General features: G+C 33.9%; 118 protein-coding genes (2 of these 118 running past the window's edge). 46 read left to right on the top strand and 72 right to left on the bottom strand.

The window, feature by feature from the left end:
• The 13 genes from ACTU6T_RS11270 to ACTU6T_RS11210 all read left to right on the top strand — a co-directional run.
• Positions 1-568 carry the 3' portion of a phosphatidate cytidylyltransferase gene (locus tag ACTU6T_RS11270; protein WP_460218296.1) on the top strand. 254 nt of this gene lie to the left of the window's left edge, so only the last 568 of its 822 coding nucleotides appear in the window; the start codon falls outside the window, past its left edge; the stop codon is at positions 566-568.
• On the top strand, positions 558-1,211 hold the full coding sequence (locus tag ACTU6T_RS11265; protein WP_460218295.1) for a phosphatidylserine decarboxylase family protein: 654 nt from the start codon (positions 558-560) through the stop codon (positions 1,209-1,211). Before ACTU6T_RS11270 ends, ACTU6T_RS11265 begins: the two co-directional genes overlap by 11 nt.
• Positions 1,208-1,474, top strand: coding sequence for an acyl-CoA-binding protein (locus tag ACTU6T_RS11260; RefSeq protein WP_460218294.1), 267 nt, complete (start codon positions 1,208-1,210; stop codon positions 1,472-1,474). Before ACTU6T_RS11265 ends, ACTU6T_RS11260 begins: the two co-directional genes overlap by 4 nt.
• 23 nt (positions 1,475-1,497) lie before the next feature.
• On the top strand, positions 1,498-2,394 hold the full coding sequence (locus ACTU6T_RS11255) for a M28 family metallopeptidase (RefSeq protein ID WP_460218293.1): 897 nt from the start codon (positions 1,498-1,500) through the stop codon (positions 2,392-2,394).
• Positions 2,395-2,398: 4 nt separating this feature from the next.
• Positions 2,399-3,478, top strand: coding sequence for an NADH:flavin oxidoreductase (locus ACTU6T_RS11250; RefSeq protein WP_460218292.1), 1,080 nt, complete (start codon positions 2,399-2,401; stop codon positions 3,476-3,478).
• A gap of 276 nt (positions 3,479-3,754) precedes the next feature.
• A complete protein-coding gene (locus ACTU6T_RS11245) occupies positions 3,755-3,964 on the top strand; it encodes a hypothetical protein (protein ID WP_460218291.1) in 210 nt (69 codons plus the stop codon).
• Positions 3,951-4,571, top strand: a complete 621-nt coding sequence (locus ACTU6T_RS11240) for a hypothetical protein (RefSeq protein ID WP_460218290.1) — start codon at positions 3,951-3,953, stop codon at positions 4,569-4,571. The genes ACTU6T_RS11245 and ACTU6T_RS11240 overlap by 14 nt, the downstream gene beginning before the upstream one ends.
• A gap of 274 nt (positions 4,572-4,845) precedes the next feature.
• On the top strand, positions 4,846-5,079 hold the full coding sequence (locus ACTU6T_RS11235) for a thioredoxin family protein (RefSeq protein WP_460218289.1): 234 nt from the start codon (positions 4,846-4,848) through the stop codon (positions 5,077-5,079).
• Between the two features lie 64 nt (positions 5,080-5,143).
• Positions 5,144-5,755, top strand: a complete 612-nt coding sequence (locus ACTU6T_RS11230; RefSeq protein WP_460218288.1) for a MarR family winged helix-turn-helix transcriptional regulator — start codon at positions 5,144-5,146, stop codon at positions 5,753-5,755.
• 203 nt (positions 5,756-5,958) lie between these two features.
• Complete coding sequence (locus ACTU6T_RS11225; RefSeq protein WP_460218287.1) at positions 5,959-6,210, top strand: hypothetical protein; 252 nt, start codon at positions 5,959-5,961, stop codon at positions 6,208-6,210.
• An 80-nt stretch (positions 6,211-6,290) separates the two neighbouring features.
• Positions 6,291-6,686, top strand: coding sequence for a hypothetical protein (locus ACTU6T_RS11220; protein WP_460218286.1), 396 nt, complete (start codon positions 6,291-6,293; stop codon positions 6,684-6,686).
• A 76-nt stretch (positions 6,687-6,762) separates the two neighbouring features.
• Positions 6,763-7,518, top strand: coding sequence for a DUF5995 family protein (locus ACTU6T_RS11215; protein ID WP_460218285.1), 756 nt, complete (start codon positions 6,763-6,765; stop codon positions 7,516-7,518).
• Positions 7,519-7,646: 128 nt separating this feature from the next.
• Positions 7,647-10,883 carry a S41 family peptidase gene (locus tag ACTU6T_RS11210; protein WP_460218284.1) on the top strand — a complete coding sequence of 1,079 codons (3,237 nt, stop codon included), beginning with the start codon at positions 7,647-7,649 and terminating at the stop codon, positions 10,881-10,883.
• Positions 10,884-11,022: 139 nt separating this feature from the next.
• On the opposite strand, the gene ACTU6T_RS11205 is transcribed toward ACTU6T_RS11210, so the two are convergent.
• The gene (locus ACTU6T_RS11205; protein WP_460218283.1) at positions 11,023-11,937 is read right to left on the bottom strand and encodes a dimethylarginine dimethylaminohydrolase family protein; all 915 of its coding nucleotides are present in this window, start codon (positions 11,935-11,937) and stop codon (positions 11,023-11,025) included.
• 147 nt (positions 11,938-12,084) lie between these two features.
• Positions 12,085-13,371: a citrate synthase gene (locus tag ACTU6T_RS11200; RefSeq protein ID WP_460218282.1), complete on the bottom strand. Its 1,287-nt coding sequence runs from the start codon at positions 13,369-13,371 to the stop codon at positions 12,085-12,087.
• Positions 13,372-13,586: 215 nt separating this feature from the next.
• Here ACTU6T_RS11200 and ACTU6T_RS11195 point away from each other — a divergent pair, with 215 nt between their 5' ends.
• Positions 13,587-14,339: a DUF481 domain-containing protein gene (locus ACTU6T_RS11195; RefSeq protein WP_460218281.1), complete on the top strand. Its 753-nt coding sequence runs from the start codon at positions 13,587-13,589 to the stop codon at positions 14,337-14,339.
• 151 nt (positions 14,340-14,490) lie between these two features.
• Here the strand turns inward: ACTU6T_RS11195 and eno are convergent, their stop codons facing one another.
• The 34 genes from eno to rpsL all read right to left on the bottom strand — a co-directional run bounded on the left by eno (position 14,491) and on the right by rpsL (position 34,866).
• Positions 14,491-15,783 (bottom strand): phosphopyruvate hydratase, encoded by a 1,293-nt coding sequence (gene eno, locus ACTU6T_RS11190; protein ID WP_460218280.1) that lies wholly within the window; start codon positions 15,781-15,783, stop codon positions 14,491-14,493.
• 292 nt (positions 15,784-16,075) lie between these two features.
• Positions 16,076-17,179, bottom strand: coding sequence for a glutamine-hydrolyzing carbamoyl-phosphate synthase small subunit (gene carA / locus ACTU6T_RS11185; RefSeq protein ID WP_460218279.1), 1,104 nt, complete (start codon positions 17,177-17,179; stop codon positions 16,076-16,078).
• Between the two features lie 175 nt (positions 17,180-17,354).
• A complete protein-coding gene (gene rplQ / locus ACTU6T_RS11180; protein WP_298903617.1) occupies positions 17,355-17,825 on the bottom strand; it encodes a 50S ribosomal protein L17 in 471 nt (156 codons plus the stop codon).
• Positions 17,826-17,895: 70 nt separating this feature from the next.
• Positions 17,896-18,888, bottom strand: a complete 993-nt coding sequence (locus ACTU6T_RS11175; protein WP_091423918.1) for a DNA-directed RNA polymerase subunit alpha — start codon at positions 18,886-18,888, stop codon at positions 17,896-17,898.
• Positions 18,889-18,983: 95 nt separating this feature from the next.
• A complete protein-coding gene (gene rpsD, locus ACTU6T_RS11170; RefSeq protein WP_460218278.1) occupies positions 18,984-19,589 on the bottom strand; it encodes a 30S ribosomal protein S4 in 606 nt (201 codons plus the stop codon).
• Between the two features lie 173 nt (positions 19,590-19,762).
• Complete coding sequence (gene rpsK / locus ACTU6T_RS11165) at positions 19,763-20,146, bottom strand: 30S ribosomal protein S11 (RefSeq protein ID WP_460218277.1); 384 nt, start codon at positions 20,144-20,146, stop codon at positions 19,763-19,765.
• A 105-nt stretch (positions 20,147-20,251) separates the two neighbouring features.
• Positions 20,252-20,626, bottom strand: coding sequence for a 30S ribosomal protein S13 (rpsM, locus tag ACTU6T_RS11160; protein WP_230936862.1), 375 nt, complete (start codon positions 20,624-20,626; stop codon positions 20,252-20,254).
• Positions 20,627-20,729: 103 nt separating this feature from the next.
• Complete coding sequence (gene ykgO / locus ACTU6T_RS11155; protein ID WP_081990159.1) at positions 20,730-20,846, bottom strand: type B 50S ribosomal protein L36; 117 nt, start codon at positions 20,844-20,846, stop codon at positions 20,730-20,732.
• Positions 20,847-20,850: 4 nt separating this feature from the next.
• Entirely contained in the window at positions 20,851-21,066 is a 216-nt protein-coding gene (gene infA, locus ACTU6T_RS11150) for a translation initiation factor IF-1 (RefSeq protein ID WP_026753784.1), read from the bottom strand.
• An 85-nt stretch (positions 21,067-21,151) separates the two neighbouring features.
• Positions 21,152-22,513 (bottom strand): preprotein translocase subunit SecY, encoded by a 1,362-nt coding sequence (gene secY / locus ACTU6T_RS11145; protein ID WP_460218276.1) that lies wholly within the window; start codon positions 22,511-22,513, stop codon positions 21,152-21,154.
• 12 nt (positions 22,514-22,525) lie between these two features.
• Entirely contained in the window at positions 22,526-22,978 is a 453-nt protein-coding gene (rplO, locus tag ACTU6T_RS11140; RefSeq protein ID WP_299335969.1) for a 50S ribosomal protein L15, read from the bottom strand.
• A gap of 9 nt (positions 22,979-22,987) precedes the next feature.
• Positions 22,988-23,170, bottom strand: a complete 183-nt coding sequence (gene rpmD, locus ACTU6T_RS11135) for a 50S ribosomal protein L30 (RefSeq protein ID WP_460218275.1) — start codon at positions 23,168-23,170, stop codon at positions 22,988-22,990.
• Positions 23,171-23,181: 11 nt separating this feature from the next.
• Positions 23,182-23,706, bottom strand: a complete 525-nt coding sequence (gene rpsE / locus ACTU6T_RS11130; RefSeq protein WP_299335971.1) for a 30S ribosomal protein S5 — start codon at positions 23,704-23,706, stop codon at positions 23,182-23,184.
• Between the two features lie 6 nt (positions 23,707-23,712).
• The gene (rplR, locus tag ACTU6T_RS11125; protein WP_460218274.1) at positions 23,713-24,069 is read right to left on the bottom strand and encodes a 50S ribosomal protein L18; all 357 of its coding nucleotides are present in this window, start codon (positions 24,067-24,069) and stop codon (positions 23,713-23,715) included.
• A 10-nt stretch (positions 24,070-24,079) separates the two neighbouring features.
• Complete coding sequence (gene rplF, locus ACTU6T_RS11120; RefSeq protein WP_460218273.1) at positions 24,080-24,622, bottom strand: 50S ribosomal protein L6; 543 nt, start codon at positions 24,620-24,622, stop codon at positions 24,080-24,082.
• Between the two features lie 17 nt (positions 24,623-24,639).
• Positions 24,640-25,038: a 30S ribosomal protein S8 gene (rpsH, locus tag ACTU6T_RS11115; protein WP_460218272.1), complete on the bottom strand. Its 399-nt coding sequence runs from the start codon at positions 25,036-25,038 to the stop codon at positions 24,640-24,642.
• Between the two features lie 91 nt (positions 25,039-25,129).
• Positions 25,130-25,399 carry a 30S ribosomal protein S14 gene (gene rpsN / locus ACTU6T_RS11110; protein ID WP_099563531.1) on the bottom strand — a complete coding sequence of 90 codons (270 nt, stop codon included), beginning with the start codon at positions 25,397-25,399 and terminating at the stop codon, positions 25,130-25,132.
• Between the two features lie 3 nt (positions 25,400-25,402).
• Positions 25,403-25,954 carry a 50S ribosomal protein L5 gene (rplE, locus tag ACTU6T_RS11105; protein ID WP_460218271.1) on the bottom strand — a complete coding sequence of 184 codons (552 nt, stop codon included), beginning with the start codon at positions 25,952-25,954 and terminating at the stop codon, positions 25,403-25,405.
• A 2-nt stretch (positions 25,955-25,956) separates the two neighbouring features.
• Complete coding sequence (gene rplX / locus ACTU6T_RS11100; RefSeq protein WP_447113018.1) at positions 25,957-26,268, bottom strand: 50S ribosomal protein L24; 312 nt, start codon at positions 26,266-26,268, stop codon at positions 25,957-25,959.
• Positions 26,269-26,279: 11 nt separating this feature from the next.
• Positions 26,280-26,648 carry a 50S ribosomal protein L14 gene (gene rplN, locus ACTU6T_RS11095; RefSeq protein WP_028871112.1) on the bottom strand — a complete coding sequence of 123 codons (369 nt, stop codon included), beginning with the start codon at positions 26,646-26,648 and terminating at the stop codon, positions 26,280-26,282.
• A 2-nt stretch (positions 26,649-26,650) separates the two neighbouring features.
• On the bottom strand, positions 26,651-26,908 hold the full coding sequence (gene rpsQ / locus ACTU6T_RS11090; protein WP_028871111.1) for a 30S ribosomal protein S17: 258 nt from the start codon (positions 26,906-26,908) through the stop codon (positions 26,651-26,653).
• 18 nt (positions 26,909-26,926) lie between these two features.
• Positions 26,927-27,118 (bottom strand): 50S ribosomal protein L29, encoded by a 192-nt coding sequence (rpmC, locus tag ACTU6T_RS11085; RefSeq protein ID WP_040278737.1) that lies wholly within the window; start codon positions 27,116-27,118, stop codon positions 26,927-26,929.
• A gap of 13 nt (positions 27,119-27,131) precedes the next feature.
• Positions 27,132-27,551, bottom strand: a complete 420-nt coding sequence (rplP, locus tag ACTU6T_RS11080) for a 50S ribosomal protein L16 (protein WP_298760244.1) — start codon at positions 27,549-27,551, stop codon at positions 27,132-27,134.
• Positions 27,552-27,572: 21 nt separating this feature from the next.
• Complete coding sequence (rpsC, locus tag ACTU6T_RS11075; protein WP_460218270.1) at positions 27,573-28,292, bottom strand: 30S ribosomal protein S3; 720 nt, start codon at positions 28,290-28,292, stop codon at positions 27,573-27,575.
• Between the two features lie 8 nt (positions 28,293-28,300).
• Positions 28,301-28,708, bottom strand: coding sequence for a 50S ribosomal protein L22 (gene rplV, locus ACTU6T_RS11070; RefSeq protein WP_260097706.1), 408 nt, complete (start codon positions 28,706-28,708; stop codon positions 28,301-28,303).
• A gap of 6 nt (positions 28,709-28,714) precedes the next feature.
• A complete protein-coding gene (gene rpsS, locus ACTU6T_RS11065) occupies positions 28,715-28,993 on the bottom strand; it encodes a 30S ribosomal protein S19 (RefSeq protein ID WP_298760247.1) in 279 nt (92 codons plus the stop codon).
• 10 nt (positions 28,994-29,003) lie between these two features.
• Complete coding sequence (rplB, locus tag ACTU6T_RS11060) at positions 29,004-29,831, bottom strand: 50S ribosomal protein L2 (RefSeq protein ID WP_460218269.1); 828 nt, start codon at positions 29,829-29,831, stop codon at positions 29,004-29,006.
• A 10-nt stretch (positions 29,832-29,841) separates the two neighbouring features.
• Entirely contained in the window at positions 29,842-30,132 is a 291-nt protein-coding gene (rplW, locus tag ACTU6T_RS11055; protein WP_460218268.1) for a 50S ribosomal protein L23, read from the bottom strand.
• A 7-nt stretch (positions 30,133-30,139) separates the two neighbouring features.
• Positions 30,140-30,769, bottom strand: coding sequence for a 50S ribosomal protein L4 (gene rplD / locus ACTU6T_RS11050; RefSeq protein ID WP_460218267.1), 630 nt, complete (start codon positions 30,767-30,769; stop codon positions 30,140-30,142).
• Positions 30,769-31,386 (bottom strand): 50S ribosomal protein L3, encoded by a 618-nt coding sequence (rplC, locus tag ACTU6T_RS11045; RefSeq protein ID WP_460218266.1) that lies wholly within the window; start codon positions 31,384-31,386, stop codon positions 30,769-30,771. Before rplC ends, rplD begins: the two co-directional genes overlap by 1 nt.
• Positions 31,387-31,542: 156 nt before the next feature.
• Positions 31,543-31,848, bottom strand: a complete 306-nt coding sequence (gene rpsJ / locus ACTU6T_RS11040; protein WP_007650482.1) for a 30S ribosomal protein S10 — start codon at positions 31,846-31,848, stop codon at positions 31,543-31,545.
• A gap of 12 nt (positions 31,849-31,860) precedes the next feature.
• Positions 31,861-33,987 carry an elongation factor G gene (gene fusA / locus ACTU6T_RS11035; protein ID WP_460218265.1) on the bottom strand — a complete coding sequence of 709 codons (2,127 nt, stop codon included), beginning with the start codon at positions 33,985-33,987 and terminating at the stop codon, positions 31,861-31,863.
• Positions 33,988-33,992: 5 nt separating this feature from the next.
• Positions 33,993-34,469, bottom strand: a complete 477-nt coding sequence (gene rpsG / locus ACTU6T_RS11030) for a 30S ribosomal protein S7 (RefSeq protein WP_299335983.1) — start codon at positions 34,467-34,469, stop codon at positions 33,993-33,995.
• Between the two features lie 22 nt (positions 34,470-34,491).
• Entirely contained in the window at positions 34,492-34,866 is a 375-nt protein-coding gene (gene rpsL / locus ACTU6T_RS11025) for a 30S ribosomal protein S12 (RefSeq protein WP_008269190.1), read from the bottom strand.
• Positions 34,867-35,038: 172 nt separating this feature from the next.
• Here rpsL and ACTU6T_RS11020 point away from each other — a divergent pair, with 172 nt between their 5' ends.
• The 6 genes from ACTU6T_RS11020 (at position 35,039) to rlmB (ending at position 45,320) form a co-directional block, all read left to right on the top strand.
• Positions 35,039-36,727 carry a POTRA domain-containing protein gene (locus ACTU6T_RS11020; RefSeq protein WP_460218264.1) on the top strand — a complete coding sequence of 563 codons (1,689 nt, stop codon included), beginning with the start codon at positions 35,039-35,041 and terminating at the stop codon, positions 36,725-36,727.
• 163 nt (positions 36,728-36,890) lie between these two features.
• Positions 36,891-40,127 carry a SusC/RagA family TonB-linked outer membrane protein gene (locus ACTU6T_RS11015; protein ID WP_460218263.1) on the top strand — a complete coding sequence of 1,079 codons (3,237 nt, stop codon included), beginning with the start codon at positions 36,891-36,893 and terminating at the stop codon, positions 40,125-40,127.
• A gap of 14 nt (positions 40,128-40,141) precedes the next feature.
• Positions 40,142-41,812, top strand: coding sequence for a SusD/RagB family nutrient-binding outer membrane lipoprotein (locus ACTU6T_RS11010; protein ID WP_460218262.1), 1,671 nt, complete (start codon positions 40,142-40,144; stop codon positions 41,810-41,812).
• Between the two features lie 11 nt (positions 41,813-41,823).
• Positions 41,824-42,723, top strand: coding sequence for a hypothetical protein (locus ACTU6T_RS11005; RefSeq protein ID WP_460218261.1), 900 nt, complete (start codon positions 41,824-41,826; stop codon positions 42,721-42,723).
• A 155-nt stretch (positions 42,724-42,878) separates the two neighbouring features.
• Complete coding sequence (locus tag ACTU6T_RS11000; protein ID WP_460218260.1) at positions 42,879-44,522, top strand: aryl-sulfate sulfotransferase; 1,644 nt, start codon at positions 42,879-42,881, stop codon at positions 44,520-44,522.
• Positions 44,523-44,585: 63 nt separating this feature from the next.
• Positions 44,586-45,320 (top strand): 23S rRNA (guanosine(2251)-2'-O)-methyltransferase RlmB, encoded by a 735-nt coding sequence (gene rlmB / locus ACTU6T_RS10995; RefSeq protein ID WP_460218259.1) that lies wholly within the window; start codon positions 44,586-44,588, stop codon positions 45,318-45,320.
• On the opposite strand, the gene ACTU6T_RS10990 is transcribed toward rlmB, so the two are convergent.
• A complete protein-coding gene (locus ACTU6T_RS10990) occupies positions 45,317-46,063 on the bottom strand; it encodes a rhomboid family intramembrane serine protease (RefSeq protein ID WP_460218258.1) in 747 nt (248 codons plus the stop codon). The genes rlmB and ACTU6T_RS10990 overlap by 4 nt on opposite strands.
• An 81-nt stretch (positions 46,064-46,144) precedes the next feature.
• Between ACTU6T_RS10990 and ACTU6T_RS10985 the strand changes: the two genes are divergently transcribed.
• Entirely contained in the window at positions 46,145-47,425 is a 1,281-nt protein-coding gene (locus ACTU6T_RS10985) for a replication-associated recombination protein A (RefSeq protein ID WP_460218257.1), read from the top strand.
• Here ACTU6T_RS10985 and ACTU6T_RS10980 read toward each other — a convergent pair.
• The 6 genes from ACTU6T_RS10980 to radC are packed head-to-tail and all read right to left on the bottom strand — an operon-like array spanning position 47,422 to position 53,048.
• Complete coding sequence (locus tag ACTU6T_RS10980; protein WP_460218256.1) at positions 47,422-48,339, bottom strand: hypothetical protein; 918 nt, start codon at positions 48,337-48,339, stop codon at positions 47,422-47,424. The genes ACTU6T_RS10985 and ACTU6T_RS10980 overlap by 4 nt on opposite strands.
• The gene (locus ACTU6T_RS10975) at positions 48,332-49,744 is read right to left on the bottom strand and encodes a DUF5723 family protein (protein WP_460218255.1); all 1,413 of its coding nucleotides are present in this window, start codon (positions 49,742-49,744) and stop codon (positions 48,332-48,334) included. The genes ACTU6T_RS10980 and ACTU6T_RS10975 overlap by 8 nt, the downstream gene beginning before the upstream one ends.
• 4 nt (positions 49,745-49,748) lie before the next feature.
• Positions 49,749-50,306 (bottom strand): hypothetical protein, encoded by a 558-nt coding sequence (locus tag ACTU6T_RS10970; RefSeq protein ID WP_460218254.1) that lies wholly within the window; start codon positions 50,304-50,306, stop codon positions 49,749-49,751.
• A gap of 47 nt (positions 50,307-50,353) precedes the next feature.
• Positions 50,354-51,043, bottom strand: coding sequence for a YjjG family noncanonical pyrimidine nucleotidase (locus ACTU6T_RS10965; protein ID WP_460218253.1), 690 nt, complete (start codon positions 51,041-51,043; stop codon positions 50,354-50,356).
• Positions 51,024-52,334 carry a polysaccharide deacetylase family protein gene (locus tag ACTU6T_RS10960; RefSeq protein WP_460218252.1) on the bottom strand — a complete coding sequence of 437 codons (1,311 nt, stop codon included), beginning with the start codon at positions 52,332-52,334 and terminating at the stop codon, positions 51,024-51,026. The genes ACTU6T_RS10965 and ACTU6T_RS10960 overlap by 20 nt, the downstream gene beginning before the upstream one ends.
• Positions 52,335-52,349: 15 nt before the next feature.
• Entirely contained in the window at positions 52,350-53,048 is a 699-nt protein-coding gene (radC, locus tag ACTU6T_RS10955) for a RadC family protein (protein WP_460218251.1), read from the bottom strand.
• A gap of 72 nt (positions 53,049-53,120) precedes the next feature.
• Here radC and ACTU6T_RS10950 point away from each other — a divergent pair, with 72 nt between their 5' ends.
• Positions 53,121-53,564: a DUF1569 domain-containing protein gene (locus tag ACTU6T_RS10950; protein WP_460218250.1), complete on the top strand. Its 444-nt coding sequence runs from the start codon at positions 53,121-53,123 to the stop codon at positions 53,562-53,564.
• Between the two features lie 16 nt (positions 53,565-53,580).
• Positions 53,581-54,171, top strand: coding sequence for an FMN-binding negative transcriptional regulator (locus ACTU6T_RS10945; protein ID WP_460218249.1), 591 nt, complete (start codon positions 53,581-53,583; stop codon positions 54,169-54,171).
• 2 nt (positions 54,172-54,173) lie between these two features.
• Here the strand turns inward: ACTU6T_RS10945 and ACTU6T_RS10940 are convergent, their stop codons facing one another.
• The 3 genes from ACTU6T_RS10940 to ACTU6T_RS10930 form a co-directional block, all read right to left on the bottom strand.
• The gene (locus tag ACTU6T_RS10940) at positions 54,174-54,809 is read right to left on the bottom strand and encodes a hypothetical protein (protein WP_460218248.1); all 636 of its coding nucleotides are present in this window, start codon (positions 54,807-54,809) and stop codon (positions 54,174-54,176) included.
• Between the two features lie 113 nt (positions 54,810-54,922).
• Positions 54,923-56,275: a UDP-N-acetylmuramate--L-alanine ligase gene (locus ACTU6T_RS10935; protein ID WP_460218247.1), complete on the bottom strand. Its 1,353-nt coding sequence runs from the start codon at positions 56,273-56,275 to the stop codon at positions 54,923-54,925.
• Positions 56,276-56,391: 116 nt separating this feature from the next.
• On the bottom strand, positions 56,392-57,345 hold the full coding sequence (locus tag ACTU6T_RS10930) for a tetratricopeptide repeat protein (protein ID WP_460218246.1): 954 nt from the start codon (positions 57,343-57,345) through the stop codon (positions 56,392-56,394).
• A 190-nt stretch (positions 57,346-57,535) separates the two neighbouring features.
• On the opposite strand from ACTU6T_RS10930, the gene ACTU6T_RS10925 reads away from it, so the two are divergent.
• The 4 genes from ACTU6T_RS10925 (at position 57,536) to ACTU6T_RS10910 (ending at position 66,349) form a co-directional block, all read left to right on the top strand.
• Positions 57,536-63,961, top strand: coding sequence for an alpha-2-macroglobulin family protein (locus ACTU6T_RS10925; protein ID WP_460218245.1), 6,426 nt, complete (start codon positions 57,536-57,538; stop codon positions 63,959-63,961).
• Positions 63,962-64,007: 46 nt separating this feature from the next.
• On the top strand, positions 64,008-64,481 hold the full coding sequence (locus ACTU6T_RS10920) for a hypothetical protein (RefSeq protein WP_460218244.1): 474 nt from the start codon (positions 64,008-64,010) through the stop codon (positions 64,479-64,481).
• A 2-nt stretch (positions 64,482-64,483) separates the two neighbouring features.
• On the top strand, positions 64,484-65,869 hold the full coding sequence (locus ACTU6T_RS10915) for a T9SS type A sorting domain-containing protein (RefSeq protein WP_460218243.1): 1,386 nt from the start codon (positions 64,484-64,486) through the stop codon (positions 65,867-65,869).
• 108 nt (positions 65,870-65,977) lie between these two features.
• The gene (locus tag ACTU6T_RS10910; protein WP_460218242.1) at positions 65,978-66,349 is read left to right on the top strand and encodes a DoxX family membrane protein; all 372 of its coding nucleotides are present in this window, start codon (positions 65,978-65,980) and stop codon (positions 66,347-66,349) included.
• A gap of 117 nt (positions 66,350-66,466) precedes the next feature.
• Here ACTU6T_RS10910 and ACTU6T_RS10905 read toward each other — a convergent pair whose 3' ends face one another.
• The 5 genes from ACTU6T_RS10905 to ACTU6T_RS10885 all read right to left on the bottom strand — a co-directional run bounded on the left by ACTU6T_RS10905 (position 66,467) and on the right by ACTU6T_RS10885 (position 71,558).
• Positions 66,467-67,009 carry a mycothiol transferase gene (locus ACTU6T_RS10905; protein ID WP_460218241.1) on the bottom strand — a complete coding sequence of 181 codons (543 nt, stop codon included), beginning with the start codon at positions 67,007-67,009 and terminating at the stop codon, positions 66,467-66,469.
• A gap of 85 nt (positions 67,010-67,094) precedes the next feature.
• Positions 67,095-67,619: a DUF4136 domain-containing protein gene (locus tag ACTU6T_RS10900; RefSeq protein WP_460218240.1), complete on the bottom strand. Its 525-nt coding sequence runs from the start codon at positions 67,617-67,619 to the stop codon at positions 67,095-67,097.
• Positions 67,620-67,649: 30 nt separating this feature from the next.
• Positions 67,650-69,245 (bottom strand): T9SS type A sorting domain-containing protein, encoded by a 1,596-nt coding sequence (locus tag ACTU6T_RS10895; RefSeq protein ID WP_460218239.1) that lies wholly within the window; start codon positions 69,243-69,245, stop codon positions 67,650-67,652.
• 164 nt (positions 69,246-69,409) lie between these two features.
• Positions 69,410-70,408 carry a GTPase ObgE gene (gene obgE / locus ACTU6T_RS10890; protein WP_460218238.1) on the bottom strand — a complete coding sequence of 333 codons (999 nt, stop codon included), beginning with the start codon at positions 70,406-70,408 and terminating at the stop codon, positions 69,410-69,412.
• A 40-nt stretch (positions 70,409-70,448) separates the two neighbouring features.
• Entirely contained in the window at positions 70,449-71,558 is a 1,110-nt protein-coding gene (locus ACTU6T_RS10885) for an adenylate kinase (RefSeq protein ID WP_460218237.1), read from the bottom strand.
• A 167-nt stretch (positions 71,559-71,725) separates the two neighbouring features.
• Here ACTU6T_RS10885 and ACTU6T_RS10880 point away from each other — a divergent pair, with 167 nt between their 5' ends.
• The 3 genes from ACTU6T_RS10880 (at position 71,726) to ACTU6T_RS10870 (ending at position 75,573) form a co-directional block, all read left to right on the top strand.
• Complete coding sequence (locus tag ACTU6T_RS10880) at positions 71,726-72,883, top strand: 5-(carboxyamino)imidazole ribonucleotide synthase (protein WP_460218236.1); 1,158 nt, start codon at positions 71,726-71,728, stop codon at positions 72,881-72,883.
• 2 nt (positions 72,884-72,885) lie between these two features.
• Positions 72,886-73,365, top strand: coding sequence for a 5-(carboxyamino)imidazole ribonucleotide mutase (gene purE, locus ACTU6T_RS10875; RefSeq protein ID WP_460218235.1), 480 nt, complete (start codon positions 72,886-72,888; stop codon positions 73,363-73,365).
• Positions 73,366-73,533: 168 nt separating this feature from the next.
• The gene (locus ACTU6T_RS10870; RefSeq protein WP_460218234.1) at positions 73,534-75,573 is read left to right on the top strand and encodes a M3 family metallopeptidase; all 2,040 of its coding nucleotides are present in this window, start codon (positions 73,534-73,536) and stop codon (positions 75,571-75,573) included.
• Here the strand turns inward: ACTU6T_RS10870 and ACTU6T_RS10865 are convergent.
• A complete protein-coding gene (locus ACTU6T_RS10865) occupies positions 75,570-76,280 on the bottom strand; it encodes a T9SS type A sorting domain-containing protein (protein WP_460218233.1) in 711 nt (236 codons plus the stop codon). The two genes, ACTU6T_RS10870 and ACTU6T_RS10865, sit on opposite strands and share 4 nt — an antisense overlap.
• Positions 76,281-76,451: 171 nt before the next feature.
• On the opposite strand from ACTU6T_RS10865, the gene ACTU6T_RS10860 reads away from it, so the two are divergent.
• The 8 genes from ACTU6T_RS10860 (at position 76,452) to ACTU6T_RS10825 (ending at position 81,119) form a co-directional block, all read left to right on the top strand.
• The gene (locus ACTU6T_RS10860; protein WP_460218232.1) at positions 76,452-76,955 is read left to right on the top strand and encodes a GbsR/MarR family transcriptional regulator; all 504 of its coding nucleotides are present in this window, start codon (positions 76,452-76,454) and stop codon (positions 76,953-76,955) included.
• Between the two features lie 55 nt (positions 76,956-77,010).
• A complete protein-coding gene (locus ACTU6T_RS10855; protein ID WP_460218231.1) occupies positions 77,011-77,307 on the top strand; it encodes a hypothetical protein in 297 nt (98 codons plus the stop codon).
• Between the two features lie 4 nt (positions 77,308-77,311).
• Positions 77,312-77,740: a hypothetical protein gene (locus ACTU6T_RS10850; protein ID WP_460218230.1), complete on the top strand. Its 429-nt coding sequence runs from the start codon at positions 77,312-77,314 to the stop codon at positions 77,738-77,740.
• A gap of 12 nt (positions 77,741-77,752) precedes the next feature.
• Positions 77,753-78,628: a methyltransferase domain-containing protein gene (locus tag ACTU6T_RS10845; protein WP_460218229.1), complete on the top strand. Its 876-nt coding sequence runs from the start codon at positions 77,753-77,755 to the stop codon at positions 78,626-78,628.
• Between the two features lie 15 nt (positions 78,629-78,643).
• Complete coding sequence (locus ACTU6T_RS10840) at positions 78,644-79,546, top strand: TIGR01777 family oxidoreductase (RefSeq protein WP_460218228.1); 903 nt, start codon at positions 78,644-78,646, stop codon at positions 79,544-79,546.
• Between the two features lie 2 nt (positions 79,547-79,548).
• Entirely contained in the window at positions 79,549-80,247 is a 699-nt protein-coding gene (locus ACTU6T_RS10835; protein ID WP_460218227.1) for a YqjF family protein, read from the top strand.
• 62 nt (positions 80,248-80,309) lie between these two features.
• Positions 80,310-80,861, top strand: coding sequence for a sigma-70 family RNA polymerase sigma factor (locus ACTU6T_RS10830; RefSeq protein WP_460218226.1), 552 nt, complete (start codon positions 80,310-80,312; stop codon positions 80,859-80,861).
• 3 nt (positions 80,862-80,864) lie between these two features.
• Positions 80,865-81,119, top strand: coding sequence for a hypothetical protein (locus tag ACTU6T_RS10825; RefSeq protein ID WP_460218225.1), 255 nt, complete (start codon positions 80,865-80,867; stop codon positions 81,117-81,119).
• Here ACTU6T_RS10825 and ACTU6T_RS10820 read toward each other — a convergent pair.
• Entirely contained in the window at positions 81,099-81,932 is an 834-nt protein-coding gene (locus tag ACTU6T_RS10820) for a UbiA prenyltransferase family protein (protein ID WP_460218224.1), read from the bottom strand. The genes ACTU6T_RS10825 and ACTU6T_RS10820 overlap by 21 nt on opposite strands.
• Before the next feature lie 122 nt (positions 81,933-82,054).
• On the opposite strand from ACTU6T_RS10820, the gene gcvP reads away from it, so the two are divergent.
• From gcvP to ACTU6T_RS10800, 4 genes are all read left to right on the top strand, one after another.
• Positions 82,055-84,907 carry an aminomethyl-transferring glycine dehydrogenase gene (gene gcvP / locus ACTU6T_RS10815; protein WP_460218223.1) on the top strand — a complete coding sequence of 951 codons (2,853 nt, stop codon included), beginning with the start codon at positions 82,055-82,057 and terminating at the stop codon, positions 84,905-84,907.
• A 106-nt stretch (positions 84,908-85,013) separates the two neighbouring features.
• Positions 85,014-86,072 (top strand): 3-oxoacyl-ACP synthase III family protein, encoded by a 1,059-nt coding sequence (locus tag ACTU6T_RS10810; RefSeq protein ID WP_460218222.1) that lies wholly within the window; start codon positions 85,014-85,016, stop codon positions 86,070-86,072.
• A gap of 2 nt (positions 86,073-86,074) precedes the next feature.
• Positions 86,075-86,596, top strand: a complete 522-nt coding sequence (locus ACTU6T_RS10805) for a methyltransferase (RefSeq protein ID WP_460218221.1) — start codon at positions 86,075-86,077, stop codon at positions 86,594-86,596.
• Between the two features lie 58 nt (positions 86,597-86,654).
• Positions 86,655-87,503 (top strand): glycosyltransferase family 2 protein, encoded by an 849-nt coding sequence (locus ACTU6T_RS10800; protein ID WP_460218220.1) that lies wholly within the window; start codon positions 86,655-86,657, stop codon positions 87,501-87,503.
• Positions 87,504-87,514: 11 nt separating this feature from the next.
• On the opposite strand, the gene ACTU6T_RS10795 is transcribed toward ACTU6T_RS10800, so the two are convergent.
• Together ACTU6T_RS10795 and pafA are read right to left on the bottom strand one after the other, a co-directional pair.
• Positions 87,515-88,321, bottom strand: a complete 807-nt coding sequence (locus tag ACTU6T_RS10795; protein ID WP_460218219.1) for a DNA/RNA non-specific endonuclease — start codon at positions 88,319-88,321, stop codon at positions 87,515-87,517.
• Between the two features lie 7 nt (positions 88,322-88,328).
• A complete protein-coding gene (gene pafA, locus ACTU6T_RS10790) occupies positions 88,329-90,014 on the bottom strand; it encodes an alkaline phosphatase PafA (RefSeq protein ID WP_460218218.1) in 1,686 nt (561 codons plus the stop codon).
• A 107-nt stretch (positions 90,015-90,121) separates the two neighbouring features.
• Between pafA and ACTU6T_RS10785 the strand changes: the two genes are divergently transcribed.
• Both ACTU6T_RS10785 and ACTU6T_RS10780 read left to right on the top strand, forming a co-directional pair.
• Entirely contained in the window at positions 90,122-90,859 is a 738-nt protein-coding gene (locus tag ACTU6T_RS10785; protein WP_460218217.1) for an MlaE family ABC transporter permease, read from the top strand.
• Positions 90,859-91,623, top strand: a complete 765-nt coding sequence (locus ACTU6T_RS10780; protein ID WP_460218216.1) for an ABC transporter ATP-binding protein — start codon at positions 90,859-90,861, stop codon at positions 91,621-91,623. The genes ACTU6T_RS10785 and ACTU6T_RS10780 overlap by 1 nt, the downstream gene beginning before the upstream one ends.
• A gap of 3 nt (positions 91,624-91,626) precedes the next feature.
• Here ACTU6T_RS10780 and ACTU6T_RS10775 read toward each other — a convergent pair whose 3' ends face one another.
• The 6 genes from ACTU6T_RS10775 to ACTU6T_RS10750 form a co-directional block, all read right to left on the bottom strand.
• Positions 91,627-93,099: a DUF389 domain-containing protein gene (locus ACTU6T_RS10775; RefSeq protein WP_460218215.1), complete on the bottom strand. Its 1,473-nt coding sequence runs from the start codon at positions 93,097-93,099 to the stop codon at positions 91,627-91,629.
• Positions 93,100-93,102: 3 nt separating this feature from the next.
• Complete coding sequence (locus ACTU6T_RS10770; protein WP_460218214.1) at positions 93,103-94,182, bottom strand: mannose-1-phosphate guanylyltransferase; 1,080 nt, start codon at positions 94,180-94,182, stop codon at positions 93,103-93,105.
• Complete coding sequence (locus tag ACTU6T_RS10765; protein WP_460218213.1) at positions 94,175-94,783, bottom strand: SprT-like domain-containing protein; 609 nt, start codon at positions 94,781-94,783, stop codon at positions 94,175-94,177. Before ACTU6T_RS10765 ends, ACTU6T_RS10770 begins: the two co-directional genes overlap by 8 nt.
• A gap of 7 nt (positions 94,784-94,790) precedes the next feature.
• The gene (locus ACTU6T_RS10760) at positions 94,791-98,810 is read right to left on the bottom strand and encodes an FG-GAP-like repeat-containing protein (protein ID WP_460218212.1); all 4,020 of its coding nucleotides are present in this window, start codon (positions 98,808-98,810) and stop codon (positions 94,791-94,793) included.
• A 210-nt stretch (positions 98,811-99,020) separates the two neighbouring features.
• The gene (locus tag ACTU6T_RS10755; RefSeq protein ID WP_460218211.1) at positions 99,021-100,001 is read right to left on the bottom strand and encodes a PLP-dependent cysteine synthase family protein; all 981 of its coding nucleotides are present in this window, start codon (positions 99,999-100,001) and stop codon (positions 99,021-99,023) included.
• Positions 100,002-100,224: 223 nt separating this feature from the next.
• Complete coding sequence (locus ACTU6T_RS10750) at positions 100,225-101,463, bottom strand: ABC transporter permease (RefSeq protein WP_460218210.1); 1,239 nt, start codon at positions 101,461-101,463, stop codon at positions 100,225-100,227.
• Between the two features lie 20 nt (positions 101,464-101,483).
• Here ACTU6T_RS10750 and ACTU6T_RS10745 point away from each other — a divergent pair, with 20 nt between their 5' ends.
• Positions 101,484-102,770, top strand: a complete 1,287-nt coding sequence (locus tag ACTU6T_RS10745) for an exo-beta-N-acetylmuramidase NamZ family protein (RefSeq protein ID WP_460218209.1) — start codon at positions 101,484-101,486, stop codon at positions 102,768-102,770.
• Positions 102,771-102,772: 2 nt separating this feature from the next.
• Here the strand turns inward: ACTU6T_RS10745 and ACTU6T_RS10740 are convergent, their stop codons facing one another.
• From ACTU6T_RS10740 to ACTU6T_RS10715, 6 genes are all read right to left on the bottom strand, one after another.
• Positions 102,773-103,177, bottom strand: a complete 405-nt coding sequence (locus ACTU6T_RS10740) for a hypothetical protein (protein ID WP_460218208.1) — start codon at positions 103,175-103,177, stop codon at positions 102,773-102,775.
• Between the two features lie 158 nt (positions 103,178-103,335).
• On the bottom strand, positions 103,336-103,986 hold the full coding sequence (locus ACTU6T_RS10735) for a hypothetical protein (protein WP_460218207.1): 651 nt from the start codon (positions 103,984-103,986) through the stop codon (positions 103,336-103,338).
• 359 nt (positions 103,987-104,345) lie between these two features.
• Entirely contained in the window at positions 104,346-105,185 is an 840-nt protein-coding gene (locus ACTU6T_RS10730) for a sterol desaturase family protein (RefSeq protein ID WP_460218206.1), read from the bottom strand.
• A gap of 2 nt (positions 105,186-105,187) precedes the next feature.
• Positions 105,188-105,616: a hypothetical protein gene (locus ACTU6T_RS10725; protein WP_460218205.1), complete on the bottom strand. Its 429-nt coding sequence runs from the start codon at positions 105,614-105,616 to the stop codon at positions 105,188-105,190.
• A gap of 58 nt (positions 105,617-105,674) precedes the next feature.
• Positions 105,675-106,472, bottom strand: a complete 798-nt coding sequence (locus ACTU6T_RS10720) for a hypothetical protein (protein WP_460218204.1) — start codon at positions 106,470-106,472, stop codon at positions 105,675-105,677.
• A gap of 115 nt (positions 106,473-106,587) precedes the next feature.
• The gene (locus ACTU6T_RS10715) at positions 106,588-107,082 is read right to left on the bottom strand and encodes a YkgJ family cysteine cluster protein (RefSeq protein WP_460218203.1); all 495 of its coding nucleotides are present in this window, start codon (positions 107,080-107,082) and stop codon (positions 106,588-106,590) included.
• A 19-nt stretch (positions 107,083-107,101) separates the two neighbouring features.
• Here ACTU6T_RS10715 and ACTU6T_RS10710 point away from each other — a divergent pair, with 19 nt between their 5' ends.
• Positions 107,102-107,797, top strand: coding sequence for a class I SAM-dependent methyltransferase (locus tag ACTU6T_RS10710; RefSeq protein ID WP_460218202.1), 696 nt, complete (start codon positions 107,102-107,104; stop codon positions 107,795-107,797).
• Positions 107,798-107,811: 14 nt separating this feature from the next.
• Here ACTU6T_RS10710 and ACTU6T_RS10705 read toward each other — a convergent pair whose 3' ends face one another.
• The 5 genes from ACTU6T_RS10705 to ACTU6T_RS10685 all read right to left on the bottom strand — a co-directional run.
• Positions 107,812-108,183 (bottom strand): FEKKY domain-containing protein, encoded by a 372-nt coding sequence (locus tag ACTU6T_RS10705; RefSeq protein WP_460218201.1) that lies wholly within the window; start codon positions 108,181-108,183, stop codon positions 107,812-107,814.
• A 54-nt stretch (positions 108,184-108,237) separates the two neighbouring features.
• Positions 108,238-109,854, bottom strand: a complete 1,617-nt coding sequence (locus ACTU6T_RS10700) for an amidohydrolase (protein ID WP_460218200.1) — start codon at positions 109,852-109,854, stop codon at positions 108,238-108,240.
• An 85-nt stretch (positions 109,855-109,939) separates the two neighbouring features.
• Positions 109,940-112,150, bottom strand: coding sequence for a DUF7619 domain-containing protein (locus ACTU6T_RS10695; protein ID WP_460218199.1), 2,211 nt, complete (start codon positions 112,148-112,150; stop codon positions 109,940-109,942).
• Positions 112,151-112,312: 162 nt separating this feature from the next.
• The gene (locus ACTU6T_RS10690; protein ID WP_460218198.1) at positions 112,313-114,031 is read right to left on the bottom strand and encodes a TonB-dependent receptor; all 1,719 of its coding nucleotides are present in this window, start codon (positions 114,029-114,031) and stop codon (positions 112,313-112,315) included.
• 86 nt (positions 114,032-114,117) lie between these two features.
• Positions 114,118-115,343 carry the 3' end of a tetratricopeptide repeat protein gene (locus tag ACTU6T_RS10685; RefSeq protein WP_460218197.1) on the bottom strand. It continues 1,798 nt past the right edge of the window, so only the last 1,226 of its 3,024 coding nucleotides appear in the window; its start codon lies off the right edge, out of view — the gene reads right to left on this strand; its stop codon occupies positions 114,118-114,120.

The raw sequence follows: 115,343 nt of genomic DNA, 5'->3' as shown, positions 1-115,343 counted from the left end.
ACTAGCTGTTTCTATTTTTGTATTGCTTATTTTGATTAAAGATCTTTTTTCCGAGAAAACTATTCCGCTATTTAGCTCAAAGCGTTTTATTATTACCACCTTTTATTTAACAACAGGCTTTGTGTTCTTGATTTGCATTGCAAATTTCAACCATAACTTTACTCCTTTACTTCTATTAGGCGCTTTTATATTAGTTTGGATTAACGATACGTTTGCCTATTTAGTTGGAAAAAACTTCGGAAAACAAAAATTATTTCCAAGTGTGTCTCCTAAAAAAACAGTGGAAGGATTTTTAGGCGGGCTCTTTTTTGCATGTATCGCCAGCTATTTTATTTGGTATTTTACAGAGACCCTAACATTTACAAATTGGCTAATTTTAAGTATCATTGTAAGTGTCTTTGGAACGCTGGGCGACCTCATAGAATCAAAGTTTAAGCGTCAAGCTAATGTCAAAGATAGTGGTGTGATTATGCCAGGTCATGGCGGTCTTCTAGATCGTCTAGATAGTATTATCTTTGCAGCACCATTCATATTTTTATTTTTAAGACTCGTTACCTATGTTTCATAAAGAAGGCTATAAAATCATACTCATCACTTTTGTTATCGTTGCTGTCGCTGTTCTCATGATAGATCGATTTATTAATATTCCATGGTTATATTGGCTTCTTATGATTGGTATGTTGGTGTTACTCGTTTTAATCCTTCAGTTTTTTAGAAACCCTAAACGTCACACCCAACTTAATACCAAAACTGCAGTGTCTCCCGTTGACGGAAAAGTGGTGGTAATCGAAGAAGTTTTTGAAAAAGAAGTATTTAATGACAAACGCATTCAGGTGTCTGTATTTATGTCGCCTATCAATGTGCATGTCACACGTTATCCTATTGGAGGAAATGTAACTTATAGTAAGTATCATCCTGGAAAATATTTGGTAGCGTGGCATCCTAAGGCAAGTGAAGAAAATGAACGCACTACTGTTGTGGTTGAAAATGAACACTTCGGAAAAGTACTGTACCGACAAATTGCTGGCGCTCTCGCCAAACGAATTGTTAATTACGCGAAAGTTGAAGACAAAGCCATTCAAGGTACTGACTCAGGATTTATTAAATTTGGATCGCGTGTGGATTTGTTTCTACCGCTAGATGCCGATATCAAAGTAACTCTCAATCAGAAAGTGAGAGGCGGAGAAAGTATTATTGCAGAAAAAGTATGACCTCAGAAGAATTAGATATAGCGTTTAAAGATGCCGTAGCGCGAATCAATGCGCATACTGAACCTTTTCCTGCCGACTTCCTACTGCGTCTCTATGCTTATTACAAAAAAGCGACTAATAATTATGGTCGACCAAGTAGTAGCAAACCTATTATCAATGCTTTTAAAACCAATGCCTTGTTTCAAGTTCAAGATGTGTCCGAAGATGAAGCCAAGCGCATTTACATCGACCTTGTTGATAATTACTTTCTCTACAGGAAGTAACTTTAAAAACAAAATAGACCTCTATGAAATACATTGCCTCAATAGTCTTAACACTTATTGTTATAAGCATAAGTTCTGCTCAAACTGCAAATCCTTGGTACACCAGTATGGTCTCAAACACTTCGGAAACGAATATTCTAGAAGATCTGACCACTTTTGAAAACTTCGGAATTAAAAACGTTGGCTCTCAAGCCTTAACCAGTTGTGAAGACTGGATTACCCAACGCTACAAAACCTTAGGGTATTCAAATATCGAACGTCAAGCTTTTACCTATAAGGCCGGAACAAGCAACAACATTATTGTAACCAAAATGGGTACAGAATTTCCAGACACTTATATTGTGATTGATGCTCATTACGATACCATTAATGGTCCTGGCACCAACGATAATGGCTCAGGAACCGTATTACTATTAGAATTGGCGAGGTTACTCAAAGATGTGGATACCAAATATTCGATTAAGTTCATCCATTTTTCTGGCGAAGAAGACGGATTGTTAGGAAGTAGATATTACGTCAAACACAGTGTAAAAGCTCAAAAATTAGATATCAAACTGGTATTTAATATCGATGAAGTTGGAGGAGTTCAGGGCAAAACTAACAATACTATAGTTTGCGAACGCGACCAATCAAAACCAAAATCTAACGATAAGGCTTCGGAAATAGCAACCAAAAAACTTGCGCAGTATATGGAATGGTATTCTAATCTGAAATCGGAAATCGCTCATGCTTACGCTTCCGATTATATGCCTTTTGAAGATCAAGGGTTTGTAATTACAGGACTCTTTGAAAAACACGAATCGCCTGTTAACCATACTAAAGACGATAATTTAGCGCACATGGATGTTACCTATGTTTATGAAGTAACCAAAGGTGCTTTAGGTGCTGTCTTAGAATTTGCTGAAGCCATTAAACACTAAACTCATGCCATACCAAGCCAACGATACTGTAGTTTTCAATTGTGGTGTAAGCATGCCCAACCGGTTTATGTTAGCACCAATGACTAATACCCAAAGTCATGACGATGGTACATTATCTAATGATGAATATCATTGGCTTACTCTACGTGCCAAAGGCGGCTTTGGACTCACTATGACTTGTGCATCACATGTGCAAGAGATTGGTAAAGGTTTTCCAGGGCAGCTTGGCATATTTTCAGACGCACATATTGAAGGTCATAGACGTCTTGCTACTGGAATAAAAGCCGAAGACAGCTTGGCCATTATTCAACTGCATCATGCTGGTATGCGCTCTCCTTTTGAAGTCATCAACAAAAAAGCAGTCTGTCCATCAGCACATGAGAAGTACAATTCGCGAGCCTTAACTTTAGAAGAAGTACATGAGCTACGTGACGATTTTATTGCTGCGGCTGTACGCTCTCAACAAGCAGGTTATGATGGTGTTGAAGTACATGGCGCTCATGGTTATATTTTAACGCAATTTTTAAGCACAAAGATTAACCAGCGTACAGACGATTATGGAGGTTCACTAGCCAATAGATCACGCTTACTTTTTGAGATTATAGATGGTATTCGTGCTGCTTGTGGTCCCGATTTTATTTTGGGTGTGCGTCTGTCTCCTGAACGCTTTGGCATGCAATTACAAGAGATTAAAACCGTATCGCAACAACTCATAGACGAGCATAATATCGACTTTCTAGATATTTCGCTTTGGGATGTCTTTAAACAACCCGAAGACCCAGAACATCAAGACCAAAGTCTTCTCGAACATTTTGCTTCACTGGATTATAAAAACGTAAAATGGACCGTTGCTGGAAACATAAGAACAGGCAATGATGTACAAGGTGTGTTAGATGCTGGTGTTAACTTTGTCTCTATTGGGCGCTCGGCTATTTTACATCACGACTTCCCAAAACAGGTCTTGCAAAACCCTAGCTTTATACCTACTAACTTACCCGTTTCCAAAGCCTATCTCAAAGACCAAGGTTTAGGCCCCAACTTTATCACCTATATGACCCGTTGGGAGGGCTTTGTTGCCGACTAATCTCGTCTAAAAATACGTAGATCTACGTATTGTTTGGTCTTAGTATTCATTGTAGTTTTAGATTCAACGAATAAACTAAAACTGTTATATCCCTTGATTTAATCAGGATATGAATAGTTTTATTATTGGCAAAAGGAGTTCGCAATAGTTAAAAAATCTTATCTTTTTTAAAAATTCCGTACATTTAACCTACTCATATTCAGTGTTATGCGATTAAAAAGCTATCAAAAACAGATACACATATTGTTTATTGTGAATGAGAGTTTATAAAAATATATGAAACGTATAATATTACTTTTAGGAATTGTATCAATTTTATTTTCAATTTATTTCTTTTTGGAAATGTATGACATATTTCAAGATATTTTTAAAAGAGGATTCTTCAAAACCAACAAAGGAGACTTATTAAAACCTACATTATTGCTTGTTTTAGGAATATTTCTTATTTGGCCTGCACTTAAAAAATCTAAAAATGATGAAAATTAAATTATTATTTAGCCTGATAGTTTTTATTCTTAGCTATAATATAACAAACGGGCAGGAATTAAGAGTAGAACAGCATAAAGACACGACAGAACTAACAAATGTGTTAACCAAATTTATTTCTTGGATTGAAGATATAGATGATATATTAATGAAAATAGATGATAAGGAAAAACTAAAAAGAATTTATCGTAAACTCGGCAATGCATCAATTGATATTGATAATATCATTCTAGAAAAAGAAGATTTAGCAAATAAAATAATGATACTTGATGAAATAACTCGAAAGGATATAAACAATCTTCAACCATTAGTTTGGAATATTATACAGGATGTTGAAGATTTAAATATTAATTTGAATGACCTAAAAATGGAACTTTCTAGTACTGATCAAATTGAAGTAGATCAAATTATGGGTAATGTAAGAATTTCCAGCAATACTAATAGAATTCTTATGCTTGATGATATTCAAGGATTTTTATTTGGATATGACAACCCTTTGAAAGAATTAAAAAAAACTGTTGAAGAATCAAATTTATTATCAAAAAATCTTATGGACATGGTTCAAGATGCTAAAACAAAAATCAAATCTAAAATTAACACACTATAATCAACTACTGCCAACAACGTGTATAGCTAATTATTAAAACCTATACTCGGAAAATCCTGCGGATTCCTTTAATGGTTCGTGACTTTTCACTAACTTTAAGCTAGCCTACGCAATTAACCATACACGAACACGCTAGCAAAACACTAAAAAATTTCATCGACCCAATTCTTTAGTAAATCAACAAGATTATATTAAAAAATATTAATTTATTTTTTTAGTTAGGATTCCTTACTATATTTGTAAAGCAATAATGCATTAATTAACATATAGTAAAATGAGTAAATCAATTTTTTATCACGCAGGATGTCCAGTTTGTATAAGTGCAGAACACGACATTATTAATTTAGTTGGAGCTGAAAACGTTGAAGTTGTAAATATTGGCGAGAATCGAAATAGAATTTCAGAGGCTCAAAAAGCTGGTGTAAACTCTGTTCCCGCACTTGTAACACCAAATGGAAATACATTGCATATCAATTTTGGAGCATCAATGGCTGATGTAATAGGCTAATTTTTGCAATTTATTGTTAGGATTACTAACTTAGCCTGTCGCAATTTATTCGACAGGTTTTTTTATGAAGGAAAGTACATTTAACCCAAAACAACAAGAAAAAGATATTTCAAGTAAAATCGTTGCAGGAATGGAACGGATTTCAGAAGTATTTAAAGTCTTGTTGTGGGAAAAAGCTAAACTAGTAGGTTTAAGCCCAATTCAAATTCAAATACTTATTTTTATTGCTTTCCACAAACAGCAGTTATGTAATGTAAGTCATCTTGCAAAGGAATTTAATGTAACGAAACCTACAATAAGTGATGCTATTAGAGTTTTGAGTAAAAAAGGATTAATTATAAAAAATGTGTCTTCATCTGATAATCGCAGTTATTCTATATCGTTATCTGATTTTGGAAATGAAATTGTTTCTCAAACTTATGATTTTTCTAATCCTTTAAAGGAACAAGTTGATAAGCTTTCAACTTCAGAATTAGATAGTTTATTCGAAACTTTAAGTCAACTGATTTACAAATTAAATCGTAACGGAATATTAAGTGTTCAAAGAACTTGTTATGGCTGTAAATTTCATCATAAAAACAAAGGATCTGATTATTGTAATTTACTTCAAAAAGAATTATTAAATAATGAAATTAGATTAGACTGTCCAGAATTTGAGGAAAAAGGCAGCAGTTAACAACGTACGTTCAGCCTGTACAACTAACCAAACAATATGTTAGCGGTAAGCAAAAAAAGACCTTGATTAAAATACAAATGAATATTAACTTTATAAATTCATTGTTATGAATATTCTAAAAAATAATAACTGCAGTATGTAGCGTGCTTTTTTTTATGATTGGAATCGATAAGTTTTTTCCTTTTATAGACCCACCTTGCTCTTTGATAAATAACGTCTCTACAACTCTTTGGAAAATCCTTGGAGGCTTACAACTAGCAGCTGGCATACTTATTTGGTTCACTATACTAAGACGATATGTGGCTGGAATCTTTATAATTATTTTATTATTCTTTACAACATATCATCTTAGAGAGAATACGTATGACATTGGTGGCTCTATTTTTATGATAGTATTATTAGGGATATTAATATGGAACCCAAAGTTTTTAACGGGACAAAGAAATAGACTCTAAATGCTTATATTTAATATAATAAATGAGATTGAATAAAACTAGTTATGGTATAATATAAAGCAACTAAGATTTGAACTTAAATGGAAGCTAAAACAATTAAAATTTTGGAATGCTTTAAAATTGGTAAATATGAATCTTTTGCCGAAATCCAACATTCTGAAGATGGAATACCTCCTGAGACACAAGTTTACAATCAAACTTCAAATGAAACATGGATAGTTAAGAAAAGGGTATTTCATGGAATTCTAATTCTCACAAATTCTGAAAAATATTTTGAGTGTGAGACTGAAACTTCTCATGTAGATGCAGTATTCGCAAACAATCTAGAAAGATCAAAAGCTATTGAAAAGGAATTAGAAAAGAGAAATAACGGAATTTATCTTTACTTAATAAAACCCATCAATAAAAAACAGAGGATAAAACCCGAAAATGGTTGTATACTAAGAATAAAAACGAAACCTAAGCAACGTGTATAATTAATTCTTATTCAGCTTAGGCTCTGAATATCTTCTCGATTTATTTTCTATTATGAAACTAATTATATAATATCAAATGCCACGTCCAACCAACATACAGGAAATCCTCGATGCACTAGACCGTATCATTGAAGACAGCATGGCTAACAATAGTAGACTGGGTTTATTTGCCTATATCTACAGACGTACCACAGCAGAAATTGCCTCAGAGATTACCTTAGGAAATTTTGAGGATAATGCACGTTTAGAAGTCTTAGATGTAGCCTTTGCTAACTTATATCTAGATGCCTATCACGCCTATCAAAATAATCAAGAGTTAAGCAACTCATGGGCTTTTGCTTTTGATACGGCTCAAAAACCATTAAGTATTTTACAACACATCATGCTGGGCATGAATGCCCATATCAATCTCGATTTGGCAATTGCAACCGCAACTACAATGTCTGGACAAGAACTCAAGGCTATTGAGAATGATTTTAATAAAGTAAACGACATCCTATTTCAAATTACTAACGAGTTACAAAACCGCTTGAGTCGGGTCTCTCCGCTCCTGTTTATTCTAGACTGGCTCGGCAAAAATAAAGACGAACAAATTATCGATTTCAGTATGCGTAAAGCACGTGAGCAGTCCTGGAACTCGGCTAATCTGCTCTGGGCTCTAGGTGATGCCAATAATCAAGGAACCATAGACAATATCGACCAAATTGTTCTCAAAGTAAGTGAGCGTTTGGCAGCTCCTAAGTCGCGTGTGATTCGTTTTGTATTACGCATGATTCAAAAGTTTGAAACTAAAACGGTACGAACCATCATTTCAAAACTTAAAGCTGACTAAAATTAGCTTTTAAATTTCATTTCTTAACATAAGCATCAAGGATGCGCACTGAATTATTTTGTAAATTAGTAGCTCAACCAAAACTCTGAGTGCTATTTACTTACACTCAGTTCCAAAAATCAATCAAAATGAAAAAAATCCTTTCACTCGTTGCCCTTTTATTCGTATGTTTTGCCTTCTCCCAAAATAATCCACTTTGGTTAAGATATCCTTCGATATCTCCCGATGGGCAAACCATTCTTTTTAATTACCAAGGTGATATTTATAAGGTTGCGGCATCGGGTGGAGAAGCTGTACCTATGACACTTTCTGAAAGTTACGAATACAATCCTGTGTGGAGTCACGATGGAAAGCAGATCGCTTTTGCGTCTAACCGCTACGGTAATTTTGATGTCTTTGTAATGGCTGCCTCTGGAGGTGAAGCTAAGCGACTTACCTTCCACTCTACCAACGAAGTACCAAGTGATTTTAGTCGCGATAATTCAAAAATTATATTTTCTGGACTCAGACAAGATTTACATACCAATGCACAATTTCCTACGGGTTCTATGGCAGAATTGTATAGTGTACCAACCAAAGGCGGACGTGTGATGTTAGAGCTTACATCTCCAGCACACGATGCCACCTATAGCCCAGACGGAAACACACTCATATTTCATGATCGAAAAGGTTATGAAAACAACTGGCGTAAACATCATACTTCGGCAGTGACTAGAGATGTATGGGCTTATGATTTAAAGAACAACGCCTATACACAACTTTCAAATTTTAAAGGTGAAAATCGAAATCCAGTATTCGATAGTAATAACAATGATTTTTATTACTTATCCGAAGAAAACGGGTCTTTTAATGTGCATAAAAGCTCGATAAACAATCTGAGTCAAAATACTGCAATAACAAACTTTACAAAGCATCCAGTGCGTTTTTTAAGCTCATCAGACAACAATACCTTATGCTTTGGTTTTGATGGTGAAATCTACACCATGTCGCCTAATGGGACTCCACAAAAAGTAAATATTACCATAAACTATGACGGACGCTCAACACTAGATAAAATTGTCCCTGTAAATAATGGATTCAGAGAAACCGAATTATCACCTAATGGAAAAGAAGTTGTGTATGTCTTTAGAGGTGAAATTTTTGTGAGCAATATTGACAATGGCACTACTAAAAGAATTACGAATACACCATACCAAGAACGTAGTGTGAGTTTTAGTCCTGATGGAAAATCCTTGATTTATGCTGCCGAAGTAAATAATAGCTGGGGCATTTATGAAACCTCTATTGTAAGAGACGACGAACCTTACTTTTACGCCTCGACCTTACTCGATGAAAAAGAAATTGTACAAACAGATAAAGAAGAATTTCAACCTGCCTATTCTCCTGATGGAAAAGAAGTGGCTTATCTCGAAGATCGTACGACATTAAAAGTGATAAACCTAGACTCTAAGAGATCACGAACTGTAGTTCCGGCAAAACATAATTACTCTTATGCCGATGGCGATATGTGGTACCAATGGTCGCCAGATAGCAAATGGTTTCTTTTTCAGTTTGGACAACCAGAAGCTATTATGCAAGACGAAGTTGGATTAACAGAAGCTTCTGGAAAAGGTGAGATTCGTAACCTAACTCAAAGTGGTTATTTTGATTTCGCACCAAAATGGTCATCTGATGGAAAACTAATGACTTGGGTATCGACGCGTCAAAGTGGTCGTATGGAAAATGGCTTCCCTAATCAAGTTGATGTGTTCGCCATGTTCTTCTCTAAAGAAAGTTTTGATATTTTTAATATGTCTTCTGCAGATTATGATCTCTATAAAGAAATGAAGACAAAAAAAGATAAGGATAAAGACAAATCGGAAGATGACGATGATAAGAAAGATAAAAAGGATGATACTAAGGAAGATAGTAACGACCTAATCTTTGATTGGGATCATATGAGAGATCGCAAAGTACGACTAACAACACACACCTCTAATATAAGTGATTGGGTATTATCAAAAGATGGAGATAAGCTGTTCTATTTATCAAGATTTGAAGGTAGAAATGACCTTTGGGTATCCAATTTGAGGAAACGAGAAAACAAGCTATTTGCTAAATTAGGTGTTGGTAATGCAGGAATGGTACTCTCTAAAGACGGGAAATTTATTTTAATGATTGCCGATGGTAGACTCAAAACCATTAGCACGTCTGATGGCAAAGTAAAATCTATTAGAACCAATGGAGAGATGGTCTTAAAACAAGCAGATGAGCGCAACTACATTTTTAATCACAGTTGGCGACAATTACGAGATAAGTTTTATGTAGAAGACCTTCAAGGTGTTGATTGGGATTTTTATTATAAGGAATACAAAAAATTCTTGCCGCATATCAATAATAATTATGATTTTACTGAAATGCTCAGTGAAATGCTAGGAGAAATGAATGCATCACATACAGGAAGTGGTTATCGTCATAATGCTCCAAATAGTGATCAAACTTCATCTTTGGGAGTACTGTATGATTACAGTCATTCAGGAACTGGAGTTAAGATTGCTGAAGTCTTAATTGGTGGTCCTTTAGACAAAGCTGCGTCGAAAGTAAAAGCTGGTCATATTATTGAAAAAATTGACGGACAAACCTTAAGTCCGGACCTTGATTTTTATCAATTACTCAATAGAAAACGTAATAAAAATGTGTTACTGTCGCTTAGTGATCCTTCAAACAATACCAAATGGGAAAAAGTTGTAAAGCCTATTTCATTACGAGCTGAGAATCAACTCTTATATAAACGATGGGTAGAATCGAGACGTGCAGAAGTAGATCGTTTGTCTAATGGAAAATTAGGATATGTACATGTACGTGGCATGAACGATCCAAGTATGAGAGTTGTTATTGAAGAAGCTTTAGGTAAACATTTAAGTGCCGATGCTTTGGTGGTTGACACACGATTTAATGGTGGTGGAAATCTGCATGATGTATTATCAGACTTCCTAAATGGTAAAAAGTATATGGAGATTATTCCGCACGGACAATACGTAGGACATCAACCTAGAAGTCTTTGGGTAAAACCTTCGATTGTGGTCATGGGAGAAGGCAATTATTCTGACGCACATTTATTTCCAGTAGCGTATAAGATAAAAGGAATTGGTAAAACATTAGGGATGCCAGTTCCTGGAACAGGGACATTTGTATGGTGGGAAACTCAAATAGATCCTTCTATATATTTTGGAATTCCAATGGGAGGATGGAAACCTCTGGGACAACCCTTTTTAGAGAACAATCAATTAGAACCAGATATTAAAGTTCAAAACAAACCAGGCATAATGGCTAATGGTAGAGATCAACAAATTGAAGAAGCCGTAAAATCGTTATTACAGAACTAGTTGTTTAAATTCTGAGTGTATCAATCACAAACAGTGTTATCACCTTTGTGAATTGGTTGAAGCAATACAATACAAATGTTAAAAGTATAGTCTTAAATCAAAAACTTAAGGCTGTACTTTTTTAATATAGTAAATACTATTAATCTCTAATTAAAGGTAAGGTAGAACAACGAAGTAAGCCTTCCTGCTTGGCGATTTCACCATAAGGCACTTCCTCAACGGTAAAGCCTTGCTCACGCAACCAGGTATTTAAACGTGTAAAGTTTCGCTCAGAAATAATAACGTCTTCTGAAATAGAAAAAACGTTACTATTCATATTATACATTTCTTCTTTCGTGATTTCGAAGATGTTCTCTTTCCCGAAGAAATCCACCAACCATTCATATTCGCTCTCAACTAAAAATCCGTTTTTATGCAAAATAGCTTTATTAGTCCCTATAGGCTGAAAACAGCAATCCAAATGTAAAGCATTGTCTTTGGCTATGGTATTAGATTTACGAAGCTCAAAAGATTTTACTGTTTTATGAGGAAATAGTTCTTGGATGGCTATCACAGCATCCATATTGGTACGTGCAGTAATATAATCTGGATAGTCCTCACCTGAATAGGTTCCAATAAAGATATAATCATTCCAGGGCATAACGTCGCCACCTTCAACATGGCATTCTTCAGGTAAATGTACACGATTCGCTTCAGGAATCTTAGACCATACATGTTCTATAGCTTCAATCTCACGATCACGATCTGGTAAGATATTCGCGAATACAAAAGTATCATCAATGACAAAGCCAATATCTCGAGAAAAAATCTGATTATAATTTTCTATAACCCTTGGTCTGTAAACGGTAACATCATATTTTTTAAATACTGAAGCCACTGCTTCCATCTCTGGAATCATATCTTCCTCTTTAGGATAGGTTCCAGCTTTGATGTGTTCTGCCGATTTTGGATCGTAAGCGTCTTCTAATTTAGGGGTTGGACCTACACTTTCTGCAGTTCCTAAAACTACAGCGCGAAGACGAGCGGTTTCATTTTGTACGTTAGGTTGAATCATAGATTACAAATATAAAAAAAGTGCCTGTGATATGAATACGATTATTGCCTGTTTGAGTGAAATCGAAAGTAATAATATACATTTCGACTGCGCTCAATGTGACACGTATATTCTTTTATACAAGCACTTTCTTGGCTAAAGAATAGCCTATCTTTCGTTTATCTTTTTAAATGGTCTGTAGGTTTCACCAACATATAATTGGCGTGGACGACCAATTGGTTCTTTACGCATACGCATTTCTTTCCACTGAGCAATCCAACCTGGTAAACGACCTAAAGCAAACATCACAGTAAACATTTCAACAGGAATTCCCATAGCTCTGTAAATAATACCAGAATAGAAATCGACATTAGGATATAATTTTCTATCTACAAAATATTGATCTTCTAATGCTTCTTTCTCTAAACCTTTAGCAATATCTAAAATTGGATCTTCAACCCCTAAATCTCCTAAAACTTCATCGGCTGCAACCTTAATGATTTTTGCTCTAGGATCGAAATTCTTATAAACTCTGTGACCAAATCCCATCAAACGGAATGGGTCACTTTTATCCTTGGCTTTTGCCATATACTTTTTAGTGTCGCCACCATCTTCTCTAATTGCTTCTAACATCTCTAAAACGGCTTGGTTTGCACCACCATGTAATGGACCCCAAAGTGCTGAGATACCTGCAGATAAAGACACAAACAATCCAGCATGAGACGAACCTGTTATTCTCACAGTTGATGTTGAACAATTTTGTTCATGGTCTGCGTGCAAAATGAGTAACTTATCTAATGCATTCACAAGAATATCGTTTTGCTCATATTCTTTGTTCGGGCTCTTAAACATCATTTTTAATACATTCTCTACATATCCAAGGCTGTCGTCTCCATACTCTAATGGCAATCCATGTTTTTTACGCATGGTCCAAGCTACAAGTACAGGAAATTTTCCGAGGATACGTACAATCGCATTATACATTTGCTCTTCAGAATCTACATCAACAGACGAAGGATTAAATGCAGTTAAGGCACTAGTTAATGATGATAGTACACCCATTGGATGTGCAGACTTAGGAAAGGCATCAATGATTTTTTTGATATCATCATCTACAACAGAATGCGACTTGATGTCATCATGAAATTTATCCAATTCTTCTTGATTTGGCAACTCACCAAAAATTAAAAGGTAAGCCACTTCAAGGAAATCGGCTTTATCAGCTAATTCTTCAATAGAATACCCTCTATATCTTAAAATACCTTTTTCTCCATCAAGAAACGTAATAGCACTTTCACATGACCCCGTATTTTTGTATCCAGGATCCACAGTAATGACACCACCAGTAGAACCTCTTAAGGCTTTTACATCGATTGCAACTTCATCTTCTGTTCCTGTGATTAAAGGAAATTCATATTTCTGACCATTAATTTCTAGCGTAGCTTTATCTGACATATATATTGAGAATTTGTTTGTTTTTTGCGGAATGTAAAATTACGAAATATCTAAGGATTTACGAAGTCAAATTATAATCGTTTTAACAATTTAGATATTCATAAAATCGATAGTGAATCAACAGTCGTTTTTAGCAAATCTTCATTACATCTAAATCGGTTAATTTCTTGACTTACTAGTCTTAATTTTTAATTTTGCGCTACAAATTATTAGCTATGAAATACTTTATGATAGTGTTTTGTTTTGTTTCGATGACATGCTTTTCTCAAGTCGTCAATATCGAAACATTACGAAAACCTTTAGACTCAGCAAAATGGACAGGCTCTATTAGTCTTGATGTTTCACTTATTAAAAACACCAATGATATTTTTAGAATTGCAAATAAGGCTCATGTACAATATAATGATCGTACCAATTTATGGCTATTTGTAAACGATTTAAATTTTCAGAAAGTGGAAGGATTCTCTTTAGTGAATCGAGGTACGCAACATTTGCGTTATAACAGACGAATTTCTAATATCGTAAAATGGGAAGCCTTTATTCAAGCACAATATGACGCTATTTCTAGCATTGATTTTCGCGGATTATTAGGAACAGGGCCTCGTTTTAAACTCATTGGTGATGAGAATTACAAGTTTTATTTAGGCACATTAATTATGTATGAATATGAGAAAGCCGATAATGTCATTGCTAATCGTGTTCAAAAAGATATTAGAGGGAGTGCCTATTTATCATTTAGTATATATCCAACTGAAACCATAAGTGTTATTAGTACGAGCTACTACCAACCTAGAATTGATGCCTTTAGTGATTATCGTTTTTCGAGCAATACTTCTCTTCTATTTAAAATTCTTAAAGACCTAGCTTTTAAGACGAACTTCAACTATTACCATGATGCAGTTCCAGTGAGTAATGCTATTCCGAACACTCAATATGAATTGACGAATGGATTGTTGTATAGTTTTTAGAAATAGATGCTGGATACTGAGCGTAGTTTAAGTGTCCTGCCAAAAGACAAAAAAAGAGTTTCACTTCGACTGCGCTCAGTGTGACATAAATAAAAAAACCTATTCGAATTAACAAATAGGTTTTTTTTATCTTTCTTATAAGACAGATAAATTACTTCACTTTAAATGCTTTGTCCTGCGGATAGTAAGCCACTTCATCTAACTCTTCTTCAATGCGTAATAACTGATTGTATTTTGCCATACGATCACTACGTGACGCTGAACCTGTTTTAATTTGTCCTGTATTTAAAGCCACAGCTAAATCTGCAATTGTATTATCTTCAGTTTCTCCGGAACGATGTGACATGACAGATGTGTACCCAGCATTATGCGCCATGTTCACAGCAGAAATAGTCTCAGTTAAAGTTCCTATTTGATTTACTTTAATTAAGATAGAATTGGCAATTCCATTTTCAATACCACGAGATAAACGTTCTACATTGGTAACAAATAAATCATCACCAACGAGTTGCACTTTATCACCTATTAATTCTGTAAGGTATTTCCATCCTTCCCAATCATTTTCGTCCATCCCATCTTCAATTGAGATAATTGGGTATTTTGAAGCTAAATCGGCCAAGTAATCTGCTTGCTCTTTACTAGAACGCACTTTTCCTGAATCACCTTCAAAAATGGTGTAATCGTATTTACCATCTTTATAGAACTCGGCAGCAGCACAATCTAAGGCAATCATGACATCATCGCCTAACTTATAACCTGCGTTAGCAACTGCTTTACCAATAGTATCTAAAGCATCTTCCGTTCCACCTTCTAAATTTGGTGCAAAACCACCTTCATCTCCAACTGCAGTACTCAAACCTCTATCGTGTAATACTTTTTTAAGGTTATGAAAAATCTCTGTTCCCATTTGCATAGCGTGGGTAAAGTTTTTTGCTTTAACTGGCATCACCATAAACTCTTGAAATGCGATTGGCGCATCACTATGAGATCCTCCGTTGATGATATTCATCATTGGAACTGGCAATGTATTCGCAGATACACCACCAACATATCTGTATAATGGCATTCCTAATTCACCAGCTGCAGCTTTTGCTGTAGCAAGAGACACTCCTAAAATAGCATTAGCACCCAATTTTGATTTGTTAGCTGTCCCGTCTAAATCGATCATTAAGTGGTCGATTCTATTTTGATCAAAAACAGATTCACCTAATAATTCTTGAGCGATTACGGCATTCACATTTTCAACAGCTTTTAAAACGCCTTTTCCCATGTAATTATCATCACCATCTCTCAACTCTACAGCTTCGTGTTCTCCAGTTGAAGCCCCTGAAGGTACAGCAGCACGACCAAGTACTCCATTTTCTGTTACCACATCAACTTCTACAGTTGGGTTTCCTCTTGAATCTAAAATTTGTCTTGCATGAATATTAATTATAATGCTCATTATTTTTGGTTTATAATTGATTAATTTCTTTTTAAACTATTGAAAATAATAAAGACCTTTCGACTTACTTCGTAACCTATCTTCGTTCAAAATATATTTTGTCCTCAATAATGCTCAAGGTGACAATTTATAATACTACCTCTAATAGTGTTGTTTACAATTTGAATTTCAAATTTACGAAATAGTTGTCCTAAAACCCATCAGACACAGCAGAATTACATTTAATCTCTACTATAATGTTTTCGTAAAATAAAAATGTCAAAGAAAGTTGAATTTCCTTGACATTTCATCATTAGTTATTTTTGATATTGTTGATAAACTCATCAAAAAGATAGGTAGAATCGTTTGGTCCTGGACTAGCTTCAGGGTGATATTGCACAGAAAAGCAGTTCTTATTTTTCATTTTAATTCCAGCAACAGTATGATCATTTAAATGCACATGAGTTATATCGATATCAGGATGTGCTTCGGTCTCTTCTCTGTTGATGGCGAATCCATGATTTTGAGAAGTAATTTCTCCTTTAGTCGTTATAAGATTTTGAACAGGATGATTTATTCCTCGGTGGCCATTATGCATTTTATACGTCGATATTCCGTTGGCTAAGGCAATAACTTGGTGACCTAAACAAATTCCGAATAATGGCAGGTTACGCTCAATAATTTCTTTAGCAACGCTTTGTGCCTCAACTAATGGTTCAGGATCTCCTGGTCCATTAGATAAAAAATAACCATCTGGCTTAAAAGCTTCTAAATCTTCAAATTTAGAATTATAAGGAAACACCTTAATGTAAGCATCTCTTTTAGCTAAATTTCTTAGGATATTCTTTTTAATTCCTATGTCTAAAGCAGCAATTTTATAGGTTGCATTTTCATCCCCAAAATAGTAAGGCTCTTTAGTTGACACTTTAGAGGCCAATTCTAAACCTTCCATACTTGGCACTTCGGCAAGTTTTTTCTTTAGACCATCTATATTATCGACATCCGTAGAAATGACAGCATTCATTGCACCATGATCTCTAATATGGCTTACTAGTGCACGTGTATCTACATCAGAAATTGCTAACAAATTATGAGCTTCAAAAAACTCCTGTAACGATTTATCACCTGAGGGACGAGAATATTCAAAACTGAAATTTTTACAAATCAATCCCGCGATTTTAATCGAATTCGATTCAGACTCTTCAGTTAAAGTTCCGTAGTTTCCAATATGCGCATTGGTCGCCACCATTAATTGTCCGTAATAAGATGGATCAGTAAAAATTTCTTGATAACCAGTGGTTCCAGTATTGAAGCAAACTTCTCCAAAGGCTGAACCTTCTTTGCCTATTGATTTTCCGTGAAAAATCGTGCCATCTGCTAGGAGGATTAGGGCTTTTTTACGTTTATGGTATTTCATTTTATTCAAAAAGTTTTACAAAATTGCATAAAAAAAAGGATAATCTAAAATAGATTATCCTTTATATATTAAATGCTTATTAACACTCGATAATCGAGATTTATATAATACTAAAGCGAGTGATATTTTTTTATCGGTATTGATGTTAAAAATCACTTGCTTTATTGTTAGCATTTTATTCCTCTTCGTTAGTTGCTTTAGTTTCAACTGGAGCAGCTGCTGGTTTTGAACCTCCTCTTCGACTTCTTCTAGTCGTTTTCTTCTCTTTTTTACCAGCGTTGTAAATCTCATTGTAATCTACAAGCTCAATCATTGCCATATCAGCATTGTCTCCAAGTCTGTTTCCTAACTTGATGATTCTTGTATAACCACCTGGTCGATCTCCAACTTTTACAGCAACATCTCTGAATAATTCAGTAACTGCATCTTTTTGTCTTAATCTAGACATAACAATACGTCTGTTATGAGTAGTATCTTCCTTAGATTTAGTAATCATTGGTTCAACAAATTGCTTTAATGCTTTAGCTTTAGCAACAGTAGTGTTGATACGTTTATGCTCGATTAACGAACATGCCATATTAGCTAACATTGCTTTTCTATGAGCAGTTTGTCTTCCTAAATGGTTAAATTTCTTTCCGTGTCTCATGACTTTCTATTTATCATCTTGCTTCCAAACTCAATTACTGAGGAGCAAAATATGATTATTATAATTTAAATTAATCTTTGTCTAATTTGTATTTTGCTAAATCCATTCCGAAATTAAGACCTTTAACATTTACAAGCTCTTCAAGCTCAGTTAAAGATTTCTTACCGAAGTTACGGAACTTCATTAAGTCATTTTTATTAAATGATACTAAGTCTCCTAAAGTGTCAACTTCTGCAGCTTTTAAACAGTTAAGTGCACGTACAGAAAGATCCATATCAACGAGTTTCGTTTTCAATAGTTGTCTCATATGAAGTGACTCTTCATCATAAGTTTCTGTCTGTGCAATTTCATCAGCTTCAAGAGTGATACGCTCATCAGAGAATAACATGAAGTGGTGAATTAATATTTTAGCTGCTTCAGTTAAAGCATCTTTAGGTGCAATTGAACCATCTGTGATAATTTCAAAAACTAATTTCTCAAAATCGGTTTTTTGTTCAACACGGAAGTTTTCAATACTATACTTAACATTCTTAATTGGCGTATAAATTGAATCTGTGAAAATAGTTCCAATTGGTGCAGAAGCTTTTTTGTTTTCTTCAGCAGGAACATATCCTCTACCTTTTTCAATTGTGATTTCCATATTAATGTTCACTTTAGGATCTAAGTTACAAATGACTAAGTCTTTGTTTAATACTTGGAATCCAGAGATGAACTTTTGGAAGTCACCAGCAGTAATTTGGTTTTGACCAGAGATTGAAATTGAAACCGACTCGTTATCAACTTCGTCAATTTGACGCTTAAAGTTTACTTGTTTTAGGTTCAAAATCATTTCTGTAACGTCTTCAACTACACCAGCTATTGTAGAGAATTCGTGATCTACACCTTCAATTCTGATAGATGTAATTGCAAAACCTTCAAGAGATGATAATAATACACGTCTTAATGCATTACCAACAGTTAATCCATATCCTGGTTCTAAAGGTCTAAATTCGAATTTACCTTCAAACTCAGTTGAATCAATCATAATCACCTTGTCAGGCTTCTGAAAATTTAAAATTGCCATATTGTTCTTCGTTTTAATTGTTATTTAGTTGCGCGATTTATAAGTATGAAGAAGACTAATAAATCCTTTGGCTAAATACCAATATGATTAGTTTATTATTTAGAGTACAATTCAACGATATATTGTTCGTTGATATTTTCTGGAATTTGAATACGCTCAGGGATAGACACATATGTTCCTTCCTTTTTATCGTTATTCCATGTAATCCATTCGTATACATTACTAGAATTAGCTAATGAATTTTGAATAGATTCTAAAGATTTTGATTTTTCTCTAACAGCAACAACATCTCCAGCTTTTAATTGGTAAGATGGAATGTTTACAATGCCACCATTTACTGTAATGTGTCTATGAGATACTAATTGTCTAGCTCCACTACGAGATGGAGATAATCCCATTCTGTATGCGACGTTGTCTAAACGAGACTCACAAAGTTGAAGTAAAACTTCACCTGTAATACCTTGAGCAGCAGTTGCTTTTTTGAACATGTTTCTGAATTGCTTTTCTAAAATACCGTAAGTGTATTTAGCTTTTTGTTTTTCCATTAATTGGATTGCATATTCAGATTTTTTTCCACGACGCTTGTTTGCACCATGTTGACCTGGAGGATAATTTCTTTTTTCAAAAGCTTTATCATCTCCGAAAATAGCTTCACCGAATTTTCGGGCTATTTTAGTTTTAGGACCAGTATATCTTGCCATTTTTAAATTTGTTATGAGAGTGTTTATGAATTAAGGTCTTAATCTTATCCTTCGACAAACGTTGATCTCTCGTTGATACTTGTTTATATTAATTTTTCAGTTTGCAAATTTACATATAAAAAATGAATATCAACCATTAAAAACAGTTGATATTCATTCATTATGCATATAAATTATACTCTTCTTCTCTTAGGAGGTCTACATCCATTATGTGGTAATGGAGTAACATCAATAATTTCTGTTACTTCGATTCCTGCATTGTGGATAGAACGGATAGCAGATTCTCTACCGTTTCCAGGACCTTTAACGTAAACTTTTACTTTTTTAAGTCCAGCTTCTTTTGCAACTCCAGCAGCATCTTCTGCAGCTAATTGAGCAGCATAAGGGGTGTTCTTTTTAGAACCTCTAAATCCCATTTTACCGGCTGATGACCATGAAATTACATCTCCTTTTTTATTTGTTAAAGAGATGATAATGTTGTTAAACGATGCAGCTACGTGTGCTTCTCCAACAGCGTCTACTATTACTTTACGCTTTTTAGTATTTGACTTTGCCATATTTTTCAGTTTCTAGTTGTTAGTTTTTTTGTTTTTAGAATCCTAAACATTACTATTTCAAACAGATTCCTCTAACGGTAAAAACTAATGACTAATGTCTATTTATTATTTAGTTGCTTTTTTCTTATTAGCAACAGTTTTTCTTCTACCTTTTCTAGTTCTAGAGTTGTTTTTAGTTCTCTGACCTCTTAATGGAAGTCCAGCTCTATGACGAATACCTCTGTAACATCCAATATCCATTAATCGTTTAATGTTTAATTGTGTTTCAGAACGTAATTCACCTTCAATAGTATAAGATCCAACGGCGTCACGGATTGCTCCAATTTGCTCATCTGTCCAATCTTGTACTTTGATGCTTTCGTCTACTTTAGCTGTTGCTAAAATTTCTTGTGCTCTACTTCTACCTACTCCGTAGATATAAGTTAAAGAGATTACTCCTCTTTTTTGTTTTGGTATGTCTACACCTGCAATTCTTGCCATATTTTTTAGTTTTTAGCTGTTAGCTTTTAGTTGTTAGAATCCTAAACCTTTCGATTTCGAACAGATTCATCTAACTACTAATTACTAATGACTAGTGTCTTATTTAACCTTGTCTCTGTTTGAATCTAGGATTCTTTTTGTTAATGACGTAAAGTCTACCTTTTCTGCGGACTAATTTACAGTCTGCACTTCTTTTTTTAATGGATGCTCTTACCTTCATGGTTTTAGTATCTATAAGTTATTCGAGCCTTCGTTAAATCGTAAGGACTCATTTCTAATTTTACTTTATCTCCAGGTAATAATTTAATGTAATGCATACGCATTTTACCTGAAATGTGTGCTGTCACAATGTGACCGTTTTCTAGTTCAACTCGGAACATCGCATTTGATAATGCTTCGATGATCGATCCGTCTTGTTCTATTGCTGCTTGTTTTGCCATATTATATATTTTAGTGTTCAACCTTGGATTAGCAAATACCTTGCCTAATTTTTTCCGAAGGCTAATCTCTAAATTCCTATTACATTTAAGCTACTGCTTTTCTGTTTTTACCAGTCTTCATCAAACCATCATAATGTTTATTCAACAAGTATGAATTGATTTGCTGCATCGTGTCAATTGCAACTCCAACCATAATTAATAGTGAAGTACCACCAAAGAATAATGCCCATCCACCTTGAACATTCATCAATTGAACAATAATAGCTGGGAACACAGCGATTAATGCTAAAAAGATAGATCCTGGTAATGTAATTTGTGACATTATCTTATCTAAATACTCTGACGTTTCAGTTCCAGGACGAATGCCAGGAATAAAACCTCCACTACGTTTTAAATCATCTGCCATTTTATTTGTTGGCACTGTAATCGCTGTATAGAAATATGTAAATACAATGATTAATAATGCAAATACAATGTTATACCATAATCCGAAAGGATTACCAAACTCAGCTTGCATCCATTGTCCAATTTCACTTGACGATCCAAAAGATTTACCGATTAAACTTGGCACAAACATAATAGCTTGGGCAAAGATAATTGGCATTACACCAGATGCATTCAATTTTAATGGTAAAAACTGACGCGATCCAAATGCATTTTTCTCATATCCTCCAGATGCTGTTCGTCTTGCATATTGAACTGCAATTTTACGAACGGCCATAACTAACATTACAGAAGCAAGGATAATTAGGAACCAAACAACAAGTTCGATTAAAATCATCATTAATCCACCATTTCCACCACCATCTAAACGAGACCCTGCATTTAGGATAAATGATGAAGGCAAGGTTGCAATAATACCAACCATAATTAATAATGATATACCATTACCAATTCCTTTATCTGTTATCTTTTCACCTAACCACATTGCAAAGATACATCCTGTAATTAATATAATTACAGAAGACACCATGAATGTTGTTGTCGAGAAACCTGGCACTAGTAAAGTGCTTAAAGAACCTGCACCAGAAAGTGTAGGTAAACTTGCAACATAACCTGGGGCTTGGAATAAACAAATTACGATGGTTAACCAACGTGTAATTTGCGTAATTTTCTTTTGACCACTTGCGCCTTCTTTCTGAAGTTTCTGTAAATAAGGGATAGCTATTCCCATTAATTGCACAACAATAGAAGCAGAAATGTAAGGCATAATACCTAAAGCAAAAACAGAAGCATTTGCAAAAGCACCACCAGTAAACATATTAAGAATTCCTAATATACCATCATTAGCACCTTGAGATAAACTTCCTAATTGAGCTGTATCAATACCTGGCAAAACAACCTGAGCACCAAAACGGTATACTAAAAGTAGTCCCAACGTTAAGATGATTCTATCTTTTAGCTCTGTTATTTTCCAAACATTTTTTAATGTTTCTATAATTTTCATATTCAAGTGTTCTTATAAAGTTACAGCTTCTCCACCTGCAGCTTCAATAGCAGCTTTTGCTGACGCCGTAAATTTATGAGCAGTTACTGTTAATTTTGATTTTAATTCACCACGACCAAGAATTTTTACTAATTCATTCTTTCCCGCCAAACCTAGATCAACTAGAGTTTGAAAATCAACTGCATCCTTAATTTTCTTGTTATCTACTAACTCTTGCAAAGTATCTAAATTTACACCTTGATATTCTACACGGTTAATATTTTTAAATCCAAATTTAGGAACTCGTCTTTGAAGTGGCATTTGACCACCTTCGAAACCTAATTTTTTAGAGTAACCAGAACGAGACTTTGCTCCTTTGTGACCACGTGTAGCAGTACCACCTTTTCCAGAACCTTGTCCACGACCTACTCTTTTACCTTGATTCTTTACAGAACCTTCTGCTGGTTTTAAATTACTTAAGTTCATCTTATATTGTTATTTCGTTTCTTCAACAGAAACTAAATGTGAAACTTTGTTTACCATTCCAAGAATACTTGGAGACGCCTCGTGTACTTTGGTTTGACCAATTTTGTTTAAACCTAGAGCTTCTAAAGTTCTCTTTTGGTTTTGAGTACGATTGATTGCGCTTTTTACTTTTGTTACTTTAATCTTTGCCATCGTCCTATTGATTAACCGTTAAACACTTTTTCAAGCGAAATACCTCTATCCTTTGCAATTGTTCTTGCATCTCTTAATTGTAATAAAGCATCGAAAGTTGCTTTAACCACATTATGCGGATTAGAAGACCCTTGAGATTTTGATAATACATCATGTACACCAACTGCTTCTAAAACTGTTCTTACAGCTCCACCAGCAATTACACCTGTACCAGGAGCAGCAGGAATAATATTTACTCTTGCTCCACCGTATTTTCCTTTTTGTTCGTGTGGCAAAGTCCCTTTGATAATAGGAATTCTCACTAAATTTTTCTTAGCGTCTTCAACTGCTTTAGCAATTGCCGTAGCTACATCTTTAGATTTTCCTAAACCGTGACCAACAACACCAGCTTCATCACCAACCACTACGATCGCTGAAAAACCGAATGCTCTACCACCTTTTGTTACTTTAGTAACTCTTTGTACACCAACTAAACGATCTTTAAGATCAATTCCACTTGGTTTTACTAATTCTGCGTTTTTATATTTTTGATACATAGTGTCTTAGAATTTAAGTCCGCCTTCTCTAGCGCCTTCAGCTAATGATTTTACTCTTCCGTGATATTGGTATCCACCTCTATCGAATGAAATAGTATTGATACCTGCTTTTATTGCTTTTTCAGCAACAGCTTTACCTACTAAGGCAGCTATTTCTGTTTTGGTTCCTTTTTCAGAAGCGATTGCTTTATCTCTTGAAGATGCAGCTGCTAAAGTTTTACCTGTAACATCATCTACAACTTGAGCATAAATTTCTTTATTACTTCTGTAAACAGCTAAACGAGGTCTTGCTTCTGTACCAGAAACAACCTTACGTATTCTGCTTTTTATTCTTAGTCTTTTTTCGTTCTTTGTTAATGCCATAACTAATTTTTTAAGCTGATTTACCTGCTTTTCTTCTTAATTCTTCACCAACAAACTTGATACCTTTTCCTTTGTAAGGTTCTGGCTTTCTAAATCCGCGAATTTTCGCAGCAACTTGTCCAACTAATTGTTTATCGTGAGATGTTAATTTTACTATTGGGTTTTTTCCTTTTTCTGAAATGGTCTCAATTTTCACTTCTGGTGCAATATCCATTACAATGTTGTGAGAAAAACCTAAAGCTAAATCTAATTTCTGCCCTTGGTTATTTGCTCTGTAACCTACACCTACAAGTTCTAATTCTTTAGTCCATCCTTTAGAAACACCTTCAATCATATTGCTAATCAAAGCTCTATACAATCCGTGTTTTGCTTTTTGTTCTTTATTGTCTGCTGATCTAGTAACAAGTACATTACCATCTTCAACCTTGATATCAATAGTATCAAAAGGTTGTGTTAGTTCTCCTAATTTACCTTTCACAGTAATCACGTTATCTTTAACGCCTACTGTAACGCCATCTACAATGGCTACTGGATTATTTCCTATTCTTGACATGTTCTTTCTGCTTTAAATTAGTAAACGTAACACAATAATTCACCACCTACATTTTCTCTTTGCGCTTGCTTACCTGTAATAACACCTTTAGATGTTGAAACGATAGCAATACCTAAACCATTAAGGATTCTTGGCATTTCTTGAGCGCCAGCATACTTACGTAAACCTGGAGTACTGATTCGTTGAATTTTCTTGATAACCGATTCTTTAGTGTCTTTGTTGTACTTCAAAGCAATCTTGATTGTTCCTTGTACAGTAGAATCGTCGAATTTATAACTTAAAATATATCCTTGATCGAATAATATTTTGGTCATTTCTTTTTTTAAGTTTGATGCAGGAATTTCAACAACTCTGTGGTTGGCTTTCACTGCATTTCTGATTCTTGTTAAGTAATCAGCAATTGGATCTGTATTCATTTATATTAATTTGCGGTAACGGTTTTCGAAAGCTCTCGAACCTGGAACCAATTTATAATTCTTGTTTAGAATCGCGATTAAACGATTTGGTCTACCAAGATGCTTTTTTTACACCTGGAATCAAACCTTGGTTTGCCATTTCACGGAAAGTTACACGTGAAATACCAAAAGTTCTCATATACCCTTTAGGTCTTCCTGTTAGCTTACATCTGTTATGCATTCTAATAGGAGAAGCATTTTTTGGTAACTTTTGTAATGCTTCGTAATCTCCGGCTTCTTTTAAAGCTTTACGTTTTTCAGCATATTTAGCTACTGTTTTTGCTCTTTTCACCTCACGGGCTTTCATTGATTCTTTAGCCATATCTTAGTTCTTTTGAAAAGGTAATCCCATTTCAGTTAATAACGATTTTGCTTCTTTATCTGTTTCAGCAGATGTTACGAAAGTAATATCCATACCAGAGATTTTATTGATTTTATCAATATTTATTTCTGGGAAGATAATTTGTTCAACAACACCTAAGTTATAATTTCCTCTACCATCAAAACCAGTAGCTTTGATCCCGTTGAAATCTCTAACTCGTGGTAACGCTGAAGTCACTAGACGATCTAAAAACTCATACATTTGCTCACCTCTTAACGTTACACGTGCACCAATTGGCATACCTTTACGTAATTTGAAAGAGGCAACATCCTTTTTAGATAATGTAGCAACAGCCTTCTGACCAGATATCATAGTTAACTCATCAATAGCATGATCAATTAATTTCTTATCGGCAACAGCAGCTCCAACACCTTTAGATATAACAATCTTTTTAAGTTTAGGAACTTGCATTACGTTTTTATATCCGAATTCTTCTGTAAGAGCAGAAACTACCTTGTCCTTGTACTCTTGTTTTAATCTTGGAATATAAGCCATAACTATATTACTTCATTTGATTTTGTTGAAAATCTTACTTTCTTGTCACCTTCCATTTTGTAACCTACTCTAGTTGTTTCTCCTTTTGAAGTCAACAATGATAAATTAGACATATGGATTGGTGCTTCTTTTTCTACAATACCACCTTGAGGATTTTGTGCACTTGGTTTCGTATGTTTCTTAACCATGTTCACGCCTTCTACGATGGCTTTGTTTTTATCCTTTAATACTTTAAGAACATTACCTTCGGTACCTTTATGGTCTCCAGCGATGACTCTTACTGTATCTCCTGATTTAATTTTAAACTTTGTCATTTTATTAGTCATTAAAGCACTTCTGGTGCTAATGAAACAATTTTCATGAATTGTCTATCACGAAGTTCTCTTGCTACTGGTCCGAAAACACGTGTTCCTCTCATCTCTCCAGTTGGATTTAAAAGGACACAAGCGTTATCATCGAATCTAATATAAGATCCATCTGGACGTCTTACTTCTTTTTTAGTACGTACAACTACTGCTGTTGACACTGCTCCTTTTTTAATGTTTCCATTAGGAGTAGCATCTTTTACTGAGACAACAATTTTATCTCCAATAGACGCGTATCTTCTTTTTGTACCACCTAGAACACGGATAGTTAATACTTCCTTAGCTCCAGTGTTATCAGCTACTTTTAATCTTGATTCTTGTTGTACCATAATTACTTCGCTCTTTCAATTATTTCTACTAATCTCCAACATTTAGATTTACTTAAAGGTCGTGTTTCCATGATCTTTACTGTATCTCCAATGTTACAGTCGTTTGTTTCGTCGTGAGCAACATATTTCTTTGTTTTCAAAACGAACTTTCCGTACATAGGGTGTTTTACTTTTTTAACTTCAGCAACCACGATTGATTTCTGCATTTTGTTACTCGTAACAACTCCTATACGCTCTTTTCTTAAATGTCTTTTTTCCATCTTTCAGCCAGAATACAATTATTGTATTTCTCTTTTAGTTAATTCTGTTGCAATTCTTGCTACTGAACGTCTTACGTTACGTAACTGAATTGGGTTATCTAATGGAGAGATTGCATGTGCCATTTTAAGGTCTGCATAACTCTTTTTAGTTTCACCAAGTTTCTCTTGTAACTCAGCTACTGATAATTCTTTAATTTCTGATTGTTTCATAATATCAAATAAATTATGCTTCGTAATCTCTAGCGATTAAAAACTTAGTTTTTACTGGTAGTTTTTGTGCAGCTAAACGTAAGGCTTCTTTAGCAACTTCCATTGGTACTCCTCCAACTTCGAAGATAATTCTTCCTGGTTTTACTACAGCTACCCAGTATTCTACAGCACCTTTACCTTTACCCATACGTACCTCTAATGGTTTCTTAGTAATTGGTTTATCTGGAAATACTTTAATCCATAATTGACCTTCTCTTTTCATATAACGAGTTGCAGCGATACGTGCAGCTTCGATTTGACGAGATGTCAAGAAATTAGCATCTAAAGATTTTATTCCAAACATACCATTAGAAAGTGTATGACCTCTTCCGGTATTTCCTTTCATACGCCCTTTTTGGACTTTACGAAATTTTGTTCTTTTAGGTTGTAACATTTTATTACTTTTCTTTAAAAATTACTTTCTACGACGAGATTTATTGTTCCCACCGCGTCCTCCAGACTTGCCACCTTGCTTCTTAGACAAGCCAACTAATGGAGAAAGTTCTCTTTTTCCGTATACTTCACCTTTCATGATCCATACTTTAACACCTAATCTACCATAAGTAGTATGTGCCTCAACTAAAGCATAATCAATATCAGCTCTAAAAGTAGACAAAGGAATACGTCCTTCTTTATAATGCTCAGAACGCGCCATTTCAGCTCCGTTTAATCGACCACTAATTTGAATTTTTATTCCTTCTGCATTCATACGCATAGCAGCAGCGATTGCCATTTTGATAGCACGTCTGTAAGAGATACGATTCTCAATTTGACGAGCTACACTAGACGCTACTAAATGTGCATCAAGTTCAGGTCTCTTAATTTCAAAGATGTTTAACTGAACTTCTTTTCCAGTAATTTTCTTAAGCTCTTCTTTTAACTTGTCTACCTCTTGACCACCTTTACCGATAATAATACCAGGTCTAGCAGTAGTGATAGTAACGGTTACAAGTTTAAGCGTACGCTCAATAATAACTCTAGATACACTAGCTTTTGATAAACGAGCATGGATATACTTTCTGATTTTATCATCTTCAGCAAGTTTATCACCATAATCATTTCCACCATACCAGTTAGATTCCCATCCTCTGATAATTCCTAAACGATTTCCGATTGGATTTGTCTTTTGTCCCATATCTCTATTTAAGCTTGTGTGTTATTTTTAGCTCCAATCACTACGGTTACGTGATTAGATCTTTTTCTAATTCTGTGAGCACGACCTTGAGGAGCTGGACGTAATCTTTTTAACATAGATCCTCCATCTACTCTAATCTCTTGAACAAATAAATCTGCTTCTTCAATATCAGCATCTTCATTTTTAGCTTGCCAGTTAGCAATCGCAGATAGCAATAACTTCTCTAATCTACGAGATGCTTCCTTTTGGCTAAATCTTAAGATTTGTAATGCTTTTTCAGCTTCTTTTCCTCTTACCAAGTCTGCAACTAAACGCATTTTTCTTGGTGAGGTTGGACAGTTATTCAATTTTGCAAAAGCAACTTTTTTTCTGTCTTCCTTAATAGCGTCTGCCATTTGTTTTTTACGACTTCCCATAGCTTACTATTTTTTTCCTTTATTTTTTGCACCTGCATGACCTCTAAACGAGCGTGTTGGTGAAAATTCTCCTAATTTGTGACCTACCATGTTTTCAGTTACATAAACTGGTACGAATTGACGGCCATTATGAACTGCAATTGTTTGTCCAACAAAATCTGGAGAAATCATAGAGGCTCTAGACCACGTTTTGATTACTGTCTTTTTGTTAGCGGCTACATTTGCTTCAACTTTTTTAGCCAATTTATAGTGGATGTAAGGTCCTTTTTTTAATGAACGTGCCATATTATCTCAATTATTTCTTTCTACGTTCTACAATATATTTATTACTCGCCTTAGTCTTAGAACGTGTTCTGTAACCTTTAGCTGGAATACCATTTCTTGATCTTGGGTGTCCTCCGGCAGATTTACCTTCACCACCTCCCATTGGGTGATCAACTGGATTCATTACTACTGGTCTTACTCTTGGTCTTCTACCTAACCATCTAGAACGTCCTGCTTTACCAGATACTGTTAATTGATGATCTGAATTAGAAATTACTCCAATTGTAGCCATACATTCTGAAAGAATCATACGTGTTTCACCAGAAGGTAATTTTACCGTAGCAAATTTACCATCTCTTGCCATTAATTGAGCAAAAGCCCCAGCACTTCTTGCCATTACTGCTCCTTGTCCTGGACGCAATTCGATACAAGAAATAATGGTACCTAATGGAATTTCGCTTAAAGGCATAGCATTTCCAATTTCTGGCGCTATTCCTCCTCTACCAGACACTACATTTTGCCCAACTTGTAATCCATTTTGAGCAATGATGTAACGCTTTTCTCCATCTTGATAATTCAATAATGCGATAAACGCTGTTCTGTTTGGATCGTACTCAATAGATTTAACTTCACCAGGAACTCCAGTTTTGTTACGTTTAAAATCGATAATACGATACTTTCTCTTATGACCTCCACCTATTTGGCGCATGGTCATTTTTCCTCGATTGTTTCTACCACCAGATCTTTTATTCGGAACGAGTAAACTCTTTTCCGGCTTATCAGTAGTGATGGCATCGAATCCATTTACTACTCTAAATCGCTGAGCTGATGTGATTGGTTTTAATTTTCTTACTGACATTGTTGTCTAATTACATGTTAGTGTATAAATCAATTACTTCACCTTCCGCCAGTTGTACAATTGCTTTTTTAACAGCATTTGTTTTACCATGTTGAATACCAGTTTTAGTATAACGAGTATTACGTTCTGGACGGACATTTATAGTACGAACTTTTTCAACAGAGACACCATAAGCAGCTTCAACCGCTTTTTTGATTTCTACCTTGTTCGCCTTAGTGTTCACTTGAAATGTAAAGCAGTTATTCAACTCACTATTAGTTGTTGCTTTTTCAGTGATAATAGGTTTAATTAAGATACTCATTGCCTTCTTATTTACTTAAATTCGATTCAATTCCTTCTAGAGAACTCTCTAAAAGAACTAATTTATTTGCATTCAAAATCTTATAAGTACTTAATTCTGAGTTAATTACAACTTCAGAGTCTTTAAAATTTCGTGATGACAAATATACATTATTATTTGACGCACCCAACACAAACAAAGATTTTTTGTCTTGAATATCAAGTGCTTTCAGTACTGCTGTAAAGTTTTTCGTCTTTGGAGCATCAAAATTGAAGTCTTCCAATACAACGATATCTTTATCATTAGCTTTCATTGTTAACGCTGATTTACGTGCTAAACGCTTCAGGTTTTTATTCAATTTAAAGCTGTAGTTTCTTGGTCTTGGTCCGAACATACGTCCACCACCTTTAAATACACCAGATTTGATAGAACCTGCACGAGCTGTACCAGTTCCTTTTTGTTTTTTAATCTTACGTGTACTTCCTGCAATTTCTGCTCTTTCTTTTGCCTTGTGCGTTCCTTGACGTTGGTTAGCAAGATATTGCTTAACATCTAAGTATACCGCATGATTATTAGGCTCAATAGCAAATACATCTTTAGAAAGGTCTACCTTTCTACCTGTATCTTTTCCGTTTATATCTAAAACTGCTACTTTCATTACTTCTGAATAATTACATAAGAGTTCTTGTGTCCTGGAACACATCCTTTAACTACAAGTAAGTTCTTTTCTGGAACTACTTTGTATACTCTTAAATTTTCAACATTCACTCTTTCGCCACCCATTCTTCCGGCCATTTTCATTCCTTTAAATACTCTCGCAGGATATGAAGCTGCACCAATAGAACCTGGAGCTCTTAAACGGTTATGTTGACCATGCGTAGCTTGACCAACTCCACCAAATCCATGACGTTTTACAACACCTTGGAATCCTTTACCTTTTGAAGTTCCAGCAATATCAACATACTCACCTTCGATAAAGTGCTCTACTGTTATTGCATCTCCTAATTTGTAATCTCCTTCAAATCCTCGAAATTCCGCGACTTTTGCTTTAACAGAAGTACCAGCTTTCTTGGCATGACCAATTTCAGCTTTTGTAGCACTTTTCTCTGTCTTGTCATCGAAACCAAGTTGAAGGGCATTGTACCCGTCTACCTCTTCGGTTCTGACTTGGGTAACGATACATGGTCCAGCTTCGATTACAGTACAAGGAATATTCTTCCCGTTCTCATCGAAAATGCTGGTCATACCGATTTTTTTTCCTATTAACCCAGACATAATTATTAATTTATTTATTATTACTATTTATTAAAATTCAAGGCCGAAAATACATTCGACCTTGAATTGTATTTTTACCGTTTTTCCCGCGACCGCATCGGTGGGACATTTCATTGATGGTACCCTTCGACTGTGCTCAGGGTAACATCTAGTTCATTACACTTTAATCTCTACTTCAACTCCACTTGGTAATTCAAGTTTCATTAAGGCATCAATAGTTTTAGAAGACGACGAGTAGATATCCAATAACCTCTTGTAAGATGATAATTGAAATTGCTCTCTAGACTTCTTGTTTACGTGTGGTGAACGTAACACAGTGAAAATCTTCTTGTGTGTTGGTAATGGAATTGGCCCAGTTACAACAGCACCTGTACTTTTTACTGTTTTTACAATCTTATCAGCAGACTTGTCAACTAAATTGTGATCGTAAGACTTTAATTTTATTCTAATTTTCTGACTCATTTTCTTTTAGTTTTAAGCTTCTACGCCTTTTGCTGCTGCAATTACTTCTTCTGAAATATTCTTTGGAGTTTCAGCATAATGCGAAAATTCCATTGTTGATGTTGCACGACCTGATGATAATGTTCTTAATGTTGTTACATAACCAAACATTTCAGATAATGGCACAGTAGCTTTTACAGTTTTTGCACCAGCTCTATCTCCCATATCACTTACTTGACCACGACGACGGTTTAAGTCACCTACGATATCACCCATGTTTTCTTCTGGAGTAATAACTTCAAGCTTCATGATTGGCTCCATGATCACAGCTTTTGCTGCTTTAGCTGCATTTTTGAATCCTAACTTAGCCGCTAATTCGAATGATAACTGATCAGAATCAACATCATGGTAAGAACCATCTGTTAATGTCACTTTCATTGCATCAACTTCGTAACCTGCTAATGGACCGTTAACCATCGCCATTTTGAATCCTTTTTCAACTGAAGGAACAAATTCTTTAGGAACGTTACCACCTTTAATTTCAGAAACGAATTCTAATCCTACTTTACCTTCTTCAGCTGGCTCTAATGTAAATACGATATCAGCAAATTTACCACGTCCACCAGATTGTTTCTTATAAACTTCTCTGTGCTCTGCACGCATTGTAATAGCTTCTTTATACTCAACCTGAGGCTGACCTTGATTTACTTCGACCTTGAACTCACGTTTCAAACGATCAACAATAATATCTAAGTGAAGTTCACCCATTCCAGAAATAATAGTCTGTCCTGAAGCTTCATCTGTTCTAGCTGTAAATGTTGGATCTTCTTCAGATAATTTAGCTAATGCCATACCTAATTTATCAACATCTGCTTTAGTCTTAGGCTCTACCGCGATTCCAATTACTGGATCCGGGAAATCCATAGATTCTAAAACGATAGGATTCTTTTCATCAGACATAGTATCACCAGTCTTGATATCTTTAAACCCTACTGCAGCTCCAATATCTCCTGCTTCGATAAAATCGATAGCATTTTGCTTGTTAGAGTGCATCTGATAGATACGAGAGATACGCTCTTTTTTACCTGAACGATTGTTCAAGATATAAGAACCTGCATCTAAACGACCAGAGTATGCTCTAAAGAATGCTAAACGCCCTACAAAAGGATCTGTAGCAATTTTAAATGCTAAAGCTGAAAATGGCTCCTTAACATCTGGCTTACGAATGACTTCTTCTCCTGTATTTGGATCAGTTCCTGTAATACCTTCTTTATCTGTTGGTGAAGGCAAATAACGACATACAGCATCTAATAAGAACTGTACTCCTTTATTTTTAAACGCAGAACCACAAATCATTGGAATAATTGCCATATCCATTACAGCAGCTCTAAGTGCAGCATGCACTTCTTCTTCTGTAATAGAATCTTCATCTTCCATGAATTTTTCTAAAAGGTTCTCATCATAAGTAGCAACCTCTTCAATTAGAAGCGCACGATACTTACGAGCTTCTTCTTTTAATTCATCTGGAATTTCGATAACATCAAAAGTCGCCCCTTGAGTTTCATCATGCCATACGATAGCTCTGTTTTTTACTAAATCTACGATACCTTTAAAATCAGCTTCATCACCAATATTCAATACGATTGGCACTGCATTTGATTTCAACATATCTTTAACTTGCTGACATACTGCCATAAAGTTTGACCCTTGACGATCCATCTTATTAACGAATCCAATTCTAGGAACTTTATAGTTATCAGCTAACCTCCAGTTAGTTTCAGATTGTGGTTCAACACCATCAACTGCACTAAATAAGAACACTAAACCATCTAATACACGTAAAGAACGGTTTACCTCAACCGTAAAATCTACGTGACCTGGAGTATCAATAATATTGAAGTGGTATCCTTTTGTATCTGGAGTTGGTTGTCCATTCTCCATTGGGAAATTCCAAGTACAAGTTGTAGCAGCCGAAGTAATTGTAATACCTCTTTCTTGCTCTTGCTCCATCCAGTCCATTGTTGCAGCACCATCATGTACTTCACCAATTTTGTGAGAAACACCTGTATAATAAAGAATACGTTCTGTAGTTGTAGTTTTTCCTGCATCAATATGAGCAGCAATACCTATATTTCTTGTGAATTTTAAATCTCTTGCCATGCTAATTAAAATCTAAAGTGAGAGAATGCCTTGTTTGCCTCTGCCATTTTGTGAGTATCAACTCTCTTTTTAACAGCTGCACCTTCTTCTTTAGCTGCTGCTAAAATTTCAGCTGCTAATTTTTGAGGCATAGATTTTTCATTTCTTTTTCTTGCGTATCCAATCAACCACTTCATTGCAGTTGAAACTTTACGGTCTGGACGAATTTGCATTGGAATTTGAAATGTTGCTCCACCAACTCTACGGCTACGCACTTCTACGTGAGGCATAACGTTAGATAAAGCATCTTTCCAAATTTCTAAAGCTGTTTTTTCGTCGTCAGTTTTCTTTGAATCTACAATATCAATTGCATCATAGAATACTTTAAAAGCGATAGACTTCTTTCCATCCCACATCATCATATTAACGAAACGCGTCACTAGCTGGTCGTTAAATCTTGGATCTGGTAAAAGCGGTCTCTTTTTTGCTGCTCTTTTTCTCATGTCTTCTTCTTAAAGTTTTAAATTACTTCTTAGGGCGTTTTGCACCATACTTAGATCTACGTTGTGTTCTACCTGCAACACCTGCTGTGTCCAAAGCACCACGAACGATGTGATATCTAACTCCTGGTAAATCTTTTACCCTTCCACCTCTAACTAATACTATCGAGTGCTCTTGTAAATTGTGTCCTTCTCCACCGATGTATGCATTAACCTCGTTTCCGTTTGTTAAACGAACCCTTGCTACCTTACGCATTGCTGAGTTTGGTTTCTTAGGTGTTGTCGTATAAACACGAGTACATACACCACGTCTTTGTGGACACGAATCTAAAGCAGCCGATTTACTCTTCTTAGTTATTTTGGCTCTTCCTTTTCGTACTAATTGTGAAATTGTTGGCATATATTACTATATAATTTTTATTAAACCCTCTCCTTAGAGGGCTGCAAAGGTAGAAATAAATATCAATTATTCAAACCCATAACGATTAATTTTAGAAAGTTTCTGAATTTATTTTTAAAGCCAGATATTTTTACTGATTATTTTCCGTTAGATTTGAATAATATTTTGATTGATGTTAAGAAAAATTAATCCCTTATTACTACTTCTATTTATTATATGGTCATCGGAAACGTCTGCTCAAAATTTATATTTGACATCTATTGGCTCTACTGAAAAAGAAACTAATACGATCGATTCTTTAGGCTATAAAACATCATTTACAGAATTTACAGCCCTTAATACAGAAGTCAAAATACTATCAAAGCGTTTAATACGATTTGGATACATTGAAAGTAAACTTCTAAATATTGAAAAACTAAACGATTCTTCTTACCAAGCAAAATTTAGTTTAAATAACAAATACAACACCATATTAATAGAACACAATAATCTTGTTGACATTTCCATTTTAAAATGGACTGGCTTTTTAGATAAAAAAGATCAATTAGTAGTCCCAATTGAAGCTGTTGAATCAACTCTGGAATCTATAAATTCTGAAATTGCCAATCGCGGCAATCCATTTAGTTCGTTAATTCTGAAAAGAATAGAAAAGATAGATAACAAAACATTACGAGGATTCTTATCCGTTTCAGAACCTAAGTCTAGAACTATAGACAAACTAATTTTAAAAGGATATGAAAAATTTCCGAAATCATTTGTAAAACGCTATCTAAAAATTAAGACCGGACAAGCTTTCAGTTTAGAACAAATCAAACAAAAAACTTCAGCACTAAACGATTTAGTTTTCGCTAACCAAATAAAAGATCCTGAAGTTCTTTTTACCCAAGATTCTACCATATTATATATGTATATAGATAAAACTAGAAGTAATACTTTTGATGGCTTTCTTGGATTTGGCACAAATGAAGCTACAAACAAGATTGAATTTGATGGGTATTTAGATTTAAATCTTACCAACAACCTCAATTATGGGGAATCCTTAAAATTGCTTTATAAAAGTGACGAAAACGACCAACAAACTTTTGATTTAAAAATTAATGCACCATATATATTAAGTTCCCCTGTAGGTATAGATTTAAATTTAAATATTTTCAAAAGAGACTCTTCCTTTGTTACAGTGAGCCAAGCAGTTAAAATCAATTACCAAATTAATAGCAAGCATTTGATTTCTGCTGGTGTAAGCACAGTAAATTCTACAGATCTTCTTGACGTCCCTACGACTTCAATTACCGACTATAAATCTAATCAATATCTTATTAGTTACACCTTTACTAATCGGCAAAATTACGATATCTTATTTCCTGTAAATTTCTTATTGGACTTCACATCTGGATTTGGAAATAGAACCTATCAAAATATAGACGAACAACAATCAAACTTTAGATTGAACCTGTTAAAAATTTTCAATTTAAATAACAGAAATAGTATTTATGGAAGAATTAGTTCAAATTATTTAATATCTGACACCTACTTAGAAAATGAATTGCCACGTTTTGGTGGCATTAATTCTATTCGGGGTTTTGAAGAAAATAGTTTATTAGCAAACCTATACGGAATCCTCAATACAGAATATAGATACAAATTAAACAACACTATATATATACACTCTGTTATTGATGCTGCATATTTTGAAAATCAAATTGCAAATCAAAAAGGAAAACTCTTCGGATTTGGGTTTGGATTTGGGGTATTAACTAAAGCTGGATTATTTAGATTTAATTATACTAGTGGGAAAACCGAAAATCAAAAATTCAGGCTATCAGATTCAAAAATCCACTTAAGTCTTACAACTAAGTTCTAACAAAAATCAATATTGTTCTTTTCTGCAAATCAAGCGATTACAACAAACCATTTAAATATTTAACAATTAACGAAAAAATTATCTCAAAATTTTAAGACATATAATTGTTTTGTTAACATTTAATTAAGATATTTGGTTGAGACTAATTCAAATTAATTAAAGTATGAAAACAAAGTTTAATGGAATTTTGACACTATTCCTAGTGTTTGCCGTGCAATTATGTTTTGCACAAGAAAAATCAATTTCAGGAACTGTATCTGATGTTTCAGGACTTCCTCTTCCTGGAGTAAACATTGTAGTTCAAGGAACTACAAATGGTACTCAATCTGATTTTGATGGAAAGTACTCCATCAATGCTAATGAGGGAGACATTCTTGTATTCTCCTATGTTGGTTTAAAAAACCAATCTGTAACTGTAGGTGCTAACAACACCATTAATGTTACAATGCAAGAAGATACCGCAGTACTAGATGAAGTTATTGTAACTGCACAAGGTATCAAAAAGGAGAAAAAAGCCTTAGGTTATGCAGTATCTACTGTTTCTAGTGAAGATATTGAGCAAAAGGCAGATACCGACATTGGTAAAATTCTTCGTGGTAAAGCAGCTGGTGTAAGAATTACTGGTACAGGAGGTGTTTCTGGTAGTGGTTCTAATATCATCATTAGAGGATTCTCATCTATTACAGGTGGTAACCAACCATTATTTATTGTTGATGGAGTTCCATTTGATGGTTCTACTGGAGGTGCTAACCAATCAGCAAGTTCATCGGCGTTCCAATCTGGTAATGTTCGTAGTGGTTTTGCAGATATAGATCCTAACAATATTGAAAGTGTTAGCATCTTAAAAGGTTTAAGTGCTACAGCTTTATATGGTGGTGAAGGTAGAAATGGTGTAATCTTAATTACAACTAAATCTGGAACTCAAGCAACAAAGAAAACTGAAATCACAGTTAATCAATCTGTATTCTTTAACAAAATAAACTTACCTGATTATCAAGACACTTATGGTGGTGGATTTCAAAACGTATATGGGCCTTTCTTCAGTAACTGGGGAGCTCCATTTAGCGGACAAGAAACTATTGATAATGCGTTTAGAACGATGTTACTAAACAACTTTGGTGTTGAACCTTCTGTGTTGTTTCCAAATAGACCAGACCTTGATTCTCCAACTGTTCCATATAGAGCAATTGATAGTCAAGAAGATTTCTTTAGAACTGGTGTAATTTCTAACACCTCGGTTACTGTAGCTGGAGGATTAGGAGACAAAGGATCTATTAGTTTAGCTTATAGCCATGTAGATGACGAATCATTTATCCCTGGAAATAGCATGACTAGAAACAATTTCTCTCTTGGTGGATCATATAAAATGGATAATAAATTTACTGTAAGTGGTAAACTTAGTTTTGCCGTTACAGATTTACAATCTCCATTCACCGATGCTTCTACAGGTAGTGATGTTTCTATCTCTACTGCAGGTACTGGTGGTATTGCATCTGTATGGAATGTATTATATACTCCAAGAAGTGTTACTTTAGATACGCCTTACCAACACCCAATTACAGGTGAAAGTTTATGGTACAGAGGTGGAAATGATCGTATGAATCCGTTATGGGTAGTTGACAACACTAAAGATGAAAACAATACCAATAGAGTGTTTGGTAATTTTATTGCTGCTTATGACGTAAATGATTGGCTAAAACTTAGTTACAGATTAGGTATTGATAACACCAATGATAGAACAATGAGAGTCATTAATAAAGGAGCAAATGATGGGATTCATCCAAATGGATACTTGCAAACAACATCATCAAGATTTACAATTTGGGATCATTCCTTATTAGCTAATATAGATACGCAATTATCTGAAGATTTCAATTTACAGGCAACTTTAGGTGCCACTACACAACGTAGAGAATTTAGTAGAGATGGTTCAGAAAGTAGGGATCAAATTATATTTGGTCTTCAAAATCACCTTAACTTTGTTAACTCAAGTACAATTATTGAAGGAACGTTATTTGCAAGTAATAACACAGCTTATCAGCAATTTACAGAAGAAAACAACGCAGCATTATATGGGTCTGCAACTGTTGGATACAAAAGTTTCTTATATCTTAATGCTTCATTAAGAAATGAATGGACATCAACTTTGGAAACTGATAACAGATCACAATTCTCTCCTGGAGTTAGTGTATCTTTTATACCAACGAGTGCATTTGAAGGATTACGTTCAACTGGTGGTCTAAACTATCTTAAACTAAGAGCAGGTTATGGTACATCTCCAGGGTTTCCTGGACCATATAATACAAGAGGAGTTACTTCTTTAGTACCTAATGTATTTCAAAATGCTGCGGGTAATGGAACAACAACTACAAGTGTACCAAACTTTTTACCTAATCCAGACTTAAAACCTGAATTATCAAAAGAATTTGAGTTTGGGGTTGATGCTAGATTCTTAGACAATAGAGTTGGATTTGAATTTACTTACTATAACAGAGATACTGAAGATCAAATTATCTTAAGACCTTTAGCACCAGAAACTGGATATACAAGCCAGTTTACAAATATTGGTAATGTTATTAACAAAGGTTTTGAAATTACTGCAGATATCACTCCTGTTAGAACTGATGATATTAACTGGAAAATTTCTGGTAGCTTCTCAAAGAATGAAAGTGAGGTTCAAGGTTTAGATGATGGTGAACAAATCCTTTACGGAGGTATTTTCGCTACACCAGCCAATGCTGCAATTAACGGAGAACAATTAGGTGTTATTTTCGGAACTCGTGTTCTTAGAGACGACAATGGTAATAGATTGGTTGATGAAAATGGATATTGGATTCAAGATCCAAGTAATGGTATTATTGGTGATCCAAATCCAGATTGGTTCTCAACTATCAACAATAGTTTTAGCTATAAAAACTGGACCTTTAATATGCAATGGGAGTACCAAAGTGGTGGTGACATCATGGCAACAACAGTTGGTGCTTTAGTAGGTAGAGGTGTTGTTGGTGATTTTGATCGTTCGCAAGGTGTGATCTTACCAGGCATCCGTCAAAGTACAGGATTACCTAATGATATTCAATTAACTGCAACAGAAGCTTATTTCAACAATATTGGTTTTGGTGTAGATGAGTTATTAATTTATGATGCAACGCATATTAGATTAAGAGAAGCGTCTTTAAGTTATAACTTACCAAAAAAATGGTTAGACAAGACACCTTTCGGAAACGTTTCACTTACTCTAGCTGGTCAAAACCTTTTTGTTAGAGCATTTAATGTACCAAAAGAAACGAATTATGATCCTGAACTTAACAGTTTAGGTGTAGGAAACTCTCAAGGTTTTGACTACCTAACATCTTGGAATTCGAGACGATATGGTATGAGCGTTAAAGTAACATTCTAAAAAAAAAGAACACAATGAAAAAAATAAATATTAAAATATTTTGGGCGTTATCACTGATTTTATTCATATCATGTGAAACTACTGAATTAGATTTGTTAGTTGATCCTAACTTACCTGGTTCTGAAAGCCTAGACCCAGATACAAACTTAAATTTTGTGGCATATAGCCTATCAGAATTTTTCGAAGAAGCCACAGAAGCTGGTGGTGAAGCTGTACGATTAGAATACATGTTTGATACTTATCAAGTAAATTTCAATAATGCCAATGTTAACCTGAGTGGAATGTGGACTATTGCGTACACTGATATTCTAAATGAAATTAGTAGAATTGAACCTACCCTTGTTGAAACTGGACGTGTTGAGCATCTAGGTATATTAAAAATCATGCGAGCTTATACTTTAATGACGCTTGTTGATTATTTTGGAGATGTTCCTTACTCAGATGCGCTTAATGGAGGTGAGAACTTCCCTACTGTTGATTCAGGTGCAGATGTATATACTCAAGCATTTAATGATTTAAATAATGCCTTAGTAGATTTTAGTAATATTGACGACGATTTGACTCCAGAAGCTACCGATTTATTTTATGGTGGAGATATAGAAAAATGGACGCGTTTAGCAAATAGTTTAAAATTAAAGTATTACTTAAACTTACGCTTAACAGATGAGGCTACGGCTGCAGCTGGCATTGCTGATATTCTGATGAATGATGATATCATAACTGACAGTGCAGATGATTTCTTCTGGCAAGCTGGCACATCAAACAACCCTCAAAGTAAGCATCAATATTATGTAGAGGAATATGAAGCTGCTAATACAGGAGAATATATTCCTAATTACTTAGCTTGGGCTATGACAGAAGAAAAAGGAATGGATGACCCAAGATTAAGATATTATATCTATAGACAAGTAAGTTCTTTCCCAACAGATCCTGCTGTTTTAAATAACGAGATCGATTGTTGGAATGATCCAAGACCTGATACGTATGCTGCTATTGATGCGCTTTCAGCGGTACCTTTACCTTTTTGTTCTCTATTTGATAGAGGTGATGGTTATTGGGGTAGAGATCACTCAGAAAATGATGGTATTCCACCAGATAATGATAAGCGTATGACTTTTGGTACGTATCCAGCTGGTGGTATTTTTGATGATAATCAAGCAGCTGGTATTGATGCTGGAGACGGTTTAAATGGTGCTGGAATTTGGCCAATCATGATGAATTCATTTGTAAGCTTCATGAGAGCTGAAGCTGCTATATACCTAGGTACTTCTGATGACGCTCGAGCAATGTTAGAAGATGGTGTAAGAAGTTCTATCGCAACAGTAATGAGTAAATTACCAAATCCTGAAGCTTTTGACAATGTTCCAGATAGTGATGATGTCAATGATTATGTGGATGAAGTATTAGCACTTTACGATGCGGCTACAAGTCCAGACGAAAGAATGGCTGTAATTGGTAAAGAATACTGGTTAGCCATGTATGGAAACGGTGTAGAAGGATACAATCTATATAGAAGAACTGGTACTCCAATTAATTTACAACCAACATATTTAGGAACAGGTGAGTTCCCAAGATCATTTTTATATCCAAATGTATCTGTAGATAGAAACCCAAATATAGATCAAAAACCAGGTTTAGGTATTCAAGTATTTTGGGATAACAATGCTGCAGGATTCATTCAATAAAAAATTTAATTATGAAAAATAGAATATTAAAAACAATTTTTATGTCTGTTATCATTTCAGTAGGTCTTACTGGATGTTCAGACGATGATAAATTACCTGTTGATTTTGATGATCTTAATGTAACAGGTCAACCATTTGCAACTGAAATTAGTTCTGAAGGTTCTACAAACATTAACAAGTTAGATCCTGCATCATCTAGTTTCTCAAAAACCTATCAACTCTTTTCTTTAGATGATGGTGCCGACGTTACTAACATGGAAGTGTTTGTTAGTTTCAATGGTTTAACAACCACAGCAGACGAAGCACTTTTATATACGATTTCTCCATCAACTTTTGATAATAGTGGAACAAATCCAACAGTTACTGTTAATTACAACGGTGCCGATATTTTAGCAGCTTTAAGTTTACCTCAATCTGCTTTAGAAGGTGGAGACACCTTTAATTACAGGTTAGCATTTACAAATGCTGACGGTACATTTAGTGATGTTAGTGCTAATTTTGACAACCAATCTGCAGACCATACTTTTGTATCATCTGTCGTTTGTATTGCTCCTCCTCCTGCAGGGATTTGGACCATTGACATGGCCGATTCTTATGGTGATGGGTGGCAACCGCTTACTGGAGATGGTGGTGGTGCTGGTGTTATTATTACTTTAGATTCTGGTGCAGTTATCGAACTAGGTCTTTGTACACCATATGAAGATCCAGGGTATGACTGTGTTGATGAATCAAGTAGTGGATCAGACACATTCGAAATTCCTGAAGGAACAGAGTCTGCTGACTTCTTCTTTGCTGGTGATTTCTGGGGAGAAATGTCTTTCCAAATCTATGCGCCAAGTGGAAACCTTGTTGCGTCTGGTGTGGCTGGAGCTTCAGCTGGACCAATTGCATTAAATTTATGTAATGAGTAATCACTCATTCTCAATAAAATTAAAGCCTCTTTTTTTAAGAGGCTTTTTTTATGCATAATGCTAATATTCTCATCTGATAAACTCTTCTTGTACATATAAAATTCAACCAATAAAGTTTACATTTGTATAACACATATTTCAATTAAAATTTGACTATGAAAAGACAACTACTCTTCTATATTATTGTATCCTTATTTGGGTTTTCTAGAGCCCAAAATAATGTTGGTACAATTTCAATCACTGATGATGTGTTTGATGCTTATACGCTCATTAGTATTCATACCAAAGCCTATCTTTTAAGTAATTGTGGAGAAGTTATCAACGAATGGAATAGCGCTTATATTCCAGGCAATGCTGTATATCTTTTACCTAATGGAAATTTACTTAGAGCTGGTAGATTAGAAGATGGAAGTAGTAACATTATTTTTGGTGGCGGAGGAGGAATTGTTGAACTTTTTGATTGGGATGGAAATTTACTCTGGTCATATACTTATAGTTCAAACGAATTTAGACAACATCATGATGTATTTCCAATGCCAAATGGAAATGTTCTCATTCTAGCAGCTACAGTTCTTACTGAAGATGAGGCAGTTCAAGCTGGTAGAAATCCAACTCTTTTAAGTCAAACAAGACTTTACAATGAACAAATTATCGAGGTAGAACCAGTTGGCACAGATCAAGGTAATATAGTTTGGGAATGGAATGTAAAAGATCACCTTGTGCAAGATTTTGACGTTATGAAGGACAATTTTGGCTCTGTGGCTTTATCACCACAAAAGTTAGACATTAATTTCCTAAATGGTGGTAATGGTGGATCCAACTGGCTACATTTTAATTCTATTCAATACGATAACACCTTAGATCAAATCGTAATCAGCTGCAGAAATTTGAGTGAAATATATATTATAGACCACTCTACGACTACAGCAGAAGCCGCTGGCAATTCTGGTGGGATTTATGGCAAAGGTGGAGATTTTTTATATCGATGGGGAAATCCGCAAGCTTATAAGCATGGTTCAGAATCTGATCGGAAATTGTACGGGCAACATTATCCTCACTTTATTGCAGATGGTTTAATAGATGCTGGGAGAATTATGATTTTCAATAATGGTATTGGAAGAACACCACAATATTCTGAAGCTATGATTATTAACCCTCCTACTTCATCACCTGGAGTGTATACCTATGAATCCAATACTGCCTTTGGGCCAACATCAGTTGATTACTCTTATTCTGACCAGTCTGAAGATCCATCCGATTTTTATTCAGCCATAGTAAGTAGTGCACAACGTTTACCAAATGGAAACACATTAATTTGTGACGGTGATCAAGGCGAAGTATTCGAAATAGATTCAAATGAAAATATAGTTTGGGAATACGTTAACCCAGTTGATAATTTAAGTGGTGCAGTGAGTAACCAAGGTGGTGATTTACCAAATAACAATATTCTTTTTAGAGCCATTAAATATCCTAAAGACTATGCTGCTTTTACTGGTCGAGACCTTACACCTGGACTACCGTTAGAAGGCAACCCAGATATCACTGCATGTCAAAATTTAAGTATTGACGAGTATTTAGTTTCTGATATTGATATATTTCCTAATCCTTCATCAAATTATATAAACATCTCTACAACAACGCCTATTGACAAAGTCGTGCTGTATTCTATGTTAGGACATCAAGTACTTGAAACTACAAATCTGAATTCTATAGATATTTCCGCATTGCAATCAGGACTCTATTTTGTTCAAATCCAATTTGGGAATCAGCAAATAAGCAAAAAAATAATTAAGCAATAATCCTATTGTATAATAGATAAAAACCATTCTAGAAATAGGATGGTTTTTTTATACCTTTGACACATGGAAAAAGAAACCACCATTTTTGGTATTCGTGCTGTAATTGAAGCTATTAAATCTGGTGAAAATATTGATAAGATATTTTTACAAAAAGGATTAAAAGGTGAGTTATTTACAGAGTTAGAACAACTTCTAAAAAAAGAACGTTTAAACAGTTCTTATGTTCCAATAGAAAAACTAAATCGACTTACTAAAAAAAATCATCAAGGTGCAGTTGCTCAAATAGCACCAATTACATTTTATGATATTGAAGATTTAGTCATGGATGTCATAGAATCTGGAAAAACACCTTTATTTCTTTTATTAGATCAACTAAGCGATGTTAGAAACTTCGGAGCAATCGTTCGTACTGCAGAGTGTACAGGTGTTTCAGGAATTATCATTCAAAAAAAAGGTGGAGCTCCTGTAAATGGAGATGCAATCAAGACAAGTGCTGGTGCGCTTTTTAAAATGCCTATTTGTAAAGTTGATCATATTAAGGATGCTGTTTTTTATATGCAAGCAAGTGGCATTAAAGTTATAGCGGCTACCGAAAAAACTGACAATACAATTTACGATATATCATTTAAAGAACCTTGCGCTATTATTATGGGGTCTGAAGGAAAGGGTATCAATCCTTCAGTATTAAAAGTTGCAGATGACAAAGCCAAACTTCCATTACTTGGGGAAATAGAATCATTAAATGTTTCTGTAGCTTGTGGAGCGTTCTTATACGAAGCTGTAAGACAGCGTCGCTAATCTTTATTTTCTTTAAATGTATAGTAGATATTAGATATATTATCTTCGGAAATTGGTTCCTCTTCGACTTCTTCCTCTAAGGTTTCAATAAAATTTCCATCGGCATCAAAATGCTTCAAAAACGGGTCATCTTCTTCATTGTAATCGGGTCGCTGCCATACATAATGTTCTGGTTTAGCAATTGCTTTTCTGAAAATTAAAGCAAAAAGAAGCCCAGTTATAAGTCCACCTAAATGTCCTTCCCAAGACATCCCATCTTTCACTGGAAATGCATACCAAATCATACTCCCATAGAGAAATACTATAATTAATGATAAGGCAACAAGTCTGTAATGCTTTGCAAAAATACCCTTAAAAAATATAAAACTGACAAGCACATACACCAATCCACTAGCTCCTATATGATTAGCGGGTCTTCCAATTACCCAAGTAAATAACCCTGACAATAAAATACCATACAGAATTACTTTCCAAGAAATTTTCCGATAGAAATAAAATAAAGCAACCGATAAAATAAATAATGGTATACTGTTATGATATAAATGTTCTATATCTGAATGAATAAACGGACTCGTAACAATACCCAATAAACCTTCAAGTTTTTGAGGGTAAACTCCTAATCGTTTTATCGATGGAAAAAACCGAACTTGAGCCCAAAACACGATCCATAACGATAGTACAAAAAACAAAGGATAGGCTATAACACCTGTTGAATATCTAAATTGTTGTTGATTATTACTCATATTAAAACATTAGTAGCAAAATGCTCTCCATTTATCAAAACTATGAAATATTGTCACATTCGTTTTTTGTAAATTTACCATATGAACGAACCATTAGCAGAACGATTACGACCACAAGCACTTGACGATTATTTAAGTCAGTCGCATTTAGTGGGCAAAACTGGCGTTTTAACACAACAATTACAGCAAGGTGTCATTGCTTCTATGATTTTCTGGGGTCCTCCAGGAACAGGGAAAACAACATTAGCCAATATCATTGCGAATGAATCTAAACGTCCGTTTTACACCTTAAGTGCTATTAATTCTGGTGTAAAGGATATTAGAGAGGTGATTGACAAAGCCAAACAAAGTGGTGGTTTATTTACAACTAAAAATCCAATTTTATTTATTGACGAAATACACCGATTTAGTAAATCACAACAAGATTCGTTATTGCAAGCTGTAGAGAAAGGTTGGGTTACATTAATTGGCGCCACTACCGAAAACCCAAGTTTTGAAGTCATTCCTGCCCTTCTTTCTCGTTGCCAAGTGTATATTTTAAATTCGTTTGAAAAAGCTGATTTAGAAGCATTACTCAAACGTGCCATTAAAGAAGACAATCAATTATCTAAACGTGATATTAAGCTTAAAGAAACAGAAGCATTAATTCGATTATCTGGTGGTGATGCTCGAAAGCTGCTAAATATTTTTGAGCTTATTGTAACCTCTTTTGATGACAACAAAAAAATAGTTATCACCAATGATATTGTTACTAAACGAGTGCAAAATAATACTGTTCGCTACGACAAAACAGGTGAACAACATTATGATATCATTTCTGCATTTATTAAATCTATTAGAGGTAGCGATCCAAACGCCGCTGTATATTGGTTAGCAAGAATGATTGAAGGTGGTGAGGATGTTAAGTTCATCGCACGTCGTTTACTAATTTTAGCGAGCGAAGACATAGGCAATGCAAATCCAACAGCACTTGTCATAGCAAACAATGCTTTCCAGGCTGTATCTGTTATAGGATACCCAGAATCACGAATTATTTTAAGTCAATGTGCTACATATTTAGCAACATCTCCTAAGAGCAATGCTGCTTATGAAGCCATAGGAAAAGCTCAACAATTAGTAAAAGAAACAGGAGACTTATCGGTACCACTCTCTATTAGAAATGCACCAACTAAACTGATGAAAGAATTAGGATATGGTGACAACTATCAATATGCGCATAGCTATGACAATAATTTTGTTGCTCATGAATTTTTACCTGATGAAATAAAAAACACAACACTATATACGCCAGGCAACAATTCAAGAGAGCATGCACAAAGAGAGTTTTTAAAAGCCCGCTGGAAAGATAAATATGGGTATTAGAATTTCAAATTAATACCTTTAACTATAAGACTTTCACCACTATTTTCAGCATACATCCAATGACTGTCTTTTTTATAAACGATGGCATCCTTCCCCTGTACTATGTATGTATCAGTAACACCTGTGTGCAATAAAATCATTACTCTTTTAGGTTCTGTATCTACAACTTGGAATCCAACTTTTATAGGTTGAGCGTAGAGCATATCGTTTTTGATGGTTTCTACAGCTTCAAGAGTACCCTCTAGAGATTCAACAGCCTCTTTTACTTTATTTTTTTCAACTTTAATTATTTTCTTAGGCTCTTCAATCACTTCAACTTGTTTAGGTTGTTTTGCAACATCTTCAAGCTTAGGTTTATCTTTTAGTGCCTCTACCTCTTTCTTTAAACGTTCAATCTCCTGTTGCGCTTTACGTTCTTTCTCTTCGGAAATAGCCATAGCTTCAGAAGCAGGAGACTCATTTATAATAGCATCATTTGGCACATATTTATAATCAAAAAATTGAAAGGTTTGAAAAGCTTCTCGAATAGCTATATTATAAGCTTTAGTGTAATCTTTCTCTTTTGTACTTCCTATTTGAGAACTCATTACAACGTTGCCTTTACAGTCTTTTAGATCAATTTGAATTTTTGTTTTTAGAAAAGAACCCTTTACTTTTTTGACATCAGATTTTAAACCTAAACAACGATTCTGGTTAAAATCACTTGGCACACTTTCATCTTCAAAAAAGGCAGTATAACCATACTTATTAAACAAAAATTTAGTCAGGGAATTTAATTGATATTGATCTTCAGATTTCTGAAATTCGAATTGCTTAGGTATGATAATATATTTATAATCGTTAATTGATGTTTGCGCATTAATAAAGGTTTGAGCAACAAGAAAAAATATTAAAAGGTATCGTAATTTAGTCATCTGAATCAAAAATTAAGTTCATTCCGAATTGTAAAGATACGCTTTGTGCTTTAGAAATATTTTGTAATTCAGACAAATTATTTCCCATGAGATACATATTGAAATTTCCAAAGTGCATTGAAGCTCCTAATCCAATATTATGAAATGAGAAATCATCTACGGTATAAGTAGCTTTGAGTTTTAAAAAATCAAACAAGCGTCGGTAATAAAATCCTGTTACAGCAAATTGAGGTCCTCTTGGTCGAAAAACTGAAAACACTTGCACTCCTACTCCATTCAGATACGGTTTGCTTCCTGCATAACAATCACAATCTTCCCCATTGCCTTTTCCGAAGTTATAACGATAAGATGCATTTAATTTTGATGATCGCCACGTCACATACTTCGTTTTTAAGGTATCTATATTAATATGCTCATCAAACTCATTTTTTAAATTCTCCCAATAAGGTGTGGTTCCATTCTCATCTATAATTTGTGGAAAAACAAGTTCTATACCTTCAGTTGTATAGCTACCATTTAAATGATAAGACTCTACGTCTTTAGAATGAAATATGGCTCCAACATCGAGCAAACTTCCAGTAATAATATGCTGATCTTCGACTTTGTAAGTAAAACCAATATCGACGCCTAATCCAAGATTTCCACCAAACAAAATACGCTTCCTTAAGGTTTTGATATCCTGACTTATATCAGAATTATCATCGCCTAAAAGTGAAGAAACTCCAGAGGTTTTAAGAATTCCGTCTAATGCCAAAAATTCATGCTGGTAAAAATTATCGCCTGTTGTACTCTCACGAGTAGTAAAGGTTCCTGAATTATTAGTACTTTGCACATTAGCAATACTAGAGTATAATTTTGCTCTTGCTCCTACTGTTAAATTTTTATTGACTCGTTTGTTTATTCCGAAATGAAATACAGATAATAATTCACCTTTAAAACTAACGTCTGATAACGAAAAAGAACGCCCTATATAATCGGCGTTTCCATCCCAAACTAATACAGCTAAATCCTTTGGGAAATAAGAAATAATATCGGCTTCTTCATATATGCCAAATGAAAAATAGGTGGATTCATCTTTTCTCCAACCACCATTTATGAGCTCTAATTGTTGATTCAATATAAAATAATCGCGATTAGATAAAGAAAAAATTGCATTGCTGATTTTAGTATTTATGTCGACACCATCATTTTTAAAAATATCATAAGCAGATACTCCCGAACTAGCAACATTAAAATGAAATTGAGATAGTAATGGGATACCGAAATGCTTATCGAAATTAACTATTGTTCCTGGATTTTGATTAAGAGCTTGCGGGATGTCATTAAAATCATACAGTATTTCCTTGTTTTGACCATGAGCCAAAATTCCCAATAAGAGCACTATGTAAATGATGGTTAATCGCATTTACTTAAAGTTCGAAATAAAATGTTGCTTTAGACTCTAACTTTAAACTGCCTTGAGTTGTATTAGTTATTGGATTGTTGCTAGGTGGCAAAGTGATTTTATAAATTAGCTTAGTAGCCTCCTCAAAAACATCTAATTCTGGTTGTTCTATTAAAAAATTGGATTCCACCATAATAGGAGTATTGGGTTGTCCTGGAGACACTTCGATTTGAGCTAAATATCGTTGTTCATCATTGTCATTTACAAATTCTAAATCTATATTAAAATTTCGATCAATACTATTAGTAAATTGAAACGTCAAATTCGTCTTTGCTAATTGGTCGATAAAAAAATCGGAATTGATATACTCCAAACGCGTGGTATCAACTAACACTACTACTTCTTGCTGCGTATCATCAATAAAATTATTGGCATTTAAGGTTGAAAAAATTAAGCTCGATTCAAAAGTTGGAGTAGGAAGAATATCATCTGCTTGATCAAAATCTGTATCGCTTACACAGGATGTAAACATCATCGCAGATAACAATATAAACGTATAAATAAGACAATTTGGTGCTTTCATAACAATAGAACTTATTTATAAAACGACCTCAAACTGAATTAAGTATGTTATAAATACTTTTTTAGATCATTGAGATGCTTTACTTGCTTAACAGTATCGCCAGCATTATAGTCGTGATAATTAAATAAAATTACATCCATACCAATTGCCACAGCTCCTAATATATCTGCTTCATAATTATCTCCAATCATTATACTCTCCTCTGGTGTCGCGGCAGCACTACTTAGCGCATGATTAAATATTATTGGATTTGGCTTCTTTACGCCAGCAGCTTCAGAATTTGTAATGGTAGAAAAGTAATGTGTTATATTGGCATTATCCATCTTTTTTTGCTGAGCCTCTTCAAATCCGTTGGTAATAATATGCAAGGCATATTCCTTTTTTAAATGCTCTAAAATTTCTAGCGTCCCTTCAAATAAATGATTAAAGGTTGTAAGATGAGTGATATAATCTACAGACAAAGCATTAATAATAATATCTGAAACATCTATTCCTATTGTATCGAAAGTATCTTTTAAACGCGCATACCTTAAGCTCTCCTTATCAATTTTCTCTTCTCGATATAATTTCCAATAGTTTAAATTAATTGGCTCATATACCTTCAAAAAATCTGCTGCATCTACATTGAGATTGTGAATCTTAAAAATCTTCCTAAATGCCAAAGCCGAATTTTTATCAAAATCCCACAATGTATGATCCAAATCAAAAAAAATATGTTTAATCCCTTTTACCTTCATGTGTCGATTCTAATACTTGTGTAAATAATTGTCTAAAGCCTTTCCATCTATCATCATTTCCGAAGGAATAATTATGAAAAACTACTGTAAAAGTACCATTAACTTGCTTAACCGAATGTATTAATCGTTCTAATGTTTGTTGTTTATCTAACTGTGATTGATGCTTTAACAAAGCATAATCTATACAATGAAACGAATGAATTAGTAAAGGTGTTTGTGTTTCATAATCTAGGTCATAAAAGAGAAACGGCGTACATGTCCCAGCTCTAAAGCCTATATGTTTGAGGTAACCCATTGTAAAATCTTGCTTTACTTCTAATTCGATAAGATTTCTGTAAGACATTGGAAGATTTATTTTTGAGAACGAATTTCTACTGGCTTCCAATTCATAATTTGTAATGTGTTCAATCGTTTTCTTTTCTTTTTTCAGAATTGTCATATCATCTAAGGCAAAATAGGAGGCTTTAAGTCCAACTTTACAATAATCTGCAACCGATTTAATTAAGGATACGAACTTCTTTTTATTGACATTAATGTTCTTATCATATGTAGAATAATCACCTATTAAGAAAAATACCAAAAACTTAAATTTATATCGCTTCTGTTTATTTATGATCCATTTAAATGTATCATAAGGATCTCTTTTAAATCCAAATAGTACCGCAAAACGTTGGTATAATTGCTTTAATTTAAGCCTAAACAAATCGCTGAGTGCACCTCCAGTAGTGCGCATTAATCCTTTTTGTTTGAAATAGTATGCCATGGGAACATCCACAACAGGTTGTATGGAATATTGTCGCACAGGAAATGAAAAGGTTTCAAATTTTTGCTCCAACAAGGCTTTTAGTTCGTAAGCCCAAATATCTACTACAGGCTGTTTGAGAAAATTAGCTTTATAAGCTAAACTTTCGGTGGCAGCAAACCGTCCATAATCATCTTTCACATGAGGCAAATACTCTTCGTAGCGACTTAATAAATAAAAGGATGCAGCAAAGATATCGAAAGGCAAAGCACTCTTCTCTCCTGTTGCAAAAAAACACTTTGTATGTTTCCAATCTTGAACATTAATATCAATATCTGATAAGCCTTGTTCAAATAATAACTCATGATTTCTAATAAAAATCTCATTGCTCAAAGGTTGTCTTGTATAAGACATTTTTATACTATCATGAGCAATAAATTCTTCTATGGTAGTAGTAAATGCTACAGGAATTCCAAGAATTCTGGTACAAAGATGCTTAAAGGTATATCTAAGCCTTGGAGTGATTTTATGTGTATAGACTAATAGCAATCTTATCCCTTAGGTTTATAGTAGGTTTTCATCTGCAAAACTAAAATATGCTTTTTCTGTGATAATTAGGTGATCTAAGACTTTTATATCTAAACTTTGTGATGCAATTTTAAGTTTTTGTGTTAGTTTTTTATCGGCTTCACTTGGTTTTAAAGTTCCAGATGGATGATTATGTGAGAGAATCAAACTAACGGCTCCAAGTTCTAAAGCGGTTTTTAATACCAATCGCACATCCACCAATGTTCCTGTAATACTACCTTTACTTAATTGTAGTTTTCGAATAACTTTATTTGAATTATTGAGATAAATAATCCAGAATTCTTCATGAGGCAACTCACCTATTAATGGCTGCATGAGTTCAAATACTGATATACTTGAACCAATTTTTTGCAGTTTTAGTGCAGTTTCTCCCCTTCGTCTGCGACCTAATTCCATGGCCGCACTAATTGCAATTGCTTTAGCCTCACCTATCCCTTTAAATGCTGTTAGTTGTTTTAAGGATAGTTTTCCAAGAGCATTAAGGTTATGATCAACACTTGCCAAAATACGCTTACTCAAATCAACAGCGCTTTCATTTCTATTTCCTGAACCAATCAGAATTGCGATTAATTCGGCATGGCTTAAGACTGCTGCACCTTTATCTCTGAGTTTCTCTCTTGGTTGGTCTTGATGTGACCAATTTTTAATGGATAAGAACGCTGATTTTTTTCCCATCTTATAAATATATATTGTAACTTTCTGATTCTATAAATGTAATTTATTATATAGAAAAAATACTATATTACTATGAAATCTTTATTCAATACAGAAGCTTACAATGAAATTGTGAGTCGATTAGAACAATTAGATCACCATGCAGAGGCTAAATGGGGACAAATGAATATTGGTCAGATGGCTTGGCACTGTCAAGGTCCATTAAATATCATGCTAGAAAAAGAAGATTACGGGATGACACCAAACTGGTTAGTAAAACTCTTTTTTAAAAAATCATTGTATAATGATAAGCCTTGGCGAAAAGGATTACCAACAGCAAAATTCTTAAAAACTGAAGAGGCTAAAGATTTTACAATTGAAAAAAACCTTCTTTCTAATCTTATAAATGAAGCCTATTCGCAAAGAGAGAAATCTGAATGGAACCCACATCCATCTTTTGGATATTTTACAAAAGACCAATGGGGGCAAATGCAATACAAACATTTAGACCATCATTTCAAACAATTTGGAGTTTAATTAAAACTTGAGTCCATTGAAGTACCCTCCACAACATCATCAAGATAACAACCTAGAGCACTTAATTGAGGTTATAAAAACTTATCCACTAGCGACCGTTATTTCGGTAGATAATGGTTCGCCGTTGATTACTCATTTGCCTTTAATTTTTGATGATGGCAAACTCATTGGACATATTGATATTTATAATCCCCAAGCCAACTTATTAAGAGATAATAATCCCGTTACTGTACTATTTTCTGGACCCGAATGTTATATCTCTCCTAGTGTTTATGGCACAACACAATTACCAACTTGGAATTACATTAAAGTACATCTAAAAGGGACTGTAAATGCCATAGAAAGTAAGACTGCATTAAAGCAATCATTAATTTCAATGACTGAATTTTTAGAAGCTCCTGATCATAAGTATGTATTAGAACCTGACAACCCTAGACTCGATAGAAACCTAGACTATATCAAAATGTTTGAAATATCAATCACATCATGGGAAGGAAAATTTAAACTTTCCCAAGACAAAAAACCTAGTGACACCAATTTTGCTCGAGAAGAACTCATAAGAGCCAATCAAGCAAGTATAAAGCAGTTTTTAGACAAGGTCTTTTAGAATTATTGAATATTATAGGAATCTAGACGCCTGATGATAGTTGGTATATTTTGAGAAACAAAAGACGATGTGTCATAAATAAGACCAATACCATCAGCATAATAAAAGCGATCTAAACCTGGAGTTTGTTCACCACTAGAAGTAATAGCATAACGTTCTGAGTTTATACAATTAAAGGTTCCTGCTTCAACGATTAATGTCGTTTCTCCATCTACTAAAATTTCCATAATACTTCCCCAAGATTGTTCATTTAATAGCCTTTCAGAAAAATCGTTATTGGTAAATTTTATAGTAGCATTATCACTTACAAGATTGCCATTATCATCTCTTAACAGCTCAAAATGCTCTCCATTAGCATTACACAAGCTAATCCCATTTTCATTTCCTGTTGTTAATCGCCTAAATTTAAAATATAGATGTCCATTGATTTCTTCAGTACTTACAATACTAACAGAATCAATTACACCAGTATCTTCATAAATTTCTAAATTTTGGTTGTATCTATAGTTCTTATAAACCCAAGAATTACCAACGGTTAGGGCATAAAAATTTGCTTCAGGTGGATTAGAAGAAGCATCGTTATTAGTACAAGAAAAGCATAGTGCAGTTACGCATAGTGTGATAAGAATACGTTTCATAATAATTGATTTTAACAAATTGATTAATAAAACGTAATTGTTTCTTATAATTGTGCTGGTTGGGTTAACTTATATTTATAACGTTTAGGGTAAAGGTTTATTATAGCACTGTATCAAAACAATCCCTTCACCTCATCAAAATCCAAACCTCCGTAGTTTCCAGAACTCATAAGCAATAGTGCTTTATTCTCAAAATTTTGAGAAAACAAGAAGTCTTTAAAATCATCTGGATTGGTATAGATAATTAAATCTTCACGCTCAAAAGCATTTGCAATTTGCTCGTGTGTGACTTCTTCTAGCTTTTTAATTTCAACGGCATGTGGTGAATAAAATACTACAGCTACATCAGCGGCATCTAGAGCGCCTTTATACTCCTTTAAAAATTCGGCATTTAAGCTGCTATATGTATGTAATTCTAAACAAGCAACCAATGTTCTATTGCTATATTGTTCCTTTACAGCATTAGTAGTAGCTTCAACTTTACTTGGCGAATGTGCAAAATCTTTGTAGGCTACACTTTTTGAACTTTCGGCAATTTTCTCAAGACGCTTACTAGCGCCTTTAAATGTGGAAATGGCTTCATAAAAATCATCTTCGTCAATCCCCATATGCTGACAAATCCATTTGGCTCCAGCTAGGTTATTGAGGTTATGTTTTCCGAAGACTTCAATAGGTAAATCCCCTTCTGGTGTAGCGAGCAATGTTTGTCCGTTTTCAACCTGATACTCTGGCGTTTTGTAAGCCAGCTTTCGAATCGAATTGTCACTAGCTTCTACCACACGCTTAACTTCTAAATCTTCTTCGTTATAATTAATACTTCCACCTTGCACTATGCTATCCACAAATATGGAAAATTGCTCAACATAATTCTCATAGGTTGGAAACACATTAATATGATCCCAGGCTATACCACTCAATAAGGCAATGTTGGGTTTATATAGATGAAACTTTGGTCGTCTATCAATTGGAGAACTCAAATATTCATCTCCTTCTAATACAATAAAATCGTTGTTTTCTGTAAGCTTTACCATCACATCAAAACCTTCTAACTGTGCGCCAACCATATAATCTACATCGCGATCATGATAATGCATCACATGCAAAATCATAGATGTAATTGTTGTTTTACCATGACTTCCTCCTATAACAACCCGCGTTTTGTGTTTGGATTGCTCGTATAAAAATTCTGGATAACTGTAGATTTTCAAGTTTAATTCTTGGGCTTTTAAAAGCTCTGGGTTATCAGCTTTTGCATGCATCCCCAAAACAATGGCATCCAAGTTTGAAGTGATTTTTTCAGGAAACCAACCGAAAGTTTTTGGTAATAATCCTTTAGCGTTTAATCGAGATTTAGAAGGCTCAAAAATGGTATCATCACTACCTGTGACCTGATAACCTTTATTGTGTAATGCTAAAGCCAGATTGTGCATTGCACTTCCACCTATAGCTATGAAATGTACGTTCATGTGTTGAATTTTGTAGACTTTCAAATATAGTCAGTTCTACTTTAATTTAGAAACATAGAATCAACAAAAAAAATCAAATAAAGATTAAGATTCTTCGACTGCGCTCAGAATGATAATCAGAGCTTTTCTATAGTCTTTTTCTCGTCTTTAAAGACTTTAATTTTGGGCAAACTAGAGATGGCTTTATTCACCCATTTCAATGCCGCATCTTTGTTCTTTTTGTGTTTTTGAATTTGCGCCATTCGATAGTAGGCCCAAGCTCTAGGAACGCCGTCTTTGGCCGAATAATTATCAATATAAATCATTAAACAACGTTCACCTTTATCTAATTGCACATTATATTCGGCACAAACTTTTCCAATTTGATAATGCATCGCATTACGTTGGTGCTTTTTACCAGAAGCTTCTAAGTTTGAAATAGCTTTTCCTGGTTGATTCTCCTTTTCATATAAACTAGTCAACTTATCAAAACACGTTAATGAACCTCCTTCATTTATAGCAAGCTTATAATACTTTTCGGCAGCCTCAGGTTCATCATCATATTCATAAATATAACCCTTAGCCAAATAACCATCAACCTTAGACAAAGCCTCTAATTCATTGGCGTATTTAAAAGACTTACTTTTACTACCGCCAATAATTCCTGGCAGTTGCATATAAAGTTCTACTAGTGCCCAACGCGTATCTATATGCTTTGGATCTAATTCAGCAGCAGTAAGAAACGCCTCTTTCACGTCGCCTATAATCCCAAGAGCTTTTAGCTTACTAACACTTAGCGCTTTCATTCCCAAAGCACCTCCATGTTTATAATGAAAATTTGCATTTTTAGGATGCAATTTGGTTAACTTTTCATAATGTACAATAGCGTCATCCCATTTCTTTTGATGACCATAAGCATCACCTAAAAGCTCAATACCCTTAACATCATCTTGATGTGTCTTCACATAATCTAAAAGCAATTTTTCTGCTTTTGAAAATTGTTTATCATTAAGAAGTTGTTCAGCTTCAACTAATGAAGATTGAGCTACTGAAAACACAGGAATTAACAGAAAAAATATAAGGTATTTCATATCGACATATACTCAAAAAGAATACCAAAAGTTTTTATGATAAGAAATGGTATTGTTTTTGATTTTCAAGTTGTAAAGATAGGAGGTTTACAGTTAAAATTGTTAACTTCCCTAAACCAAACTAAGAGATCACTAATTTGCTGTTTTTAAAATTTGGTTAAGGGATTAAATTTCCAAAAAAAAATAATTTATGAAACCAATTATAAGTCTAATAATGATATTCTGCTTCGCTAATTTTTCTAATGCTCAATCTCCAGAAGATTACACAAATCTCTGGAAAGAGGTGAGTGATTTTGAAAATGAAGGTTTACCCAAATCGGCATTAAAAGTTGTTGAAGCCATTGAAAAAAAAGCCAAAGCCAGTCAGAATACACCTCAAGAAATTAAATCCTTATTATATAGAAGTAAATATGCTCTTATTCTTGAAGATGAGGGTCAATTTAATGTGATTAACGATTTTAATGATGCGATTGCGACCTCTGAAGTTCCGACGAAGAATATTTTACAAAATATGTTGGCTACGTTGTATTGGCAATACTTTAATCAGAATAAATGGAAATTCTACAACAGAACCAAAACAAGTGAAAAGGTTGACGATGACGATTTCAGAACTTGGGATTTAAACACGCTGTTCGAAGAAATTCACAGGCATTATGAAGCATCTTTGGCCAACGGTCTCATCCTCCAGCAAAGTAATTTAATTGATTATGATGCGATATTGAACACTCAACAGGACTCTCAAGTTTACAGACCAACTTTATTCGATTTATTGTCGCATAATGCGCTTCAGTTTTATAAAACAGAAGAAAATAGCATTACGAGGCCTGCTTATAAATTTGAGATTGATAATCTCGAGTTTCTTAATAGTGCGTCGCCTTTTGCTACTATGCAATTGGAGTCTAGAGATTCTACATCAATGCAATTACATGCGTTAAAAATATATCAAAGTCTCATCAATTTTCATCTAAATGATGCATCACCTAAGGCTTTGGCTGATGTGAATATTGAACGTCTAAATTTTGTCTATAAGCATGCTACTTTTGATAACAAAGAGACGCTTTTACTCAATGCTTTGCAAACTGAAAGCAAACATTGGAATGAAGTAAAATCTGATGTTGCAGCACTTTACGATTATGAAATTGCCAAATTATATCACCAACAAGGCAGTCAATATCGCCCAAAGACTAACGACAAACATCAATGGAAATTAAAAGAGGCACTTGCTATTTGTAATTCTACAATCCAAAACTTCCCTAAGAGTAAAGGTGCAGAAAAATGCGAGATTTTAAAATCTCAAATTCTAGCACAGTCGCTTCAAATTACCTCTGAAGATGTACTTCCTGTTAATTCTAACAGTTTGGCTCTTATAAGATATAAGAATATTGGTGATATCAATTTTAAAATTGGAACTGTTTCAGAATCTGAACTTCAATCCCTACGTCAGCATCATCAAAATGCCAAGCACTTAGAAATCTTGACAAAGATGAAGCCTATTAAAAGCTGGATCTCTCAATTAAAAGATGAATCTGACTATCAACTACACCAGACAGAAATAGCAATTCCCAAGCTAGAAAATGGTCGATACATTGTCTTCGGACAAGTAATAAACGACAACAATACTTACGCTTTCAAGGAAATACAAGTAACAGATATTTCATTTGTGCAAAAAGAATTTGAAGGTGATGTCACCTACCAAATTATCAATAGAGAGAATGGTAAACCTTATATAGACACTAAGGCTACTCTATCTTTTATAAAAAACTATAATGGTGGTACTAAAACCGAACATTATACAACTAATAATATAGGAGAGTTTCTAGTCCCGAGAGCCAAATACAATCGCTCACGCCTTAAACTTCATATCAAAACTGCAACTGATGAAGCTCAATTTGAAAATCTTTATGTAAATCGTTATTATCATCGCGGAAATAATAATCCAAATTACCCTATTTATAAAGCTTTTTTGTTTACTGACAGAAGCATTTATCGTCCCGGGCAGCCCCTTTATTTTAAGGGCATAGTAATGACAACCAACAAAGATAAATCTGAAGTACTTTCAGATAAAACAGTTGATGTCATTTTATACAATACCAATGGCGAAGAAGTTAAAAAATTAGAGCTAAACACAAATGAATTTGGTTCAGTGTCAGGAGAATTTATATTACCTGATAATGGATTGACCGGAAACTTTTCCATCCGACTTCAAGGCGGAAACAGAATTAGTGCTTATGCAGGAATTTCAGTTGAAGAATATAAACGACCAAAATTTGAAGCACAGTTTAAGCCTGTTTCAGAAACCTATAAAGTCAATGACACTGTATTGGTTAAAGGACATGCCTTAGCCTATGCTGGAAGTAATATTACAGATGCAAAAGTGGTATATCGTGTACATCGTAAAGTCCAATACCCACGCTGGTACTATTGGTACAGACCATACTTTAATAGTGAACCTCAAGAGATTACTCATGGAGAATCTACAACAGATGCCGATGGAAATTTCGACATCAAATTTAAAGCTATTCCTGATGCGAGTGTTGACAAATCTTCTCTACCTACCTTTAGTTATGAAGTGACTGCAGACATTACAGATATTAATGGCGAAACCCGAAGTACCACAACTATTGTGAGAGTTGGGTATCATGCGCTAACGGCTTCTATTTCAGTTGCGCCAAGCCTAAATAAGGATCTTAAAACCAACACAATTAGCATTGACACTCGCAATCTAAATGGTGAGCCTATTGATGCTAAAGGCACAATAAAAGTGTACAAACTTAAAGCTCCTAATACTGTTTTAAGATCACGACCATGGCCAGCTCCAGACTATCAACCCTTATCGAAAGAGGAGTTCAAAACTTTGTTTCCAAATGAAGCTTACGATAATGAACACGATAGTAAATTTTGGGAGAAAGGAGAATTGGTACTTTCTGAAACGTTTGATACTGCAGATTCTAAAACCTTAAACTTAGGTCGTACCAAACGATGGAAATCTGGTAAATATGCCATCGTTCTGGAAAGCAAAGATCGCTTTGGGCAAATGGTTAAAGACGAAGTTCAAACCACTTTATATAGCGACAAAGATGAGACCTTAGCCGACAATGCTTTATTTAGCATAACCACAAATTCGACAACATATAAATCAGGAGATACTGTTGATCTCACATTAGCGTCTTCTGCAACACAACTTTATGTTACCCTTGAAATTGAAAAAGGATCAAAAATCATTAGCAAACAGATTATCGTCTTAAATGATAACAAAAAATCGATTCGTATTCCTGTAACTTCTGAAGATGTAGGAGGTTTTGTTGTACATTATACATATGCTTTTGAGAACAGTTTTAAACAGGGTGTAATGCCAATTGCTGTTCCTTATCCAAAAACCGATTTGGAGATAGAAACTATGACATTTAGAGATAAACTGCAACCTGGAATTGATGAAACTTGGCGTTTTAAAATTAAAGGTCCGAAAGGCGATAAAGCCACTGCAGAACTATTAGCAAGCATGTATGATGCCTCTTTAGACCAGTTTAAACCTCATCAATGGAATTTTAATCCGATTCAGCAACCAACATATTACTCGAGATATCGCATGAACTCTGGACAGAGTTTTAGTATTAATTCATTTAGAGTAGACAACTTACGCCATGCTTATGGTAGTTATGATGTACAGTACTATGACCAATTGAATTTCTTCGGACTCTTTTTTAGTGATTATTACTATGGAAGACAACAGTACCTAAGACAACTCTCAAGTGTACCATCAACCTATACAAGTAAAAAGAAATCAAGTATTAAAAAAGGTTTTATTGAAGGTGTCATTAATGACAATACAGGAGCGCCACTTCCTGGAGCTAATATTATAATTAAAGGTACTGAAACTGGAGTTGTAAGTGATTTTGATGGTAAGTTTTCTATTGAAGTTAAAAAAGGTAAAACCTTGTCTATTAATTATATTGGATATCGATCTTTAGATATCAAAATTTCTAAAGACAACTACTACACAATAACACTTAACGAAGATTCTGATGTGCTAGATGAAGTGGTTGTGGCTGCATATGCAACCCCAAAAATGAAAATGCAAAGAGATAGTATAGAGTTTGAAACAAATGGAAGGTTTTTAACATCTGAAGAATCAGAAGATGCGGAATATTACTTCAAGATGAATAAAGCCAATGTTATTCCTGGTAAAGAAGTAGTCACTGGATTAACTAATCTAAATATTTATGGTGTTCCAGAAAAACAAAATTTCGATGATGTAAAAATCCGTAAAAACCTTCAAGAAACTGCGTTTTTCTTTCCGCAGCTACATACGGATAAAGAAGGACATGTGAGTTTTAGTTTTACAACACCAGAAGCCTTAACGAAATGGAAATTGCAATTATTGGCACATACAAAATCTTTAGAAAGTGCCACTTCCACTCTAGAAACTGTCACTCAAAAAGAGCTCATGGTCTTACCTAATGTACCTCGTTTTTTACGAGAAGGAGATCGCATTATAATGAGTTCTAAGATTGCCAACCTAACAGATAAGCAACTATCTGGACAAGCTATTTTAATCCTAACCGACGCCATTTCTGGAGAGGATATTACAGAGCAGTTATTAGGCAGACGGAATATGAACTACGATGCTGTACAAGGATTAAAATATAAAGATTTTACTGTTGATGCTAAAGGCAACACTCAAGCCTCTTGGACATTAAACGTACCTTTTGATGTAGATGCTGTACAATATAAAATCATAGCCAAAGCTGGTGACTTTAGTGATGGTGAACAAAATGCATTACCTGTGTTAAGCAATCGCATGTTGGTAACAGAAACCTTGCCTATGTGGATTAAAAGTAATGAAACTAGAACCTTTACTCTAGATAAGTTGAAAAATACGTCTTCAACTTCTCTCAAACATCATAAGTTAACTTTAGAGATGACTTCAAATCCAGCTTGGTATGCAGTTCAAGCCTTGCCATATTTAATGGAATATCCATATGAGTGTTACGAACAAACTTTCAGTCGTTATTATGCCAATGCTTTAGCAAGTCATATAGCGAATAGCAATCCGAGAATTCAGGAGGTATTTAACCAATGGAAAAACTCTGATGCTTTACTAAGTAATTTAGAAAAGAACCAAGAACTAAAGTCCATTCTTATACAAGAAACACCTTGGTTACGAGATGCGCAAAGTGAAACGGAGCAGAAAAAACGTATAGCTTTATTATTCGATTTAAATAAAATGAATACTGAATTATCATCTGCGATGCGTAAACTCAAAAACGGACAAATGGGTAATGGTGCGTGGTCTTGGTTTAATGGCGGACGACCAAATCGATACATCACACAACATATTATTACTGGCTTTGGACATTTAAAGCAATTGAATGTGACATCAAATACAGATGACATGACAATGATTAACAAAGCCATCTCCTATTTAGATGCTCAATTTGTACAAGAATATAAAGACATTAAAAAATACAATCCAGATGTCGATTTATCTAAAGATCATTTGAGTTATATACAATTGCATTACTTATACATGAGGAGTTTCTTTCCTGAAAATAAGCCTTCAAAACAAGTGCAAAATATTATAGATTATTACCAAACACAAATTCAGAAATACTGGTTAAAGCGTTCGTTATATGCCAAAGGCCTCATGGCATTAGTGGTTGATAGAATGGATGATAAAACGACGTCTGGTAAAATTCTAAAGTCTTTAAAAGAAAACAGTATCACGTCTGAAGAGTTAGGCATGTATTGGAAAGAAAACACAAGTTCTTGGTATTGGTATCAAGCACCAATTGAAACTCATGCTTTATTAATAGAAGCCTTTTCTGAAATTGAAAATGATACTGAGACCATAGATAATTTAAAAATCTGGTTGTTAAAAAATAAACAAACAAATCGTTGGTCTACAACTAAAGCGACAACCGAAGCTGTTTACGCACTATTATTACAAGGCAGCGATTGGTTGAGTGTTACTGAAATGGTCGATGTTGTTATTGGTAACCAACAAATAGAGCCTTCTAAATTAGAAGGAGTTAAAGTTGAAGCAGGTACCGGTTACTTTAAAACGGCTTGGAATACTTCTGAAATTAAACCAGAAATGGCAACCGTAACATTAACCAAGAAAGGCGATGGTATTGCTTGGGGAAGTTTATACTGGCAATATTTTGAAGATTTGGATAAAATCACTTCAGCAGAAACACCATTGAAGTTGAATAAGAAACTTTTCAAAAAAACAAACACAGATACAGGAGAAGAAATTACTAAAATCACACCAGAGACAGATTTAAATGTAGGTGATTTAATAAGAGTTCGTATCGAACTACGAAGTGATAGAGCTATGGAATTTATTCATATGAAAGATATGAGAGCTGCAGGATTAGAACCCGTTAATGTCTTATCACAATACAAATACCAAGATGGATTAGGATATTATGAAAGCACTAAAGATGCATCCACTAATTTCTTTTTTGACTATCTCCCAAAAGGAGTTTACGTTTTTGAGTATGACTTAAGAGTCAATAATGCTGGAGACATGAGTAATGGCATCACCACGATTCAAAGTATGTATGCACCTGAATTTAGTAGCCATAGTGAAGGTGTTAGAATTAATGTTGAGTAAAAAAATGTATATTGATATCAATAGTTAATTAATTTTAGTTTTTAATTTGAAAAAAACAATTATTATAGTCGTATTGTTTCTGATATGCTCTTGTGCTCCTAAAAAGCAAATTGCAGTTGAAGAAAACACCACTTTATTGCCACCAAAAATTATTTTTTTAAATTACAGTATTAAAAAAAATAATCACATTAAAAAAATGGTTTCCCTTATCAATAAAATTGTTGTAGATGGGAAACTAAAGGGTAATGATTTCAGTAAAAACAAAAAGGCTATAGGCGATTTAGAATGCGTTTTATTGGACAAGGATTTAAATGAGATTGAACAAATTATTGTCAAAAATCCATTAAGAAAAGATTTTGAATATCTAAACACAAATAAAGAATATGAAAAGAAAATCATACTCTTGGATAGCGCAGAATTTTCTATAAGACTACAATTACCTCCAAAATGCAAACATATACGTATTAGTGAGTTAACAAAAGTACAAGCAATAGAACTCATTACCACACAAATTAATTAAGCATGCGGAATCTTTTACTTATCATACTTTCAAGTTTGTATTATACTAATACTTTTGCGCAAACTTTTGAAGTTCAAAATATAAAATATGCCGGCGATATTGATAAGCGAATTAATATTGTGATTTTGGGAGATGGTTATCAGGAAAGTGAGTTCGACAAATTTGAAACCGATGCTATAACTATTACAGATTATTTCTTTACGCAGTCACCATACAGTGAATACAGCAATTATTTTAATGCTTATATTATTAAAGTCCCATCTAATGAAAGTGGTGCAAGCCATTCTGGTACTGCAGCAGATGAAAGTAATTATAACCTTCCTATTTCTGAAGTAGATAATTATTTTGGAAGTAGTTTTGATAATTTTGGTATTCATAGAGCACTTTACACACCAAATTCTGCATTGGTAAATACGGTATTAGCAAATAATTTCCCTATATATGATTTGGTATTAATTATAGTTAATACAGACCATTATGGTGGTACAGGATTTGAATTTTCAGTTTCTTCTACAGATGTTGATGGACCAGAGGTAGCTGTTCATGAAGCTGGTCATGTTCTTGTTGGTTTAGAAGATGAATATTACCCTGGAGATATGTGGGCAAATGAGAATATCAATATGACTCAAGAAACAGATCCAAATCTAGTACGATGGAAAAACTGGATTGGAATTAACAATATTGGAATCTATCAACACTACTGTTCAAGTGGAGATTGCGAAGTTTGGTATAAACCTAGCACGTATTGTAAAATGAGTTTTTTGTATGCTGAATTTTGTTCAGTATGTAAAGAAGGTACCATTGAGAAGTTTCACAGTTTAGTCTCGCCTATTGATTCATACTTGCCTTCAGAAACAAGTATTAGTAATCAAACATTTCCTTTAGAATTTCAACTCAATATCATACAAACAATACCAAATACTATCGAAAGCACATGGACACTTAACTCTACACTTATTGAAACTAATGTAGATACTATTTCTTTAGATCAAAGCGACTTAGTCTCTGGATCAAATACTTTGACTGCCATTGTTCAAGATGTCACACCATTAATAAACATAGACAATCATGATACTATTCATCTATCTTCAGTAACTTGGACATTAGAAAACACTTTAGGAATAGAAACTGTTGAAGCTAATAATTATAGTATTTCTATCCATCCAAATCCATCAAGCGATAAGGTTAATATCGCTATGGAGAATACTTTAGGAAAAGATATTAATATCGAAATAGTTAGTATTGATGGAAAAAAAATAAAATCGCTAGGCATCACAAATAATGAAAATTCCCAAATAGACATTAGCGCTTTAAGTACTGGTATCTATTTAATTAACTTTTACTCAAATAATACTCTAATTTCTAGTAAAAGGTTAATAAAGAAATAATTTTTTGTTACTTTAATTAAAGTAAAGAATCTCAAAATGTCAGGAATATCAATGAATTTCGACAAAGTCAAACATAACATAACTTTATACTAACTAATATCACATATTATGAACTCAAAAGTATTTATGGTCTTGAGAATTTTACTCGGCCTTTTCGTTTTGGTCTTCGGGCTCAACAAATTTATAGGATTTATTCCAGATTTTGAAGTTGGTGCAGATGCTGGTGCTTACCTTGGAGCTTTGACTAACTCTAAAACAATGGTGTTAGTTGCCATTGTCGAAATCATAGCTGGATTAGCATTGATTACTAATAAATTTGGAGCATTATTAGCATTAATATTAATGAGTGTCTCTGTAAATGCTTTATTATTCCATCTCACACTTGACCCAGCAAATAGTGCTGGAGCAGTTGTTTTACTTATTCTAAATATTGCCGTTTTAATAGGTTATAAAGACAAGTATAAAGCGCTGTTAAATTAAAATCTATATGTCATTTTGAGCGCAGTCGAGAATATTGTAGTACAGACTATTAATACATTTTCGACTCCGCTCAATGTGACAGTTTATTTTGTTAAACACTTTTTATTAATCCTTTATTTATATACGTTTAACGATGAGTGCTAATTGTCCCATGTGATTAGCTTGGTGTTCCATCACATGAAACCAAGCCCAATGGTTACTCATATTTCCATTCATTTCTTTAAACCATTTATCATCTTTGGTTTTTAATAACTGTTTGGTCTTAGCTCTTACCTCATCATAAATTTTTAAATAATAGGATATCGGCTTACCAGTAAATTCTTTTCTAGCTTTTTCACCAAGATTTAATGCCGTACTCCATCGTTTCCCTTCTTCATCATTAAATCCTCTACCTTCAAAGGTATAAGCTTGATAATAAGCTTCTGTAGCCGCAAGATGATAGATAATAGCACCTGCACTATTGGCTTGGTCATCTAATAAAAAGTCAGTGCCTTTTTGATCTAAATTCTTAACATTACGCTCCACACGTTGTTTCAAATTATCTAACATAGATATCATTTGTCCGATATCATCCGAATAGCCTTTAGGTGCTTCTATGGTATTCTGAGAAAAGCACACTGATGTAAATAAAGCGAGTAATACTATTGATAACTGTTTCATGGTTGTTGTTTTAGATTACAGTTAAAAATAAAACATATCAAACTAAAAAAACAACTCATTAACAGCAACTTAACGTGGATGACGTTTATTTTGTCTCGGGAGGAAAGCCTTCAAGGACTTTAGTAACAATGGCCACAAATTGCGCTTCACGTTTTTCTGGTGTTGCGTTAGGTTTATAGTTTGACTCTGAAACGGCTTGCCAAAACAATCCAATACCATCTTCATCAACAAACTCAAATACAATTTCTCTACCTAGTTTAGATTGACCAATCGGTAATCCTATTGAAATACCACCGCCAATATTACGGCCTGTACCACCAACACCTACTCCAACATTATTTTGACGCTGTTGTTGAAATTCGGCACTCTTGATATCGATAAAAAAATCTGGTGTTTCAGATAAGGTGTAACCTCTACTTTGCATAGCGGTATCAAGCGCTTTAAATAAGCGTTTAGTATCTAAATCACTTAGCCCAGATTTAATATCTGCGTAATAATTATAAGTTTTATAGGTGTCAAAGTTGGTGGTCTTTTCATAATCATAGTCAACTCGTATGGGTGCACAAGACATCACAAAAACGAGTAAAAGGATGAGATATAACTGTTTCATTGCTTTTTATTTTAAAGATAATGAAAAAATCTACTCTTTGATTATTCTGAATGTGTTAACCACATTTAACTGCTCTACTTTAATAAAATAAACTCCTGAATTTAAGCTTGATAAATCCAATTGACCGTTATGACCATTGGGAGAACTACCTAAAACGTTTTGTCCTAAAACATTATAAACTTCTATTGAATCAACAATCTTGTTTGATTTGAATTCTAAAACATCTTCTACTGGATTAGGAAACATAATAAAACTAGTTTTAAAATCATCATCAAGAGATAAAGTAGCATCTTGTACAAGAAAATCAAATAATCCTGAACTCATTCTTGATGTGCTATCATCTGACCAAACTTGGACAAAATAATCTGTGTCTGCAGCTATCGAAAATTCATCTAATGAGCCTTGTAAACATGTATTAGGAACCTGAACTAGATTTTCGCAAGTACCTTCCCAAACTTGCATATAGTAACTATCATCAATCATTATATCAACAAACAAAGGAATTTCAGATGAAAACGTAAACCAGACGTCTAGTCTATCTACATCATTGCAACTTGGAATCTGAGAAGATTGTGTTGCAAAATCATTATATGCTTGCAGAGTTTCATTTAAATTAACTTCAATAGCAGTGCTACAATCATCATTACTAGGCACCAATCCGCAGTTTAAAGCGACTTCCGCTTTACTTTCACAATCTGCATTATTATTTTCAATAACAACTAGCTCACAACCTTCACCATTTTCATTGCACAATGCAAATGCCGAACAAACAGCCTCAACGTTACATACTGATAAATTTGAGTTGTTTTTAATAACGAAATCAAAATAGATACCATTTTCTGGTGTAAAAGCGTTTATCGCTGAAATATCGAACAGGGCATCATTACCATCTAAATAGATTCCATATATTGAACTGGCCTGTTCTAGGCCTTGCAAGCTTTGAATGCTTGGGTTTTCTATTAATACAATTAAACCTTCAAAAGCACTTGTTAAACCAACTAAATTTTGCAAAGAGGCATTATTTTCAATCTCTATATCTCCAAAACTATATGAATTTAATCCATTTAAATTAATTAAATTCTCATTATTCAGTATCACAAAATCATCAGTTTGTACGACATTATTCAAACCAACTAAATCCGTCAATGAGTCATTGTTAGTTATATCAACTAGCCAGATAAAATTATTAAATCCTTGCAAACCATTTAAGCTTTGCAGTAGAGGATTATCCCTAACAACAACACCTTCCATATTATTTGAATTACTCATATTTATCAAAGAACTTATGTCTGTTAAGATCGCATTGTTACCAATAAATAAAGGGTTTAAATTATTTTCATTATAACCGTCGATATGAGTAATTGAATTTAAACCACTGAGATTCTGCAATTGTGGATTATTTTCTATTCGTAACGAATGGATGGATTCAATATTAGACAATGGACTTAAATCTGTAATATCATTTCCACTAATTGATAGGTCAATGTCTAATTCTGTACAACCTGGATAATTAGTAGCAAATGCATCAACATCGGCTTGTGAACTTAAGGTTATATTATTGGTTGGACATTGTCCAAAACTTAAAAAAGAAACAAAGAAACAAATAGCAAAGTAGAGAATTTTCATACAATTTAATTTAAATGCAATATATTAAATAATATGTCTAAATAGCTACATAAAGATTAAATCTGCATTAAGGATTGAGGCATTGTTGGAGCTCCTCTATGAGAGCGACTGTCGATAGCCTGACCCTTTGGAGTTATGGAACGGAAAAGGGTAATGCCCAAATACTAATCGTTAAGCATCTTCCATAGCTTATCTTTTAATTGTGTAATGCCTTGTTGCGCTACGGAAGATATAAACATATATTGAATTGGTAATGTTTGATCTAATTCGGCTTTTAGCTCTGCTTTAAGTTCGTCGTCTAGCATATCAGACTTTGAGATAGCAATCATACGTTCCTTATCTAACATTTCAGGATTATAACGTTTTAACTCATCAAGAAGAATATCATATTGCTTTCGAATGTCATCAGCATCTGCTGGGATCATAAATAAAAGAATAGAATTACGTTCAATATGCCTTAAAAAGTAATGCCCAAGTCCTTTACCTTCGGCAGCACCTTCAATTATTCCAGGAATATCAGCCATGACAAAAGTTTGAAAATCGCGATATTCTACAATACCTAAATTAGGCTTTAAAGTTGTAAACTCATAATCGGCAATTTTTGGTTTAGCAGCGGTAATTACGGATAGTAATGTAGATTTTCCAGCATTAGGAAAACCAACTAAACCAACATCAGCTAAAATCTTGAGTTCGATAGTAATATCTTTCTCCTCTAGTGGTTGTCCTGGTTGCGCGTAACGAGGTGTCTGGTTTCTAGAATTTTTAAAATGCCAATTTCCTAAACCTCCTTTTCCTCCTCTAGCGACGATTTGCTCTTCCTGATCTTCCGTGATTTCAAACAATACTTCATCAGTCTCTGTATCTTTAACTACTGTACCGAGAGGCACTTCTAAATACACATCTTCCCCATCGGCTCCTGTACTTCTACTCTTGCTTCCGTGACCGCCATGACCTGCTCGTGCATGACGCTTAAATTTTAAATGTAAGAGTGTCCAAAGGTTAGAATTTCCGCGGATAATAATATGACCGCCACGACCTCCATCTCCACCATCTGGGCCACCTTTTTCAATAAATTTTTCGCGATGTAAATGCGCTGAACCTTGTCCGCCTTTTCCTGACGACACGTGCATTTTAACATAGTCAACGAAATTGCCTTCTGTCATATTCTTATTTTATCTAAAATCGTTAGCTACTACAAACAAATTATAAGTTGTCGATAACAGCATTTAAACGCTCAGTAATCTCCTGAATACTACCAACACCATCAACGCCAAAATATTTATTTTGAGCTGTGTAATAGTCTTTTAAAATAGCTGTTTTTTTATAGTATTCGGTAATACGGTTTCTAATGACTTCTTCATTGGCATCATCTTTTCGACCACTAGTTTTACCTCGTTCCAATAATCGACCTACAAGTACTTCATCTTCTACTTCTAAGGCTACCATAGCATTGATTTGAGAATCTTTGCTATCCATGAGTTGATCTAAGGCTTCAGCCTGCGCATTGGTTCTTGGGAATCCATCAAAAATAAAACCGTTAGCATCAGCATTCTTTTCCACTTCGGCATTAAGCATATCAATCGTAACTTGATCTGGAACAAGTTCTCCTTTATCCATAAAAGACTTCGCCAGCATTCCAAGAGCAGTTTCATTTTTTATGTTAAATCTAAACACGTCACCGGTAGAGATATGTATAAGATTATATTTTTCTTTTAGAAATTCTGCTTGTGTTCCTTTTCCTGCACCTGGAGGTCCAAATAGGACTAAATTAGTCATGTGTTGTGTTGTTTTTAATTGATATATTGATGGTAAATCGCGTCCCAAACCATTGTAGTCTAAACCGTAACCAACAATGAATTTATTAGGAATTTCGATACCAACATAATGTAGTTTATAATCTTTTTTATAAGCTTCTGGCTTGTAAAATAAAGTGGCAATTTTAAGATCATCCACATTTTCATTTTTAAAAATGCGATGCACTTCTTCTAAAGTATTTCCAGAATCGATAATATCTTCTAGAATGACCACTTTCCGACCAGATAAATCTTGTGTTAACCCAATGAGACGATGAATGTCTTCGGTAGATTTTAATCCTTCATAGGATGCGAGTTTAATAAAAGTCACCTCACAAGGCTTAGGATATTTCTTTACAAAATCACTGACAAACATAAATGAACCATTCAAAATCCCAACAAATACAGGGATATCGTCTTGCATATCATTGGCAATTTCATCCACCAAACGCTGCACTGTAGCATCAACTTCTTCTTCAGTAATGAATGGTTTGAAATATAAATCGTGTAATTTAATCACCTGATTTTGATTTTAAAAAAGCAAAGATAATCAATAGATTGGCGATTACCGATTTTTGAATTCCATTTTTACTAATCCTTTCTATATTATAATGTATTTTTGTAAAACGAAAGCGCAGAAACTTCATTAATTAAGACATTTCGACTGCGCTCAATGTGATAAATGATATGAAAAACTATTTTTCTTCAGACTTTAAACTCGGCATCCTTGGTGGCGGACAATTAGGAAAAATGATGCTCTATAGTACTCGGAAGTTTGACATTACAACTCATGTAATGGACGCAAGTCCTGAAGCACCTTGTAAGATAGCTTGCAACGCATTTACACTAGGTGATTTAATGGATTTTGATGCTGTGTATAACTTCGGAAAACAAGTAGACTTACTTACTTTTGAAATAGAGAATGTTAATGTTGATGCACTAGAAGCTTTAGAAAAAGAAGGCATTAAGGTGTATCCATCTTCAAAGACACTGAAGACTATTCAAAACAAAGCAACTCAAAAACTCTTTTATAGAGATTACGATATTCCTACGTCAGATTTTACCCGATTTGCCTATCTATCAGAAATTAAAGACGCAATTAGTAACGGCGGATTAGAATTTCCATTTGTATGGAAAGCAGCACAATTTGGATATGATGGCTATGGTGTAAAAATGGTAAGACAACTTTCAGATTTGGACGAACTTCCAAAAGGTGAGTGTATTGCAGAAGCTTTAGTGCCTTTCAAAAATGAATTAGCGGTAATTGTAGCTAGAAATGAAAATGGTGACGTCAAAACATATCCTGTTGTAGAAATGGAATTTCATCCTGAAGCCAATCAAGTAGAATATGTAATTTGTCCTGCTAGAATTAATGATTCTATTGCAACAAAAGCAAGGGCTGTAGCGATGAAGGTATCCAAAGCTTTTAATCACGTAGGCTTATTAGCTGTTGAACTTTTTCAAACCGAAGATGATGAGATTTTAGTTAATGAAGTAGCTCCAAGACCTCATAATTCTGGACATCAAACAATAGAAGCTAGTTATACCTCACAATTTGAACAACATTTAAGAGCCATTTTGAATTTACCTTTAGGACAAACCGACAGTAAAGTTGGTGGCATTATGGTAAATTTAGTTGGTGCAGAAGGCCATAATGGAGACGTGGTATATGAACACATTGAAGACATTATGAAACTTGATGGTGTTACACCTCATATCTACGGAAAAAAACAAACACGACCATTTCGTAAAATGGGACATGTAACGATAGTGAATGAAGACATTAATAAAGCGCGACAAATAGCGGAAAATGTAAAGAAAACGATAAACGTGATAAGTAAATAATTATGAGTAAAGTAGCCGTGATTATGGGAAGTAAAAGTGATCTTCCTGTAATGCAAGATGCCATTGACATCTTAAAAGAATTTCATATCGACGTCGAAGTAGATATTGTATCTGCTCATAGAACTCCTGATAAATTATTCAGTTTCAGTAAAGATGCACACTCAAAAGGCATAAATGTTATTATTGCTGGCGCAGGTGGTGCAGCACATTTACCAGGAATGGTAGCATCACTATCTCCTTTACCAGTTATTGGAGTTCCTGTAAAAAGTAGTAATTCTATTGATGGATGGGATTCTGTATTATCGATTCTTCAAATGCCTGGAGGTGTTCCTGTGGCAACAGTGGCGCTTAATGGCGCAAAAAATGCTGGGATTTTAGCCGCACAAATTATTGGTTCATCCAATGAAACTATTCGTAAAACTATTATTGATTATAAAGAAGGTCTGAAAGCTAAAGTCAATGAATCTTCTAAAGATTTATAAACTAAATAACCAAAAAAACCTCGCTTTTACACGAGGTTTTAGGCTATTAATCAATTTTTACTAAATCTTATAAAGATAAGCTTTAATAATTATGCAAAAGTAATAATTAATTTGACATAACATCCTTAATGTTAAGTTAATCCGTACTAAATAAACAACTTTTTTAAGATGAACATTTTAAACTCAAAATTTAACACTCCTTTTCATACAGCCCCTTTTTCTAAGATCAAAAATGAGGATTATTTACCTGGGTTTTTGACTGCAATAGATAAAGCTAAATCAGAAATCAATGCCATAACTTCTAATACTGAAGAACCAACTTTTAAAAATACAATTGAAGCATTAGAGTTTTCTGGTGAAGAGTTAGACCGCCTCTCAAGCATCTTTTTTAATTTGAATAGTGCCGAAACCAATGAAACAATTCAAAAAATAGCTCAAGAAGTATCCCCTCTTCTTTCAGAGTTTAGTAACGACATTACTTTAAATGAAGAGTTATTTAAGCGCGTTAAAGTGGTGTATGATAACAGAACATCATTAAGTTTATCAAGAGAACAAATGACATTGCTCGAAAAAAAGTACAAAGGATTTTCTAGAAATGGAGCGAATCTCGAAGAAGATAACAAAAAACGATTGCGAGATATTGATAAGCAGTTAAGTCAATTAAAACTCAAATTTGGTGAAAATGTATTAGCCGAAACCAACGCTTTTGAAATGCATCTTACCAAAGAAACAGATCTTGCAGGCTTACCAGAAGGTGCTAAGGAAGCAGCGCAACAATTAGCAGAATCTAAAGGAAAAGAGGGCTGGTTAATTACTTTAGATTATCCTAGTTATATTCCTTTCATGACTTATGCAGACAATCGTGATCTACGAAAAAAACTGGCTTTAGCAGCTGGTTCAAAAGCGTTCAAAGGTGATACCTTAGATAATCAAGAACATGTGTTACAAATCGTAAGATTACGCCATGAACGTGCTAATATTTTAGGCTACAAAACGCATGCTCATTTTGTTTTAGAAGAACGTATGGCTAAAACACCAAAAGCCGTAAACACTTTTTTAAATGAACTTCTTGACAAAGCTAAACCTGCTGCCAAACGTGAATTTAAAAACCTTGAAAATTTCGCTAAAGATCTTGATGATATCGATCGATTAGAAAAATGGGATGGCTCTTATTATTCTGAAAAACTTAAACAAAAACTATTTAGTCTCGATGACGAACAACTTAAACCTTATTTCAAATTAGAACATGTTATTGAAGGCGCTTTTACTATCGCTGAGCGTTTATTCGATCTCAAGTTTGAACAAATTGATACTATAGATAAATACCATGAAGATGTACTAACCTATAAAGTTACTAATACTAAAGGAGAATTTGTGGCTATATTTTATGCAGATTTTTTCCCTAGAGCTGGAAAACGTAATGGTGCTTGGATGACGGTTTACAAACCACAATATATTAAAAATAACATCAATGATAGACCACATATTTCGATAGTTTGCAACTTTACGAAACCCACAAAAAGTAAACCGTCGCTACTAACTTTCAATGAGGTAACCACATTGTTTCACGAATTTGGTCATGCCTTACATGGCATGCTCGCCAATACAACTTATCCTAGTCTATCAGGAACAAGTGTATTTTGGGATTTTGTAGAATTGCCTTCCCAGGTTTTAGAAAACTGGTGTTATGAAAAAGAAGCTTTAGAATTATTTGCAACACATTATGAGACTGGTGAGGTTATACCTATGGAATTAATTGAAAAAATAAAAGCTTCAGCTACTTTTCATGAAGGTATGCAAACACTAAGACAAATTAGTTTTGGACTATTAGATATGTCTTGGCATGCTAATGAGTCACCGGAGGCCATAATTTCGGTTAAAGCTCACGAAAAAAATGCATTTGCTAACACAAAATTGTACCCAGATGTTGAAGAAAACTGCATGAGCACAGCATTTTCTCATATTTTTCAAGGCGGTTATAGTTCTGGATATTATAGCTATAAATGGGCCGAAGTATTAGATGCCGATGCCTTTGAATATTTCTTAGAGGAAGGTGTATTTAATAAAGAAGTAGCTACAAAATTCAAAGAACATGTACTCTCGCAAGGTGGAATTGAAGACCCAATGACACTGTACAAACGTTTTAGAGGTAAAGCACCTCAGCCAGAAGCATTGTTGAGACGTTCTGGGTTAATTTCTAAAAACTAGTGCTTTAGTAACTTTACAGTTTTGGTGGTTTGCCCTGATGAGATTTTAACGATATAAAGTCCGGCGTTTCTCAATTGAAGGTTCAATGTTTTAGCAGAATTCACTGTTACTGATAAGTGTTTCACTTGCTTTCCTAAGACCGTATATACTTTTACATTATATTGTCCTTGTTTTAAAAATTTCAAGCTACCATTAAGAACTAATACGTCATTACCAATTGAAAATTCACTTGTTGATAAGGTCGATGCATTGAAACCATAATCTGTTCCTTTTAAATCAGCAGATTGACGAGACAAATCATCTGTCGTGATTAAAAAATACCAATCAAACACTTGTGTTCCATTAGGCACTGTAACTAAGTTTTGAGAGGTTTCTTCTATGTATTGTCTAGTTTTTGGGTTAAAGGTCGCTACATAATATCCTAAGTTACTATCAAAAGTCAACGGAATCATTTGTCCTAAATTGCTAATATCAAACTCCCCATCATTATAATCCCAAGTAATTGGATCTGAATCGGTTTGCAATCCAGTATACAAGTATAAATTAGGATTACTTAATGGATCAAAAATCGAATAATCTCCATTTTCTCCATATTTAAAAGTGAAAGTTCCAGAATTAATATTACTCGGATTGGGTTGCAACTCAATTTGAGAAAACCCCAAAAAAGCTATTAAACCAAAAACTAGTGATAGTAATGTTCTTTTCATTGCTTAGATTATTAGACAGCTAAATGTAATAAAAATACAAAATGTATTAAAAATTTCTAGTCCAAATACAAAATACCAATGAAGAACGACAGTTTGTGAAAAAAAATTAAACTTTCAATTATTTTTGAAAGTTTAAAATATTTTGTATGTTTGTACCATCAAAATGAAATAATGAATTACGAAGAAGCTAAAATAAAATTTGTAAGTACTTGGGGAAGTCTTGGGTCACTATGGGGAATAAATAAAGCCATGGCACAAATTCAAGCCTTATTATTTATCTCAACAAAGCCTTTGTCAATGGAAGAGATTATGGAAGATCTTAAAATTTCAAGAGGAAATACTAGTATGAACTTAAGACAACTAATGGATTGGGGTATTGTAACAAAAGAGATTATCCCTGGTGAGCGTAAAGAGTATTTCACTACAGAAAAAGATGTTCAAGAATTAACTCGTACTATCGCTAAAGAACGTAGTCGAAGAGAAATTCAACCTGTGATAAAAGTACTAAAAGACGTCTCCTCTATTAAAGATGATGGCACTGAAAAAACCAAAGAACTTATTAAACAAACAAAAGCATTACACGATTTAACAGAAACAGCAGATGACATGATTAACAAACTTGTTAGCCAAAAACAAAACTGGATTACTAAATCTTTAATAAAACTATTCAAATAAAAAAATTTAATCACTACTTTCAATTTTTTCTGAAAGTTTAATACATACATAAACTATGAAAACAGTATTCAAAATATCTCGAGTTTTAAACGTGCTTGCACTGGTATGTCTCATTGGAGGACCTTGGGGAATCATCTTAACCGGGTTTTTACAAGTTTTAGCCGCTATTGTATTCTTAATAGTATTTCCCAAAAACCTATTAATATATATTTATTTCGCTGTAGTTGGCTTGTTCTTTTTAGTCTGGAATCAAAAATTAGACACTTGGTTATTTGCAATTCCATTGAGTCTTATCTTTTATTTGACTTATATCATTCACTATAGCAAATCAATTAAACTTTTAAATTCTTAAAACAATGAGTACTCAAATTCCAAACTGGCTCATTATCATTGGAGGCTGCGGACAAATATTTACAGCATTAATATATCCATACATCCGTCACAACGTCTTTGATTGGTATAACGATGTTAAACAACTAAAACCACTTAACCAAGAAATTGCTAAAACCTATGGACGATATATTCAAGGCTTAAACTTCTCATTTGGTCTAATCGCTATTCTTTTACCAAACGATTTAAAAAACCAAACACATTTAGCTATTGCTTTAACGGGACTGATTGCTGCATATTGGGTTGGAAAAGTTGCAACTCAGGTTGCATATTATCCCATGTTTGATATTCCCAATAAAAAGATCTACAAAATTGGTAGCTACGGAATGAATATGCTATTTGTACTATTTGCAGTAGTCTTCACTTGGTTATTTATATATAACATTAATTTTTAAAACCCAATAATTATGAAATCAATAGCACGAACACATGAGAATATTTCTGAAGAAACCAACATCGAAATGGTTGATTTCTATAATGAGGCAACAGAAGATTATGAATTTTGGAGCAATGATTATAATATGCATTTTGGGTATTACATTCCATTTAAAACCAATCTCTTTAAACGAGATTCTATGCTCAATCAAATGAATGCTCAAGTCTGCAAACGTCTAAATATAAAACCAACAAAACATAAACTTGTAGATTTAGGATGTGGTATGGGAGCCACTATGCGTTATGCTTTAAAACACAATAAAAACCTAATTGCTTATGGGATTACCCTGTCAGATTTTCAACAAAAACAAGGTAATACATTATTACAAGGTAAAAACGGAATCATTCTAAAAGAGAACTATAATAATACCTCTTTCCAATCTAACACTTTTAATTCTGCTGTAGCGATTGAGAGTTTTTGCCATTCTGGCCATAGCGCACAATCAATTAAAGAAGCTTATAGAATTCTAAAACCAGGTGGTCGCTTAGTTATTGCTGATGCCTTTTTAAAAAAAGAGGTATCCCAACTTTGTATCGGAAGTCATTACGCTTATACTAAACTATGTAGTCACTGGAGTTTAGATCAACTCGAAACCATTACAAATTATAAAAGGCTTTTAGAGTCTGAAGGCTTTAAAAATGTGACTATTGAAGACAAGTCCTTTAGAGTGGCACCTTCAGTATTACACGTTCCTTTTGCAATTATTGGCTTTGCCTTCAAAACATTATGGGCTACCAAACAATTAAAACGAGAAAGCTTACATAATCTCAAAGGCTCTTTTTATGCTTTGATCTCAGGATTACACATGAAAAGCTTTGGATATTACATCATTACAGCTACAAAATAACATATACATCGAAAAATGAAAACGATAACAATAGCAGGAGGAAGTGGCTTTTTAGGTCAAGTTCTTGAACAGTACTTTTCAGAAAAAAAACATTCAGTTTATATCCTAACACGAACTCCCAAACGTAAAAATGACATCTATTGGAATGCTAAAAATTTAGATTCATGGACGAGCATTTTGGAAACAACAGATGTTCTTATCAATCTTACAGGAAAATCTGTAGACTGTAGGTATACTGAAGCTAATAAAAAGCTTATTTACGATTCAAGAATGGATGCAACTCAGGCACTAGGCCTAGCAATAAATTTATGTAAAAACCCACCAGAGTTATGGATTAACTCCTCAACTGCGACAATTTACAGACATGCATTAGACAAAGAAATGACTGAAATATCTGGAGACATTGGCGATGACTTTTCAATGAATATTGCCAAATCTTGGGAACAAACATTTTATGGAGTCACCAATCCTAAAACACGAAAAATTGCCTTAAGAACGTCTATTGTTTTAGGTAAGCATGGTGGTGCATTAGTACCCTTAAAACGTTTAGCCCAATTTGGTTTAGGAGGATCTCAAGCTTCAGGTCAACAAAAAGTAAGTTGGATTCATGAATTAGACTTTGCACGCGCTGTAGAATTCTTAATAGATTATACACAACTAGATGGAAATTACAACTTAGCGGTTCCAAAACCAACTACTAATAAAACGCTTATGAAAAGTTTTAGAAAGGTCTTGAAAATTCCTTTTGGTATTTCTCATCCCAAATGGCTCATTAAATTCGGAGCAAAACTCATGAGAACAGAGCCAGAACTTGTACTAAAAAGCAGAAATGTAATACCGAAACGTTTACTAGACAACGGATTTAATTTCATACATTCAGATATCGAAATAGCATTAGATGATTTAATAAACTCATAACCATGACCTTTTTAAAAGCCTATTGGAAACACCTCATATTAATCAATTATGAGATTGATCCAAAAATTTTAGAACCTTATATTCCAAACGGTACAACTCTAGACTTTTTTAATGATAGATGTTATGTGAGTGTTGTCGGATTTATGTTCATGAATACCAAAGTACTGGGACTTAAACTTCCATATCATATTAACTTTGAAGAAGTCAATCTGAGATTTTATGTCAAACACAACGATAAAAGAGGTGTTGTTTTTATCAAAGAAATAGTACCAAAGCCTTTAATCACAACCATTGCAAACACAATATACCATGAGCATTATCAAACTAACAAAATGGCTCATAAATGGACAGAAACTATAAATTCAAAAACGTTTGAGTATCGATGGAAACTTAAAAATAACAGATGGCAATCTATTTCAGTTGAAACTGATAAAGAATATATTCCAATTGAAAATAACACTGAAGAACAATTCATCACTGAACACTATTTTGGCTATACCAAACATAACGATTCAACTTTCGAATATGAAGTAGTACATCCAACTTGGCGCCAATTGAACGTTAAAAACTATGATGTCAATATCGACTTTGAAATGAATTATGGTTCAAACTTCAAATTTCTAAATAATGTAGAGCCTACTTCGGTAATTCTTGCTGAAGGCTCAGAAGTGAGGGTAAAGAACAAAACAACCATACACTAATAAATCTTTAGATAAACTCATTTTTTTACATTATTTTTGAAATAAATTTTTCAAAAAAAGGCATGCCAAAACACGTCATAGATCCAAATCAGTGGATTAAACTGTATTCAGATTATCTTTATAATTATACCATCACACGTGTAAATGATAGAGATATTGCTCAAGATTTAGTACAAGATACATTTGTTGCAGGTTTAAATTCTATGAAAAACTTTAAGGGTGAAGCAAGCGAACGTACGTGGCTAATTTCAATCTTAAAACGAAAAATTATTGATTATTACAGAAAAATCAATTCTAAAAAAGGTAAAGCCGAGGTTAGAATGGGTTACAGTAGTGATGAAAGTGAAGGTGATTGGCTAGAAGAACGTGTTGCTGACCCTTTTGATAAGACTGCTGAAGATACTATTGAAAACACCGAGCTCGGAGTAGCAATTCATGATTGTTTAGGTAAATTGCCAGAGAAACAAGCTAAAGTATTTAAAATGAAAACACTGTTAAATTTTGATACTGAAGCTATTTGTAATGAATTAGATATTACTGCGTCTAACCTATGGGTAATCATCCATAGAGCTAGGACTGCTATGGCTGCTTGCATGGAAAAAAATTGGTTTTAAATTATGAGTAATATTAAATTAGAATGTCACGAAGCAAATCATATCTGTGACAAAAATCAGTATAAAGAGGCGTCCTTTTGGGAAAAGGTAAGGCTTACTATACATTTAATTTACTGTAGAGCTTGCCAGAAGTACACTAAAAGAAATAATAAGTTAACGAAGTTGGTTAAAAATCCTAAAGTAAAAACGATGGATACTTCAGCTAAAGAACAATTAAGTGCAGCTTTTGAAAAAGAATTAGCGAAACAACAACAATAAAATTAGCCACCAGATAGGTAAACTCTCTACCCAAAACGCACTGTAATATTTATGTTGCTGCTCACGTGCGAATAATACAAACACGAACGTTATACAACTTATTACTACCTGAATCAATATCATTTCGTATTGTGTTTCACTCTTCAAAAACTCAAAACTTATAAACAACATTAACAATACCACTCCTAATGCCTTTGTTCTCATCACTCCTATTCTTTGAGGTATAGTGCTTAGTCTCAAACTGTCATAACTTAAATCTCTAATTTCAAAAGGGAACATTAAAACGATTACATACACAAAACGTTGTACACCAGTAATAATTACATCATTTGTTATTGGATAGTCATTATTTATCAATGGTAAAAAAACAGTAACTCCTGCCCAAACTAAGGCAATTACATAAATTTTTAAACCACTAATACTTCTTAGATTTTTTTGCTTGTCAATAAATACTTTTTTAGGTATAAGAGGAATGGCATATAGAAATGTTACTAACCCAAAAGACCCAACATAAAACAGAGTTTTAGTTTGTAATTGCAGTAGATAATAACATAAAACGATAAAGCACATTAAGGAAAATATCTGAATTGCTTTCAACCGCGATGTTAAGCTACGATGATGAAATTTTGCTAAACCAAAATACTTCACAAAATTATAACCAGTTATCGTTGAAAAAGTTATAAAATAAAGCACATCTTGATCATAATCAATATCAAATTGCAACAAGGTAATCCAAGTCAATGCAAATACAGCAAAAGCCACATGAACACTAGTGTTTATATAAAAATCTAGTATCTTTTTTAGAACAGACATTATACAAAAATAGACAAACTGTTAATAACCGAATCAAATGGTTGAAAAGTTTCATTTTCGTTAACTAATTAAGGTTAATAATTCCTTAATTTTGCAGGAATCAAATTCAACTCAAAAAATTAATGAATACAGCAGATTTTTCACTTCGTCATATTGGTCCGAGATCAGAAGATCAAAAGCAAATGTTACAAACAATTGGTGTGAACTCTATGGAGCAATTAATCAATGAAACTATTCCTGATGGGATCCGTCTAAACTCAGATTTAGACCTCGAAGCACCTATGAGTGAACAAGAATATTTATTGCATATCTATGACCTTTCGAAAAAGAATAAAGTTTTCAAAACTTATATTGGCTTAGGGTACCACCCAACGATAATGCCTGCTGTTATTCAACGTAATATTCTTGAAAATCCAGGTTGGTACACCGCCTATACACCATACCAAGCTGAAATTGCTCAAGGTCGTTTAGAAGCGCTATTAAATTTTCAAACAATGATTACCGACCTAACTGGTATGGAAATTGCCAATGCGTCGCTTCTAGATGAAAGTACAGCCGCTGCAGAAGCTATGAGTTTATTGTTTGCTGTTCGTGAACGTGATCAGAAAAAAGCAGGAATTAACAAGTTCTTTGTTTCTGAACATATTCTTCCTCAAACATTATCGCTGCTTCAAACTAGAGCTAACCCTATTGGCATTGAACTTGTTACAGGCGATGAAAGCAAGTTCAATTTTTCTGAAGAATTTTTTGGAGCTATTTTACAATATCCTGGAAAACACGGACAAGTAACTGATATCAAATCATTTATTGAGCAAGCCAATGCTGCAAGAATCAAAGTAGCAGTAGCAGCAGATATTATGAGTTTGGTTAAATTAGAAGCTCCAGGTAAATTTGGCGCTGATGTAGTGATTGGAACAACGCAACGATTTGGAATCCCGATGGGTTATGGTGGGCCACACGCTGCTTACTTTGCAACCAAAGAAGCTTACAAAAGAGATATTCCTGGACGTATCATTGGTGTTACTAGAGATGCTAATGGAAATAGAGCCTTAAGAATGGCTTTACAAACCCGAGAACAGCATATAAAGCGTGCGAAAGCAACATCAAATATTTGTACTGCCCAAGTGCTACTTGCAGTTATGGCTGGAATGTATGCCGTGTACCATGGTCCTGAAGGCTTAAAACATATTGCTAATGACATCCATTACAAAGCTGTAAGTTTATCAAAAGTTTTAGAATCGCTAGGATTTCAACAACTTAATACAGAATTCTTTGACACCTTGCACATCAAAGCAAATGCTAAAAAAATAAAAAAAGCTGCTGAAAACAAAAAAATGAATTTCTATTATCCAAGTGATAATGAAGTTGTCATTGCCGTAAATGAGCCAACTACCTTAGAAGAGCTTAATAGAATTGTGAGCATTTTTGCAAAAATTGCAAAAAAAGATCGTATTGAAATTGCTGAAATTTCTGCAGAATCCAATATAGAAAGTCATTTAAAACGTCAAACTCCTTTTTTAGAGGAACCAGTGTTTAACTCTCATCATTCAGAAACTGAATTGATGCGTTATATTAAACAACTAGAACGTAAAGATTTGGCACTAAATCATTCGATGATTTCCTTAGGATCATGCACCATGAAATTAAATGCAGCTGCAGAAATGCTGCCTTTAAGTTGGTTTAAATGGGGGAAAATTCATCCATTTGTTCCTGCAAAACAAGCCAAAGGTTATCATGCGGTTTTAAAAGGCTTAGAAGATCAATTAACTGAAATTACTGGATTTGCTGGAACATCATTACAACCAAATTCTGGTGCTCAAGGTGAATTTGCTGGTTTAATGGTTATTAAAGCATACCATGAATCTCGCGGTGATTATCATAGAAACATCTGCATTATTCCTTCATCGGCACACGGAACGAATCCAGCAAGTGCTGTGATGGCAGGAATGAAAGTTATTGTCACAAAATCTACAGAAGAAGGCAACATTGACGTTGACGATTTGCGAGAAAAAGCTGAATTACACAAAGAGAACCTCTCAGCATTAATGGTGACATACCCTTCAACTCATGGCGTATATGAATCTGCAATTAAACAGATTACGAAAATTATTCATGATAATGGAGGACAAGTATATATGGATGGTGCTAATATGAATGCCCAAGTTGGATTAACAAATCCGGGGAATATTGGAGCCGACGTATGCCACCTAAACTTACACAAAACCTTTGCGATTCCACATGGTGGAGGTGGTCCTGGTGTTGGCCCAATTTGTGTTGCTGAACAACTAGTCCCTTTCTTACCTGGAAATCCATTAGTAAAAACTGGTGGAGAACAAGCTATTACTGCAATATCAGCAGCTCCATTTGGATCATCCTTGGCATGTTTAATTTCCTATGGATATATTAAAATGTTGGGAGCTTCTGGGTTGAAGAAATCAACAGAAATGGCAATCTTAAATGCGAACTATATTAAAAAACGTCTAGAAGGGGCTTTCGAAACATTATATTCTGGAGAACGAGGACGTGCAGCTCACGAAATGATTATAGATTGTAGACCCTTTAAAGCTAATGGAATTGAAGTTGTTGATATTGCTAAACGTTTGATGGACTATGGGTTTCATGCCCCTACAGTATCTTTCCCTGTAGCTGGAACCATGATGATTGAACCTACTGAAAGTGAAAGTAAGCAAGAGATGGATCGCTTTTGTGATGCTATGATTTCTATTAAAGAGGAAATAGATAATGTATCTAAAGAAGAAACGAATAATCTCTTGAAAAATGCACCTCATACTTTAGATATAATTACTGATGATGAATGGTTATTACCATACACACGTCAACAAGCTGCATTTCCTTTAGATTATGTTAGAGATAATAAATTTTGGCCAAGTGTACGTCGTGTTGATGACGCCTATGGTGACAGAAACCTAGTCTGTACCTGCGCTCCAATTGAAGCCTATATGGAAGAAGCTTAATTTTATTAGGTTTGGGCATCGTAAATTTTACAATTTCAAAAATTAACATTTCATTTAATGTTAGTATATTGCCATGTTTGATGATTTCAAACAGAAATCCTAATTTATGAGTATAAAAATAACTGGAACAGGAAGTTTTATTCCTAGTCGTGTTGAAAAGAACGAAGATTTCTACAATCATGAGTTTTTAAATGCAGATGGATCCAAAATAAATAGTCCAAATGAAGTTATCGTTGATAAATTTGAAGCCATAACTGGAATTCAAGAGCGACGCTATATTAAACCCGAATTATTAAATTCGGATATTGCATTCTTTGCTGCCGAAAAAGCGATTGAAGATGCAAAAATTGATAAAGAGGACTTAGATTACATCATTGTTGCTCATAATTATGGTGATGTAAAACATAATACTGAGCAGAGTGACACAGTTCCAAGTATCGCATCTAGAGTTAAACATTTATTACAAATTAAAAACCCGAAATGTGTAGGTTACGACTTATTATTTGGGTGTCCTGGTTGGGTTGAAGGTGTAATCCAAGCAAAAGCTTTTATCTCGTCAGGCTTAGCAAAACGTTGTTTAGTTATCGGCACCGAAACGCTCTCGCGTGTTGTAGATAAACATGATCGAGATTCAATGATATATAGTGATGGTGCTGGTGCAGTAATCGTAGCTGAGAGCGACGAAGATGGTGGCATTATCAACCACGAGACTGCTACCTTTACCTTGGACGAGGCGCATTTCATTTACTTTGGCGAAACTAATCACCCAGAGATTACAGATCAACGTCGCTACATTAAAATGTATGGCCGTAAAATCTATGAGTTTGCCTTAACAAATGTCCCTTTAGCATTAAAGTCTTGCTTAGATCAAAGTGACTATTCTATAAACGATGTCAAAAAAATATTGATTCATCAGGCTAATGAAAAAATGGATGAAGCCATTGTAAAACGATTTTACAAGCTTCACAATATGGACATGCCAGAAGGTGTTATGCCTATGACGATCAATACACTTGGAAATTCTAGTGTAGCAACTGTGCCCACATTATACGATATGATTCTAAAAGGTCAGCTAGATAATCAAAGTATCAACAAAGGTGATGTCATTATTTTTGCTAGTGTAGGCGCAGGCATGAACATTAATGCGATTGTATATAAACACTAATAATGTACGAAAAGACATTTCCAAATAAACGATTCAAACACACTGTTGAATTTTTAAAAACACACATAAATACTTCTGAATCTATTTTAGATTTAGGTGTTGAGAACCCTTTATCTGAAATTTTAAAAGCTGAAGGTTATTCTGTTGAAAACACTTCTGGCATTGATTTAGACATCAATACTTCAGAAATAGAACAATCCTCTTCAGAAGTTGTTACCGCATTCGAAATTTTCGAACATTTACTCTCTCCTTTTACGGTTTTAAAATCGATTAAAGCCAATAAATTGGTTGCCAGCATTCCACTACGCTTGTGGTTTGCATCTGCTTACAGAAGTAAAACTGATATGCGAGACAGACACTATCATGAATTTGAAGACTGGCAATTTGATTGGTTGTTAGAAAAATCTGGATGGAAAATTATTGATCGGCAAAAATGGACCAATCCAACCAAAAAAATTGGACTTAGACCAATTCTTAGGAGGTTTACCAACAGGTATTATATTGTCTATGCGGAAAGAATTTGAAATTTGAATTCATGATTTTTATTTGTAAAACGTAACTTTGGATTCAAAATATTAGATCTTGAATTTCTACATTATCATTCCTGCTCACAACGAAGACACTGTTATTGGTAAAACATTAGACTCATTAATACAACAATCTCTACCTGCAAAACAGATTGTAATTGTGAATGATAATTCTACAGACAACACTGCAACTATTCTAGAGGATTATGCTTTAAAATTTCCAACAATTTCGATAGTAAATACGACCTCTTCAAATCAACACCTTCCAGGTTCCAAAATTATAAATGCATTTTATAAAGGTTATGAAACACTTGACAACCACTATGATGTCATTTGTAAATTTGATGCCGATTTAATATTTCCAAAGAATTACTTAGAACAATTAGCCCTTCATTTCAACAACAATGAAACCTTAGGTATGGTAGCAGGTTTCTGTTATATTAAAAAAAACAAGGATTGGGTTTTAGAAAACTTAACTCGAAAAGACCATATTAGAGGTGCGCTCAAAGCCTATCGCAAACAGTGTTTTTTAGATATTGGTAAACTAAAACCATCAATGGGTTGGGATACTGTTGATGAGTTACTAGCAAAATATAACAATTGGGAAATTTTGACCGATGCATCTCTTCAAGTAAAGCACCTCAAACCCACAGGTCAAAGTTATAATACAGCCTCAAAATATCTTCAAGGTGAGGCCATGTACAAAATGCGTTATGGATTTATTATAACCTTAATTTCTGCAGCAAAATTAGCCTATAGGAAAAAAAGTATTTTACTTTTTAAAAACTACATGCTAGGTTTTTTTAGAGGAAAGCTTCAAAATCAGGAACAATTAGTAACTAAAAAACAAGGGCAATTTATAAGACGTTTACGATGGAAAGGCATGCTAGAAAAACTGACATGATTACTTGTTGTCTAGAAACTCCATTCTTTATAACTTCGTGAGGCTTCCAATCGATGTTCTGTAGCATCATCTAATTCCGCAAAAAAGTCAATTCCAGTAAGTGCTTCAATCTCGTCTATTGTTACCACAAACTCATATAAAGGTCGATTAGAGTCTTTATGCGGCATCAAAAACGCAATAACTTTAGTCTTTCCAGTATTATTATCAATTAATATTTTATAAAACTGATTTGGCACACTCACTTGCTCTTCACCTATCGTTTCCATATCTCCTTTTAAAATACCTCCAGTAACTACAAATACACCATCATATTTTCTTGCCCAATACCGTACTTTCTGCTCAAGAGTATTCCAAATACCAGAATTGAATTGATGGTTTTGCGGACTAATATTACTAGTTAAAAAAGTCTCATCATGTGCAGATTGGCTATAACGTTTATCTCCTGCTGGACATAAATGTCCGCGATCATAACCAGATTGCTTATAATTTCGCCAATGCGCTGCACCAGTCTTTACAGCTTTATCGACCTCAAAATAAGGACGCTTAAAATTGGTATTAGATAAATGCTCTTTTTTTAATTCATACGCAACCCATTCCGCTTGCTCATGAGGTTCACTATATGATAGAGAATAGCCTTTGTGATGCACAATTTGACCAGTAGTACTTGAAGGTAAAAAATACTCATTAGTAGTATTTTTTATTACTGCACCTTGCTCAACAATTTCATGAGATTCCTTTTCAGATAAGAAATGTTCATACCCATAAATACTAAGAAGTAAGAGAATCGCCAAAAGTGAATACATTGTTTTTTTACTCATAGTACCATCAATCAATCATAACCTCCAAAACTTCACCTATAGTTCCATTTGGAAAACTAATTCCTAATAATGCGGAGATCGTTGGTGCTATATCGGTAATTTCTGTTTTTTTATAGGTATGTCCTTTTTTTATTCCTTTTCCGAAGAACAGCAAAGGTACATGAGTATCATACACATAACCCGAACCATGATCGGTTCCTTTTTTATTCCAATGTCCGTCTGAAAACACTGAAGACTCCATTACAATCAAAATATCTCCTGATCGTTTTTGATTGTACCCATTTTTCAAAAGATATTCTACACCATTCTGAAATGCAAAATCATTGATATTATTTCCTTTAAAAACCTTATTAATTCTATCATAATCTAACAGTTTTTGAATAATTACATTTTCAATCTTGTTTAAATCAAGATTATTACTTTTAATGACTTCATGATTTAAAAACACTTGTTCATTACTAATTTTTAATACGAGTGCTTCATTACCAAATTCTGAAAAAAGCATATTGTTTAAATCCGTTTTCACTTCATTAAAATCTAAAAGGCCTCCAGGGATTTTTTGCGATTTCAAAAATGCTGGAACATAAGGTGCACCATGGTCTGCAGTTAAAAACACAGTATACTCTCCTACTCCTACAGTTGTATCTAAGTAATTAAACAAACGTTCTAAATCTTTATCTAAGCGTATGTAGGTATCTTCCGTTTCTTTAGCATTAACCCCAAAATTATGGCCCACATAATCAGTACTTGAAAAACTAACAGTTAGCATATCTGTAATATTATCTTTTCCTAGTTGTTCTCCTTCAATAGCTGCGATGGCAAAATCAGTAGTTAAGCTATTTCCAAAAGGTGTAGATTTTAAAATATCAAATCCGCCATTATCTTTACTAAGTGCTTTTAAATCATAAGGAAATGTTGCAGTTGCTTTAGATTTAAATCCATCTTCAAAATCATTTAAGTCAGGTCCACTTTCTATGTAAGTATCCATTGGATAAAGGGTATTCCAAGTTTTTAAATAACTACTTGATTTATTAGAGGCATTGAATTCTGAAACCCACTTCGGCAATGCCTTCATATAAAACGTACTCGTAATCCAAGCCCCTTCACTCTTTCCCCTAAACCAATATGCCGCATTGGCCGTGTGACCTGCAGGAAGAACCGCACCTCTATCTTTAATAGATATACCAATAGTTTTCCCTCGTTTCTGTGTAAACAATCTATTCTCATCTGTAAATGTTGTCGTTGTCATTCTATGTGGAGACATTTGACCATCTTTACTTGTAGTTCCAACAGATTGATAAGAGTCATCTCTAACACAATACACACTTTCTCCTATGGCTTTATCAAACCAATTATTTCCAATGACACCATGGTACCTTGGGGTTGTTCCTGTGTATATTGAAGCATGGCCAGCTGCAGTTTTTGTTGGTATGTAATTAAAATGATTATTCTTACAATTGAAGCCTTCATCAATCATACGCTTAAAACCACCTTGACCAAACTTCTTATAAAATCGCGTTAAGTAATCGTAACGCATTTGATCTACTACTATACCAACAACTAGTTTTGGATTACCAATGGGTTTATCCTGGGTTTTGGTAGGTGTGTTTTGAGTAACTATAACCTCTTGTTGCGGTTTACAAGACATTACTAATAATAGAATAACAAGTGGTAAAAAAATACGTTTATACATTACTAAAAGTTTAGAATACCAAAAATACAGATTTTAATTCATCATCTTTTAAACTTAAGGTTAAGAACTCATCTTAATTTTTTACTTTTACCGTAACAAATTTCACTATGCAATACCTCCATAATATAGGCGCATATTTTTTAATGATTGCCGAAATGTTTCGCAAACCAACTAAATGGTCGGTAATGCGTACACTCATTTTAAAAGATATTGATGATTTAATCATTGGATCTTTGGGTATAGTTGCTTTTATTTCATTTTTTGTTGGTGGTGTAGTTACTATTCAAACCGCATTAAATATTAGCAACCCATTAATCCCAAAATATCTTGTAGGTTTTGCTACACGACAATCTGTGATTTTAGAATTTGCGCCAACCTTTATCTCAATTATCATGGCAGGAAAAGTAGGTTCTTTTATCACTTCAAGTATTGGCACCATGCGTGTTACAGAACAGATTGATGCCTTAGAAGTTATGGGAATCAATTCTTTAAATTACTTAGTATTTCCAAAATTCATAGCGCTAATGCTATATCCATTTGTTATTTCCATAGCTATGTTCTTAGGCGTTTTAGGTGGATTGATAGCAGCGGTCTATGGTGGCTTTGGAACTCTTGAAGATTTTGTTGCTGGAGTTCAAAATGATTTTATTCCTTTCCATATGGTGTATGCTTTTATTAAGACTTTTGTATTTGCTTTTGTTTTGGCTACTATCCCTTCATTTTATGGCTATTATATGAAAGGCGGTGCACTAGAGGTTGGCAAAGCCAGTACGACTTCTTTTGTATGGACGAGTGTTGTCATTATTTTACTAAACTATATACTAACTCAACTCCTACTAAGCTAATGATAGAAGTAAATAATGTACATAAATCATTTGGAAATGCTCATATTTTGAAAGGTATATCTACAACTTTTGAAAAAGGAAAAACGAGTTTGGTTATTGGGCAAAGTGGATCTGGTAAAACAGTGTTCCTAAAATGTCTTTTAGGGCTTTTTGCTCCTGAAAAAGGAACTATTGCTTATGATGGCAAAATATACTCAGAGCTTTCTGATGATGAAAAACGTAACCTTAGAGCCAAAATGGGTATGGTCTTTCAAGGTAGTGCTTTATTTGACTCAATGACCATACAAGAAAATGTAATGTTTCCGTTACGAATGTTTACGAAGCAATCTAAGAGTGAAATGGAAGATCGTGCCGACTTTGTTTTAAAACGAGTAAATCTTGAAGGCGCTCATCATAAGATGCCAAGTGAAGCTTCTGGTGGAATGCAAAAGCGTGTGGCTATAGCTAGAGCCATTGTTAATAATCCGAAGTATTTATTTTGTGACGAACCAAACTCTGGTCTAGATCCAAAAACAGCCATAGTAATTGATAATCTTATACAAGAGATTACTGATGAATACAATATCACAACCGTAATCAACTCACATGACATGAATTCGGTTATGGAAATTGGTGAGAAAATTGTATTCTTAAAAGACGGGCTTAAAGCTTGGGAAGGCTCAAAAAAGACTATATTTAAAACCGATAACGAAGTCGTTACTGATTTTGTCTATTCATCAGAATTATTTAAAAAGGTACGTAAAATGTATTTAGATGAAAACTAGATTTTAGTTTCGTCTTATCACTACTGTATCTGTTTTAAGTTCTTTTTGCAACCATTCTTGTAAAGCCTTTTCTCTAGCTATAATAACACTATCCGCCAAGGCGACTTTCCATCGTACATTTGCCACTGTAACGGTATCAATATTAATAAAGTCTTTAGATTCTAACATTTCAGAATACCCGAAAAATTCCAAATCATTAAATCGCACTTTAGCATCTCTAGACAATGCTGTAAAAGACACTGTCCCTTTAGCATTTTTTGATTCTATCTGCTTATTTAAGTTGGTAATATTGGCTTGAAGGTCTTCAACCTGTTTTTGAAGTCCAGAAATAATTAAATCCTTTTGATCTAAATCACGTATGGCTCTATCATAGGCATCTACAATTTTATCAAAGCTTCTATTCTTGTTACCACTTATTATTAATTCAAAGTCTTTAATTTTATCATACTTCTTTATCTCGTTCTTTAAATCTGCAATAGTAGCATCAGACACTTCTCCGTTAAAATATAGAGCAATGGTTTTTTCTTCATAATTTGGCGTCCCTTTTTGCAACCATAATTCGTTATTGTCTTCAATTTCTACCTTTTTAAATGTATTATAGTCATTCTCCAAACCACTATTTTTTAGTACTCTTAAAAATGTAATCGTTGGATATATCATAACTATTATTGCAACTAAAGCCGCAAATCTAGCAATTCGTCTACGTTTTGCTGAATTCGCATATTTGAGCATTGGGAATCGTAAGACCTTTAACACAATAAAGGTTGCTAAAGCAATGAATATGGTATTAATTGTAAATAAGTTCATCGCTCCTAAAAAATAGGACCAATTTCCATCAGCTAAGCCATATCCTGCTGTACATAAAGGCGGCATTAAAGCAGTTGCAATTGCTACACCAAAGATAACTGAGGCTATGGTTCCTTTTTTAGTACGCGCAATTATCAAGGCTAAACCACCAAAGAAAGCAATTAACACATCACGAATATCTGGTTTAACACGACCTAAAAGTTCAGAGGTTTCTTGATTTCCTAGTGGAAAGAACTTAAAGAATAAAAATGCAGTAAGCAAACTCAAAACAATCATTGTTGCTAGATTGATAAGTGATCGTCTTAACGTATCAATATCATTAATTGCTATGGCCATACCAATTCCAAGGATTGGTCCCATTAAAGGAGAAATTAACATGGCTCCAATAACCACAGCAGTAGAATTTGCATTTAAACCTACCGATGCTACCATTATCGAGCATACTAAAATCCAAGCCGTAGCGCCTTTAAAAGACACATCATCCTTAATCGCTGTAATTGTGGCTTCACGATCGGTATCTTCCCTAAAATCTAAAAGTTCATTAAGAAATGTCGTGGTACTTTGCCATAAACCTTTAGCATCCTGTTTAACAGCTTCCTTACTTTGTTCTACTGCTTCCTCTTTTTTAATCTCTTCTTCTGAGAAATCGAATTTACTCTCTTCACTCATATTCTAACCGTAATGTTCTCCAAACTTCTCTTTTACACCTTGGAGTACTTTTTTAATATCTTGTTCTTTTGTCTTTGGAAAGATAAGCAAAACTTCATCTTTATCCACAATAATATAATCTTTCAAACCATCAACTACCACTACCTTATTACTCTTAGTTCTAATCATATTACCAGAAGTATCATCGACCAAAGTTTGAGCGTTAACCACAGCATTGCCATTATTATCTTTATCAAGTTTATCATATAAACTTCCCCACGTTCCTAAATCATTCCAATCAAATGTTGCAGGGATCACATAAACATTTTGTGATTGTTCCATAATAGCATAATCCACAGAAATATTTTCAGCTTTCCCATAATTATCTCTTATAAAATCATCTTCAAAATCAGTATTATAAACCTCACAACCACGTTCAAAAAGATTGAACAATTCTGGTTGATTATTTTTAAATGCCTTAATTACACTTTTCACACTCCACATAAAAATCCCTGCATTCCAAAGAAAATTACCTTGTTCTATAAACCCTTTTGCAGTATTGTAATCTGGTTTTTCTCTAAATTGATTTACCTTTTTAATTGAAGTTGTGGACGACTTATCATACTCTATATAACCATAACCAGTATTAGGAAATGTGGGTTGTATTCCTAAGGTCATTAAGGTGTCATTCTCAACACAAAAATCAAAAGCTTGCTTTACGTCATTAGTAAATGCCTGTTCATCTTCAATCCAATGGTCGCTTGGTGCAACTATCATTACAGCATCGTCATTTTCCTTTTGAATTTTTAAAGCCGCATATAAAATACATGGCGCAGTATTGCGCATAGCTGGTTCTAATACTACCTGACGATTGGTCACATCTGGTAATTGCTCGAAAACCAAATCATTATATCGCTCGTTAGTTAAAATAAATATATTTTCCTTCGGAATTATTTTAGACAACCTGCTAAAAGTCTTTTGAATTAAAGTATCTCCAGTACCTAACATGTCATGAAACTGTTTTGGAAAATCTTGAGTACTCACCGGCCAAAATCTAGACCCAACACCTCCGGCCATTAAAATGGCATAATAATTTTTATTCATTGATTTTATTTAATAATTCAACTTCAGCATTAGGATTAAACAGATATAAGCGCCCAGTTTTAATCTCCATACATTCAAAACGTTTTACACGTTGTTTACCTCGTTTAAATACTTTACCATTGTATAATTTAAAAGTACCTCCAAAAGGTACATCAAAAATATAGGTTTTATCGTTAGGTTCATCAAATTGTTTTAAAGCCAAAGCTAAATTTGCATCACTATCACTCGAGGCTTTTGGGTTTTTGAAGTGCTTTGCTAATAATGGTAATAATTCTATTGGAAAAACATCAGGGTTTAAAAAAGGTAACATTAAATGCTGAAATGTACGTTTCCACTCAATACCATGAGGCTTAATAACTCGTCCATAATTTTTATAAGCTACAAAGTGTGCTATCTCATGAATGAGTGTCATCAAAAAGCGGTAAGTGTTTAAATTAGAGTTCACAGTTATTTGATGCTTCCCATTTGGCAATCGCTTATAATCACCATGACGAGTTTTTCGCTCGTTCTTCACTTTTACAGTGAGATTGTCATGGTTTAAAAGCTCAATAACTTTTTTTACCGATCGTTCTGGGATATAGTTTTGAAGGATTTCTTGCATGACATAGTTAATTGTTAATTATTAATAATGTAGATTTATTATTAATACTTAAAAAATATAATCCTTCAGCAGTTCCATTAGGAATTACCAAACGAGTGACACTTCCAAACTCGTTAAATTCTTGTTTTAGGATATTGACTTGCCGTCCTCTTATATCAAATATTGTTATTACATCTTCTTGTAATGAATTGGTAATAAACACTTCATTATTTATAACAGGATTAGGATAAATAATCTGTTCTGAAGATTCATTAACAACTACCTCATCATTGAAATAAGGTATAGCGAAATCAAATGCTTCGTTGCCTACTTTTTCACCAATCAATCGACCAGGAATGTCATCGGCTGGAGGATGAATACCACCCCAAATTCTCGACAAACTTGTCTGATCTGAAGCATCTCTATAAGTTGCCCACTGCAATTTCACATCTACTGATGGTCCTTGTTCAAAAACTAAAAAATCATTTTGTTTAGCTGTAAACTCCCCTAAACCACCAGGAAAAAAAGGGCTTCCAGTAATTTTAGTTAGAATTTCGGAAGCTGCTCTAGAATAGGTAGAATGCCCTGAAACATATCCAGCAAACGGTGGAGTTACAAATGTTGGGCGTTGGTATGGCCACCAATTTTCAGCGAGAATCCAACCTACTCCAGCTACATCTGTATCTTCATCATCAATAAAATCAGGACCTTTCCAAGTATACAGTTTTATCTTCCCTAAGTTTTCAACATCATTTACAATTAAAGGATCACCCTCTTCCACAATCTCAATATAACCTTCCATAAGAGGAATACCTGAAACATTATAATTATCTAATGTTTCATCGGTACTTTGACCTAATAAAGCCATATGACGTATTGCGGAAATGGGTCTTACATAATCATACCAACCTTTAATACTCCATGCTGAAATCGCTGAATCATGCATAGCTCCACCTAAAATAAAATAGGATTTCACATCCCATTCTAAGTCATTTAATAATTCACCTTCGCCTTGAAACCGCTTTTCCAATAGTGGATGCTCATTGACATAGTTTAAAATCGTAAACCAATGTCCTGGGGGAGTTTCAGAATCTGGGCCATCTGCCCAAAATTCAGCCAATACCCTAGCATAATCTCCTCGCGGGACTAACTGAGACTCATAGGCTTGCCCTGTGATAGGGTTCAAGGCATGCCCTTGTCCAATATCTCCACCTTCAATGATATTATAAAAGTTAGGATAGTCTTCATAACTTGCAGGAAAGGTCGAAATATCTGTATTTCCAATAGCTCCTGGTGAAATATCCCACATAATATTATCGCTAGGGTCGAGATGAGATCCCCAGATTGACACCATAGAGAAGCCAAGTTTGTATGCATCACTGGAAGCGTCTTCTGTTGTTATGTTTAAATATGGAGGATCACCAGGGTCGTTATACACACGATAGGCACCTTCTTCCCTTTGAAAAATATCACTATCATCCTCAGACATCGCAAACGGAAATACATTTCCCCATTCTGGACTTAAAAATGCTATTGTAGAGCCTTCAATCAAATTTCCGCTTTGATCAATAAAGGTATCCAGACTAAGAGGTTGCCATCGATTAGCATCAAACATAGGAGTTGTTGTTGGCACAGATGGACCTAAGGGAGCATTTACTGGAGTATAATAGGCATTATTAAACGAATCTAGCTCTCGAGATCCATCACCATTACCATAATTTATCAGAGTTTCTGCAACAAAATTCCCAAGAGAAGCTGCATTTCCAAATTCATATAAGGTAGAATTACTTGTTGTATCATAATCTAATTGCTCCATGACTAAATCAAATAAGGCCTGTAATGATTCAGCATTGGGAGAATTTTGAAATCTATAAGAGAGTAGTCGGTACATAGCATAACTAATCGCCTTATTTTGGGATGCCTCAATACTTTCGGTAGGAATAAAACTTTCCAATTCAGTCGTAAAATTATTAACTGTATTGCCAATAAGATAGGGTCTTGCTTTATCATCATAAATTGCCCAAATATCATACATAGCCACACTTGTATGAAATAGGTTTCGTGCATGTACAGTTGGTCTAGCAAAATCATTTCTTATGGCTTCAAGCAACACCTCGTTCCATAGTCTAGCAATAGAAACATCTTCAGGAAGTTCTGCTGCGCTTAAAGTAACATCTATCATTTGCTCTTCACTATAACATGAACCATTATTTTCCCTAACACGAAGTATTCCTGATTCATTTAAACCCCATTTAATAGTAACTGTACTTGTATTTTGCCCACCAATAATCTCTCCACCTGTTACTAACCAATTAGCTTGAGATCCTAATTCAATAGGATATGTATAGTCTTCTATTTTAAAAAAACCTGAATTAGTTGCTCCAGAAATAGAATTAGAATCGAGATAAGTGCAAGATCCGTCATCTACAGTAGCCTCAGGGTTATAAGAACATGAAAACGGATCTAAGCATCCATATATTTTCTGACTTGGAATAATATCTAACACCTGCATGCCCTCACCTTCTATTACTCTAATTGTAGTGTTAACTTCTAAAGCATCAAAAGTTTCTATTAAGCCAGAAGGCCATAATATTTCTAGTTCCTCAATTTGGATGTTTTCAGCCAAACCAAAATGAACCGCTTGTAAACTTTGTGATAAAAACCCAACACCTGTGTAATGTCTAACATAAGTGCGTTCATCTGTAGTTAGTGTCAATTTCGTCCCAATAGCATCTCTATTAGACACTGTGCCTTGTAATAATATTTTAAACCAATGCAACGGGCTTTCTTCATCAAAATTGAGTAATTTATTTTCATATAAGATGGATTGTTGATCAGCATTTGTCACATAAATATCTAAATCTCCATCATTATCATAATCCCAATCTAATGCTTCAACACTTACAGTTAGTGCATCAAAGTCTAACGCTTCTGAAATATCTTCAAAACCAGATTCGCCTTCCGCATTTAAATTTTTATAATACACATTGTTAAGTGCTCCATTGTCTTCAAATTCAAATCCGTTAACAATGACTAAATCTTCATCAGTATCCAAATCGAAATCGGCAAATCGTGTTCCCCATGCCCATCCTGTTTCATCAAGATTATTTTCTTCGGTAAGGTTAAAGAAATTATTTGTACCGTCATTAACAAGTAGGTCATTCATTTCTATACCTGTAATAAAAATATCAAAAGCCGCATCGAGATTAAAATCACCAATCGTGATTCCCATATCATCAATCATATTATCTAATCCATAAGATGACGCTTCATCAACAAATGAGGTTCCGTTTTGGTTAATAAATAAATTATTAGGTTCATTAAAGTCATTAGAGACATATAAATCCATCCAACCATCATTATTGACATCCATTGGAACAGCCATATAACTTGCAAACTGTCCGTTATCCTGCATATTGGTTTCGGTTGTAACATCGGTAAATGTGCCATTACCATTGTTGAGATATAGCGAATTGGTATCGCAAGCATCCCAATCATTGACATAAAGATCAAGAAAACCATCATTATTGTAATCAAACCAAGTTGCTCCAGTATGGCGACATTCACTAAATTGAGTTAATCCTGCACCTTCGGTTACTTCGGTAAAGATGCCATTTTGATTAATAAACAACTGTAGCTTGTTAGAGTGTGTAAATACAATATCTGGAAAACCATCATTATTATAATCGCCCCAAGACACTCCATGTTTAAACCCTTTTAGTCCAAAAAAATCTTCGGCCAAGCTATCAAAAGGCAATAAATTGGTAAGTCCAACGGCTTCAGTAACATCTGTAAAGGTACCATTGTTATTATTTCTAAACAGCCTGCTTTTTGTACGTTCATCTCCTTCTTGATCTTGTGCTAAGGCTACAACAAAAATATCAAGATCGAGATCGTTATCATAATCGGCAACAGCCACACCATTATTATTTTCAAGAATTCCTAGGCCAGCAGGAATTTGAACCTGCTCAAATATTTGAGATTGAACATGAAAAGTAACCAGTAGAAACACCCAAAATAGTGTTATAAAATGCACTCTTTTTATCACCGAAAAAAATTTTTATAAATATAGGAAATCGTACTCACACTAAACACTGAAATATATTTAGAACTACATATAAAACAACTCAATTAATCATTATCCTGAATTAAAGAGTTACTATGGTTTTTTCTCAATAAAAAATACTTGACGATTACAACACCAATAAAAAAAGAGCAATCTTTTGAATTGCTCTTTACATAAAACATAAGTGATGTATTAGTCAATATATCCCATCTCACGCATCCAATCGTTATTAAACATTTTGCCTACATAACGACTTCCGTGATCATGAAATAACACCACAACAACATCATCTTTAGTAAATTGTTCTTTTAGTTGTAATAGTCCTTTTATAGCTGCACCAGCACTATTTCCTAAAAACATACCTTCCTCTTTTGCTAATAACTGAGTGTACACAGCTGCATCTTTGTCTGTCACTTTAGTAAACCCATCAATGATTGAGAAATCAACATTTTCTGGAAGAATATCCTCTCCAATACCTTCGGTTACATAAGGATAAATTTCATTTTCATCAAAAATCCCTGTCTCATGATACTTTTTGAATACACTGCCATAGGTATCAATTCCCCAAATTTTCACATTTGGATTTTGTTCTTTTAAGTATTTTCCAACACCAGAGATTGTTCCTCCTGTGCCTACACCAACAACAAAATGTGTGATTTTACCATCGGTCTGTTTCCAAATTTCTGGACCAGTACTTTCATAATGTGCTTTAGCATTACTTGGATTATCATATTGATTTACATACCAAGAATTAGGTGTTTCTTCCCCTAAACGCTTAGACACAGAATAGTAACTACGTGGATCATCTGGCTCAACATCTGTTGGGCAAACAACAACCTCTGCACCAACAGCACGAAGGATATCCATTTTTTCTTTAGACTGTTTATCACTGATTACGAAAATACATTTGTATCCTTTAACAATAGCAGCTAAAGCCAGCCCCATACCTGTGTTTCCTGAAGTTCCTTCGATAATAGTTCCTCCTGGTTTTAAACGACCGTCAGCTTCTGCATCTTCAATCATCTTAAGCGCCATACGATCTTTTACTGAGTTTCCTGGGTTAAAAGTTTCGTATTTTGACAGCACCAAACACGGTAACTCTTGAGTTAGTTTATTGATTTTAACTAGTGGTGTATTACCAATTGTCTCTAATATATTTTCTGCGTAATCCATTGTATTTATTTTGCGATGCAAAAATAATCAAAACTCGACATTATTAATGGCATTTAACTCAATTTTGCGTTAAGGATTGAAGTGACATCCTTTTTGAGTAGACAAAGACCTTACGACTTCACTCGAGGTGACAATACAAAAAGATACAACGGAAAGCCTGACGCTTTATCACAGTGAAGTGATAAAGGGTAACGCCCACAATAATTAAGTTAACACGAGTGGATTATTCGAATCGGATCGCTTTAACAGGTGAAATTTTGGTAATAATTATAGAAGGGATAAGTAACATTAAGAGGCAGGCTATAAAAGTACCAACATTCAACAAAACAATATAATCTAGACCAATATGAACAGGAATTATGGATACATAATATTGTTCTGGATTTGGAAACTTTAAAATCCCAAATTGTTGCTGAGCTAATAACAAGGCTAAACCTATTAGGTTTCCCCAAAATAAACCCAATCCAATAAGATATGTTGCGTTGTACAGAAATACTTTACGAATACTCCAATTAGAACTCCCAAGAGCTTTAAGAATACCTATCATTTGTGTACGTTCTAAAATTAACACCAACAAGGCGGTAATCATATTAATACCAGCAACAATAATCATGATTGCAATAATCCCATAGGTATTATTATCAAAAATTTTAATCCATTCGAAGGTCGTATAAAATTTTTCTTCAATCGTCTTTGTATTTAAAAGCGACGGTGTTTTGCTTCTAATCTCCTGATCTTTTTGAATAAGTTGGCTATAGTCATCTAAAAAGATTTCAAAATTACCAATTTCGTTTTTTTCCCATTTATTCATGCGTTGGATATGACTAATATCTCCAATCATAAAGGTTTTATCAATATCTTGAAATCCAGAATTAAAAATCCCAACGATAATAAACTTACGCTGAAACGGGAGTTCTTCGATACTTTCTTTTCCAAAAATAATTTGAAAGGTGTCTCCAAGTTTAAAATTTAATCGGTTAGCGAGATACTTAGATATTACAACATCATTACTATACTTCCCATCATAAATAGGTAATTGACCTTCGACTAAAAATTCTTTGACATAAGACCAATCATAATCTGATCCAACACCTTTAAGAACAATACCTTCGAAATCTGTTTCTGTTCGAATGACACCAAATTTAGTGGCAACTCCTTGAATGTGTTTTACACCGTCTACTGTATTAAAATTAGGATAAAAATCTTGATTGGTTGAAATTGGTTCACGAGATTCGTTTGACGAATTAGTATCAAAATTATTAATGGTAATATGTCCATTAAAAGCTACCACTTTCTCTCGCACTTTTTTCTGAAGCCCGAGACCTGTAGCAATAGCAATAAGCATAACAATAATACCAATAGCGATTGCAGCAATACCAATTTTTATTATTGGTGCCGAAACACTACTTTTATACGATTTACTACCAATAATACGTTTAGCTATAAAAAACTCGTAATTCAAAATTTAAAATGCGTTTATCGATGTTCAAAAATAGGGTTTTCCCAATAATTATTGTATTTGTTTTGGTACTCATTTCCTGCGGAAATAAAACCACTACCGAAACGGCTCAAAATAATGAATCTAAAAAAGAGACTCAAAACGACAAAACTTTCACAGAAGAGAATGACATTATTTTAGGTGCCAACAGAATCGAAAAATATTTACCAATCCTAAAAGGAAAGCGCGTTGGAATTGTTGCGAATCAAACGTCTATGATGAGCGTGTTAGAACGAAATCAAGTTGATTCTTCCACCATGGGTAGTCATAAAGTATCTTACCATTTGGTAGATTTTTTACATAATTATTCTGATATCACTGTAATGAAAGTCTTTGCTCCAGAGCATGGATTTCGTGGAAAAGTAGATGCGGGAGAGTTTATTAAAGATGGAGTAGATACAAAAACCGGAATTCCAATTGTATCTATTTATGGTAAAAACAAAAAACCATATCCAGAGCAATTAGCTGGTTTAGACATGGTTATTTTTGACATTCAAGATGTTGGCGCACGTTTTTATACGTACATCTCAAGTTTACATTATGTTATGGAAGCTTGTGCCGAAGCGAATATTCCTATGCTTATTTTAGATCGACCAAATCCCAATGGACGCTATATTGATGGCCCAATTTTAGAACCTGAACATACAAGCTTTGTTGGCATGCATCCAATTCCTGTAGTACATGGAATGACCATTGGCGAATATGCTAAAATGATTAATGGTGAAGGTTGGTTAGATAACAATATCACATGCGATATCACTGTGATTGAAATGGAACATTATAATCACAACAAGGTGTACAATTTACCTATTAAGCCTTCTCCAAACTTACCAAATGACCAATCGATAAACCTTTATCCTAGTCTCTGCTTTTTTGAAGGCACTAATGTGAATGCAGGTCGAGGGACATCGAAACAATTTCAGATTTACGGTAGCCCTTATTTAGATAAAACCGTTTATGATTTTAAATATATCCCATCTCCAAATGAAGGTGCTAAATACCCAAAAAATGAAGGTAAGCTTTGTTATGGAGAAGACCTAAGTGATCATAGTATGATGAATGGTATAGATTTAAGTTATTTGATTCGTGCCTATCATAATACGATAGATAAGGCTGTGTTTTTCAATGACTACTTTACGACATTAGCCGGAACAAAATCGCTTCAAAAGCAAATAGAAACTGGAGTTTCGGAAGAGGACATAAAAGCAAGCTGGGCTGAAGGACTTGAAAGCTTTAGAAAGACAAGCGCTCCATATTTAATCTATAAATAATGTTATTTCTTTTTGTTCTTGGCAACAAGATCATCATCATCAACTGCTAGTAACAAATGGTGATCATCTCTTAAAATTTTGACCACAAATACGATACGAACTGGAGATTGTACAGCCACAAACACGTGTTTTCCCATACTAAGATTATGTAAAGGGATTTGCACATTTTTATCATTGACAACAATATCCACTTCTCGTTTGTAATCTTCGCTAACAGCATAGACTTTATTAATAAGAGATTTGCTATTAAGTATTAAAGTATCCTTGGTTGAATTAAGTTGCTGAATTAAACCTTTGGCTCTTATATTGACATTTTTTTCCAATTTAGCAAAGTCATTCTGAGCATGAGCAGAGTGGTTTAAAGCCGAGATAAAACTAAAAAAGATTATAATTAAAACTATTCTCATAGATACATGTTGGTTAACGTCAACAACAGTTAAACTAATAGCTTTTTTTATAATCCCGAACCTTAAAACTAATTGCTTTTTTGGTTTGGGAGTAAAAAAATCCATGAACGGTAAATAAAACCGAAGTATGGACTTTTCTTATAAGCTAAACCTAATGATCAATCATTATATGGCTTTCCATTTGGTCTTAAATGTGTTCGCCTATACTCTGCTCTAGATTGCACTTTGGAACGATTGGGGTTTGATAAATTATAAGCAATCGTTATAGTATTCTCTAATGACTCGAATTTATCTTCACTATCATTTATTGCTAGGTTTAAATTAGCCGCATAAAATTCTAAATCGCTGTCGTTAATATCTGCCATAGCTATATCCATATTCAAATCGGCCACACTCAATTCGTTAACAGCGACATCAGTTTCCATTCTCGGCTTATAGTCAAATGGTAAAATTCTGTCAATTTGGAATACAATAATCTTATCGGCTTGATAAAACATTACTGTATAATTTCCTAGTGGAAGTTGATCTAAAGGAATTTTTGCACGCTTTACTGCTGGTTTAAAATCAAAGACTTTTTCTGTAGTACTATTTAAAAACCTAACTTTCTTAAATAAAAACTTATTCTCTAGAAGCAATGAGTCCTGAGTGTTTGATAAATCGTGACTCAAATCAATTGCTAATGAATTTACATTTTTTCGAATAACAGTATACGTTTCTTCTTGAGCAAAACTATAACTACTAACAAGTAGAAATAGCACTATAATATACAGGCGATATATTGGCACGCCAAGGGTAGTTAACTTGTTCATGATTGGGGTCATTTAAAGATTAAACTAAAAATATTTCCAACCTCTTTTGAGGGACTTTGGATTAATTTATGATGTATTTTTATTGGTAACTTTTCTTAACTAGTAACCGCAAAGAACACACCACAAAGTTAGAAGAGCTTATTACTGAAATCTAAGTTGTTGGTTAAAAGCAAAAAAAGAAACGACAAACTGAATGTTTAAGCTTAAAAAACGGGTTAAGTGCAAGAATTGTAGAAAAACCTACGAATTTAAATCTCCGTAAAACCCTAAAAATGAACACTTAAACGATCGGGAAGTTCATTTTTTAATCCCAGACCCTAAAAATGCAGACTAAGAAAAAAACAACTTCTTTCGGGGCATCATTCAGAAGGTTTTATAGTAGTTGGTTTACGATACTTATGAAATGGCTGTTTAAGAAGCACACCTATTTTACCATTGGCTTCTTCATCGGGAAATGTATCTACACCATAGACGATAGCTTCTCTATCTAAAGTCATAAAGGTTCCAAAAATACGATCCCAAATTGAAAAGATATTTCCATAATTAGAATCAGTATAGGGCAATACATAATGATGATGTACTTTATGCATATCTGGTGACACTATAACATAACTCAATATTTTATCAACTTGTTTTGGTAATTTAATATTGGCATGACTAAATTGAGTAGCCACTAATGACATTGACTGGTATAACATTACAATACCAATTGGTGCACCAATAATAAAAACTCCAAAAAGTGTAAAGACAAAACGAATCACGCTTTCAAGTGGGTGATGACGATTTGCAGTAGTTGTATCAACATTATGGTCGGTATGATGTACAAGATGAACCATCCAAAGTGGTTTCACTTTATGCTCAACATAATGTGCCAAATACGCACCAATAAAATCGAGAAGTAAGACTCCTAAAACAACATAAGCCCATAGCGGTAAATTAGGAATCCAATTTATAACTCCGAAGTTGTTATCAACTACCCAATCTGCTGTAGAAATGAGCAAAAATGCCAATCCGAAATTAACTATGATTGTTGTGAATGTGAAAAATAAATTTGGATACGCATGTTTCCACTTTTTATAATTGAAATTAAATAAAGGCAATGTTCCTTCAAGAAGCCAAAAAAAAGTGATTCCTCCAACTAAAATTAAACTTCGATGTAATGAAGGAATGGTTTCGAAATATGAAATAACTTGCTCCATAATTAATGCTCATAGGATACAACTCCTAATTCTTCGATGACATTATTTCCTCTATCGATAAAGGTTCTAATGGTGAGTGTATTCTCTGTTAATTCAGTAATTTCATTTACAATTTCTGGGTTAGGAAACTCTAAAGTAGTTAAATCTGTGCCATCTATAATTAATTCAGCAGATTGCTGATTATACTTTATTCGACTTCCTGGCAAAGAAAAAGTTCCTGTAAATTCGTAAGTATCTTTAGTAGGATCATCGCAATCAATAGCACCAGACCCTCTACTTACATAGGTTTTATTAGCGTTTAACAATAAGCTGTTTTGTTCTTGACACAACCCCACTCTATACCATTGTCCGTATAATAAATTTGTATTTAAGTTTGAAGTGCTATCATCTGATGAGCAATTTAAAGACAATACAACTATAATTAAGGTCATCAAGTATGAGAAACTATTTTTGAAGTTATAAAAAGATTGGGCCATAAATTTTAGAAGATTAATCAGCATTTTTAATTATATCATTCGCTTTTTTCAAATTTACTAAAGAAACTTTACTTCTCCATACACTTGCATTTTTTTCATCTTTTAACACACGATACGTTGTTTCATATAAGAACGCAAGCATAGGTTCATTACTGGTATATAAGAGATTTAGATCAATGCGATTTAATTGCCGCAACACCTTTTTAGGCTTATTAAGAACTAAGTTTTGATAAATCTCTAACAGGTGAATTTTCTCCTGTAATTCGAGCTTCTTATCCATTTGTCCGAAAACCAAAAACGCTTTAGCTTCTTTTAAATAAATATTAGATAATTCAATAACTTCAGATCTTACACTCTTATTTAAATAAATAGCAGCATCAATATATTTAGTTGCCAGATAATAGGCAGTTCTGAAGCTTTTTTCGTTTGAATAATTAATCAATTCACTTTTTAGAAATGTGGTCTTGATATAATATTTATCGATAAAATTCGAAAGATTAAGAATTTCTTCATATGATGGAGTCGTATTAAGGATATTACCATTAACATCCATAACTTTAAAGGAGTCATCATTAAATTTATCCATATATCTTATTGTCCTTTTCCCCTCTATGTCTTCATAAAATTGTCCATAATAAGACTCATTCACAATTACAGGAACGAAATGGGTCCATATCCATTTATTAAGGTAATCTGCTTCAAATAAATTCTCAACAACAACTTCACTACCACTAGCATCTTTAACAATTACAGGATAGTCATAAGCCGTAGCTTCTTCCCAGACCATGATAATCATTTTATCTTGAATCATAGCCAGGCGTTTTGCTGCATCTAATGATGTTAACCATTGTTGTGCCTCAGATGATTGAGGTATGACACAGAGAAAACAAAAAATCAGAATTAACTTTTTCATGGACATAATCATATTAAATTTTAATACGTTGTTTCATAATTTCCACAATATTGTATGCCGCAGGACAAATGGCCACATTTTTCAATGTTAGGTTTGATATTTGCTGAAATTTCTTCCGATCTGTGTGCGGAAACTCTCTACAAGCTTTAGGTCTTACATCATAAATTGAACAATAATTATCTGTCCCAAGAAATGTACATGGTACAGATTGTAGCACATAATCTTGTTCTTCATCTAATTTAAGATAGGCATCTATAAATTGTTGCTGCTTCATTTTAAAATGTTTAGAAATGCGCTCGATATCTTTAGATGTAAACAACGGACCAGTAGTTTTACAACAATTTGCGCAATCCAGGCAATCAGTTCTCTCAAATTCTTCTGCATGAAGCTCTTGCATGAGATAGTCCAATTGTTTTGGTGGCTTTTTTTTAAGTTTTGTAAAGAATGTTTTGTTTTCCTTATGCTTATCTTTGGCCAGCTTTGGAAGATTATTTATGATGTCTTGCATAGTTCAAAAATAACACTTTATGAAAGACCTTTTTGGAAAAGCCTTACTCGATTATTATCACAAAAATTATACCGAAGACATTATCACTTCAACCAATATTTCTGGTGAAGATGAATTACCTCTTCCCTACTTATTTCGAAGTTATACTGAAATGCCAAAGCTAGAACAACAAGCTTTGCAATTAGCCAAAGGTCATATTCTTGATGTAGGCTGTGGTGCTGGAAATCACAGTTTATATTTACAAAATAAAGGATTGAACGTTAAAGCAATTGATATTTCAGAAGGCGCTGTAACAGTTGCAAAACATAGAGGTCTTAAACATGTTGAATTAAAAGCCTTACTTGATGAAACCGAGACTTTCGATACTATTTTATTACTTATGAATGGTACAGGGGTTTTCCAAGAACTGTCTCAAGCAGCAAAACACCTTTCACATTTAAAAACACTTTTAAATCCAAAAGGACAAATCTTAATAGATTCCTCAGATATACAATATATGTATGAGGATGACGATGGTGGCTTATGGATAGACACCAATGCTAATTATTATGGGGAATTGGATTATTTTTTGAGCTACAAAGGCGAAAACGAAAAGCCTATGACATGGTTATATCTCGATTTTGAACGCTTACAATTAGCATGTAGTTCTGTTGGCCTGCAATGTGAGAAAGTCATGGACGGAGAGCACTTTGATTATTTGGCGAAGTTATTTTAACAAAATAACGATTATCAATTTTTAATCTTTTCAAACTGAATACGCGCATCTTTTTTTGCCTGCTCAAAAAGATTATCACCATATTTATTCAGTAATAATGCATTCATTTTCTTATTGTAACAATCATCGCTAGGCATAATAACACATCCCATACTTACTACCTGAATATTATATTTTTCTAGTAAATAATTGTTACTAAAAACTTCAAAATCATTTGCAGGCTGAGGTGCCCAACCAAAAGAATAGATTTTATAAATGCCTTTACTAAAATCGGCAACCGCTTTTTCAGTACCTGTTTCACACAAATTCACCTCAACAACTTTAATTTCCTGAGCATTTAGAGAAAATGATATAAGTAATAATATTGTAAGTAATAATTGTTTCATATTCTAATTAATACAAGAAACATTCCAAAGTGCTATCATGGATAAAACCTCAAATTATTGTGCTTCACCATTTACGAAGGTTTGATTAACTTTGATATTAGGAATCTCGTTTTGATTTACTGTCATGATATCTTTATCTAAGATGATAAAATCGGCAAGCTTTCCTACTTCAATACTACCTTTTTCGTCTTCTTCAAAATTAGAATAGGCTGCCCAAATTGTCATTCCTTTTAAAGTTTCTTCTCTGGTTAATCCATTTTCTTTTTGAAATCCGCCTTCAGGAAATTGCTCTAAATCTTGTCGTGCTACAGCAGCATAAAACGTTAAAAACGGACTTACACGCTCAACAGGAAAATCGGTTCCTAAAGCGACTTTACCATACGCATCTAACAATTGTTTATAGGCATAAGCACCTTTTACGCGTTCGCTTCCCAAACGATCTTCGGCCCAATACATATCACTTGTCGCATGTGTTGGCTGAATAGAAGGTAAGACATTTTTATACAATTCGAAATCGTCTGGTGATACAACTTGTGCATGCTCTACACGCCAACGTCTATCTGATTTTCCTTGCAACACTTTATTATAGGTTTGCAACACGGCATGATTTGCAGAATCACCAATGGCATGTGTATTCATTTGGTAATCTGAATTTGCAATTTGTTCTGCCGATGTATTAAACGTTTCCAAATCGGTCACCAATAACCCAAAATGATTTGGTTTATCGCTATAAGGCGCCCTTAACATGGCACCTCTAGATCCCAAAGCACCATCGGCATAAAACTTAAAAGAACGTACGTTAAGTCTGTCAGTTTTTATGATTCCTTTCTTCGTATAATAGTCTACATTATCAGGAGAAAAAGAAACCATAGCATACACACGCATTTTTAAATCTCCAGTTTGCTGCAAACTATCAATGAGATTAATAGAATATCTATCAAGTCCAGCATCATCTACTGTAGTTAATCCATAATCAAAACAGATATCTTGTGCAGCCAAAAGTGCTTTCACCTTATCTTGTCGTGTTGGTTTAGGCCAATAATTCATGACTAAATTTTCGGCATTATCAACTAGAACACCTGTGAGTTCTCCATTTTCAATAACAACATCGCCTCCTTCAATTTTACTATCTATGGTGACTTTTCCTAGGTCTAAAGCTGCCTGATTACATAAAATGGCGTGACCATCTATACGAGTGAGTGCAATTGGTGTTTCAGGAAATAGTTTATCCAACAATGTTTTTTTAGGAAACTCTTTAATTTCCCAATCGTTTTGATCCCACCCTCTTCCAATTATAAACGAGGCTTGATTTTTATTCTGAAAATCTAAAACCCGTTTTACAACCTCTTCAAAACTTTTGGTCCCCACCAAATCAACCGCTTGTTGATTAAAGCCTAAACCAAGAAAATGGCAATGCGCATCAATAAGTCCTGGAACAATGGTTTGTTCTTGTGCATCTATACTATCATTAGCACTATATTTACTTAAAATCTCATCAGAAGTTCCTATAGCCACAAATTGTCCGTCTTTAATAGCAAAGGCTTCTGCTGTTTCAAAATCACTATTTACGGTATAAACATTAGCGTTAAACACAATAGTATCAACATGTTCTATTTCTTTTGAACAAGATGCTATTACAAGTAAAAAAAGAAGTGCTGAAAGTTTTTTCATTGGTATGGTTTTAGGTATATAAAAATACAAAAAGCATTCAACTCAAAAGTTTGAATGCTTTTAAACACATTATGCAGTAAATTATTTAGTCTTTTAGAATACGTTTATTAATTATACTACTACTTGTTTTTAATTCAATTAGATACAGCCCTGCAGATAAATCACTCATATCTAATGTTACCGACTCCTTATTTTCTACAAAATCTTCCTTGAAAATTTGTCTTCCATTAAGGTCATAAATTACAACTGATTCTAGCGAACTATAACTTTCAATTAACACACTATTAGTGACAGGATTTGGATACATACTAATAAAATTTTCGCCTTTATGTTCGTTAACATCTAGGGTTTCTGCAATCATAGTTAGCTCATCATTAGTAACTATTGGTAAATTAAAATCAAAGTAGATTTCAGCATCATTAGAAAAGGTATCACCAGATTGTAATGATGGTAACGTTTTTATTTTAAAGAGCACATAACCATCATTATTGGCATCATCAAATGGCAAATTGATGTTTTCAAAAATAAATTCAACTGTATTATTATTAAATATTCGTGTAACAAATTCATGACTAGCGTTTAAAGGAACAAGACTAGACATATCATATTTACTTGTATCTATTTCATCTTTCACCACGACATTGATAGCACTTGCGGTTCCTGTATTTTCAAAACGAATCATATAATGTACGTATTTACCAACTTGATCGGGTGTTATAGTATCTCCCTCTAAACATGTTTTATCGTTAGGATCAAATGAGTTAATTACTGTTTGATTTACAATAGACACATTATCTTCAGGAATTACATCATTTGAAACTGGGTCAATACTAGCCGTATACACCAAAATATCTCCTCCATTTAATGGCGGTGTTTCTGTAGGTGTATTTAAATTCATTTTGAATTCAATTTCTCTTTGCTCAAAAGGCAATAAATTAGAAAAATTCCATGTCAATTCATTTATAATTTGGGTATCTACAGCCGGATTTGCTGTAACTAAATCCATAAGATCATCTTGAAATATAAGATTTACACTACCATCTACAGACATGCCACTTTTGTTTTTATAAATTAATTTATAATCCGTATCAAAGCCAGGCCTTGCTTCTTCTAGAGGAAGTATGACTATTTCTAAATCTCTATATGATTCATCAATTTCAACACATATGTCTTGAATAAATGGACTTGAATCGTTAGGAAAATCAACTACAAAAGATTCGGTTGTAACGTTCAAATATGGAACATTTTCTAATACAGGCGTAATCGTATAAGTTCCAGCTTGCAGAGGGATACTATACATTCCCGTTCCACCGATTATATATCCAAGATTAGTTGTTCCATCTGTAATATTAAACTGTAAGCCAGAAAAAAGAGGGTCATTTGTATCACAACCATTACTATTAAGATCTGAATAGACTTCTCCTTCAACAATAAAATATGGGCCACCAGGCAAAAATGAACAGTATGTATTAACTTCTACATCATTTAAACTATAACCATTATCAATTAAAGCTTGTTGTGCGATAGACATTTCTACTTCATCTACACATAGGTATGATAAGTTAGGATTATTTTCAATATTAAAGTAAGAGTTAGGATCTACTAAAAAAGTCTCTGGATACTGACTATTTTTTAAGTTAATATATTCTAAGTTATTATTTTGACAAGAAAATTCAAAAGGCCCTGATGACTTACTTAAATCAATACTTGTTAACTGGTTATTGTCTAAATATAGATATCCAGAGAAACTAAAAAAAAATGAAGGAAATATAATTTCTGTAAGTAAATTATCAGATAAAACAATCCCTTCTAAGGCTGTGGGACCAATCATACTAAAATCAATAGTGGTTAATTGATTTCCAGATGCTAAAAATGAGTCCATATTTGGTTTATCACCAACTATAATTGATGTTAAATTATTATTATTAGCATTAAAAATGTATAAATCAATAAGGGGAGATAAATCAATTGTACTGAGTTGATTATTATTAACTTCTACCCATTCTAACATGGTATTATTAGACAGGTCAATGCTTGTTAAGTTATTATCATTAAAATTAATAAAAGTAAGATTTGTAAATGATTCGATTCCTGTTATATCACTAATATTTTTTGATGCCATATATAATTCTGTAATTAATTCAGCTTCTGTTAACTGAATTTCTCCATCTCCATTTGTATCAAAACCATTGGTTATCAAAGCGGCTTTAAAATTAGGGTCTGGTATATTGACATTTTGTGCCAGTAATTGCATGGATAGAAAAGAGAATACGGCAAAGAGGTATAATTGTTTCATAAATAGGATAATTAATTGTAACAATAATAAGATTATTACTACAACCTAGGAAACTAATTAGATGAAAAGCAAAAAAAGGCATTCAATCTAAATAGATTGAATGCCTTTGAAATAATCTTTTTGTAAAATTATGAACACCTATAGAATTAATATCATTTTAGATTAAAAATCAAACTGATAGGTTGCTCCAGCTAAAAACTGAATGCTTTGCACTGGATAATTTAACCAGCGTTGGTAATCTTGATTAGCGATATTGTTAGCTTTAGCAAATACAGATAATTGATCACTAATCTTATAGCCTACATGGGCATTTAAATCTAAATAACTATCTAATGCTACTCTAGAAATTACTGGCTGTGTCAATGTTCCAAACCCTGTCACTACACGTTCTTTACGTTCTCCTACATAAAACAGATTAGCGCCAGCAAACCATTGTCTGCTAATTTGATAATCTAAAAATATAGAGCCTTTGATATCTGGCAAATTCCATGCTTCAACTTGTTCATCGGTATCATACGCAAAATACTCTCCCTTAAGTCCGAGTTTAAAATTTCTGTTGACATCAATATTGAGCTCTCCAGCTATAGAAAATGTGGATACATCATCATAAACTACACCATAGGAATTTCCATATTGATAGTTCTCACGATCAACATTTAAATCCGGTCCTATATTAAATAAAGGTTTATTATTTTCAGCTAAGTAATGACCACTCACATTATAACTCACACTATTAGACAGTTTCCCTTTAACACCTAATGACGCATTATAGGTTTGATCTGTTGGAGCTACAAAAAATGCTGGTGCCACAAATGGGTTTTCTTGAGCAAAATCGTAATAAGAATTCTGAATCAAGCCACCTTCAATACCTCCATAAGCAATCATTAAATCGCCTACTAATCTATAGCTTGCAGTAATTTTAGGATATATAAAAAAATCAGATTCATTAGCCTCGTTATCATTAAGATAGACAATATTTAATCCAAGATTTACCGTTAAATCATCTTGCTTCATTTGATAGCTAGGAGCTACACCTAGATTAAAGTTTCCGTAGTTATAGTCTTCATCAACAAAATACAAACGATCAAAAGATCCACCAATATAATCGAATGTCACATCAACATTAACAGATTCGTCTCTAATTGGAATATCAAATTCTGTGTTTAAAACAAAGCGATTTTCACCTGAATCTAAGTTATCACCAAATCGACGGTATAATACACTTCCACTATTTACTATAGCATCTTCAAAATTAATATGTCCACCAAACTCTCCAGTATAAAACGAATGATCCACATCAAATGTTGGTATAGTTTGATCAGGGAGTCCGTACCAATTAAAGGTTTGAAATTGAAATCCACCTTCAACCTTCCATGAATATTCATTTAGTTTTTGACTATAATGCGCATTGAGTCCTGTTTCAGAAAAATTATTATCAAATTCAATCCCTTCAATGCCTCCTGCTGACGAGTGATGACTAAAATAACCACCAACACGTTCATTGTTACTCAATTCGTGGTTAAGATAGACTTCACCAAGAATCGTTGTATATGTTCCTACACCTAAAGAGGCATAGTTGTCAAATAATTTTACTGGTTTTTCTTTATCTACATTAGCTGCCTTTCCTTTTGCAGGTGTAAATGTAGAGGCTACAGGAATAGAAAAAATGTTATACTTGACCTCTTTTTTCTTTGCTGTAGTAGAATCATTTAAACTAGGCGTTTCTTTGATTTTAAAGGCATCAGAAATTTTAGGTGTATATGGTTTTACCACATTTACAGTCCCTGCATCTAAAGAATCTTTATCTCGTTCTTGAGCAAAAGTTACTGTAACATTTAATGTTAAGATGGTTATGATTATAAGTTTTATGTTATTTTTCATAAGATATTTTGTTGTGCTTAGTGAGCTTCGCTCGGTATTTTTAATTAAAATATATTTTAATTTCAATAGTGCTCAGCATGACATTTTTAGTTTTGATCTGTTTCTACTGATGAATTGGTCTCTGCAGCTTTCGTTTTGATACGATTGAGTTCGGTTTGTGCTTCGGCGACCACATCATCAAACTCGGCAAAGTTAGAAATGACACTCTCTAAAATATAAGTCGCTTGAAAGGCATCCCCTAGAGCATCATAATTTTTTGCCATAACAACTAAACCTTTAGCGCTATAATACTTGTAACTGCTATAATCACGAGCTAGCTTTTGAACTGTAGTATTTGAAGCGGTGTATTTACCTTCTTTATTTTTGAAATAAGCATTGTAATATAAGGCTTCAGCTGCAACGGCTCCTGAGGCTATTTTTTCTACTTTAGCATAAGCCGATTTTGCTTTAGTATCGTCTCCAGTTTTGATTGCAGAACGCGCAATAATGATGTGTGCATCACTTTTGACTTTATTGTCAATCTTAGAATCTTGCAGTACTTTTTCGGCATATGTTACAGCCTTTGAATAATCTTCAAGCTGATAATACGCATTCATTAAGTTAGACTGCGCATAGGTAATATTTTGCGGGTAATCGGCTTCATTCTCTAAACGTTTCAAGAGTGGAATAGCGGTATTCCAATTAGAATTATTGAGATATATTTCAGAAAGTTTTACAATAGACTGCTCAGTAAATTCGCTTTTTTGCTTTCCTACCACATATTCATAATGTGGTTTGGCATTGTTTGGTAAATCTTTTTTTGAATATAATTCGGCAATATAAAAATGAGACTTTAACGCATGGATTCCATTTGGAAAATCATTTAAATATTTGTTGAACTGACGGATAGCGCCATCTGTATTATTATCTAGATATTGTTTTTCGGCGGCGAGATAAGCGGTATTGTCTAATTCGGCATCTGTAACATCAACATAATCTAAAGTTTTCACCCATGCCGCATACTCATCTACACGGCCTAAATCGATATAAATTAAGCGTGCTGTAGAGACGGCTTGACTAGCTTCATCTGTCGCTGGATAATCTCGCGCTACTTTTTTAAACTTAGTTAAAGCTCTTTCATTATCATGGTCATTGTAATATGACAAGCCTTGTCGCAATAATGCCTTTGGAATAAAAACACTATTACTGTATTCTGATGCCAGTTGATTATACATTGCCATAGCGCTTTCGGTATCGCCAGTTTTTACATACGAGTTTGCCAACTCGTACATGGCATCATCACGTAATGATGATATAGGAAACTCTTTAATAA

The sequence above is a fragment of the Psychroserpens citreus genome (genome assembly GCF_055686305.1).
This window is presented reverse-complemented; position numbering and strand designations above follow the sequence as displayed.

What these genes read in the sequence shown, in the direction of transcription:
- ACTU6T_RS11265 (WP_460218295.1), top strand. Translation starts at nt 558, where the DNA reads ATGTTTCATAAAGAAGGCTATAAAATCATACTCATCACTTTTGTTATC.
- ACTU6T_RS11260 (WP_460218294.1), top strand. Translation starts at nt 1,208, where the DNA reads ATGACCTCAGAAGAATTAGATATAGCGTTTAAAGATGCCGTAGCGCGA.
- ACTU6T_RS11255 (WP_460218293.1), top strand. Translation starts at nt 1,498, where the DNA reads ATGAAATACATTGCCTCAATAGTCTTAACACTTATTGTTATAAGCATA.
- ACTU6T_RS11250 (WP_460218292.1), top strand. Translation starts at nt 2,399, where the DNA reads ATGCCATACCAAGCCAACGATACTGTAGTTTTCAATTGTGGTGTAAGC.
- ACTU6T_RS11245 (WP_460218291.1), top strand. Translation starts at nt 3,755, where the DNA reads ATGAAACGTATAATATTACTTTTAGGAATTGTATCAATTTTATTTTCA.
- ACTU6T_RS11240 (WP_460218290.1), top strand. Translation starts at nt 3,951, where the DNA reads ATGATGAAAATTAAATTATTATTTAGCCTGATAGTTTTTATTCTTAGC.
- ACTU6T_RS11235 (WP_460218289.1), top strand. Translation starts at nt 4,846, where the DNA reads ATGAGTAAATCAATTTTTTATCACGCAGGATGTCCAGTTTGTATAAGT.
- ACTU6T_RS11230 (WP_460218288.1), top strand. Translation starts at nt 5,144, where the DNA reads ATGAAGGAAAGTACATTTAACCCAAAACAACAAGAAAAAGATATTTCA.
- ACTU6T_RS11220 (WP_460218286.1), top strand. Translation starts at nt 6,291, where the DNA reads ATGGAAGCTAAAACAATTAAAATTTTGGAATGCTTTAAAATTGGTAAA.
- ACTU6T_RS11215 (WP_460218285.1), top strand. Translation starts at nt 6,763, where the DNA reads ATGCCACGTCCAACCAACATACAGGAAATCCTCGATGCACTAGACCGT.
- ACTU6T_RS11210 (WP_460218284.1), top strand. Translation starts at nt 7,647, where the DNA reads ATGAAAAAAATCCTTTCACTCGTTGCCCTTTTATTCGTATGTTTTGCC.
- ACTU6T_RS11205 (WP_460218283.1), bottom strand. Translation starts at nt 11,937, where the DNA reads ATGATTCAACCTAACGTACAAAATGAAACCGCTCGTCTTCGCGCTGTA.
- ACTU6T_RS11200 (WP_460218282.1), bottom strand. Translation starts at nt 13,371, where the DNA reads ATGTCAGATAAAGCTACGCTAGAAATTAATGGTCAGAAATATGAATTT.
- ACTU6T_RS11195 (WP_460218281.1), top strand. Translation starts at nt 13,587, where the DNA reads ATGAAATACTTTATGATAGTGTTTTGTTTTGTTTCGATGACATGCTTT.
- eno (WP_460218280.1), bottom strand. Translation starts at nt 15,783, where the DNA reads ATGAGCATTATAATTAATATTCATGCAAGACAAATTTTAGATTCAAGA.
- carA (WP_460218279.1), bottom strand. Translation starts at nt 17,179, where the DNA reads ATGAAATACCATAAACGTAAAAAAGCCCTAATCCTCCTAGCAGATGGC.
- rplQ (WP_298903617.1), bottom strand. Translation starts at nt 17,825, where the DNA reads ATGAGACACGGAAAGAAATTTAACCATTTAGGAAGACAAACTGCTCAT.
- ACTU6T_RS11175 (WP_091423918.1), bottom strand. Translation starts at nt 18,888, where the DNA reads ATGGCAATTTTAAATTTTCAGAAGCCTGACAAGGTGATTATGATTGAT.
- rpsD (WP_460218278.1), bottom strand. Translation starts at nt 19,589, where the DNA reads ATGGCAAGATATACTGGTCCTAAAACTAAAATAGCCCGAAAATTCGGT.
- rpsK (WP_460218277.1), bottom strand. Translation starts at nt 20,146, where the DNA reads ATGGCAAAGTCAAATACTAAAAAGCGTAAAGTAATAGTAGACGCTGTT.
- rpsM (WP_230936862.1), bottom strand. Translation starts at nt 20,626, where the DNA reads ATGGCAAGAATTGCAGGTGTAGACATACCAAAACAAAAAAGAGGAGTA.
- ykgO (WP_081990159.1), bottom strand. Translation starts at nt 20,846, where the DNA reads ATGAAGGTAAGAGCATCCATTAAAAAAAGAAGTGCAGACTGTAAATTA.
- infA (WP_026753784.1), bottom strand. Translation starts at nt 21,066, where the DNA reads ATGGCAAAACAAGCAGCAATAGAACAAGACGGATCGATCATCGAAGCA.
- secY (WP_460218276.1), bottom strand. Translation starts at nt 22,513, where the DNA reads ATGAAAATTATAGAAACATTAAAAAATGTTTGGAAAATAACAGAGCTA.
- rplO (WP_299335969.1), bottom strand. Translation starts at nt 22,978, where the DNA reads ATGAACTTAAGTAATTTAAAACCAGCAGAAGGTTCTGTAAAGAATCAA.
- rpmD (WP_460218275.1), bottom strand. Translation starts at nt 23,170, where the DNA reads ATGGCAAAGATTAAAGTAACAAAAGTAAAAAGCGCAATCAATCGTACT.
- rpsE (WP_299335971.1), bottom strand. Translation starts at nt 23,706, where the DNA reads ATGTATCAAAAATATAAAAACGCAGAATTAGTAAAACCAAGTGGAATT.
- rplR (WP_460218274.1), bottom strand. Translation starts at nt 24,069, where the DNA reads ATGGCATTAACAAAGAACGAAAAAAGACTAAGAATAAAAAGCAGAATA.
- rplF (WP_460218273.1), bottom strand. Translation starts at nt 24,622, where the DNA reads ATGTCAAGAATAGGAAATAATCCAGTAGCCATTGTAGATGGCGTTACA.
- rpsH (WP_460218272.1), bottom strand. Translation starts at nt 25,038, where the DNA reads ATGAATACAGATCCAATTGCTGATTACTTAACAAGAATCAGAAATGCA.
- rpsN (WP_099563531.1), bottom strand. Translation starts at nt 25,399, where the DNA reads ATGGCTAAAGAATCAATGAAAGCCCGTGAGGTGAAAAGAGCAAAAACA.
- rplE (WP_460218271.1), bottom strand. Translation starts at nt 25,954, where the DNA reads ATGGCTTATATTCCAAGATTAAAACAAGAGTACAAGGACAAGGTAGTT.
- rplX (WP_447113018.1), bottom strand. Translation starts at nt 26,268, where the DNA reads ATGACAAAGTTTAAAATTAAATCAGGAGATACAGTAAGAGTCATCGCT.
- rplN (WP_028871112.1), bottom strand. Translation starts at nt 26,648, where the DNA reads ATGGTACAACAAGAATCAAGATTAAAAGTAGCTGATAACACTGGAGCT.
- rpsQ (WP_028871111.1), bottom strand. Translation starts at nt 26,908, where the DNA reads ATGGAAAAAAGACATTTAAGAAAAGAGCGTATAGGAGTTGTTACGAGT.
- rpmC (WP_040278737.1), bottom strand. Translation starts at nt 27,118, where the DNA reads ATGAAACAATCAGAAATTAAAGAATTATCAGTAGCTGAGTTACAAGAG.
- rplP (WP_298760244.1), bottom strand. Translation starts at nt 27,551, where the DNA reads ATGTTACAACCTAAAAGAACAAAATTTCGTAAAGTCCAAAAAGGGCGT.
- rpsC (WP_460218270.1), bottom strand. Translation starts at nt 28,292, where the DNA reads ATGGGACAAAAGACAAATCCAATCGGAAATCGTTTAGGAATTATCAGA.
- rplV (WP_260097706.1), bottom strand. Translation starts at nt 28,708, where the DNA reads ATGGGAAGTCGTAAAAAACAAATGGCAGACGCTATTAAGGAAGACAGA.
- rpsS (WP_298760247.1), bottom strand. Translation starts at nt 28,993, where the DNA reads ATGGCACGTTCATTAAAAAAAGGACCTTACATCCACTATAAATTGGCT.
- rplB (WP_460218269.1), bottom strand. Translation starts at nt 29,831, where the DNA reads ATGTCAGTAAGAAAATTAAAACCAATCACATCAGCTCAGCGATTTAGA.
- rplW (WP_460218268.1), bottom strand. Translation starts at nt 30,132, where the DNA reads ATGAGTATCTTAATTAAACCTATTATCACTGAAAAAGCAACAACTAAT.
- rplD (WP_460218267.1), bottom strand. Translation starts at nt 30,769, where the DNA reads ATGAAAGTAGCAGTTTTAGATATAAACGGAAAAGATACAGGTAGAAAG.
- rplC (WP_460218266.1), bottom strand. Translation starts at nt 31,386, where the DNA reads ATGTCTGGGTTAATAGGAAAAAAAATCGGTATGACCAGCATTTTCGAT.
- rpsJ (WP_007650482.1), bottom strand. Translation starts at nt 31,848, where the DNA reads ATGAGTCAGAAAATTAGAATAAAATTAAAGTCTTACGATCACAATTTA.
- fusA (WP_460218265.1), bottom strand. Translation starts at nt 33,987, where the DNA reads ATGGCAAGAGATTTAAAATTCACAAGAAATATAGGTATTGCTGCTCAT.
- rpsG (WP_299335983.1), bottom strand. Translation starts at nt 34,469, where the DNA reads ATGAGAAAAAGAGCAGCAAAAAAGAGACCGCTTTTACCAGATCCAAGA.
- rpsL (WP_008269190.1), bottom strand. Translation starts at nt 34,866, where the DNA reads ATGCCAACAATTTCACAATTAGTACGAAAAGGAAGAGCCAAAATAACT.
- ACTU6T_RS11020 (WP_460218264.1), top strand. Translation starts at nt 35,039, where the DNA reads ATGTTAAGAAAAATTAATCCCTTATTACTACTTCTATTTATTATATGG.
- ACTU6T_RS11015 (WP_460218263.1), top strand. Translation starts at nt 36,891, where the DNA reads ATGAAAACAAAGTTTAATGGAATTTTGACACTATTCCTAGTGTTTGCC.
- ACTU6T_RS11010 (WP_460218262.1), top strand. Translation starts at nt 40,142, where the DNA reads ATGAAAAAAATAAATATTAAAATATTTTGGGCGTTATCACTGATTTTA.
- ACTU6T_RS11005 (WP_460218261.1), top strand. Translation starts at nt 41,824, where the DNA reads ATGAAAAATAGAATATTAAAAACAATTTTTATGTCTGTTATCATTTCA.
- ACTU6T_RS11000 (WP_460218260.1), top strand. Translation starts at nt 42,879, where the DNA reads ATGAAAAGACAACTACTCTTCTATATTATTGTATCCTTATTTGGGTTT.
- rlmB (WP_460218259.1), top strand. Translation starts at nt 44,586, where the DNA reads ATGGAAAAAGAAACCACCATTTTTGGTATTCGTGCTGTAATTGAAGCT.
- ACTU6T_RS10990 (WP_460218258.1), bottom strand. Translation starts at nt 46,063, where the DNA reads ATGAGTAATAATCAACAACAATTTAGATATTCAACAGGTGTTATAGCC.
- ACTU6T_RS10985 (WP_460218257.1), top strand. Translation starts at nt 46,145, where the DNA reads ATGAACGAACCATTAGCAGAACGATTACGACCACAAGCACTTGACGAT.
- ACTU6T_RS10980 (WP_460218256.1), bottom strand. Translation starts at nt 48,339, where the DNA reads ATGACTAAATTACGATACCTTTTAATATTTTTTCTTGTTGCTCAAACC.
- ACTU6T_RS10975 (WP_460218255.1), bottom strand. Translation starts at nt 49,744, where the DNA reads ATGCGATTAACCATCATTTACATAGTGCTCTTATTGGGAATTTTGGCT.
- ACTU6T_RS10970 (WP_460218254.1), bottom strand. Translation starts at nt 50,306, where the DNA reads ATGAAAGCACCAAATTGTCTTATTTATACGTTTATATTGTTATCTGCG.
- ACTU6T_RS10965 (WP_460218253.1), bottom strand. Translation starts at nt 51,043, where the DNA reads ATGAAGGTAAAAGGGATTAAACATATTTTTTTTGATTTGGATCATACA.
- radC (WP_460218251.1), bottom strand. Translation starts at nt 53,048, where the DNA reads ATGGGAAAAAAATCAGCGTTCTTATCCATTAAAAATTGGTCACATCAA.
- ACTU6T_RS10950 (WP_460218250.1), top strand. Translation starts at nt 53,121, where the DNA reads ATGAAATCTTTATTCAATACAGAAGCTTACAATGAAATTGTGAGTCGA.
- ACTU6T_RS10940 (WP_460218248.1), bottom strand. Translation starts at nt 54,809, where the DNA reads ATGAAACGTATTCTTATCACACTATGCGTAACTGCACTATGCTTTTCT.
- ACTU6T_RS10935 (WP_460218247.1), bottom strand. Translation starts at nt 56,275, where the DNA reads ATGAACGTACATTTCATAGCTATAGGTGGAAGTGCAATGCACAATCTG.
- ACTU6T_RS10930 (WP_460218246.1), bottom strand. Translation starts at nt 57,345, where the DNA reads ATGAAATACCTTATATTTTTTCTGTTAATTCCTGTGTTTTCAGTAGCT.
- ACTU6T_RS10925 (WP_460218245.1), top strand. Translation starts at nt 57,536, where the DNA reads ATGAAACCAATTATAAGTCTAATAATGATATTCTGCTTCGCTAATTTT.
- ACTU6T_RS10915 (WP_460218243.1), top strand. Translation starts at nt 64,484, where the DNA reads ATGCGGAATCTTTTACTTATCATACTTTCAAGTTTGTATTATACTAAT.
- ACTU6T_RS10910 (WP_460218242.1), top strand. Translation starts at nt 65,978, where the DNA reads ATGAACTCAAAAGTATTTATGGTCTTGAGAATTTTACTCGGCCTTTTC.
- ACTU6T_RS10905 (WP_460218241.1), bottom strand. Translation starts at nt 67,009, where the DNA reads ATGAAACAGTTATCAATAGTATTACTCGCTTTATTTACATCAGTGTGC.
- ACTU6T_RS10900 (WP_460218240.1), bottom strand. Translation starts at nt 67,619, where the DNA reads ATGAAACAGTTATATCTCATCCTTTTACTCGTTTTTGTGATGTCTTGT.
- ACTU6T_RS10895 (WP_460218239.1), bottom strand. Translation starts at nt 69,245, where the DNA reads ATGAAAATTCTCTACTTTGCTATTTGTTTCTTTGTTTCTTTTTTAAGT.
- obgE (WP_460218238.1), bottom strand. Translation starts at nt 70,408, where the DNA reads ATGACAGAAGGCAATTTCGTTGACTATGTTAAAATGCACGTGTCGTCA.
- ACTU6T_RS10880 (WP_460218236.1), top strand. Translation starts at nt 71,726, where the DNA reads ATGAAAAACTATTTTTCTTCAGACTTTAAACTCGGCATCCTTGGTGGC.
- purE (WP_460218235.1), top strand. Translation starts at nt 72,886, where the DNA reads ATGAGTAAAGTAGCCGTGATTATGGGAAGTAAAAGTGATCTTCCTGTA.
- ACTU6T_RS10870 (WP_460218234.1), top strand. Translation starts at nt 73,534, where the DNA reads ATGAACATTTTAAACTCAAAATTTAACACTCCTTTTCATACAGCCCCT.
- ACTU6T_RS10865 (WP_460218233.1), bottom strand. Translation starts at nt 76,280, where the DNA reads ATGAAAAGAACATTACTATCACTAGTTTTTGGTTTAATAGCTTTTTTG.
- ACTU6T_RS10860 (WP_460218232.1), top strand. Translation starts at nt 76,452, where the DNA reads ATGAATTACGAAGAAGCTAAAATAAAATTTGTAAGTACTTGGGGAAGT.
- ACTU6T_RS10855 (WP_460218231.1), top strand. Translation starts at nt 77,011, where the DNA reads ATGAAAACAGTATTCAAAATATCTCGAGTTTTAAACGTGCTTGCACTG.
- ACTU6T_RS10850 (WP_460218230.1), top strand. Translation starts at nt 77,312, where the DNA reads ATGAGTACTCAAATTCCAAACTGGCTCATTATCATTGGAGGCTGCGGA.
- ACTU6T_RS10845 (WP_460218229.1), top strand. Translation starts at nt 77,753, where the DNA reads ATGAAATCAATAGCACGAACACATGAGAATATTTCTGAAGAAACCAAC.
- ACTU6T_RS10840 (WP_460218228.1), top strand. Translation starts at nt 78,644, where the DNA reads ATGAAAACGATAACAATAGCAGGAGGAAGTGGCTTTTTAGGTCAAGTT.
- ACTU6T_RS10835 (WP_460218227.1), top strand. Translation starts at nt 79,549, where the DNA reads ATGACCTTTTTAAAAGCCTATTGGAAACACCTCATATTAATCAATTAT.
- ACTU6T_RS10830 (WP_460218226.1), top strand. Translation starts at nt 80,310, where the DNA reads ATGCCAAAACACGTCATAGATCCAAATCAGTGGATTAAACTGTATTCA.
- ACTU6T_RS10825 (WP_460218225.1), top strand. Translation starts at nt 80,865, where the DNA reads ATGAGTAATATTAAATTAGAATGTCACGAAGCAAATCATATCTGTGAC.
- ACTU6T_RS10820 (WP_460218224.1), bottom strand. Translation starts at nt 81,932, where the DNA reads ATGTCTGTTCTAAAAAAGATACTAGATTTTTATATAAACACTAGTGTT.
- gcvP (WP_460218223.1), top strand. Translation starts at nt 82,055, where the DNA reads ATGAATACAGCAGATTTTTCACTTCGTCATATTGGTCCGAGATCAGAA.
- ACTU6T_RS10810 (WP_460218222.1), top strand. Translation starts at nt 85,014, where the DNA reads ATGAGTATAAAAATAACTGGAACAGGAAGTTTTATTCCTAGTCGTGTT.
- ACTU6T_RS10805 (WP_460218221.1), top strand. Translation starts at nt 86,075, where the DNA reads ATGTACGAAAAGACATTTCCAAATAAACGATTCAAACACACTGTTGAA.
- ACTU6T_RS10795 (WP_460218219.1), bottom strand. Translation starts at nt 88,321, where the DNA reads ATGAGTAAAAAAACAATGTATTCACTTTTGGCGATTCTCTTACTTCTT.
- pafA (WP_460218218.1), bottom strand. Translation starts at nt 90,014, where the DNA reads ATGTATAAACGTATTTTTTTACCACTTGTTATTCTATTATTAGTAATG.
- ACTU6T_RS10785 (WP_460218217.1), top strand. Translation starts at nt 90,122, where the DNA reads ATGCAATACCTCCATAATATAGGCGCATATTTTTTAATGATTGCCGAA.
- ACTU6T_RS10780 (WP_460218216.1), top strand. Translation starts at nt 90,859, where the DNA reads ATGATAGAAGTAAATAATGTACATAAATCATTTGGAAATGCTCATATT.
- ACTU6T_RS10775 (WP_460218215.1), bottom strand. Translation starts at nt 93,099, where the DNA reads ATGAGTGAAGAGAGTAAATTCGATTTCTCAGAAGAAGAGATTAAAAAA.
- ACTU6T_RS10770 (WP_460218214.1), bottom strand. Translation starts at nt 94,182, where the DNA reads ATGAATAAAAATTATTATGCCATTTTAATGGCCGGAGGTGTTGGGTCT.
- ACTU6T_RS10765 (WP_460218213.1), bottom strand. Translation starts at nt 94,783, where the DNA reads ATGCAAGAAATCCTTCAAAACTATATCCCAGAACGATCGGTAAAAAAA.
- ACTU6T_RS10755 (WP_460218211.1), bottom strand. Translation starts at nt 100,001, where the DNA reads ATGGATTACGCAGAAAATATATTAGAGACAATTGGTAATACACCACTA.
- ACTU6T_RS10745 (WP_460218209.1), top strand. Translation starts at nt 101,484, where the DNA reads ATGTTCAAAAATAGGGTTTTCCCAATAATTATTGTATTTGTTTTGGTA.
- ACTU6T_RS10740 (WP_460218208.1), bottom strand. Translation starts at nt 103,177, where the DNA reads ATGAGAATAGTTTTAATTATAATCTTTTTTAGTTTTATCTCGGCTTTA.
- ACTU6T_RS10735 (WP_460218207.1), bottom strand. Translation starts at nt 103,986, where the DNA reads ATGAACAAGTTAACTACCCTTGGCGTGCCAATATATCGCCTGTATATT.
- ACTU6T_RS10730 (WP_460218206.1), bottom strand. Translation starts at nt 105,185, where the DNA reads ATGGAGCAAGTTATTTCATATTTCGAAACCATTCCTTCATTACATCGA.
- ACTU6T_RS10725 (WP_460218205.1), bottom strand. Translation starts at nt 105,616, where the DNA reads ATGACCTTAATTATAGTTGTATTGTCTTTAAATTGCTCATCAGATGAT.
- ACTU6T_RS10720 (WP_460218204.1), bottom strand. Translation starts at nt 106,472, where the DNA reads ATGATTCAAGATAAAATGATTATCATGGTCTGGGAAGAAGCTACGGCT.
- ACTU6T_RS10715 (WP_460218203.1), bottom strand. Translation starts at nt 107,082, where the DNA reads ATGCAAGACATCATAAATAATCTTCCAAAGCTGGCCAAAGATAAGCAT.
- ACTU6T_RS10710 (WP_460218202.1), top strand. Translation starts at nt 107,102, where the DNA reads ATGAAAGACCTTTTTGGAAAAGCCTTACTCGATTATTATCACAAAAAT.
- ACTU6T_RS10705 (WP_460218201.1), bottom strand. Translation starts at nt 108,183, where the DNA reads ATGAAACAATTATTACTTACAATATTATTACTTATATCATTTTCTCTA.
- ACTU6T_RS10700 (WP_460218200.1), bottom strand. Translation starts at nt 109,854, where the DNA reads ATGAAAAAACTTTCAGCACTTCTTTTTTTACTTGTAATAGCATCTTGT.
- ACTU6T_RS10695 (WP_460218199.1), bottom strand. Translation starts at nt 112,150, where the DNA reads ATGAAACAATTATACCTCTTTGCCGTATTCTCTTTTCTATCCATGCAA.
- ACTU6T_RS10690 (WP_460218198.1), bottom strand. Translation starts at nt 114,031, where the DNA reads ATGAAAAATAACATAAAACTTATAATCATAACCATCTTAACATTAAAT.